At 40.7% G+C, this 115,343-nt stretch carries 116 protein-coding genes and 1 other annotated feature (2 of these 117 running past the window's edge); of the genes, 2 read left to right on the plus strand and 114 right to left on the minus strand.

Annotated elements, in window-relative coordinates; all coding sequences use genetic code 11:
- The 55 genes from flhB to NSQ41_RS11215 all read right to left on the minus strand — a co-directional run.
- Positions 1 to 1,052, minus strand: the 5' portion of a protein-coding gene (flhB, locus tag NSQ41_RS10945; protein ID WP_063386679.1) for a flagellar biosynthesis protein FlhB. Its footprint begins 31 nt before the window's first position; the window shows 1,052 of its 1,083 coding nt (coding positions 1-1,052); it begins with the start codon at positions 1,050 to 1,052; its stop codon lies beyond the left edge, outside the window.
- Positions 1,049 to 1,825, minus strand: a complete 777-nt coding sequence (gene fliR / locus NSQ41_RS10950) for a flagellar biosynthetic protein FliR (protein ID WP_066246491.1) — start codon at positions 1,823 to 1,825, stop codon at positions 1,049 to 1,051. The genes flhB and fliR overlap by 4 nt, the downstream gene beginning before the upstream one ends.
- A 5-nt stretch (positions 1,826 to 1,830) precedes the next feature.
- Complete coding sequence (gene fliQ / locus NSQ41_RS10955) at positions 1,831 to 2,100, minus strand: flagellar biosynthesis protein FliQ (RefSeq protein ID WP_063386677.1); 270 nt, start codon at positions 2,098 to 2,100, stop codon at positions 1,831 to 1,833.
- A gap of 17 nt (positions 2,101 to 2,117) precedes the next feature.
- Positions 2,118 to 2,783, minus strand: a complete 666-nt coding sequence (gene fliP / locus NSQ41_RS10960) for a flagellar type III secretion system pore protein FliP (protein ID WP_063386676.1) — start codon at positions 2,781 to 2,783, stop codon at positions 2,118 to 2,120.
- Positions 2,780 to 3,421: a flagellar biosynthetic protein FliO gene (locus NSQ41_RS10965; protein WP_327856299.1), complete on the minus strand. Its 642-nt coding sequence runs from the start codon at positions 3,419 to 3,421 to the stop codon at positions 2,780 to 2,782. Before NSQ41_RS10965 ends, fliP begins: the two co-directional genes overlap by 4 nt.
- A 12-nt stretch (positions 3,422 to 3,433) precedes the next feature.
- A complete protein-coding gene (locus NSQ41_RS10970; protein ID WP_063386674.1) occupies positions 3,434 to 3,796 on the minus strand; it encodes a response regulator in 363 nt (120 codons plus the stop codon).
- Between the two features lie 21 nt (positions 3,797 to 3,817).
- Complete coding sequence (fliY, locus tag NSQ41_RS10975; RefSeq protein WP_327856298.1) at positions 3,818 to 4,897, minus strand: flagellar motor switch phosphatase FliY; 1,080 nt, start codon at positions 4,895 to 4,897, stop codon at positions 3,818 to 3,820.
- A complete protein-coding gene (fliM, locus tag NSQ41_RS10980; protein WP_063386672.1) occupies positions 4,890 to 5,888 on the minus strand; it encodes a flagellar motor switch protein FliM in 999 nt (332 codons plus the stop codon). The genes fliY and fliM overlap by 8 nt, the downstream gene beginning before the upstream one ends.
- Positions 5,889 to 5,921: 33 nt before the next feature.
- Complete coding sequence (fliL, locus tag NSQ41_RS10985; RefSeq protein ID WP_066246495.1) at positions 5,922 to 6,350, minus strand: flagellar basal body-associated protein FliL; 429 nt, start codon at positions 6,348 to 6,350, stop codon at positions 5,922 to 5,924.
- On the minus strand, positions 6,343 to 6,561 hold the full coding sequence (locus tag NSQ41_RS10990) for a flagellar FlbD family protein (protein ID WP_063386670.1): 219 nt from the start codon (positions 6,559 to 6,561) through the stop codon (positions 6,343 to 6,345). Before NSQ41_RS10990 ends, fliL begins: the two co-directional genes overlap by 8 nt.
- Before the next feature lie 25 nt (positions 6,562 to 6,586).
- The gene (locus NSQ41_RS10995; RefSeq protein WP_339209909.1) at positions 6,587 to 8,116 is read right to left on the minus strand and encodes a flagellar hook-basal body complex protein; all 1,530 of its coding nucleotides are present in this window, start codon (positions 8,114 to 8,116) and stop codon (positions 6,587 to 6,589) included.
- A 35-nt stretch (positions 8,117 to 8,151) separates the two neighbouring features.
- Complete coding sequence (gene flgD, locus NSQ41_RS11000) at positions 8,152 to 8,595, minus strand: flagellar hook assembly protein FlgD (RefSeq protein WP_063386668.1); 444 nt, start codon at positions 8,593 to 8,595, stop codon at positions 8,152 to 8,154.
- Between the two features lie 9 nt (positions 8,596 to 8,604).
- Positions 8,605 to 9,876, minus strand: coding sequence for a flagellar hook-length control protein FliK (locus tag NSQ41_RS11005; protein WP_339209912.1), 1,272 nt, complete (start codon positions 9,874 to 9,876; stop codon positions 8,605 to 8,607).
- 44 nt (positions 9,877 to 9,920) lie between these two features.
- Complete coding sequence (locus tag NSQ41_RS11010) at positions 9,921 to 10,544, minus strand: hypothetical protein (RefSeq protein WP_339209914.1); 624 nt, start codon at positions 10,542 to 10,544, stop codon at positions 9,921 to 9,923.
- Positions 10,545 to 10,553: 9 nt separating this feature from the next.
- On the minus strand, positions 10,554 to 10,997 hold the full coding sequence (fliJ, locus tag NSQ41_RS11015) for a flagellar export protein FliJ (RefSeq protein ID WP_339209916.1): 444 nt from the start codon (positions 10,995 to 10,997) through the stop codon (positions 10,554 to 10,556).
- Positions 10,994 to 12,310 carry a flagellar protein export ATPase FliI gene (gene fliI / locus NSQ41_RS11020; protein ID WP_339209918.1) on the minus strand — a complete coding sequence of 439 codons (1,317 nt, stop codon included), beginning with the start codon at positions 12,308 to 12,310 and terminating at the stop codon, positions 10,994 to 10,996. Before fliI ends, fliJ begins: the two co-directional genes overlap by 4 nt.
- A gap of 5 nt (positions 12,311 to 12,315) precedes the next feature.
- Positions 12,316 to 13,068 (minus strand): flagellar assembly protein FliH, encoded by a 753-nt coding sequence (gene fliH / locus NSQ41_RS11025; RefSeq protein WP_311066232.1) that lies wholly within the window; start codon positions 13,066 to 13,068, stop codon positions 12,316 to 12,318.
- Positions 13,061 to 14,062 carry a flagellar motor switch protein FliG gene (gene fliG, locus NSQ41_RS11030; protein ID WP_339209920.1) on the minus strand — a complete coding sequence of 334 codons (1,002 nt, stop codon included), beginning with the start codon at positions 14,060 to 14,062 and terminating at the stop codon, positions 13,061 to 13,063. Before fliG ends, fliH begins: the two co-directional genes overlap by 8 nt.
- Before the next feature lie 13 nt (positions 14,063 to 14,075).
- Positions 14,076 to 15,680 (minus strand): flagellar basal-body MS-ring/collar protein FliF, encoded by a 1,605-nt coding sequence (fliF, locus tag NSQ41_RS11035; RefSeq protein ID WP_339209922.1) that lies wholly within the window; start codon positions 15,678 to 15,680, stop codon positions 14,076 to 14,078.
- A 46-nt stretch (positions 15,681 to 15,726) separates the two neighbouring features.
- On the minus strand, positions 15,727 to 16,023 hold the full coding sequence (gene fliE, locus NSQ41_RS11040; protein ID WP_066246512.1) for a flagellar hook-basal body complex protein FliE: 297 nt from the start codon (positions 16,021 to 16,023) through the stop codon (positions 15,727 to 15,729).
- Between the two features lie 16 nt (positions 16,024 to 16,039).
- Positions 16,040 to 16,483 (minus strand): flagellar basal body rod protein FlgC, encoded by a 444-nt coding sequence (gene flgC, locus NSQ41_RS11045; protein WP_066246514.1) that lies wholly within the window; start codon positions 16,481 to 16,483, stop codon positions 16,040 to 16,042.
- Positions 16,483 to 16,872, minus strand: a complete 390-nt coding sequence (gene flgB / locus NSQ41_RS11050; RefSeq protein ID WP_063386658.1) for a flagellar basal body rod protein FlgB — start codon at positions 16,870 to 16,872, stop codon at positions 16,483 to 16,485. The genes flgC and flgB overlap by 1 nt, the downstream gene beginning before the upstream one ends.
- A 348-nt stretch (positions 16,873 to 17,220) precedes the next feature.
- Positions 17,221 to 18,000 (minus strand): GTP-sensing pleiotropic transcriptional regulator CodY, encoded by a 780-nt coding sequence (codY, locus tag NSQ41_RS11055; RefSeq protein WP_339196556.1) that lies wholly within the window; start codon positions 17,998 to 18,000, stop codon positions 17,221 to 17,223.
- Positions 18,001 to 18,032: 32 nt separating this feature from the next.
- On the minus strand, positions 18,033 to 19,436 hold the full coding sequence (hslU, locus tag NSQ41_RS11060; protein ID WP_339209925.1) for an HslU--HslV peptidase ATPase subunit: 1,404 nt from the start codon (positions 19,434 to 19,436) through the stop codon (positions 18,033 to 18,035).
- Positions 19,437 to 19,451: 15 nt separating this feature from the next.
- Positions 19,452 to 19,994: an ATP-dependent protease subunit HslV gene (gene hslV / locus NSQ41_RS11065; RefSeq protein ID WP_339209927.1), complete on the minus strand. Its 543-nt coding sequence runs from the start codon at positions 19,992 to 19,994 to the stop codon at positions 19,452 to 19,454.
- A gap of 14 nt (positions 19,995 to 20,008) precedes the next feature.
- The gene (xerC, locus tag NSQ41_RS11070; RefSeq protein WP_339196564.1) at positions 20,009 to 20,920 is read right to left on the minus strand and encodes a tyrosine recombinase XerC; all 912 of its coding nucleotides are present in this window, start codon (positions 20,918 to 20,920) and stop codon (positions 20,009 to 20,011) included.
- Between the two features lie 63 nt (positions 20,921 to 20,983).
- A complete protein-coding gene (gene trmFO, locus NSQ41_RS11075) occupies positions 20,984 to 22,291 on the minus strand; it encodes an FADH(2)-oxidizing methylenetetrahydrofolate--tRNA-(uracil(54)-C(5))-methyltransferase TrmFO (RefSeq protein ID WP_339196567.1) in 1,308 nt (435 codons plus the stop codon).
- A gap of 119 nt (positions 22,292 to 22,410) precedes the next feature.
- The gene (topA, locus tag NSQ41_RS11080) at positions 22,411 to 24,489 is read right to left on the minus strand and encodes a type I DNA topoisomerase (RefSeq protein ID WP_339209930.1); all 2,079 of its coding nucleotides are present in this window, start codon (positions 24,487 to 24,489) and stop codon (positions 22,411 to 22,413) included.
- Positions 24,490 to 24,649: 160 nt separating this feature from the next.
- Complete coding sequence (gene dprA / locus NSQ41_RS11085; RefSeq protein ID WP_082830336.1) at positions 24,650 to 25,615, minus strand: DNA-processing protein DprA; 966 nt, start codon at positions 25,613 to 25,615, stop codon at positions 24,650 to 24,652.
- Positions 25,593 to 26,495, minus strand: coding sequence for a succinate--CoA ligase subunit alpha (gene sucD / locus NSQ41_RS11090; protein ID WP_066246522.1), 903 nt, complete (start codon positions 26,493 to 26,495; stop codon positions 25,593 to 25,595). Before sucD ends, dprA begins: the two co-directional genes overlap by 23 nt.
- 17 nt (positions 26,496 to 26,512) lie before the next feature.
- A complete protein-coding gene (gene sucC / locus NSQ41_RS11095; RefSeq protein WP_063388418.1) occupies positions 26,513 to 27,673 on the minus strand; it encodes an ADP-forming succinate--CoA ligase subunit beta in 1,161 nt (386 codons plus the stop codon).
- A gap of 118 nt (positions 27,674 to 27,791) precedes the next feature.
- Positions 27,792 to 28,061 carry an EscU/YscU/HrcU family type III secretion system export apparatus switch protein gene (locus tag NSQ41_RS11100; protein ID WP_063388419.1) on the minus strand — a complete coding sequence of 90 codons (270 nt, stop codon included), beginning with the start codon at positions 28,059 to 28,061 and terminating at the stop codon, positions 27,792 to 27,794.
- Positions 28,058 to 29,545, minus strand: a complete 1,488-nt coding sequence (locus NSQ41_RS11105) for a hypothetical protein (protein WP_339209931.1) — start codon at positions 29,543 to 29,545, stop codon at positions 28,058 to 28,060. Before NSQ41_RS11105 ends, NSQ41_RS11100 begins: the two co-directional genes overlap by 4 nt.
- Positions 29,546 to 29,550: 5 nt before the next feature.
- A complete protein-coding gene (locus tag NSQ41_RS11110; protein WP_235600460.1) occupies positions 29,551 to 30,312 on the minus strand; it encodes a ribonuclease HII in 762 nt (253 codons plus the stop codon).
- A 298-nt stretch (positions 30,313 to 30,610) separates the two neighbouring features.
- Positions 30,611 to 31,465 (minus strand): ribosome biogenesis GTPase YlqF, encoded by an 855-nt coding sequence (ylqF, locus tag NSQ41_RS11115; RefSeq protein WP_063388422.1) that lies wholly within the window; start codon positions 31,463 to 31,465, stop codon positions 30,611 to 30,613.
- A 9-nt stretch (positions 31,466 to 31,474) separates the two neighbouring features.
- On the minus strand, positions 31,475 to 32,026 hold the full coding sequence (lepB, locus tag NSQ41_RS11120) for a signal peptidase I (protein WP_063388423.1): 552 nt from the start codon (positions 32,024 to 32,026) through the stop codon (positions 31,475 to 31,477).
- A gap of 211 nt (positions 32,027 to 32,237) precedes the next feature.
- Entirely contained in the window at positions 32,238 to 32,579 is a 342-nt protein-coding gene (gene rplS, locus NSQ41_RS11125; protein ID WP_063388424.1) for a 50S ribosomal protein L19, read from the minus strand.
- Positions 32,580 to 32,708: 129 nt separating this feature from the next.
- Entirely contained in the window at positions 32,709 to 33,443 is a 735-nt protein-coding gene (gene trmD / locus NSQ41_RS11130; protein ID WP_063388425.1) for a tRNA (guanosine(37)-N1)-methyltransferase TrmD, read from the minus strand.
- Complete coding sequence (gene rimM / locus NSQ41_RS11135; RefSeq protein ID WP_339209932.1) at positions 33,440 to 33,961, minus strand: ribosome maturation factor RimM; 522 nt, start codon at positions 33,959 to 33,961, stop codon at positions 33,440 to 33,442. Before rimM ends, trmD begins: the two co-directional genes overlap by 4 nt.
- Positions 33,962 to 33,971: 10 nt before the next feature.
- The gene (locus tag NSQ41_RS11140) at positions 33,972 to 34,352 is read right to left on the minus strand and encodes a YlqD family protein (protein ID WP_063388427.1); all 381 of its coding nucleotides are present in this window, start codon (positions 34,350 to 34,352) and stop codon (positions 33,972 to 33,974) included.
- A 184-nt stretch (positions 34,353 to 34,536) separates the two neighbouring features.
- A complete protein-coding gene (locus NSQ41_RS11145; protein WP_063388429.1) occupies positions 34,537 to 34,767 on the minus strand; it encodes a KH domain-containing protein in 231 nt (76 codons plus the stop codon).
- A 12-nt stretch (positions 34,768 to 34,779) separates the two neighbouring features.
- Positions 34,780 to 35,052, minus strand: coding sequence for a 30S ribosomal protein S16 (gene rpsP, locus NSQ41_RS11150; protein WP_063388430.1), 273 nt, complete (start codon positions 35,050 to 35,052; stop codon positions 34,780 to 34,782).
- Positions 35,053 to 35,148: 96 nt separating this feature from the next.
- On the minus strand, positions 35,149 to 36,489 hold the full coding sequence (ffh, locus tag NSQ41_RS11155) for a signal recognition particle protein (RefSeq protein ID WP_066246533.1): 1,341 nt from the start codon (positions 36,487 to 36,489) through the stop codon (positions 35,149 to 35,151).
- A gap of 11 nt (positions 36,490 to 36,500) precedes the next feature.
- Positions 36,501 to 36,833 carry a putative DNA-binding protein gene (locus NSQ41_RS11160; protein WP_063388432.1) on the minus strand — a complete coding sequence of 111 codons (333 nt, stop codon included), beginning with the start codon at positions 36,831 to 36,833 and terminating at the stop codon, positions 36,501 to 36,503.
- 94 nt (positions 36,834 to 36,927) lie between these two features.
- On the minus strand, positions 36,928 to 37,911 hold the full coding sequence (ftsY, locus tag NSQ41_RS11165) for a signal recognition particle-docking protein FtsY (protein ID WP_063388433.1): 984 nt from the start codon (positions 37,909 to 37,911) through the stop codon (positions 36,928 to 36,930).
- Between the two features lie 15 nt (positions 37,912 to 37,926).
- The gene (gene smc / locus NSQ41_RS11170; RefSeq protein WP_339209933.1) at positions 37,927 to 41,493 is read right to left on the minus strand and encodes a chromosome segregation protein SMC; all 3,567 of its coding nucleotides are present in this window, start codon (positions 41,491 to 41,493) and stop codon (positions 37,927 to 37,929) included.
- A gap of 86 nt (positions 41,494 to 41,579) precedes the next feature.
- On the minus strand, positions 41,580 to 42,320 hold the full coding sequence (gene rnc / locus NSQ41_RS11175) for a ribonuclease III (RefSeq protein ID WP_339209936.1): 741 nt from the start codon (positions 42,318 to 42,320) through the stop codon (positions 41,580 to 41,582).
- Positions 42,321 to 42,433: 113 nt separating this feature from the next.
- Positions 42,434 to 42,667, minus strand: coding sequence for an acyl carrier protein (locus tag NSQ41_RS11180; protein WP_063388436.1), 234 nt, complete (start codon positions 42,665 to 42,667; stop codon positions 42,434 to 42,436).
- A 63-nt stretch (positions 42,668 to 42,730) separates the two neighbouring features.
- Positions 42,731 to 43,474 carry a 3-oxoacyl-[acyl-carrier-protein] reductase gene (gene fabG / locus NSQ41_RS11185; RefSeq protein WP_339209938.1) on the minus strand — a complete coding sequence of 248 codons (744 nt, stop codon included), beginning with the start codon at positions 43,472 to 43,474 and terminating at the stop codon, positions 42,731 to 42,733.
- A 2-nt stretch (positions 43,475 to 43,476) separates the two neighbouring features.
- A complete protein-coding gene (gene fabD / locus NSQ41_RS11190) occupies positions 43,477 to 44,418 on the minus strand; it encodes an ACP S-malonyltransferase (RefSeq protein ID WP_339209939.1) in 942 nt (313 codons plus the stop codon).
- A 2-nt stretch (positions 44,419 to 44,420) separates the two neighbouring features.
- The gene (gene plsX / locus NSQ41_RS11195) at positions 44,421 to 45,422 is read right to left on the minus strand and encodes a phosphate acyltransferase PlsX (RefSeq protein ID WP_327862774.1); all 1,002 of its coding nucleotides are present in this window, start codon (positions 45,420 to 45,422) and stop codon (positions 44,421 to 44,423) included.
- Positions 45,406 to 46,008 carry a transcription factor FapR gene (gene fapR, locus NSQ41_RS11200; protein WP_339209942.1) on the minus strand — a complete coding sequence of 201 codons (603 nt, stop codon included), beginning with the start codon at positions 46,006 to 46,008 and terminating at the stop codon, positions 45,406 to 45,408. The genes plsX and fapR overlap by 17 nt, the downstream gene beginning before the upstream one ends.
- Positions 46,009 to 46,100: 92 nt before the next feature.
- The gene (gene recG, locus NSQ41_RS11205) at positions 46,101 to 48,146 is read right to left on the minus strand and encodes an ATP-dependent DNA helicase RecG (protein ID WP_130156307.1); all 2,046 of its coding nucleotides are present in this window, start codon (positions 48,144 to 48,146) and stop codon (positions 46,101 to 46,103) included.
- A 127-nt stretch (positions 48,147 to 48,273) separates the two neighbouring features.
- The gene (locus NSQ41_RS11210) at positions 48,274 to 49,941 is read right to left on the minus strand and encodes a DAK2 domain-containing protein (RefSeq protein ID WP_339209943.1); all 1,668 of its coding nucleotides are present in this window, start codon (positions 49,939 to 49,941) and stop codon (positions 48,274 to 48,276) included.
- A gap of 17 nt (positions 49,942 to 49,958) precedes the next feature.
- Positions 49,959 to 50,321 (minus strand): Asp23/Gls24 family envelope stress response protein, encoded by a 363-nt coding sequence (locus tag NSQ41_RS11215; RefSeq protein WP_063388443.1) that lies wholly within the window; start codon positions 50,319 to 50,321, stop codon positions 49,959 to 49,961.
- A 238-nt stretch (positions 50,322 to 50,559) separates the two neighbouring features.
- On the opposite strand from NSQ41_RS11215, the gene rpmB reads away from it, so the two are divergent.
- Positions 50,560 to 50,748 (plus strand): 50S ribosomal protein L28, encoded by a 189-nt coding sequence (rpmB, locus tag NSQ41_RS11220; protein ID WP_063388444.1) that lies wholly within the window; start codon positions 50,560 to 50,562, stop codon positions 50,746 to 50,748.
- 675 nt (positions 50,749 to 51,423) lie between these two features.
- Here rpmB and spoVM read toward each other — a convergent pair.
- The 15 genes from spoVM to NSQ41_RS11295 form a co-directional block, all read right to left on the minus strand.
- Positions 51,424 to 51,504: a stage V sporulation protein SpoVM gene (gene spoVM / locus NSQ41_RS11225; protein ID WP_063388445.1), complete on the minus strand. Its 81-nt coding sequence runs from the start codon at positions 51,502 to 51,504 to the stop codon at positions 51,424 to 51,426.
- Positions 51,505 to 51,724: 220 nt separating this feature from the next.
- A complete protein-coding gene (gene rpe, locus NSQ41_RS11230) occupies positions 51,725 to 52,372 on the minus strand; it encodes a ribulose-phosphate 3-epimerase (protein ID WP_063388446.1) in 648 nt (215 codons plus the stop codon).
- A 2-nt stretch (positions 52,373 to 52,374) separates the two neighbouring features.
- Positions 52,375 to 53,259, minus strand: coding sequence for a ribosome small subunit-dependent GTPase A (gene rsgA, locus NSQ41_RS11235; RefSeq protein WP_339209945.1), 885 nt, complete (start codon positions 53,257 to 53,259; stop codon positions 52,375 to 52,377).
- Between the two features lie 18 nt (positions 53,260 to 53,277).
- Positions 53,278 to 55,245, minus strand: a complete 1,968-nt coding sequence (gene pknB, locus NSQ41_RS11240; RefSeq protein ID WP_339209947.1) for a Stk1 family PASTA domain-containing Ser/Thr kinase — start codon at positions 55,243 to 55,245, stop codon at positions 53,278 to 53,280.
- A complete protein-coding gene (locus NSQ41_RS11245; protein WP_339196590.1) occupies positions 55,239 to 55,997 on the minus strand; it encodes a Stp1/IreP family PP2C-type Ser/Thr phosphatase in 759 nt (252 codons plus the stop codon). The genes pknB and NSQ41_RS11245 overlap by 7 nt, the downstream gene beginning before the upstream one ends.
- Positions 55,998 to 56,001: 4 nt before the next feature.
- Complete coding sequence (rlmN, locus tag NSQ41_RS11250) at positions 56,002 to 57,063, minus strand: 23S rRNA (adenine(2503)-C(2))-methyltransferase RlmN (RefSeq protein WP_339209948.1); 1,062 nt, start codon at positions 57,061 to 57,063, stop codon at positions 56,002 to 56,004.
- Positions 57,063 to 58,409: a 16S rRNA (cytosine(967)-C(5))-methyltransferase RsmB gene (gene rsmB / locus NSQ41_RS11255; protein ID WP_339209950.1), complete on the minus strand. Its 1,347-nt coding sequence runs from the start codon at positions 58,407 to 58,409 to the stop codon at positions 57,063 to 57,065. Before rsmB ends, rlmN begins: the two co-directional genes overlap by 1 nt.
- The gene (gene fmt / locus NSQ41_RS11260; RefSeq protein WP_063388452.1) at positions 58,406 to 59,341 is read right to left on the minus strand and encodes a methionyl-tRNA formyltransferase; all 936 of its coding nucleotides are present in this window, start codon (positions 59,339 to 59,341) and stop codon (positions 58,406 to 58,408) included. Before fmt ends, rsmB begins: the two co-directional genes overlap by 4 nt.
- A gap of 77 nt (positions 59,342 to 59,418) precedes the next feature.
- Positions 59,419 to 61,830, minus strand: coding sequence for a primosomal protein N' (gene priA / locus NSQ41_RS11265; RefSeq protein ID WP_339209953.1), 2,412 nt, complete (start codon positions 61,828 to 61,830; stop codon positions 59,419 to 59,421).
- A gap of 3 nt (positions 61,831 to 61,833) precedes the next feature.
- Positions 61,834 to 63,045 (minus strand): bifunctional phosphopantothenoylcysteine decarboxylase/phosphopantothenate--cysteine ligase CoaBC, encoded by a 1,212-nt coding sequence (coaBC, locus tag NSQ41_RS11270; protein ID WP_339209954.1) that lies wholly within the window; start codon positions 63,043 to 63,045, stop codon positions 61,834 to 61,836.
- 73 nt (positions 63,046 to 63,118) lie between these two features.
- Positions 63,119 to 63,319 carry a DNA-directed RNA polymerase subunit omega gene (gene rpoZ, locus NSQ41_RS11275; protein ID WP_063388646.1) on the minus strand — a complete coding sequence of 67 codons (201 nt, stop codon included), beginning with the start codon at positions 63,317 to 63,319 and terminating at the stop codon, positions 63,119 to 63,121.
- Positions 63,319 to 63,942: a guanylate kinase gene (gene gmk, locus NSQ41_RS11280; protein ID WP_063388455.1), complete on the minus strand. Its 624-nt coding sequence runs from the start codon at positions 63,940 to 63,942 to the stop codon at positions 63,319 to 63,321. Before gmk ends, rpoZ begins: the two co-directional genes overlap by 1 nt.
- 12 nt (positions 63,943 to 63,954) lie before the next feature.
- The gene (locus tag NSQ41_RS11285; RefSeq protein ID WP_063388456.1) at positions 63,955 to 64,218 is read right to left on the minus strand and encodes a DUF370 domain-containing protein; all 264 of its coding nucleotides are present in this window, start codon (positions 64,216 to 64,218) and stop codon (positions 63,955 to 63,957) included.
- A gap of 22 nt (positions 64,219 to 64,240) precedes the next feature.
- Positions 64,241 to 65,116: a YicC/YloC family endoribonuclease gene (locus tag NSQ41_RS11290; protein ID WP_339192956.1), complete on the minus strand. Its 876-nt coding sequence runs from the start codon at positions 65,114 to 65,116 to the stop codon at positions 64,241 to 64,243.
- Between the two features lie 94 nt (positions 65,117 to 65,210).
- Positions 65,211 to 67,883 (minus strand): calcium-translocating P-type ATPase, SERCA-type, encoded by a 2,673-nt coding sequence (locus tag NSQ41_RS11295; protein ID WP_339211618.1) that lies wholly within the window; start codon positions 67,881 to 67,883, stop codon positions 65,211 to 65,213.
- A 128-nt stretch (positions 67,884 to 68,011) separates the two neighbouring features.
- Here NSQ41_RS11295 and NSQ41_RS11300 point away from each other — a divergent pair, with 128 nt between their 5' ends.
- Complete coding sequence (locus NSQ41_RS11300; RefSeq protein ID WP_339196602.1) at positions 68,012 to 69,718, plus strand: NFACT RNA binding domain-containing protein; 1,707 nt, start codon at positions 68,012 to 68,014, stop codon at positions 69,716 to 69,718.
- 154 nt (positions 69,719 to 69,872) lie between these two features.
- On the opposite strand, the gene NSQ41_RS11305 is transcribed toward NSQ41_RS11300, so the two are convergent.
- From NSQ41_RS11305 to NSQ41_RS11520, 44 genes are all read right to left on the minus strand, one after another.
- Positions 69,873 to 70,646 (minus strand): sirohydrochlorin chelatase, encoded by a 774-nt coding sequence (locus NSQ41_RS11305; RefSeq protein WP_339196605.1) that lies wholly within the window; start codon positions 70,644 to 70,646, stop codon positions 69,873 to 69,875.
- On the minus strand, positions 70,643 to 71,422 hold the full coding sequence (gene cobA, locus NSQ41_RS11310) for a uroporphyrinogen-III C-methyltransferase (protein ID WP_339209957.1): 780 nt from the start codon (positions 71,420 to 71,422) through the stop codon (positions 70,643 to 70,645). The genes NSQ41_RS11305 and cobA overlap by 4 nt, the downstream gene beginning before the upstream one ends.
- Positions 71,423 to 71,436: 14 nt before the next feature.
- Positions 71,437 to 71,658: a DUF3906 family protein gene (locus NSQ41_RS11315; protein ID WP_339209959.1), complete on the minus strand. Its 222-nt coding sequence runs from the start codon at positions 71,656 to 71,658 to the stop codon at positions 71,437 to 71,439.
- 13 nt (positions 71,659 to 71,671) lie between these two features.
- A complete protein-coding gene (locus tag NSQ41_RS11320) occupies positions 71,672 to 73,297 on the minus strand; it encodes a ferredoxin--nitrite reductase (RefSeq protein ID WP_063388462.1) in 1,626 nt (541 codons plus the stop codon).
- Between the two features lie 23 nt (positions 73,298 to 73,320).
- Positions 73,321 to 73,917: an adenylyl-sulfate kinase gene (gene cysC, locus NSQ41_RS11325; RefSeq protein ID WP_339196612.1), complete on the minus strand. Its 597-nt coding sequence runs from the start codon at positions 73,915 to 73,917 to the stop codon at positions 73,321 to 73,323.
- Between the two features lie 12 nt (positions 73,918 to 73,929).
- Positions 73,930 to 75,072, minus strand: coding sequence for a sulfate adenylyltransferase (gene sat / locus NSQ41_RS11330; RefSeq protein WP_339209960.1), 1,143 nt, complete (start codon positions 75,070 to 75,072; stop codon positions 73,930 to 73,932).
- A 487-nt stretch (positions 75,073 to 75,559) separates the two neighbouring features.
- Positions 75,560 to 76,279, minus strand: coding sequence for a phosphoadenylyl-sulfate reductase (locus NSQ41_RS11335; protein WP_339209961.1), 720 nt, complete (start codon positions 76,277 to 76,279; stop codon positions 75,560 to 75,562).
- Between the two features lie 265 nt (positions 76,280 to 76,544).
- On the minus strand, positions 76,545 to 77,180 hold the full coding sequence (pyrE, locus tag NSQ41_RS11340) for an orotate phosphoribosyltransferase (protein ID WP_339196621.1): 636 nt from the start codon (positions 77,178 to 77,180) through the stop codon (positions 76,545 to 76,547).
- On the minus strand, positions 77,177 to 77,893 hold the full coding sequence (pyrF, locus tag NSQ41_RS11345) for an orotidine-5'-phosphate decarboxylase (protein ID WP_339209963.1): 717 nt from the start codon (positions 77,891 to 77,893) through the stop codon (positions 77,177 to 77,179). Before pyrF ends, pyrE begins: the two co-directional genes overlap by 4 nt.
- The gene (locus NSQ41_RS11350) at positions 77,862 to 78,797 is read right to left on the minus strand and encodes a dihydroorotate dehydrogenase (protein ID WP_063388468.1); all 936 of its coding nucleotides are present in this window, start codon (positions 78,795 to 78,797) and stop codon (positions 77,862 to 77,864) included. The genes pyrF and NSQ41_RS11350 overlap by 32 nt, the downstream gene beginning before the upstream one ends.
- Complete coding sequence (locus NSQ41_RS11355) at positions 78,791 to 79,567, minus strand: dihydroorotate dehydrogenase electron transfer subunit (protein WP_063388469.1); 777 nt, start codon at positions 79,565 to 79,567, stop codon at positions 78,791 to 78,793. The genes NSQ41_RS11350 and NSQ41_RS11355 overlap by 7 nt, the downstream gene beginning before the upstream one ends.
- A gap of 13 nt (positions 79,568 to 79,580) precedes the next feature.
- Positions 79,581 to 82,769, minus strand: a complete 3,189-nt coding sequence (carB, locus tag NSQ41_RS11360; RefSeq protein WP_339209965.1) for a carbamoyl-phosphate synthase large subunit — start codon at positions 82,767 to 82,769, stop codon at positions 79,581 to 79,583.
- The gene (locus NSQ41_RS11365; protein WP_339209967.1) at positions 82,762 to 83,853 is read right to left on the minus strand and encodes a carbamoyl phosphate synthase small subunit; all 1,092 of its coding nucleotides are present in this window, start codon (positions 83,851 to 83,853) and stop codon (positions 82,762 to 82,764) included. The genes carB and NSQ41_RS11365 overlap by 8 nt, the downstream gene beginning before the upstream one ends.
- Before the next feature lies 1 nt (position 83,854).
- On the minus strand, positions 83,855 to 85,132 hold the full coding sequence (locus tag NSQ41_RS11370; RefSeq protein WP_063388472.1) for a dihydroorotase: 1,278 nt from the start codon (positions 85,130 to 85,132) through the stop codon (positions 83,855 to 83,857).
- Entirely contained in the window at positions 85,116 to 86,030 is a 915-nt protein-coding gene (locus NSQ41_RS11375) for an aspartate carbamoyltransferase catalytic subunit (protein WP_339209968.1), read from the minus strand. The genes NSQ41_RS11370 and NSQ41_RS11375 overlap by 17 nt, the downstream gene beginning before the upstream one ends.
- Before the next feature lie 155 nt (positions 86,031 to 86,185).
- On the minus strand, positions 86,186 to 87,481 hold the full coding sequence (locus NSQ41_RS11380; RefSeq protein WP_339209969.1) for a solute carrier family 23 protein: 1,296 nt from the start codon (positions 87,479 to 87,481) through the stop codon (positions 86,186 to 86,188).
- 783 nt (positions 87,482 to 88,264) lie between these two features.
- Positions 88,265 to 88,810, minus strand: a complete 546-nt coding sequence (pyrR, locus tag NSQ41_RS11385) for a bifunctional pyr operon transcriptional regulator/uracil phosphoribosyltransferase PyrR (RefSeq protein WP_063388474.1) — start codon at positions 88,808 to 88,810, stop codon at positions 88,265 to 88,267.
- A gap of 163 nt (positions 88,811 to 88,973) precedes the next feature.
- Positions 88,974 to 89,888, minus strand: coding sequence for an RluA family pseudouridine synthase (locus tag NSQ41_RS11390; RefSeq protein ID WP_327873773.1), 915 nt, complete (start codon positions 89,886 to 89,888; stop codon positions 88,974 to 88,976).
- Between the two features lie 3 nt (positions 89,889 to 89,891).
- Complete coding sequence (gene lspA / locus NSQ41_RS11395; protein WP_063388476.1) at positions 89,892 to 90,368, minus strand: signal peptidase II; 477 nt, start codon at positions 90,366 to 90,368, stop codon at positions 89,892 to 89,894.
- 94 nt (positions 90,369 to 90,462) lie between these two features.
- Positions 90,463 to 90,801, minus strand: a complete 339-nt coding sequence (locus NSQ41_RS11400; RefSeq protein ID WP_232515561.1) for a molecular chaperone DnaK — start codon at positions 90,799 to 90,801, stop codon at positions 90,463 to 90,465.
- 253 nt (positions 90,802 to 91,054) lie between these two features.
- Positions 91,055 to 93,829, minus strand: coding sequence for an isoleucine--tRNA ligase (ileS, locus tag NSQ41_RS11405; protein WP_144597715.1), 2,775 nt, complete (start codon positions 93,827 to 93,829; stop codon positions 91,055 to 91,057).
- 52 nt (positions 93,830 to 93,881) lie between these two features.
- Positions 93,882 to 94,106, minus strand: a binding site (T-box leader).
- Between the two features lie 51 nt (positions 94,107 to 94,157).
- Positions 94,158 to 94,667 (minus strand): DivIVA domain-containing protein, encoded by a 510-nt coding sequence (locus NSQ41_RS11410; protein WP_063388479.1) that lies wholly within the window; start codon positions 94,665 to 94,667, stop codon positions 94,158 to 94,160.
- A 95-nt stretch (positions 94,668 to 94,762) separates the two neighbouring features.
- Positions 94,763 to 95,539, minus strand: a complete 777-nt coding sequence (locus tag NSQ41_RS11415) for an RNA-binding protein (protein WP_063388480.1) — start codon at positions 95,537 to 95,539, stop codon at positions 94,763 to 94,765.
- 78 nt (positions 95,540 to 95,617) lie between these two features.
- The gene (locus tag NSQ41_RS11420) at positions 95,618 to 95,881 is read right to left on the minus strand and encodes a YggT family protein (RefSeq protein ID WP_063388481.1); all 264 of its coding nucleotides are present in this window, start codon (positions 95,879 to 95,881) and stop codon (positions 95,618 to 95,620) included.
- 9 nt (positions 95,882 to 95,890) lie between these two features.
- Positions 95,891 to 96,352: a cell division protein SepF gene (locus NSQ41_RS11425; protein ID WP_063388482.1), complete on the minus strand. Its 462-nt coding sequence runs from the start codon at positions 96,350 to 96,352 to the stop codon at positions 95,891 to 95,893.
- 22 nt (positions 96,353 to 96,374) lie between these two features.
- Positions 96,375 to 97,046, minus strand: coding sequence for a YggS family pyridoxal phosphate-dependent enzyme (locus tag NSQ41_RS11430; protein WP_066246582.1), 672 nt, complete (start codon positions 97,044 to 97,046; stop codon positions 96,375 to 96,377).
- A gap of 3 nt (positions 97,047 to 97,049) precedes the next feature.
- Positions 97,050 to 97,877 (minus strand): peptidoglycan editing factor PgeF, encoded by an 828-nt coding sequence (gene pgeF / locus NSQ41_RS11435; protein ID WP_063388484.1) that lies wholly within the window; start codon positions 97,875 to 97,877, stop codon positions 97,050 to 97,052.
- A gap of 82 nt (positions 97,878 to 97,959) precedes the next feature.
- Positions 97,960 to 98,211, minus strand: coding sequence for a YlmC/YmxH family sporulation protein (locus NSQ41_RS11440; protein WP_063388485.1), 252 nt, complete (start codon positions 98,209 to 98,211; stop codon positions 97,960 to 97,962).
- Between the two features lie 96 nt (positions 98,212 to 98,307).
- Positions 98,308 to 99,084 carry an RNA polymerase sporulation sigma factor SigG gene (gene sigG / locus NSQ41_RS11445; protein ID WP_339209971.1) on the minus strand — a complete coding sequence of 259 codons (777 nt, stop codon included), beginning with the start codon at positions 99,082 to 99,084 and terminating at the stop codon, positions 98,308 to 98,310.
- 131 nt (positions 99,085 to 99,215) lie between these two features.
- Entirely contained in the window at positions 99,216 to 99,935 is a 720-nt protein-coding gene (gene sigE / locus NSQ41_RS11450) for an RNA polymerase sporulation sigma factor SigE (RefSeq protein WP_063388487.1), read from the minus strand.
- A 51-nt stretch (positions 99,936 to 99,986) separates the two neighbouring features.
- Positions 99,987 to 100,913 (minus strand): sigma-E processing peptidase SpoIIGA, encoded by a 927-nt coding sequence (gene spoIIGA, locus NSQ41_RS11455; RefSeq protein WP_327856266.1) that lies wholly within the window; start codon positions 100,911 to 100,913, stop codon positions 99,987 to 99,989.
- 721 nt (positions 100,914 to 101,634) lie between these two features.
- Positions 101,635 to 102,768, minus strand: coding sequence for a cell division protein FtsZ (gene ftsZ / locus NSQ41_RS11460; protein ID WP_063388489.1), 1,134 nt, complete (start codon positions 102,766 to 102,768; stop codon positions 101,635 to 101,637).
- 41 nt (positions 102,769 to 102,809) lie between these two features.
- Positions 102,810 to 104,096, minus strand: a complete 1,287-nt coding sequence (ftsA, locus tag NSQ41_RS11465; protein WP_327862800.1) for a cell division protein FtsA — start codon at positions 104,094 to 104,096, stop codon at positions 102,810 to 102,812.
- A gap of 129 nt (positions 104,097 to 104,225) precedes the next feature.
- Positions 104,226 to 104,597, minus strand: coding sequence for a small basic family protein (locus NSQ41_RS11470; RefSeq protein WP_063388491.1), 372 nt, complete (start codon positions 104,595 to 104,597; stop codon positions 104,226 to 104,228).
- A gap of 2 nt (positions 104,598 to 104,599) precedes the next feature.
- Positions 104,600 to 105,322, minus strand: a complete 723-nt coding sequence (locus NSQ41_RS11475) for a DUF881 domain-containing protein (protein WP_339209972.1) — start codon at positions 105,320 to 105,322, stop codon at positions 104,600 to 104,602.
- A 49-nt stretch (positions 105,323 to 105,371) separates the two neighbouring features.
- Positions 105,372 to 106,079: a DUF881 domain-containing protein gene (locus NSQ41_RS11480; RefSeq protein WP_063388492.1), complete on the minus strand. Its 708-nt coding sequence runs from the start codon at positions 106,077 to 106,079 to the stop codon at positions 105,372 to 105,374.
- Positions 106,066 to 106,857, minus strand: coding sequence for a cell division protein FtsQ/DivIB (locus NSQ41_RS11485; protein WP_339209974.1), 792 nt, complete (start codon positions 106,855 to 106,857; stop codon positions 106,066 to 106,068). The genes NSQ41_RS11480 and NSQ41_RS11485 overlap by 14 nt, the downstream gene beginning before the upstream one ends.
- A gap of 172 nt (positions 106,858 to 107,029) precedes the next feature.
- Positions 107,030 to 107,941 carry a UDP-N-acetylmuramate dehydrogenase gene (gene murB, locus NSQ41_RS11490; RefSeq protein WP_339209975.1) on the minus strand — a complete coding sequence of 304 codons (912 nt, stop codon included), beginning with the start codon at positions 107,939 to 107,941 and terminating at the stop codon, positions 107,030 to 107,032.
- A gap of 16 nt (positions 107,942 to 107,957) precedes the next feature.
- Complete coding sequence (gene murG / locus NSQ41_RS11495) at positions 107,958 to 109,064, minus strand: undecaprenyldiphospho-muramoylpentapeptide beta-N-acetylglucosaminyltransferase (protein WP_339209976.1); 1,107 nt, start codon at positions 109,062 to 109,064, stop codon at positions 107,958 to 107,960.
- 109 nt (positions 109,065 to 109,173) lie between these two features.
- The gene (gene spoVE / locus NSQ41_RS11500) at positions 109,174 to 110,274 is read right to left on the minus strand and encodes a stage V sporulation protein E (RefSeq protein WP_094246092.1); all 1,101 of its coding nucleotides are present in this window, start codon (positions 110,272 to 110,274) and stop codon (positions 109,174 to 109,176) included.
- A 41-nt stretch (positions 110,275 to 110,315) separates the two neighbouring features.
- Complete coding sequence (murD, locus tag NSQ41_RS11505; RefSeq protein WP_339211619.1) at positions 110,316 to 111,656, minus strand: UDP-N-acetylmuramoyl-L-alanine--D-glutamate ligase; 1,341 nt, start codon at positions 111,654 to 111,656, stop codon at positions 110,316 to 110,318.
- 15 nt (positions 111,657 to 111,671) lie between these two features.
- Entirely contained in the window at positions 111,672 to 112,646 is a 975-nt protein-coding gene (gene mraY, locus NSQ41_RS11510; protein WP_339209977.1) for a phospho-N-acetylmuramoyl-pentapeptide-transferase, read from the minus strand.
- Between the two features lie 102 nt (positions 112,647 to 112,748).
- A complete protein-coding gene (locus NSQ41_RS11515) occupies positions 112,749 to 114,227 on the minus strand; it encodes a UDP-N-acetylmuramoyl-L-alanyl-D-glutamate--2,6-diaminopimelate ligase (protein WP_327856264.1) in 1,479 nt (492 codons plus the stop codon).
- A gap of 109 nt (positions 114,228 to 114,336) precedes the next feature.
- Positions 114,337 to 115,343 carry the 3' portion of a stage V sporulation protein D gene (locus NSQ41_RS11520; RefSeq protein ID WP_339209978.1) on the minus strand. Its footprint extends 931 nt past the window's final position, so the window shows 1,007 of its 1,938 coding nt (coding positions 932-1,938); the start codon falls outside the window, past its right edge; the stop codon is at positions 114,337 to 114,339.

Below are 115,343 nucleotides of genomic sequence, written 5' to 3' on the forward strand. Positions count from 1 at the left end.
GCTAAAATTTCAGCCACAGCCTTAAAAAATTGTTCAGGAATCATCTCGCCAATTTCCACTTGGTCATACAAGGAACGAGCGAGCTGCCTGTTTTCGACTGTTATGATTTCATGGGCTTTGGCAATTTGCTTGATCTTTTGCGCGACAAAATCTGTTCCTTTTGCAACTACGACAGGTGCATCGTGTTCCTTTTCATCATACTTTAAGGCAACTGCATAATGAGTAGGGTTCGTAATGACGACATCAGCTTTCGGAATTTCCTGCATCATCCTTCTCATCGCCATTTCCCTTTGTTTCTGTTTAATTCTCGATCTAATTAACGGGTCGCCTTCCATTTTTTTGTACTCATCTTTTACTTCCTGCTTAGACATGCGAATGTTTTTTTCGAAATCCCATCTTTGATACAAGTAATCTAGCAATGCGATGAACAAAAGCGCACCTGAAGCATATAGTCCTATCTGCACCGCCAGCTTTGAAATTGAAGCAAAAGCTCGTTCAAGCGGCATTTGCGGAAGTCGCAAAATCTCCTGCCAATTGAAATAAATATACGCAAAGGTTACCCCGCCGATAAAGAAAACTTTTAAGATCGATTTCAAAAGCTCGACAATTGCCCGAATGGAATATATGCGTTTAAATCCTTCAATCGGATTCAGTTTATTTAATTTCATTTTCAACGGTTCAGTTGTAAAAAGAAATCCAACTTGAATATAATTACTGAAAACCCCAGCAACGAAGGCTGCTATCATGAATGGAGCGGTAATTTGAGCGCCTTCCAATACATATTTATTAAAGATTGAATGCACATTTTCTTCTGTGATATCCGTCAACAAATAATCTTCAAAAGTAGAATGGAACATGTTTAAAATATTATCAATCACCGTTTTCCCGAAAAACAGCAATGACAGAAAAACTAAAAACATGGTGATGGCTGTGTTCAAATCGGGACTCTTGGCAACCTGCCCTTTTTTCCTGACATCCTGCCGCTTTCTCGGAGTCGCTTTTTCCGTTTTTTCTCCGGCAAAATATTGCAAATCTAACGGTAAATAATTCATGCGCCATCACCTAATAAATTCATTAAGGTTCTCATCACATCGAACATGTATTGGAAAAGCCCCTGAATCAGCATAAATATAATGCCTAAAACGAGCACCATCATCAGAAAGCTGACGCCAATTTTAATGGCAAACCCAATGACAAATACATTCATTTGCGGAACTGTCCGGGCAACAATCCCTAGAGCAAGGTCAACTAAAAAGAGCGAAGCGACTATCGGAAGCGCCATTTGAAATGCTACGAGAAACATTTTGCTGAACGCCTTCAAAACTTGTTCGGCAACAGCTCCATCAGAAATCGGAATAAAATATTGATCCGGAGGGATTACTTGAAAACTGTATACAATCCCGTTAATCAGCATATGGTGCCCGTTTAGGCTCAGCATGAGCAATAGGGCAAAAGAATAAAGAAATTGTCCAATTAACGGCGTTTGAACTCCTGTCTGCGGATCAATAATATTCGCGATGATAAACCCCATTTGAAAATCGATTAAGCTTCCTGCAATGTGGACAGCTGACATGATGATATATGCGATCAGACCAATGAATAGTCCGATTAAAACTTCTTTTATTATCAGCGGGTAGAAATTCGCATCTAAGTCAACCTTTCCCTCATCGATCGTCATGACGATGATAAGGGAAAGGAAAAAAGACATGCCAATTTTAAACCGCATCGGAATATTCCGATATGAAAATAATGGAAGCGTTGCAATAAAAGCTGTTATTCTTGTAAACACAAGCAAAAAAAGCGGATAATACTCCAGCATCATCATTCAACTCATCCAACAAATTGATTGAGATTGCTGAAAATATTATGTGTATACGACAAAATGACAGATAGCATCCATGGGCCAAAAATAATCAATCCGACCAAAACAGCCACAATTTTTGGTATGAACGCCAATGTCTGTTCCTGTATTTGTGTCGTTGCTTGAAAGATGCTGACAATTAAGCCGACAACAAGCGATATTAAAAGAAGTGGCCCACTGATCATTAAAGTTGTATAAACCGCTTTTTCTGCTATGGAAAGGATCATTTCGGTACTCATTGGCTCACCTACTTATTTTAAAAACTTTGCAGCAATGATTTGACAACTAAGTACCAGCCGTCCACGAGCACAAACAGCAATATTTTAAAAGGCAATGATATCATGACAGGAGGAAGCATCATCATTCCCATTGACATGAGGACACTTGATACAACCATGTCAATGATTAAAAAAGGAATAAAGATCATAAAACCTATTTGAAACGCTGTTTTTAATTCGCTGATGGCAAATGCAGGCACTAAAGCCACGAGCGGAATATCGTCAATCGTCTCAGGATTTTCAATATTGGCGTAATTTAAAAACAAAGCTAAATCTTTTTGTCTCGTATGTTTGCTCATAAATTCCTTTATCGGCTTTTCCGCCTGTTCATACGCTTCCTCAATGGTTATTTCATTGTTGAACAAAGGATTCAAAGCTTTTTCATGTATTTCTTGAAAAGTCGGTCCCATTATAAAAAAGGTTAAAAAAAGTGCAAGGCCGATGAGCACTTGGTTGGGCGGCATTTGCTGGGTAGCAAGCGAAGTTCGCACAAACGATAACACGATGACGATGCGCGTAAAGCAAGTCATTAAAATCAATATCCCTGGTGCAATTGACAAAACGGTGAGCAGAAGCAAAAGCTTCACAGTCGTCGCAACATTTTCCGGATCATTTTGATTAAAATAGCTAAAAAACTCACTCATTTTTTTGATCCTTTCTGCCGAAGACGCTGCATCTGTTCACGTCTTTCTTTTAATAGTGATTCCAGCTCTTTTTTGAAGGAGGTCTTCTCGCTACCCTTTTGTTTATGATTATTTAGAATGAAGCGCATCATATTTTGTTCAAAAGCATTGTTGCCGGGCTCTTTCTGCATGTCGATAATTTTCTTATATTCCTCTTCATCATTAATTTCTTGTAATAGTTCAATCGTATCCCCGACGCCAACGATTAGAATGCGATTCCCCACCTTCACCAGCTGGATGGACTTGTTTTGTCCTAAGGAAATGCCGCCGAGATTTTGTAAGTATTTAGTTTCTTGCGGAAGCTTCATTTTTTTGTTTAAAAATTTTAATAAAAAGATTAAGAGACCTAAAACAAGAATAAGTGTAAAAATCATTTTCAAAACATCGAATACTGATAAGGAGGTGCTGTTGCCACCATCTTCAACCAATTCGTTCGTCGCTTTCTCTTCTTTTTTTTCATCCTGTTGATCGGATGTCTGCTGTTTTAAATATTCCTCAACGGTGGGATTTTTCGCGGCTGCATGCACAAAATCGGCGTTTGTTGGAACATAAAAAAACAACAGCCATAAACAGCACAAATATGTAATACATCGTTTCAATGCAAATGCTCCTTATCCCAATGTCTTTTGAATAGCTTCCAGTACACGATCGGCCTGAAAAGGTTTCACAATAAAATCTTTGGCACCAGCTTGAATAGCATCGATTACCATTGCCTGCTGTCCCATCGCTGAACACATGACAACTTTTGCATTTGGATTAATTTTGCGTATTTCCTTTAAAGCAGTGATGCCATCCATTTCAGGCATTGTAATATCCATCGTGACTAAATCAGGCTGCAATTCTTTAAATTTTTCGACTGCCTGCGCACCATCTGCAGCCTCTCCTACTACTTCATATCCATTTTTTGTCAATATATCTTTGATCATCATTCTCATAAATGCTGCATCATCAACGACTAAAATCCTTTTTGACATTTTGCTCCTCACTCCTATCAACTATTTTAGATTCATTATCCGATCTGCTTGACTCATGATATCCGTTACGCGAACACCGAAATTTTCGTCGATGACAACTACTTCACCTTTTGCTACCTTTTTGCTGTTTATGAATATGTCGACTGGCTCCCCGGCCAGCTTATCAAGCTCGATAATGGATCCTTTAGACAATTCCAAAATTTGTTTGATGGATCTTTTTGTTCTTCCAAGCTCAACCGTTACATTTAAAGGAATGTCGAGCAGCAGCTCCAAATTGTGCGTGTCTACAGATTGATTCGTTTGTTCATCAAATGTCGCAAATTCAACAGGTTTAACTTCAACAGGCTGAGCTTTTTCCTTCTCGCTTTTTTCTATATGCAGCTGTTGATTTTCTCGCGCTTCTTCAGGTTCTGTTTGCACGTTATTTGATGCCTCTTTACTTGCTTTATTCATTAATTCAACAACGAGCTGTTTAGCAAAATCAAGGGGTAAGAGCTGCATAATATTCGAATCAATTAAATTGCCGACAGTTAATCGGAAGGATACCTTCACAAGCAGTTCATCATCAGGAATAGCGTCGGTTCCTTCCCCTTCTTTAACATTCAATAATTCGAGGCGAGGCGGTGAAATATCTATTTTTTTATTTAAAACGGTTGACATTGATGTGGAAGCAGATCCCATCATTTGATTCATCGCTTCCTGGACAGCACTTAATTGAATTTCCCCCAATTCGTCCGGGTTGGAACCATCCCCGCCAATCATTAAATCAGCAATGACAGCAGCATCGCTTTGTTTAATTACAAGCAGATTGCTGCCGGACAGCCCTTCTGTAAAAACTACTTCTATTGCTACGTATGGATGTGGAAACTCCTTTGCCAGTTCTTGCTTATTAATAATCGACACGCTCGGAGTAGTGATTTCTACTTTTTGATTAAGCAAGGATGATAAAGCTGTAGCAGAACTGCCAAAAGAAATATTTCCTATCTCCCCAATCGTATCTTTTTCAATTTCATTCAATAGATTGTCAGTTTCAGTTGATTCTTGATTTCCCCCTTTTAATAGAGAATCGATTTCCTCTTGTGACAACATGTTATCAGTCATCAGCTTCGTCACCTCTCTCTATGTGGCCTAATATTTGAACGGCCAGTTTCTTGTTCTTTTTGCCAGGCTGTCCAAAAAATTTAGGGACGTCACCTACTTTAATCACCAACGGGTCGCTGGTCGATTGATCAAGACGGATCATATCCCCCACTCGCATTTCAAGAAACTCTTGAACTGTCACAACGGACGTCCCTAATTCTGCAACCACCGGAACTTCTGCAAGCTTTATCCGGTTTTTGATTACTTCCGTTTCCACTGAGTTTTGGGCTTTCCTTTCCGATTGCATCCAATAATGGACGGAAAGCTTTGGAATAATTGGTTCCAACACAACATGGGGAATACAAAGGTTTATCATTCCGCTCGCTTCTCCCACTTGTGTATTAAGGGAAATAACAACAACTGTGTCATTTGGAGATACCATTTGCAAAAATTGCGGATTTACCTCAAATTCCTGCATGCAAGGCTCAATGTCCAAAATGGTACTCCAAGCTTCACGGTAATGCTCCAAAGTTTTTTCGAAAATGGATGCAATAATTTTCATTTCAATTTCTGTTAATTGTTCAATCTTATTCATGGAAGCCCCGAAACCGCCCATTAACCGATCCATCATTGCGTACGCAATATTTGGGTTCACTTCCATAATAATTCTTCCATCAAGTGTCCCAAGTTCAAAAACATTTAAAACTGTCATTTTCGGAATGGAACGGACAAACTCTTCATAGGGCAGCTGGTCTACAGACGTGACGGTTATTTGGACATATGTCCGCAATTGCGCAGCAAAATACGTCGTTAAAAGCCTTGCGAAATTTTCATGCACTCGAGTAATGCTGCGAATTTGATCTTTTGAAAAACGAAGAGCACGTTTAAAATCGTAAACTTTTATTTTCTTTGCTTCTTCTTCTTTCTTTAATTCATCAACATTCATTTCACCGGTCGTTAATGCAGATAATAGCGCATCAATTTCACTTTGCGATAAAATTTCATTTGACATAATGAGAACATCACCTCCTTATCCCTTTTTTGTCTATTGAAGGATAAAGGAAGTCGTGTACACTTGTTTCACTTCTCCTTCTTGTAAAAGCGCATCGACCTTCTTTTTAATCGTATCTTTAAAGCGGTCCATTCCAGCTTGCCCTTCCAAATCTTTTGCTTCCATATTTGCCAGTTCGGTTATAATAATATCTTTTATTTGAAATTCTCTCTTTTCTAATTCTTCTCTCGCTTTTTTGTCAGATGCTTCAATTTTGAAAGAAAGTCTTACAATATTTTTACTTTTTAAGTTTGTCGTAATTTCAGGAACATCAAATGACGATTCCACCACCTCGTCGATGGAGCGGTTTTTCGCTTCTACCGGATCCTTCGTAAAAAATTCCATGACGACAAACGTAGTCAGTGCAGCAATTCCAACGGTTGAAATGACGATTAATAATGCAGTTATAAATTTTTTACTCATTTTCTTGTCCCCCGAAATAGAAAGCTTTCCCAAAACCAAATTGTTTATAAAGCTCATTGATTTTTGTTACTACTTCCGTCTGTGAATCTTTTACTATATATTTTTTGCCGGATATTAACGTAATAGTCGTATCAGGAAACGATTCAATCCGTTCGATTAACAACACATTCAGATAAAAAGCTTCGCCATTCAGTTTTGTTAATTTGATCACGTTTCAAGCTCCCCCGTTCTTCCTATTAACGTTTTAAGCCAAGGAGCTCCTGCAAAATTTCGTCAGAAGTTGTGATGATTTTCGTATTTGATTGAAAACCTCTTTGTGCCACAATCATTTCCGTAAATTCTTCCGCCAAGTCCACATTGGACATTTCTAGCGAGCTTGTAATTAGCGAGCCTGCACCATCTTCTCCAGGAACAGATAACTCATTAAGCTCCAATCCGTTTCCGTTTTTATCCAAGAATCCAGAGTTTTGCGTCTCGATAAACAAATTGCTTCCCACTTTTTCCAAACCTTCTGGATTCGGGAAATTAGCGATGCGAATTTGGCCTGCCACTTTCAACTGTCCGTTGCTATCTGTAAATGTGATTTTACCGTCCGCCCCTATACTGAATGTTTTTGCCGACAGCGGAATTTGAATCAGGCCTGGTTCACCGCTTAAAGAATTCGTCCACTGCGGTTCTCTTAAACTTTCAGCAAGATTTTCATATTTGATAACAGCTTGTTCGATATTGTTTAGTGAAACTTTGTAGCTTTCAATCGTTCCGATCAATTTTGACATTTGATCTAGAGTAGCTGTATCAACGCTTGATTCCAATTCAACGTCAGCTTGCGGATCGTTTGGATAATCATTTCCAACTTCAAGCTGTCCAATTGCATTTGTAATGGTAGTTAAAATATCAGTATAAGGTGGTGTATCATTGAACACATCTATCGAGTCATTTAATAGATTGATCGCTGTATCAAATTGATCGCTGATATTGTTAAATCCGGACGCATTCGTCACCGAATTATTGAACTCATCCCATACTTCCCCGAGTGCATTATAAGCATTTTGCATCGCTGTATACCAAGAAGATGGATTTTCTTTCCCATTTTTCTCCCATAACTCGACTGATTCGTTGTAAGCCTCATAGGCTTCCATCAGCGCATTGGCTTTTTTGCCGATATCGTTCAAAGATTCATACATATTTTTATAAGGAGTATTAAAAGATGTAATTTGCTGCAGCGCAGCGTTTGCTTTATCAATCCCAGCCTGTGTCGGCGGGGTTTTTTCGCCTGTTTCGCCGATCAAATAATACCCTTCACCTGTCACAATATAGCCATTGGCATCCAAGTAAAAGTTCCCAGCGCGGGTATAGGCAAGGTTTACGGCATTATTGATGGATCCAAGAATTTTGTTGTCCCCGTATTGACCGGCATAATCAATATTCACTCTTGATAAATCGGTGATCGTCCCAACAGGAAAGAATCCGTCTCCAGATATGGCCACATCTAAAACTCTTCCAGTCGATTGAGTTGGTCCAGATGTATGAACAGTGTCGATTGTTCCGATTGCCGCACCCAATCCTACCTGTGCAGGATTTATACCTCCTCGTCCATTTACAGCGGCGCTTGCGCCTGAAATTTGCTGGTTGACTAATTCTTTAAAAGTGACACGTCCTTTTTTGAAGCCGTACGTGTTGACATTCGCGATATTGTTGCCAATGACATCCAATTTCAATTGAAAATTTTTCATTCCGCTAATACCAGAATACATGGAACGCAACATATGAACCTCTCCCTTTCTTTAAAATGTTAATATTATTATCCTTCCTGATCAGATGAATCGTTTTCTCCAGCTTCGGATACTTTCGTAATACTTGAGCTTTCCACTTCATCGCCGTTGGCAAGCGCAATGATGACTGTATCTCCATTCATCCGCACGCTTTTGACAATGCTCTGCTTTTGCTCACCTTCTTTTGAGTATTCTACCGATTTGCCGATGAGCTGCGAATATTTGATGAGTGCATCCGATTTTAAAAAGGCTTCAAGCGATTTATTCATGTTTGTTATTTGTTCCAATGTTGAGAAATTCGCCATTTGAGCAATAAACTCTTTATCTTCCATTGGATTTAGCGGATCCTGATATTGCAATTGGGTAATCAATAACTTCAAAAAATCATCTTTTCCAAGAGTTGACTTAGCTTCCCTTGCTTTGTTTTCTGTATAGGTCGATAACAAATAGCTGTCGATGGAAATTCCGCTCATAAGAACCTCCTATATAATGGCATTTACATACTCTTTTAATTTTTCCATAAAAGTTTGGTCGTTCTGCTGTTCATTTTGGTGCTTTTCTTGATCTTCCCCTGTATGTTGTTGCGAATTGCCACGTCCTCTTTTTTCTTGAAAGAAATAATGCTCTTCGTCAAAAATATCAAAGCGGTCAATTTGCAATGTTATATTCGGCAGCGAATGCTTTAACTGCTGAATACTATGCTCTAACAATTCTTTCGCTGATTGAGTCGATGTCTTAATTTTGGCGCTCATTTGGTCGCCATCTTTTATTAATTGAATGGTAATGGTCCCTAAATGCTCCGGAGTGAGCCGTATCGTCAATTTTTGTGCGCCATTGGGAAGCTGGCCAAATCGACTTGTTTTTATTACGTCTTTTAACTTTTGAAAAAATTCCTCTTGGACGTCTATACTCAGTTCAGAATCAATTTGCGAAGCCGGATTTTCTGAGCCAAATTTGTTTATGTATGAAGTAAGAGTCAACTCAAACGTATCCTTCGTTTGGCTCGTTAGGAAATTTCCAACACTTTTTTGTTCTGCACGGCTCTCTTGTTGAACAAACTCCATTAGAGGATGCGTTCTTGCCAATATTTCCTCACGCTGCACAAATGGTTTCTTATTCGTGTCTATTTGTTGTATAAAATGAAGCGGCTCTGATGTTTCTAGATCATTAGGCAATATGTCAGCTATGGTAGCACTGTGATTCTCATATCGTCCAATCCGAACAGCTGTTAAAATATTTTGAAGCATCGTGCTGCCTAGATCGCCATACTTTCTAGTAATGGTTTCAAAAACTTCGAGCATTCGAATAAACTCGTTCGGCTCATTTCGCTGCAAATAAGCTAAAATAGCAGTGATTTGCTGAAAAAGTACAGTTTTTTCCGGACTTTGCTCCGTATGATCAACATTCAGTTCCATATTGCTCGCAAATGTCAATTCCAACTTTTCAGAAGAAGGTTGGCTGACAGAAGATAAACTGCTGTCTTCTCTCTCCTGTTTGTCTTGAGCGTCTGTTTCCTGATCGTGCAAAATGTCAAGAGAGAGCCAATTTTTGATCGCATTTTTCAACTCTTCTAAGATAGTTGTTTCGATTTCTAATTTTTGCGGTTCATTTCCTTTCACCTGATCGGCTGGCTTCATGTTCACAAGCTGATCAAAAAACGTTTGAAAAGTTGACTCTTCCTTTTTTTCTTCTCCGTTTGTTGATGGTATGTTTCGCGTGTTCAATTGGAAAAACTGCAATTTAATGGCATCCATTTGTTCACCTCCTGTAATATGATCAGAATGTTCATGTAAGTTATTTATTGAGCAGCTGCCTCTTCAGTTGCTGATGGTACAGATTCGGCTGCTGGTTGTTCAGATTGAGCTGCTGCTTGCTCGGATAACAGCTTCGTATATTTGGCAGCGTCTTGGGGAGTCATTTTTTCCAAAATTCTAGCAAGCACGGCTTTTTTTAAAGATGATAGTATGCTCATTGCTTCATCATCAGAAAGCTCTGTAATGATGGCAGCTGCTTTTTTACTTGACATTTCTCCATATACTTTCGCAATATCAACGGCTTGTTGTTGATTTTTTTGCGGATTGGTTTGAGCTGCGTTTTCCAATGAGTTGATTTGCTGTGTCAACTCTTGTATTTCTTCATCCTTGCTTTTCAGCTGTTCTTGCAGCTGATTGATTGTGCTTTCCTGCTCTTCAATCTTTTGCTTGAGCTCTTCTTGCTCTTTTTCCAGCTGCTCGTTCAGCCTTTCAAGATTTTCCTGCTTCTGACCTCCTTGCGCTAAGTCCGAAATAATCGGAATATTTTGGGCCGGCAGGATGCCGAGAAAAAACATGATGATTACGGCGACAAGCCCAAGACTAAAAAGTGATAAAAATATGGTCAAAAAAGTTTTTAAACCGCCTCGTTTCTTTTCTTTTTTCGCCATCATTTCCACCTAATTTCTATGAAACGAATATGTAATGATTGATATTTCATCCATCATTTTTCCTTCTTCTCGTTTCCTTAGCTCCATAAATTTCTTGTAATCTTTTTCTTTTATTTTTTCATATTGCTTTACTTCTATATGTTTTTGCATCAAAATCGACTGTTTTTCATTCATTGCATTACGAGAATAAATGACAAGTTGCTGGTAATGCTCAATTGTTCTTTCCAAATTTTGAACAAACTGTTGATACTGCTTAATTTCTTGAACGGACATCCCTTTGTTCAATTTTTCTTCTTGAAGCTTTACGAACTCCTCTTTTTGTTTTAAAAATGTATACAGCTTTGTTGCAACTTTTTTAAAATTTTCAACGGAATCTTCATATTCTTTTGATGATTTTCGTTTCTCATTTTCCTTTACATCCAATATTTTTTGGTAGCGGAAATGGTATGTCATGTCTTGTCACCTTCTTCAAGTAGCGAAATTAATTGCTGTACGCTTTCCTCAAATGTTATTTTTTCATTCATATGCTGCTGAAGAAATCCGTTTATTTTCGGATAATAATCCATTGCTTGATCCATTTCTTTTGAAGAGCCTCTTTTATATGCGCCGATCTTAATTAAATCTTCTGACTCGGTATATGTAGAGTACAATGCTTTCAGTTTGTTCGCAGCTTCGAGATGCGCCGGTTCGGCAATATGGTTCATAAGGCGGCTGACGCTTTTTAAAATATTAATTGCAGGAAAATGTCCTCTATTCGCCAACTCGCGATCGAGCACAATATGCCCGTCCAAAATTCCTCTCACAGTATCCGCTATCGGCTCGTTCATATCATCGCCATCAACTAAGACAGTATAAATGGCTGTGATCGAACCCTTTTCATTATTTCCTGTTCTTTCTAAAAGTCGAGGAAGCATGGCGAACACTGAAGGGGTGTATCCTTTTGTCGTCGGCGGTTCCCCAACTGCCAGTCCAATTTCCCTTTGCGCAATCGCTACTCTCGTGACTGAATCCATCATAAACATGACATTATATCCTTTATCTCGAAAATATTCTGCAATCGCCGTTGCAGAATAGGCAGCTTTAATTCTCATTAAAGCCGGCTGATCGGAGGTTGCCGCCACAATAATCGTCCGCTTTAGCCCTTCTTCCCCTAAATCTCTCTCAATAAATTCTCGAACTTCTCTTCCCCTTTCACCTATTAAGGCAATCACATTTATATCTGCTCCTGAGCTTCTTGCGATCATTCCGAGCAAAGTACTTTTTCCAACGCCGCTTCCTGCAAAAATACCTACCCGCTGACCTTTCCCAATCGTTAAAAAACCGTCAATTGCTTTCACACCCACTTCAATTTTTTTAGTGATCGGCGGCCGGGTTAACGGGTTCGGCGGCTCATTCTCAGACAGAATAGTCGTTAAACCTTTTGGAAGATTGGATCCGTCCATTGGATGACCAAATGCATCTAATACTTTTCCGATCAGGCTGATTCCCGATTTTATTTTCAGGGGCGAGCCTGTTGCTTCCACGACACAGCCAGGTGCAATTTGGTTGACCTTTGTAAATGGCATTAATAGAATATTTTCTTCTTTGAATCCGACAACTTCTGCCAGCGTTTTTTCATTTTTTCCTACATGTACATAGCAAACATCACCGATGGAGCATTCAGGTCCGCGTGATTCAATCATGAGTCCGACTACTTTTTTCACTTTTCCATATCTCTTATAAGAGTCCAGCCGATCTATATGGTCGATCAATTGAGCTACTTTCAATCGCTTCAATCCTCCCTGACAAGATTTAACAGCTTGCTTTTTAATTGCTCCAGCTGTGTATCAATGCTCGCATCAATTTTTCCAAATGGCGATTCCACACAAATTCCGTTTTCGGGCAAATTTACATCTGGAAAAATATAGAGCTCTGTTTTGGTTGTAAATAGTTCCATTAATTCTTCTTTTTGTTCAAGCATAAATTCATATTTGTCAGGGTGAACGTATATTTTGACTTCTGGATATTCCTTTACTTCACAAATCACTTCGCGAACCAATCCAGTAAACAGTTCAGGCTCTCGCTTTAGGTTGGCTGCAATAATTTTTTCCGCTACTTTTACAGCAATTTCAATAATGGTTTCCTCGGAAGCTTCTATTTTTTTCTCATAATCTTTTTTGGAAAGCTGGACTACCTGTCTGGCAGATTCAATCACATTTTCATACTCTTGAAGTCCATCTTTTTTCCCTTTTTCAAAACCGTCTTGATACCCTTCTTTTCTTGCTTCTTCTATTAGGCGCGCCTTTTCTTCCTGCCAAGCTTCCCTTTCTTTTTCGATCTCCTTAAGCAATCGCGTTTTTTCTTCTTCAGCTTTTTCTAAAATTTTCTCTGCTTCCAAATGGGCTGCCTCAAGGAACTGTGAACGCTGTGTGTTCTCTTTTTGATCGGAAGCGGCGAACTCTTCCTGAATTTGGATCGTTCTGATCGTCAATTTGTGCGGCTTGTGCAATGACCAAGCATGGCCGGATTTTATGACTCTAGACAATGATTTCATCTCCTTGTCCTCGAGCGATCACAATTTCGCCAGCATCCTCTAATTTTCTTATCACTTCAACAATTCTTGATTGCGCTTCTTCTACATCACGAAGCCGAACAGGACCCATGTAATTCATTTCCTCCTTGAATGTTTCCGCCATTCTAGTTGACATATTTTTAAAGACAATTTCTTTCACTTCATCCGACGCAACCTTTAACGCCAACATGAGATCATTATTATCCACTTCGCGAATGACGCGCTGAATGGCGCGGTTATCCAAGGTAACAATATCTTCAAATACAAACATCCGCTTTTTGATTTCTTCGGCAAGCTCGGGGTCCTGCACTTCTAGTGCTTCCAGTATCGTTCGTTCTGTCGAGCGGTCGACACCGTTTAACACTTCCACTACTGTTTCGATTCCACCCGTTTCTGTGAAATCTTCCGTTACAGTAGAAGAAAGTTTCTTCTCTAAAACTTGTTCAACTTCATTAATTACTTCAGGGGATGTGCGGTCCATAATGGCGATTCTTCTTGCAATATCCGCTTGAACTTCCTGAGGCAAGCTCGATAAAATTTGTCCCGACTGCTTGGCATCCAGATAGGACAAAACTAAAGCGATCGTTTGCGGATGCTCGTTTTGTATAAAGTTTAAAATTTGAGCCGGATCTGCTTTTCTAACAAAATCAAACGGCCGTACTTGAAGAGAAGATGTCAGCCTTCTGATTATTTCACTTGCCTTTTCCCCTCCTAATGCTTTCTCAAGCACCTCTTTCGCATATTGGATCCCCCCTTGGGCAATATAATCTTGCGCAAGGGCGATTTGATGAAACTCTTCGATCACTTCTTCTTTTTTTTGCGAATCCACTTTCCGTACACTCGATATTTCTAATGTAAGCTTTTCAATTTCTTCTTCCGTGAGGTGTTTATAAACGGAAGCAGAAGCTTCCGGACCTAAGGAGATCAATAAAATAGCAGCCTTTTGCCTACCGTTTAACTTTTTCATATGTCATTTCCCCCTAGTCTTCATAGAGCCAAGTGCGCAATAGTTTAGCGAATTCGTCAGGCTTCTCTTTGGCAAGCTCCTCAAGCTTCCTACGCTGCTCATTTGCTTTCGTTTGCTCGACAGATTCTTCTTCTTGCACAGGCTGCGGTACCACTTCTTCTATTTCGTCAAATTCATCATCTTCATATTCATCTTCTTCGTCTCTCCGTCTTTTCCACCACCATAGGAATAACAATCCAAGAAGCAGAATGCCTGCTCCAATTAACACATAGCCCCAAATTGGGAATGATGATGGCTCCTTTAAATCATCCGCATTTATTTTGCCTGAAAACGGCTGAACAGAAACTACGATTTTATCTTCAATGTCTTGATCCGTTAACGGCTCGGCCTCCGGATCTTCATAGATGCTTGTCCGAACAATTGTTGATAAAATTTGTTCAATATCATCTACACTCTGCTGCGGCAACGAATTTGGATTTTCCGGATTCGGGGGCTCAACCATGACTTGAATGCCCAGATCTCTAATTTTATATGGACTTTCAACAATTTCCCGTTTGATCCGGTTTACCTCATAATTGATTCGGTCTTCAATTTTTTCATATTCTCCTTCTCCGTTTGCACCGGCAGCCTGTTGATATGTATTCGGGACATCTGTTTGACCTGTTCCAGCAACGCCGGCAGCTTGCGCCCCAGTACCTGTGTATGTTTCCGTAATCCGTTCTGCACTGATGGCAATTCCTTCATTGTTCTCTTCATCAACTGGCTCCACTAAGTTTTCTTCCCGCTTTTCCTGGGTAAAATCAATATCAGCTGATACGTTGACAACCACTTTGTCTTGGCCCATCATCGTACCCAGCATTCTTTGAACTTGCCGTTGAATATTTTTTTCAATTTCCGATTTGATTTCAAGCTGGGAAGCAAAATTAGTGCCAGGTGTATCCTCTTGTTTCAAATCATAATAATCAAAATTTTGGTCCATTATAACAATGTTTTCAACCGGTAAATTCGGCACGCTCTTGGAAACAAGGTGATAGAGTGCGTTCACTTGCGATTGATCAAGCTTGTAACCCGGCTCCAAATTTAAAACAATGGAAGCTGATGCTTCTCCTGCGTCCTCGCCGACGAATACCGTTTCTTTAGGTAAATTGACCATCACTTTAGCGTTTTTTACGCCTTCGATTTCTTTAATTAAATTGGCCAGTTCTGTTTGTGTAGCTTTTAATTTTAATACATCAAATTCATTATCTGTCATGCCAAAACCGATATTTTGTCCAAAATACGAATAATCGATATTTCCGCTTTCAGGAATACCTTCAGCAGCAAGTTCCACTTTCAGTGCATTTGCTTCGCTTTCTGGCACTTTAATAGTTGTTCCGTTATCGGCTATTTCCGATTGAATCCCTTTGTTATCGAGGGTTTCTTTGATTCGGCCAGCTTCTTCCAATGATAAATTCGTATATAGCGGTATCATTTTCGGTTTTGACAAAACTATTGACGAAACGATAATGGCAATGATGATGAGCGATGCGCCTCCGATGATGAGGGCTTTTTGCCATTTTGTCCTTTGCCTCCAAAATGACAAAATTGTATCCTTTATTTGCAGTAGTTTTTGATTCATTCTTTCTGATCCCCCGATAATGACATTCCATTTCTAAATAGACTAATTATATTTGCATTCTCATCACTTCTTGATAAGCTTCAATGACTTTATTCCTGAATTCAACAGTTGCTTCAAGTAAAATGCTCGCTTTTTGTGCTGCGATCATGACATCATGAAGCTCTACATTTTGTCCTGCTGCAAGAGCATTTGTCAGCCGATCGGAATTTAATTGAGCTTCATTGACAGCTTCCAGCGATTTTTTCAACATATCTGAAAAGGATGATTTCCCAGAATTTTCCGCACTTTGTGCTCGGTTTTCAAGCTGAATCGATTGAGTCGGAAAAGAAATTTGCTCAATCATTTACATCACTCCTATTCTATTTCCCTATTTCCAATGCTTTCAGCAGCATGTTTTTCGATGCATTAAAGCTTGTAACATTTGCTTCATATGAGCGCGTGCTGCTGATCAAGTCGACCATTTCTTTTAAAGGATCTACATTTGGCAAAGAAACATATCCATTTTCGTCTGCATCAGGATGGTCGGGATCATAAACGATTTTAAAAGGCGTCTCGTCCTCAACAATGGCTTGAACTCTCACGCCGTTTCCAACGCCGTTCAGCTCTTGATTCAGAAAAGCTGAGAAAGGTTTTGTATCCTCTGCTGTTACAACCATTTTCCGGCGGTAAGGCTGCCATTGCCCGTCCACATATTCAGCTCTAGTCGTCTCCATGTTTGCCATATTCGATGAAATGACATCCATTCTCAGTCGCTGAGCTGTTAAAGCTGATGCGGAAATGTTTAAAGACTGAAAAATCCCCATTATGTACGACCACCTTTTATTACTGTTTTTAATGAATTAAATTTGCCATTCAATCTGTCAATCAATGCATTGTAGAAAATTTGATTTTCCGCAAGCTTTGCCATTTCTTGATCAATGTCGACATTATTCCCATTATGCTGATAAGCACTGTTTGTCCTCGTTTCCACAATCGATGTGCTTTCGCTGCCCACAAAAGGAAGATGACGCGGATTGGTCCGATATGCATCCAGTTTTATTTGTTGATCCAAAACGTTTTTAAAATTAACTGTTTTCGCTTTATACCCTGGAGTGTCCACATTTGCAATATTATTGGCTATAACTTTTCCGTTTAAGGAAGAAATTCGAATTGCCTGCTCCAAATTGGCTATTGAATTAGAAAATATTTTCATTGCTCCCTCCAAAAGTATGATGATCTTGTATTGCAAAAGAAATAAGAAGTAAAAATGTCGAATTTTGCTAATTTATAAATATTATTTTAAAAAAGAAACAGCTTAAAGTCTATGTATAATTTGTAAAAAATCGTCGTACATTGCGATTATTTTTTTTCTAGTTCTAAATAACTATCACTTTTTTAACATTGGAATTTGATTCTGCAGCTTTTTCAGAGGGATGAGTAGGAGGTTAGAACTTATTGAAATTGGACAAATCAGCCGATTTTCAAGAAGAAATTTGTAGAAAACATTTATAAAAAGCTGCTTCAAAAGGTTTGATAAACAAACCTTTAGAGCAGCTTTCTTTTAATGGTTTTTTAATTTTTCTAGTTCAACTAAAAATTTGTTGTTTAACACTTTAATATATGTGCCTTTCATACCAAGAGAACGAGATTCAATGACACCAGCGCTTTCTAACTTGCGAAGCGCATTGACGATCACAGATCTGGTAATGCCGACGCGGTCAGCAATTTTGCTTGCAACTAGCAATCCCTCTGTGCCGCTTAATTCTTCAAAAATGTGTTCGATTGCTTCGAGTTCGCTGTATGATAAAGAGCTGATTGCCATTTGGACAACCGCTTTGCTTCTCGCTTCCTCTTCAATTTCCTCAGCTTTTTCTCTTAAAATCTCCATTCCAACAACAGTTGCCCCGTATTCAGCCAATATTAGGTCATCATCATTAAATTGGGTTCCCAGTCTAGATAATATAAGGGTTCCTAAGCGGTCTCCGCCTCCGATGATCGGAACAATGGTCGTATATCCGTTTTTAAAGAGCTCGCGGTTCTCAACGGGAAATGCAGTATATTCGCTATATACATCTAAATTTGGTGACGTTTCGGTAATATTAAATAAACTTTTCGTATACTCTTCAGGAAATTTTCTTTCCTCCAGCATTTTTTTCATGCGGTCATTATCTATTTGCTTGTTCAAGCCGAAGCCTAATACTTTTCCTCGGCGGCTGAGCACAAAAATATTTGCTTCAATGACTTCACTTAATGTTTCCGCCATTTCTTTAAAATTAACAGGTTTTCCTGCCACCTTTTGCAGCATCGCATTAATTTTTCTTGTTTTTTCTAATAACTCCATGATCTCAAATCCTCCTAAAAAATTTCATCTTTTTATAAAATAAATTGACTTAAATCTTTGTTTTGAACAATTTTATTTAATTTTTCTTCCACATAGTTCGGTGTAATCACAACCTTTTCTAAATTTATCTCCGGCGCTTCAAACAACAAGTCTTCCAGCAGTTTTTCTAAAATGGTATGAAGCCTTCTTGCTCCAATATTATCTGTATCTTGGTTCACTTGGTAAGCAATTTCAGCAATTTTACGAATAGCTTTGTCAGAAAATTCTAATTTTATACCTTCCGTCTCCAATAATGCTTCATATTGTTTTAATAAAGCATTATCCGGTTCAATTAAAATTCGGACAAAATCATCTGCCGTCAGCTTTTTCAATTCCACGCGAATCGGAAAACGTCCTTGCAATTCAGGGATTAAATCCGATGGCTTCGCGATGTGAAAAGCGCCAGCTGCAATAAAGAGTATATGATCGGTTTTTACGGTGCCATATTTTGTTACAACTGCAGATCCTTCCACGATTGGAAGTATATCTCTTTGCACACCTTCGCGGGAAACATCAGCACCAGAACTGTTGTGGCCGTTTTTGGCGATTTTGTCGATTTCATCGATAAAAATGATGCCTGATTGTTCCGCGCGTTCAATGGCAAGCTGTGTCACTTCGTCCATATCAATCAGTTTTGCTGCTTCTTCATTCGTCAAAACCTTTCGGGCGTTTTTCACAGTAAGCTTTCTTTTTTTCTTCCTTTTTGGAAGAAGACTGTTCAAAGCATCCTGCATATTAAAGCCCATCTGCTCCATCCCTGTCCCTTGCAGGAGATCGAACATAGAGGGCTGCTGTTCCTCAATTTCAACCGTAACAAAATGATCTTCCAGTTCGCCTGCTGCTAATTTGCGCGCGATTTCTCTCCGCTTCTCCTTTAGATCCTGTTCATTTTCTCCCTGAGTTTCGAACGAATTTGTTTGTTGATTTCCTCCGAAAAGCATTTCTAAAGGATTTTTGTAAGCAGCCTGTTTTTTCTTACTCGGGACGAGGAGCTCGACCAGCCTGCGATTGGCGTTTTCTTCCGCTTGAGCTCTTACTTCCTGCATTTTTTCTTCCTTCACAAGCCGGACGGAAGTTTCCACTAAATCGCGAACCATCGATTCCACATCTCGCCCGACATACCCTACTTCTGTAAATTTTGTTGCCTCCACCTTTACAAAGGGCGCGCCGACGAGCTTTGCAATTCTCCTAGCAATTTCAGTTTTTCCAACCCCAGTCGGACCAATCATTAAAATGTTTTTCGGAACTACTTCATCGCGAATTTTTTCATCCAATAAGCTTCTCCGGTATCGATTTCTTAACGCAACAGCAACCGCTTTTTTCGCTTCTTCCTGACCGACTATGTATTGGTCTAATCGTTCAACAATTTGTTTCGGAGATAATTGCATTTTTTTCATTCGCCTCCCTCCTTTCTAAAGTTCCTCAACGATAATGTTATTGTTCGTAAAAACGCAAATATTTGCTGCTATTTCTAGAGCGGATTTAGCGATTTCTTTGGCAGACATTTGTTCACCGGCATATTGTTTCAATGCACGGCCTGCAGCAAGGGCATAATTTCCCCCTGAGCCGATAGCTAAAATGCCATCATCCGGTTCGATTACTTCACCCGTCCCAGAAAGGAGCAGAAGCTTTTGGGCATCCATCACAATTAACATTGCTTCTAATTGTCTTAATACTTTGTCGCTTCGCCACTCTTTTGCCATTTCCACAGCTGCTCTTGCCAAATTGCCGTTATACTCTTCCAGGTTGCCTTCAAACTTTTCAAACAGCGTAAACGCATCAGCAACAGATCCCGCAAATCCAGCAAGCACTTTTCCATTATAAATTTTTCGGACCTTTCGTGCTGTATGCTTCATCACAACTTGATTGCCAAGTGTTACTTGTCCATCACCTGCCATCGCGCATTGTCCTTTATGGCGAATGGCAAAAATCGTTGTCGCATGAAATGTTGACAATTGCAAGCCTCCCTTTAAGAATCTTTTGCTCGTGGATGGTAGGCCATATAAACATTTTTCAAATGGTCTTTTGACACATGGGTATAAATTTGCGTTGATGATAAATGAACATGGCCCAAAAGTTCTTGAACACTTCTTAAGTCAGCTCCAGCATTTAAGAGGTGAGTCGCAAAAGTATGCCTAAACATATGCGGATGAAGATGCAGATTTTTTGCTGAAGCATCTATCAGCTGTTTTAATATATACCGAACTCCCCTTGCTGTTAAAGGCTTTCCCCGATGGTTTACAAACAAAAAGCGATGATCCTGTCCGGACTGATTTTTCATCAGCTTGCTTCTGCCATCATGGATATATCGTTCCGCTGCCTGACGTGCATAGCTTCCGAAAGGCACATAGCGCTGTTTGTTTCCTTTTCCATTTACTAAAATGGTCTCAATGGAAAAATCCAGGTCTTCAAGGCGAATTTCGCATAATTCGCTTACACGGATTCCCGTTCCATATAAAAATTCCAAAATCAATTGATTCCGCTGCCCGAGCGGATCATTAAGGTCGGAAATGGAAAACAGCATTTCCAGCTCCTCATCAAATAAAAATCTAGGGATCGCTTTTTTTTGCTTCGGAAGTGACACTAAAGAAAAAGGATTATCCGTTACATATTTTTCCCGCAAAAGAAAATGATAAAAAGTTCTAATGCTTGAAATTTTACGGGAAATGGATGTTTTGGAATACTTTTTGCTTAAATCCGTCAAAAAAATACGTATATCTGAATATTGAACGTCATCCAGCCTTTCTAACCCTTCTTTTTCCATAAAAGAAAAAAAATCATTCAAGTCATGCAGATAATTCACAATTGTATATTGTGAATAATTTTTTTCAATTTGTAAATATTCAATGAATAAATTTAAAAAATTCTTAACATTTTCCACTATTAGCACCTCACAAAGGGCTACTAAATCGTATCACATTTGCAGTAGCCCTTTCAATCCATTTTATAATTTTTTCGAAATTTTTTGAATAGTTTGAAGTGCTCTTTTTGCCAATTGTTCATTTCTTTCTTTTTTCACTTTAATGTGGGTGTCAAGCGGTTTAAAAAGACCAAAATTCGCATTCATCGGCTGAAAATTATTCGGATCTGCCGTTGTAATATACTTTGCCATGCTTCCCATTGCTGTTTCATCAGGAAATTCAATCAATTCCTTTCCCAAAACGAGGCATGCCGCATTAATGCCTGCTATTAATCCGGAAGCAGCTGACTCAACATAGCCTTCTACGCCAGTCATTTGTCCGGCGAAAAACAAATCCTCGCGCCCTTTATATTGATAAGTTGGTCTAAGCAGTTTCGGGGAATTGATAAACGTATTTCGATGCATCACTCCATATCTGACAATTTCCGCCTTTTCAAGCCCCGGAATCATCTGAATGATTTCCTTTTGCGGACCCCATTTTAGATGAGTTTGGAAGCCGACGATATTATACAAAGTCCCTGCCGCATTATCCTGCCGCAGCTGGATGACGGCAAAAGGACGCTTTCCTGTTTCGGGATGCTCCAAGCCGACAGGCTTCATCGGTCCGAAAAGAAGCGTTTTCTTTCCTCTCTTTGCCATGACTTCAATCGGCATGCATCCTTCAAAAAAGATTTCTTTCTCAAATTCTTTTAGAGGAACAGTTTCCGCGCTGATTAATGCCTCATAAAAGCGGTCGAACTCTTCCTCTGTCATCGGACAGTTTAAATATGCAGCCTCCCCTTTGTCGTATCTTGATTTCAAATATACTTTTTCCATATCAATGCTGTCTTTTTCAATTATCGGTGCGGCTGCGTCGTAAAAATATAAATATTCCTCGCCAGTAAGCTTTTTTAATGCTTCCGATAATGCTTCTGAAGTTAAAGGTCCTGTCGCTATTACCGTCGGCCCTTCTGGAATGTCCGTTACTTCTTCGTGAAAGACGGTAATATTGGGATGTTCTTTCACCCGTTTAGTGACGATATCCGCAAATTCGTGGCGATCAACGGCAAGTGCACCCCCAGCCGGAACGGAACATTGATCAGCAGCCGAAATAATTACGGAGTCACACATTCTCATTTCTTCTTTCAATACTCCGACTGCATTTGTCAAAGAATTGGCTCTCAACGAATTAGAGCAGACCAGTTCAGCAAATTTATCAGTATGATGGGCCGGAGTTTGCTTTTTTGGACGCATTTCGTACAAGCGAACTTGAATGCCTCTTTTGGCAATTTGCCATGCCGCTTCGCTTCCAGCTAGCCCAGCACCGATAACGTTGACAACTTGATTGTTCATTTTAGCACTCCTCCGTCTTTTTAAAAGCTCTCTTCTTGTTGTGTTTTCGAAAAAAAACTGCCGAAATATCTCCATGAAGAAGGTGAGCTTTACATTGCTCACCAAAGAGAAGATATTTGTTAACGCTGCGGTTCTTCTTTATAGTCGCAAGAAGAACATTGCACTTGAACACCTTTTTTCAAACGTTTTTCTACCAAAATTTCTCCACATTTCGGACATTTTCTTTCAACCGGCTTTTCCCAAGAAATAAAATCGCACTCTGGGTAACGGTCACATCCATAAAATACGCGGCGTCTCTTCGACTTTCTCTCCACAATATTTCCCTCATGGCATTTCGGACACTTCAAACCGATTTCTTTTAAAATCGGTTTTGTATTGCGGCAGTCTGGAAAATTGGAGCAAGCCAAAAATTTTCCGTACCTTCCCATTTTGTAAACCATTTCGCTTCCGCATTTTTCACACTTTACACCGGCATATTCATCTTTTATTTCTACCTTTTCCATTTCATTTTCGGCTTTTTTAACATTCTTTGAAAAATCATGATAAAATTCATCAATAATTTTTACCCAATTTACTTTTCCTTCTTCAATATCATCTAAATCATGCTCCATTTTCGCAGTAAATTCCACATCCAAAATTTCAGGGAAAAATTCCATCATCAGCTCGTGGACAATTTGGCCAAGTTCTGTTGGGACAAATCGTTTGTTTTCAAGCGCAACATACCCTCTTCTTTGAATGGTATCGAGCGTCGGTGCATATGTAGAAGGACGTCCTATGCCTAATTCCTCCAGCGTTTTGACAAGCCTCGCTTCCGTATACCTTGGAGGCGGCTGTGTAAAGTGCTGCTCCGGTTTTAATTCTTTTGAAAAGATTTTATCCCCTTCCTGAAGATCAGGCAAAAGACGATTGCTTTTATCTTCTTCTTGATCGTCCGTCCCTTCTACATATACTTTCATAAAACCATGGAATTTGATTTTTGAACCGTTTGCACGGAACATAACACCATTGTTCTCCAAATCAACGCTCATCGTATCCATGACAGCCGGCGACATTTGGCTCGCGATAAATCGTTCCCAAATCAGTTTGTATAATTTATATTGGTCTTTTGTTAAAAAGTCTTTTATTCCATCCGGATTTCGAAAAGCGCTGGTCGGCCGTATCGCTTCGTGAGCATCCTGAACATTGCCTGATTTCTGACTTCCTCTCGTTTTGGCTTGCACATATTCACTGCCAAACATCTTTTCAATATAACTGATTGCCTCCGATTTCGCTGTGTCTGAAATTCGCGTGGAATCGGTACGCATATAAGTAATCAATCCGACAGTGCCTTCCTTGCCGAGGTCTATTCCTTCATACAGCTGTTGTGCTACCATCATCGTTTTCTTCGCACGGAAATTGAGTTTCCTTGCAGCTTCCTGCTGTAAAGAGGAAGTAGTAAATGGAGGTGCAGGATTTCTTCTCCGTTCTTTTTTTGTTACTTTCGTTACAGTAAACTCATTTCCAATAACTTTTTGGAGCACCTGTTTTACATCTTCCTCTGTTTTCAACTCCTTTTTTTTGCCTTCAACACCCCAAAAAGCAGCTTCAAACGACTCCGTTCCTTTAAGAAAGTCTCCGTTAATCGTCCAATATTCCTCAGGCTTGAAATGTTTAATTTCATTTTCACGATCGATAATTAGACGGACAGCAACAGATTGAACTCTCCCGGCACTTAAACCCTTCTTTACCTTTTTCCAAAGGATCGGGCTGATATTGTAGCCGACCAGCCTGTCTAATACCCTTCTTGCCTGCTGGGCATCAACTAAATCCATGTTAATAGCTCTTGGCGATTTAAAAGAATCTTTGATCGCATCTTTTGTAATTTCATTGAACACAACGCGGCAATCGGATTGGATATCAATATCTAAGCTTTGCGCTAAATGCCACGCAATCGCCTCTCCCTCTCTGTCCGGGTCGGCTGCAAGAAAAACTTTTTTCGCCTTTTTGGCAGCGTTCTTGAGCTCTTTCAGAACCGGCCCTTTCCCTCTTATCGTGATGTATTTTGGTTGAAAATTGTGCTCTATGTCAACTCCCATTTGACTTTTAGGCAAGTCCCGAACATGGCCCATTGAAGCCTTCACGGTATATTTTTTTCCTAAATACTTTTCAATTGTTTTCGCCTTTGCTGGCGACTCCACAATGACTAAGTAGTCCGACATTCATTTTTCCTCCTTAAGAGGTTTTCTCTCTTTTTATGCATCAGTTTATGAAAATGATTGTTGATCATTCAACTGTTAAAATAATCTTCACTATTATTAAATATTCCAATGCATTTTGTCAAACAGTATTCATCAGCTTCCGCCTTTAGACGCAAAAAAATTATTTTTCTTCATACATCGGCTTTAATTCTTCTATAATCTCATCAGGTGACAGGGCAAGCGCTGCCCCTTCCTTTAACAATTGTATATTCCCTTGAAATAATGGATCAAATAATGGCACCGGGGGTGAAAAAACGATTCTCCCTTGTTCCAAAGCATGCTGGGCAGTGATAAGAGAACCGCTTCGTTTGGAAGCTTGAGCAACAAAGGTTCCTAAGCTTAATCCGCTAATAATTCTATTTCGCATTGGAAACATCCATTTTTCCGGTCTTTTATATGGAGGATGCTCAGAGAGGAGAAGATGCTCCTTTTGGATGATTTTAGCCAGCTCCATGTTTTCCTTCGGATAAATATGATCAAATCCGCCAGCGATTACGGCAATTGTTTTCGAATTCTCCTCAATGGCCGTCCAATGGGCTTTCGCATCAATACCGAGGGCAAGCCCGCTGATTATCGTAAATTTTTGCTTCGCCAAATGCGTAACAAAATATTGAACAAGGTCGCAGCCATATTTCGATGCATGACGAGTTCCGACAACGCTTAAATTTCGGATATTTTTTAATAGACTAATATCCCCTTGGCAAAATAAAACGGGAGGCGGATCAAAAATATGCTTTAAATACGTTGGATAATGGGAATCAATGATCGTAATCAGGTGGATATTCCTGTTTTTATAATAGTTTAGCAGGCTCTCCGTTGAAATGGATTGGTAATCTTCTATAAACGTTGAATAGTTTTTAGGAGGAATAAACAGACGGGTGGCTAATGTTTGAGGCGTTAGATGCAGAGCTTCTTCATACATGCCTTCCTGTTCAAAAAGCTGAACGATTCTTCTCTTTGCCGCACCTTTGCAATGAGCGAGTTTTATTAATAAATTTCTAGGATTAATAGCCCTCACCTCAATTCTATAAAGAAGGAATAGCCTTGTGGCTACTCCTTTTGTTTTAATGAGTTTTGCATTTTTCATATAAACCTTTTTCTTTTAAAACTGAGATTAACGTCTCGCCAATAACGGAAGGAGTATCTGCGACTTTAATACCACATTCATTCATTTTCTTAATTTTTTCCGCTGCTGTTCCTTTACCTCCGGAAATAATTGCGCCCGCATGTCCCATGCGTTTTCCTGGAGGTGCTGTTTGTCCGCCGATAAATCCTACGACTGGTTTTGTCATGTTTGCTTTAATCCACTCAGCTGCTTCTTCTTCCGCTGTACCCCCGATTTCACCAATCATAATGACGGCATATGTTTCCGGATCTTCGTTAAATGCTTTTAGCACGTCAATGAAGTTTGTGCCGTTTACAGGGTCCCCGCCAATTCCAACAGCCGTTGACTGACCAATGCCTGCTTGCGATAGCTGATGAACCGCTTCATATGTCAAAGTACCTGAACGGGAAACGACTCCGACATGTCCCTTAGTGTGGATATATCCAGGCATAATGCCGATTTTACATTCGCCAGGTGTGATGACTCCCGGGCAGTTCGGTCCGATTAATCGAGTTTTCTTTCCTTCCATGTATCTTTTTACTTTGACCATGTCTAAAACCGGGATATGTTCTGTAATACAGATGACTAGGTCAAGCTCCGCATCAACCGCTTCCATAATGGCATCCGCTGCAAAAGGAGCTGGGACATAAATAACGGAAGCATTGGCACCGGTTTGTTTCACCGCTTCTTCAACCGTGTTGAAAACCGGAACTCCTTCGACTTCCTGACCGCCTTTGCCTGGGGATGTCCCGCCGACAATCTTCGTTCCGTATTCAAGCATTTGTTTCGTATGGAATAATGCAGTAGATCCAGTAATCCCCTGAACGATTACTTTTGTATCTTTATTAATAAATACGCTCATTCTTCTCCCTCGCTTTCCTATTTCACTAATGAAACGATTTTTTGCGCCCCGTCTGCCATAGACTCTGCAGATGTAATATTTAGGCCTGACTCTTCTAGTATTTTTTTACCAAGCTCAACATTCGTTCCCTCAAGACGAACGACTAGCGGGATCGTCAAGCCAACTTGTTTTGTCGCTTCAACGACACCTTGTGCGATGACATCGCATTTCATAATGCCTCCAAAGATATTGACGAAAATCCCTTTTACGTTTTCATCCGACAAAATAATTTTAAACGCTTCCGTAACCTTTTCTGCCGTTGCGCCGCCGCCGACATCTAGGAAGTTTGCTGGCTCACCGCCGTAATATTTAATAATATCCATCGTTGCCATGGCAAGACCTGCTCCGTTTACCATGCACCCGATATTGCCATCAAGAGCTATGTAGCTTAAATCATATTTTGAAGCTTCAATTTCTTTCGGATTTTCCTCATCTAAATCACGATATTCCAACACATCTTTTTGACGGTATAATGCATTGGAGTCAAAGTTTAGTTTAGCATCCAAAGCCATAACCTTTCCGTCGCCTGTAACGACAAGCGGGTTAATTTCCGCAATAGAGCAATCCTTTTCGACAAATACTTGATAAAGTCCCAACATAAATTTAACAGCTTGTCCGACTAATTCTTTCGGAATGTTAATGTTAAATGCGATTCGGCGAGCTTGGAAAGGTTGAAGTCCTACTGCCGGATCAATATATTCTTTGAAGATTTTTTCCGGTGTTTTCGCTGCCACTTCTTCAATTTCGGTGCCGCCTTCCTCAGACGCCATCAAAACAACGCGGGAGGTTGCGCGATCAACAACAAAACCAACATAATATTCTTTTTTAATGTCACAGCCTTCTTCAATTAAAAGACGTTTGACTTCTTTTCCTTCTGGTCCTGTTTGATGTGTAACGAGCGTTTTTCCTAACAATTCACTAGCATACTCGCGAACCTCTTCTAAACTTTTCGCTACTTTTACTCCGCCAGCTTTCCCGCGGCCGCCAGCATGAATTTGCGCTTTGACTACCACTACGTCAGTACCCAGCTCTTTTGCCGCTTCAACCGCTTCCTCAACGGAAAACGCAACTTTGCCGTTCGGTACCGTGACGCCGTATTTTCTGAGGATTTCTTTCCCCTGGTACTCATGGATATTCATATCCCATCCTCCTAACTTATGTATCTTAGCCTTTTCGAGGCAATTTTAGACTGCGCTTTCATTGTATAAAAATGTTTCATCATTGTCTACCATTCTTTATAAAAAGACGTCGTTTATTTCATCTTTGCTGGTCTAAGCGGTATATAAAGCTTAAAAGCTCAGCTACCACTTCATAAAGCTCCTCGGGAATTTGCTCATTTATTTCCACTTCTGACAAAAGTTCAATAAGCGAGGGATCTTCTTGAATCGGAACATTGTTTTCTCTCGCTTTTTCAATGATTTTTTCAGCGACATACCCTTTACCTTTTGCCGATACTTTTGGCGCGGCGTCCTTTTCATCGTTATAGCTGAGGGCAACAGCTTTTAAATCTTTTGTTTCTTTTTTCATATTTTGATGTCCACCTTCTGGTAAGGTTGTCCGGAAATGACCTTTTGAGTTTGTTCATCCGTTTTTCCCTTTTGGATAGAAACTCCTGTTAAAACATAATTGATTTGTTTTAAATTTTCCTGAAGGCTTCCCAAATGCTGAACAATATCGCTTTCTTCAAGAATGTCGTTGTAAATCGTAACTTTTACAGCGCGATTTTGAATGAATACGTCCACTACTGTTTCTTTTATTTCTTTTAAATACAATGAAAAAACGATTCGGCAAAAATTAGGATTTATTTTTTCTGTTTCGTCTTTTTTTCCGTTGATTTGGATTGTAATATCCGTCCATTGCTCTCCTAACTGAATGGGGACATGAATAAAAAATTGTTCAACAGGTCCTTTTTGTTCCCGCATAAAATGCTGTCCGTTTATGTAATCTAAAGCGCGCTCCATCGCCCCTCTTAAACTTGAATGTTCCATATTTTGCAAATATTTTATAAGCAGTGTCTTTAATGGCCATTCACTCTGACCGCTACTGCTTTCAGCATGTTCAAATAAGCCGATTTTGGCTATCGCTGTTTTTAACAATTGTTTTACTTCTTGAGCGGAAACGTTGTGGATGCTTTGCTGAAACATCGCTTTCAGCATATTTTTTTCTTCCGCGTTCAGCATTTGTCCAATTCTACTTCCGTCCGCCTTGTCTTTTGTGAATGGTTGAAGCAATGCTTGCTCACTGTTTTCATTCAATATAAGCTGCTTAATGGCTAGCGGATTTTCTTTCATCCAAAATTCAAGCTTATTCAACAATTGCTTGGAAAAGGTGTCATTTCTTTGCCGCAATATTTGGTTCACTTCTTCGGCTTTATATAGAAAACGAAGGTTTGTAAGCTGAAACAGGTTTCGGTTTAGATCTTTCATGTCCTCGGCTCTTCCGCTATTGTTTAACATTTCGTCTAATTGAAAAAGGAGCTGAGACAGCTTCTTCTCGTCTAGAACAGCCAGCAAAGGACGGATGACATGCTCCGCAATTGGCAGTTTTTTTTCAAAAGCGATGAGAAGCGCCTGAAATAAACTTTCACGAGGAGCTTTTCCCTTAAAGGACTGCAAAATGTTGATGGCAAGAGCCAAGTCTTTTTTGGAAAAAGGAATTTCATTTTCCAGCAGCAAATCAATAAGCTGCGAGGCCGCATTGTCAGCAGGCAGGCGGAAATGTTCAAGAATAGCCCGGCCTGTATGACCTTCATCTTTTTCCGGAAACAAAAGCTTCAGTCTGATTCCGCTTTCCGTTACTTCAGTCTGAAACCAATAAGTTTTCATTGCTTGAATATCCGCCTCAACAGCAGCGGTTAATTTCATTTTTCCAATTGCAAGCAATGCATGAGAATTAGGATAAATTTTCAACACTTTTCCTTTCACAATCTCTTGATCTTGAAATGTTTTGGCCGCGGGATCAAAAAGAGATTGAAGACTTATCTTCCTAAGAAGAGCAGATATTTCATTCATTCTTATCACCCGTTAAAAAAGTTTAACGCATCTTGTACCGGAGCAAAGCTTTTCCGATGATGCTCCGTCACACCGTGCTTCTCGATCGCTTCCAAATGCTGCTTTGTACCGTAGCCCACATGACGTTCAAAGCCGTATTCCGGAAATTGCTTTCCCAGCTCTTCCATGTACCTGTCTCTCACAACTTTTGCGATGCAGGAGCTTGCTGCAATCGTAATGCTTTTTTCATCACCCTTAATGATGGAAAGCTGCGGAATATTAATTGGTAATTCAAGAGCATCAATCAATAAATGATCCGGCTTTGCCTGCTTTAACTGATCAATGGCTAAAAGCATTGCTTTTTTTGTCGCATTGTAAATGTTTAGCTCATCAATTTCTTTTGCCGACACAAACCCAATCCCGACATCTACTGCCAGATCCATTATGTATTGAAAAAACTCTTCCCGTTTTTGCTTCGAAATTTTTTTCGAGTCCGTCAGCCCCGGCAAATAAAATTCATCAGGCAAAATCACGCAAGCAGCAACGACCGGACCTGCAAGACACCCTCTTCCCACTTCATCAATGCCTGCCAGCATTCGAAATCCCTTTTCTTTCAATGCTCTTTCGTATTTGCACATGTTTTGAAACTGCTGTCTCAATTGCTGCTCTTTTTCATATTGCTTCAGCCATTTTTTTACTAATTTTTGGACGGTTTTCCGCTCATCTTTTTGGCAGGCAAGAAAAAAAGGGTCGTTTATATCATGGATGGCACTGAGCTTTTCTTCAATTTCCTTTGCCGTTAAATTCAACTTTCTTCAACCTCTCCCTTAATATTTGCATTTGTAAATTTCGTTCGAATAGTTTGTACATGAACGGCTTCCTCGGCTGCAATTTGATTAAGCGTCTATTTTTCAAATGCTCAAATGACTTTCAAGACTTTTTTACTATTTCTCGAAAGCTTCTTTGGAAGCTCTTTACCCGTCAAGAAAGGAAAACCGATTAACCGGTTAAGCGCCGATTGCACCGCTTCTCTCAAGTGAACGAGTTTTGTTAAAAATAAAATATAGACACGCGGAATGCGTGCCTTTATTCATTTGGCCGGTCAAAACTTATTTTCCCCAGCTTCAATGTCCGAACATCCCTTATGAACACTTCCGCCGTCTTGTCATAGTCTATCAGGCCGCCAGCTGATAAACAGCCTCTTTTTTTTCCAATATGATCAAATAAGTCGACGATTTCATTTTCATTTGATAGATTGTCGATTTGATAGCGATCCATTAAACGATCTGGATAATGCTTGATCAAGTATCGCATCGCATAAGCTGCTACATCCTGCAAATTTAAAATCTCATCCTTAATGGCGCCTGTCGCAGCCAGCTTCAGCCCGACTTCTTCATCTTCAAATTTCGGCCAAAGAATGCCTGGGGTATCGAGCAGCTCCAATTCTTTTCCTGTCTTGATCCAGCTTTGCTGTTTCGTTATGCCTGGACGATCGCCGGTTTTGGCAATGTTTCTTCCTGCAAGGCGATTGATCAGCGTTGATTTGCCGACATTCGGAATTCCAACAATTAATGCGCGGATCGCCCTTGGTTTTACCCCTTTTGCTTTCATTTTTTCACGTTCTTTTTCGAGCAGTTCTTTTGAAAGCTGCACGATTTGTTTTAGTCCTGATCCTGTTTGCGAGTCGATGGCTATTGATGCAATGCCCTGTTCTTTGTAGTACTGAATCCATTCTTTCGTAATGCTTTCGTCTGCCATATCCTTTTTATTTAAAATTAAAATTCTTTTTTTATTGGCAATAATGTCATCAATCATCGGATTTCTCGATGACTGAGGGATTCGGGCATCGACAAGCTCATAGACAATATCTATCAGTTTCAATTTTTCAACAACTTGCCGTCTCGCTTTTGCCATATGCCCTGGAAACCATTGAATCGTCATCTACTTCACCTACTTTACAACTCCAAATTCAGAAAGCGGCCAATAAACAAAATTAGTTTTCCCCATAACTGATTCAATCGGAATGGTCCCTATATGCCGCGAGTCTTTGCTGTATCTTCTATTATCACCCATAACAAACAATTCGCCTTCAGGCACAGTTGATCTTCCAATAATGTCTTCAAGTTTAAATGGTTCTGTTAAAGGGCCATCCACGCCGTTTTGTTTATATTTTTCCAAGTATGGCTCTTCATACTTCTTGCCGTTAATGTAGAGGGTGTCATCTTTATATTCTATATGATCGCCAGGCAAACCGATGACACGCTTAATGTAGTCTTTCTCTTCCGTTGCATGGAAGACGACAATGTCAAAGCGTTTTATTTCACCAAGCTTCGTTCCGATTTTATTCACGATCATTCGGTCCTGGTCTTGTAATGTCGGCATCATGGAAACTCCATCAACGACAATCGGAGCAAAGAAAAACGTCCGAATGACGACCGCCAACAAGACGGCGACACCTAGAGCTTTCATCCACTCAAAAAATTCATTTTTTTTACGTGACATTTCTTTCACACCTTTATGTTTTTAAAATGGTTTTTTATTTATTTTAATACAATTATTGGCTTAACAAAAGAACATGTCCACCTATTTTTAAACAGATTATGCTTTCGCTAAATAATTTTTTCCAAAAATATTAAATGAATTCATAAGTGAATGACTGCTCACATGACAAAAGGGCCTGTATTGAATACAAGCCCTTTTTATGTTCGAATGTTTATCTTTCTTTAATGCGAGCTGCTTTACCATGTAGATTGCGCAAATAGTAAAGTTTTGCACGACGCACTTTGCCTCGGCGAACAACTTCGATTTTCGCAATTCTTGGAGTGTGCAGCGGGAATGTACGTTCAACACCTACGCCGTAAGAAACTTTACGAACAGTAAATGTTTCGCTAATACCGCCGCCGCGGCGTTTAATTACAACTCCTTCAAAAACCTGAATCCGTTCACGGGAGCCTTCAACAACCTTCACGTGAACACGGACGGTATCCCCAGGTCTAAATTCAGGCAAATCTGTGCGAAGTTGTTCTTTCGTAATTTCTTCAATTAATTTTTGCATCGCAATCATCTCCTTCCAACAGATGCTCATACAAGATGCTTGCAGCGGAACATCGTTTTAAAAAGACAAGACCGGCTGTCTATGTCACAAAACGTATCTTATCATAGGAAACAAACCATTTGCAAGCATTCATTTCGCCTTTTTTATTTCTTCCAGCCATTTTTTTTGCTTTTCCGTTAAAGAATAGCCGTCCAATAAGTCAGGTCTGCGCTCCCACGTTCTTCGGAGCGATTCTTTTTCCCGCCATTCGGCTATTTTTTCGTGATGGCCTGACAATAACACATCAGGCACCTTCATCCCCCTGAATTCAGCAGGGCGGGTGTAATGCGGATGTTCAAGCAGTCCCGTTGAAAAAGAATCATTTTGGTGCGATTCTTCATTTCCGAGAACACCTGGTAGAAGACGCACAACACAGTCAATGATGACCATCGCGGCAAGCTCGCCGCCTGTCAGGACAAAGTCTCCAATTGAAATCTCGTCTGTCGCAAGAAAACGGATTCTTTCGTCGTAGCCTTCATAATGGCCGCAAATAAATATTAGATGATCTGCTTGAGCCAGCTGCTCTGCTTTTTTTTGGGTAAAGCGTTCTCCTTGCGGACAAACAAGTATGACTTTCGAATGCTGTGCGTTTCGCTTTTCTTTTACAGCCTCAACAGAATGAAAGATCGGCTCCGGCTTTAATACCATGCCGGCACCGCCACCGTACGGATAATCATCGACCGACTGATGCTTGTCTGTTGAATAATCTCGAAAATTAATAACGTTAATCGAAACAGCATCCTTCTCCTGAGCTTTTTTTAAAATCGATTGGTTAAAAACTCCAGCGAACATATCAGGAAATAAAGTCAGTACATCGATAATCATTTGTCCAATAACCCTTCCATAGGAAAAATGATGACTCGCTTCTCTTTCACATCAATATGTTTCACAACATCCTCGATATATGGAATCAACAAATCTTTTTTGCCTTTTTGTTTGACAACCCACACATCGTTGGCACCGGGCGTTAAAATTTCATTTATGATCCCCAGCTCATCGCCGTCTTCGGTATACACGGAGCATCCGATGATTTCATGAAAATAATATTCTCCTTCATCCAGGCTGCCAAGCTGGCTTTCTGGAACCTTTATGTCTGAGCCTTTAAACGGCTCAACCTCATTGATCGAATCATACCCTTCAAAAGACAATAAATCAAAATTTTTATGAATTCGATGAGATTTGACAATAACTTCAACAGGCTCTTTGTCTTTTTGAAAAATGTATAAACGGTTTCCGCGTTTATATCGCTCATCAGGAAAATCAGTTACGGAAACGACGCGCACTTCGCCGCGAATTCCGTGCGTATTGACAATTTTTCCGACTTGAAACCATTTTTCGGCCATATGATCACCTCTAGCGAATCTCTTTTACTACTCCATCTTCGATCACAATCGTTTTTTCATTCAGCAATTGATCCCAGTTGTCGCCTTCTTTTACTTCGATTACTGCGTTCACTTCCCGTTCTTTTAATTCGCTGCCTAGAGGGAGCATATCGATTTGCTGAAGCTTAAATTCCATCAACTTCATTTTTTCCTTTCTCTTGTTGATTTCCTGATGGTACTGGGAAATGATGGACTGGTTTTTTGTTGTTTTTTCAGCTTTTTTCAGCTGAAAATATAATTGATCGCATTCCCGTTTCATTTCTTCTTTTTTTGCCTGCCATTTATGAATCAGTTTTTCCTTGCTGTTTTCCGTCAATATTTGCTTTACTGTGATCGGATAAATGATTTTCATTCCTCTCTCCTCCAGTCATAAAATTGCTCCGAGGAGTATATTCATGGAAGATCCCTCCCGGCTTTTCCCTTCTGGCCAGAAGAGGGAGGTCTGGAATCGTCGCAATTTCAAATGTGATTTTTTGATCCTGCGAAATCAGCTTTTCTTCTTTTGTAAAAAAGGCGAGGAGCAATCCCCTCACCTTTTAATCATTAATTTTAAGCGTTACTCTCATTGATTTGCCGCTAGCCGCTGCATAAACGACCGTCCTGATCGCTTTTGCAATACGGCCTTGTTTTCCAATCACTTTGCCAATATCGTCTTGGTGAACAGAAAGAGTATATACAATTTCACCTTTTTTCTCCTCTCTGTTCACCTTGACTTCATCCGGATGATCAACAATAGCTTTGGCAATTGTTGTTATTAACTGTTCCATAATAATCACACATTATTTACTATATTTCGCATTGTGGAATTTTTCCATAATCCCTTGTTTCGAAAACAGGTTACGAACAGTGTCAGACGGTTTTGCACCGTTTTGAAGCCACTTAAGAGCCAATTCTTCGTCAATTTTCACTTCAGCAGGATCCTTTACTGGATTGTACGTACCGATCGTTTCAATGAAACGTCCATCTCTAGGAGAACGGGAATCAGCTACAACAATGCGATAAAATGGAGATTTTTTTGCACCCATGCGTTTTAAACGAATTTTAACTGCCATATTTTTTTACACCTCCGAAATATTTTCAACAAAATAGAATATTATCAATGATCAAAAAGTTTGTAAAGTGTTTTTTCTTAACAGAATAAATTTTTATTACATAAAAGGAAATTTAAATCCTTTTCGCTTGCCTTTTGTCATTGAAGTCATTTGCTTCATCATTTTTTTCATTTCTTCAAACTGCTTTAAAAGCCTGTTTACTTCCTGGACAGAAGTACCGCTCCCTTTAGCAATCCGTTTTCTTCTGCTTGCATTAATAATTTCCGGCTTCTCTTTTTCTTCTTTTGTCATGGAGCGGATGATCGCTTCAACGTGGCTTAGCTGCTTTTCATCAACTTGAATGTTTTTCAAGCCTTTCATTTTCCCTGCACCAGGCAGCATGGAAATCAACTCATCAAGAGGACCCATGTTTCTTACTTGTTCAAGCTGCTCTAAAAAATCATCGAAGGTAAAAGACATCGTCCTCATTTTTTCTTCCAGCTGCTTTGCTTTCTCCTGATCGACGTTCTCTTGAGCCTTTTCGATCAGAGTCAAGACATCTCCCATTCCTAATATACGCGATGCCATTCGTTCGGGATGAAACGGTTCGAGCGCATCCAGTTTTTCGCCCATCCCGGCAAATTTAATCGGAGCACCTGTTGCCGCACGAATGGAAAGCGCAGCACCGCCACGTGTATCCCCATCAAGCTTTGTCAAAATAACACCGGTAATGCCAAGCTCATCATGAAAGCTTTTTGCCACATTGACGGCATCTTGTCCAGTCATGGCATCGACAACGAGAAAAATCTCATCAGGATTTGCAGCTTCCTTCACCTGCTTTAATTCATCCATCAGATTTTCATCGATATGCAAGCGTCCGGCTGTATCAATGAGAACATAATCATGATGCTCATTTTTGGCATATTCCAGCGCCTGTTTGGCTATTTCAACAGGGCTTACCTTGTCGCCGAGTGAAAATACAGGCATGCCAAGCTGCTTTCCTAATGTTTCTAATTGTTTAATGGCTGCAGGACGATAAATATCAGCTGCAACAAGAAGCGGGTTTCGGTTATGTTTTTTTCGCAAGTAGTTGGCAAGCTTTCCAGTCGTAGTCGTTTTCCCTGCACCTTGAAGGCCCGCCATCAAAATCACCGTCGGCGGCCGTTTGCTTACGGCAATTTTGCTCTGCTCGCCGCCCATCAGCTCGGTCAGCTCTTCTTTCACTACTTTGATAACTTGCTGGCCTGGTGTCAAGCTTTTCATGACTTCCTGGCCAACAGCCCTTTCGCTGACTTTCTTAATAAAGTCTTTGACGACTTTATAGTTGACGTCCGCTTCCAAAAGAGCAAGACGAACTTCCCTCATCATTTCTTTGACATCCGCTTCAGAAACCTTTCCTTTGCCGCGGATTTTAGCCATCGTGTTTTGCAGTCGGTTGGCTAATCCCTCAAAAGCCATGGCGGCTCCTCCTAATCCAGTTTTTCCAAAAGATGAAGTAGTCGGTCAAATTCTTCCTTCATTTCCGATTGGAAAGGCAGACCTTTCAGCTTTTCAATTATTTTTTTACGCTCTTGAAATTTCTTGAACAGCTGAAGCTTCTGCTCGTATTCCTCCAGCATCATTTCCGTCCGTTTTATGTTGTCGTACACTGCCTGGCGGCTGACGTTGTATTCTTCAGCAATTTCACCTAGGGAGTAATCATCCAAGTAGTACAGAGACATGTAACTTTTTTGCTTTGGCGTCAACAACGACTGATAAAAATCAAATAAATAATTCATCCTCGTTGTTTTTTCAAGCAACATCAACACCCCCTGTTGTTAAGTGAATTGCCTTTACATGTTTTTAGTGTATCGATTCTAACTGTAGATGTCAAGTTTTTTTCTTAACACAATTACGTTACGCTTCATCTACTAAATCGGCAAACAGCCCATAAACATATTTCTCTGCATCAAATTTCTCAAGATCGTCCATTTTTTCGCCAAGCCCCACCAGTTTTACAGGAATGTTCAGCTCATTTCGAATGGCTAGAACAATTCCTCCCTTCGCAGTGCCGTCCAATTTTGTCAAGGCAATTCCAGTGACATTTGTCGCCTCCGAAAACTGTCTTGCCTGGCTCATTGCATTTTGTCCGGTTGTCGCATCAAGGACAAGCAGCACTTCATGCGGAGCACCTGGAATTTCCCGTTCGATAACCCGCTTTACTTTCTCAAGCTCTTTCATTAAATTCATCTTATTTTGAAGCCGTCCAGCAGTATCACATAATAAGACGTCTACTTTTCGAGAGCGAGCGGCCTGAATGGCGTCATACACGACGGCAGCAGGATCAGAGCCTGCCGATTGTTTAATCACATCTACGCCAACCCGATCCCCCCAAACTTCCAGCTGTTCGATGGCGCCTGCTCGGAACGTGTCGCCGGCAGCAAGAAGGACAGATTTTCCTTCTTCTTTTAATCGATGTGCAAGCTTTCCGATCGTCGTCGTTTTTCCAACACCATTGACGCCAACAAACAATACGATGTTTAACCGGCCGTCTTCAATGTTTAAATCGGTAGGAGCGCCGTCTTCTCCTTGGTAAATTTCAACAAGCTTTTCGGAAATGGCAGCGCGCACTTCCTTCGGTTCTTGAATGTTTCGCCTTTTCACTTCCATTTTCAATTCATCGATCAAGTCCATGACCGTTTGAACGCCGACATCGGCAGTAATCAAAATTTCCTCTAATTCCTCGAAAAATTCTTCATCAACCTTTCGATAGCGCGAAACAAGTTCATTTAAGCTTTCTGTAAAAGAGCTTCTCGTTTTTTCAAGCCCTTCTTTAAATTTTGCCGTTACTGAATCCTTCTGCTTTGAAATTTTTTCTTTTAATTTCTTAAAAAAACTCATTTATTTTTCTTCCTTTCACGACGATTTCACATATCTAACTGTATCTTCCAAGCGGACGGATACAACTTTTGACACTCCCGATTCTTGCATTGTCACACCATATAAAGCATCCGCTTCTTCCATCGTCCCTTTCCGGTGGGTGATGACAATAAATTGAGTATTCTCACTGAAACGCTTCAAAAATTTAGAAAATCTTTGAACGTTTGCTTCATCCAATGCCGCCTCTACTTCATCGAGAACACAAAACGGAACAGGACGTACCTTTAATATGGAAAATAGAAGGGCAATTGCAGTCAAAGCGCGTTCGCCTCCGGACAGCAGGCTTAAATATTGCAGTTTTTTCCCTGGAGGCTGAGCAATAATGTCCACTCCGGTGTTTAACAGATCGTCGGGATTTGTCAAAATTAAATCCGCTTTTCCGCCTCCGAACAGTTCTTTAAAAACGATATCGAATTGAGAACGTATTTTGGCAAACATTTGGGAAAACTGCTTTTTCATTTCTTCATCCATTTCGGCGATGACTTTAAAAAGAGTTTCTTTTGCATTCAATAAATCGTCCCTCTGTTCTGTTAAAAACTCATGCCGTTCACGCACCCGCTCGTACTCATCAATTGCCCCTAAGTTTACGGTTCCAAGCTCTTCTAATGCCAGTTTAATCAGCTTTACTTTTTTCTTCGCCTCTTCTTTCTCCATCTGTAAAGGAAAGCGGGCCTTTGCTGCTTCAAAAGTTAGCTTATACTCATTTTGCAAATAATTCAAGAGCTGATCAAGCTCCACATCCAGCCTGTTTAATTTCACTTCTTCATCTTTTAGAACGTCCGTCAGTTGTTTATGAGCGCGCTTCAGTTCTTTCCATTCTTTTTCTTCTCGTTCCAGCTCTTCTTGCATGCTCATTCGCTGGCGTCTGCGGGATGCGATCAATTCAATTGTTTTATTTTTGTCCTCCAGCTTCTCCTTTTTTATTTCTTCCAATTGGATTTCACCTGAGTGGTCGCGGTCGATTTCATCCAATAATAGTTGTAAATCTTTTTCCGCCTCTTTCTTTTTTTGATTCGCCAGATGATATTCTTTTTCAAGGCGTGCTAATTGTTCCTTACTATTTTTAAAGGATTCCTCTTTTCCTGCAAGAATAATTTTGAGCTCTGTTATTTCCTGCATCCATTCTTCCTTTGATTTTTGCTGTTTCTCCTTCTTCTCGGCCAGCTGACGAATCTCTGAATCTAGCTGTTGTATTTGTCCTTCCATTTGTTCGATGGAGGACAGCAATTTTGTTTTTCTTTCATCTAGCTTCTCCTGTTCTTCTACATAGGCGATTTTTTCAGCATCGTAAAGCTTCAAATGATCATTAATATTTCGCTCTTTTAATTCAATTTCCCTCAAGCTGCCCTTCAAAGCTTGCTCTTCCATTCGCAAAGAAGATCCTTCTTCCCGCAGATCATCAAGTTCTTTCTCTTTTTTGGCAATCGATTGCTTCAGATTTTTTACTTCTTTTTCGAGCAAAGCTGTCTTTTCTTCCATTTCCGCAATTTTGTCGCGAATCGACTCAAGCTCTCGGTTTTTGGTAAGGAAAGAAGGTGATTTCTGCTTCACCGCTCCTCCTGTCATCGATCCGCCTGGATTGACTACATCGCCTTCAAGCGTAACAATTCGGTGCGAGTACTGAATTTGTTTGGCAATCGCATTTGCCCCTTCCAACGTTTTTGCAATAATAACGTTTCCTAACAGATTTTCTATGATCGGCTTATATGCTGATTCATATTCCACGAGTTGAGACGCTATCCCGATAAAATCAGGATGGCTTTCTGCAATCGAAAGCTGATATTTCGGGATTGAGCGGCCTTTGATGACAGATAAAGGAAGGAACGTCGCTCTGCCGAATGCATTTTTCTTCAAAAACGCAATCGCCTGTCTTGCCGATTCTTCATCGTCAACGACTATATGCTGGCTTGCCGCGCCAAGAGCAATTTCAATGGCTGTTTCATATTCATGTTTCGTTGTCAACAGCTCGATAGCAGCACCATGTATGCCTTTTAGCTTGTTTTTTGCTTTTAAAACTTCACGGACACCCTGGAAGAAACCGGTATAATCCTCCTGCATCGCCTCTAGCATTTCTTTTTTTGATTTTGCTTTTTGTAAATATTGATATGCTTGATAAAGCAGCGATTCCTTCTTTTCATATTGTTGTTTTAGGCTTTCCAACGTTTTTAAGCCTGTATGATAAGAGGAAAGCTGATTTTGCAATGTTTTTCCGATTTTAGAAAGCTGTGCTTCTATTTTCCCTTTCTCTTTTTTCAGCTCTTTTCTTTCGGAAATATATTTTTCGTTTGCCTCGTCTAAGCGGTCTGCTTTGACTTTTCGCAAGCTTAGCTGCTCCTCAATATAATTGATTTCATTTCGAGCGCTTGCCAGTTCATTTAATTTTTCAAAATAGTCACTTTTTAGCTGCTCAAGCTTTTCCTCGATGTTTCCATCCAGGCTTAGCAGCTCGTTTTCTTTTTTTTGCAGGAAGGATTTTAGTTCTTTTACTTCTTTTTCGCATGTTTCATAGACGCTTTTTTGCTCTTCTTTTTCTTTTAATAATTGATTTATTTGTTCAGTCAGCTCAGCGATTTGCTCTTTCAACTGCTGTTCGTTTTGCGCCGCATGTTTTTTTCTTTCTTTTAAAACTTCTTTTTTCCCTTCAAGCTTCTCCAGTTCTTCGCTTGCCAAAAGAAGAACTTGCTGCAAATCATTGATTGATTCATCCAATGCACTGATTTGATCCCGCATTTCTTCCAGATTCGCTTCTTTTTTTTGTATTTGCGATGTCAGCTCTAGTTCGCGATCGCGATTTTCTTCGACCGAACGCTTCAATGCTTCCCATCTATCATGAAGCTCTTCAATTTCATGCGCGAGAAGAGCGACCTCATGCTGCTTCAGTTCTTCCTTTTTATCCAAATAATCCTTTGCAATAGATGCCTGCATTTTAAGGGGCTCAATTTGCGCATTCAGTTCATATAAAATGTCTTGAACTCTATTTAAATTTTCTTCAGTTTCAGCAAGTTTTATTTCAGCTTTCTTTTTTCGGGTTTTATATTTTAGCACACCAGCCGCTTCTTCAAAAATTGTCCGCCGATCTTCCGGTTTCGCGCTTAAAATTTCTTCAACCTTTCCTTGGCTGATAATTGAAAACGCTTCTTTTCCGAGACCGGAATCCATGAACAGGTCGATAATATCTTTTAAGCGGCAAGATTGCTTGTTTATAAAAAATTCACTTTCTCCAGAGCGGTAAACTCTTCTTGTCACACTTACCTCATGATAATCGATCGGCAAAAACTGATCGCCGTTATCAAGAATTAAAGTGACTTCCGCCATATTTAAACGTTTGCGAGTATCGCTTCCAGCAAAAATAATATCCTCCATTTTGGATCCTCTTAATGATTTTGCTGATTGCTCCCCAAGAACCCATCGAATAGCTTCTGTTATATTCGATTTTCCGCTCCCATTTGGGCCGACAACAGCGGTAACACCGCCAGCAAAATCAACGCTGATCCGATCTGCAAAAGATTTAAATCCTACGATATCTAAACGTTTGAGGAACATGGTGATCCCCTTTCATTCCAAATAAGTCTTTCCTATTTTACCATAACAAAAAATGATCGGAGCAATATCAATAAAAAATCCCCCGTTTATTTTTGGGGGAATTCGCCTAATTTTTGCAATCCTTGTTCAGCTGCATGCTGTTCTGCTTCTTTTTTGGAACGGCCCACTCCTGAACCGATCACCTCTCCGTTTAAAGATACGGTTGCAACAAATTCTTTATTATGAGCGGGGCCTTTTTCTTCCAAAATTTTATAATCCAAAACACCTTTTCCGTCACGTTGAATAAGCTCTTGCAATCTGCTTTTAAAATCCATCACATGAGAAAAAGCACCTTCGTCGATTTTCGGGAAAACGACCTTATTTAAAAAAGAAGTGACTGACTCAAGACCTTGATCCAAATACAAAGCGCCGATAAATGCCTCAAAGACATCAGCTAAAAGAGCTGGACGACCGCGTCCCCCAGTCATTTCCTCTCCTTTTCCGAGCAAAACGAGTTCGCCAAAAGAAAGCTCGTTGGCAAAAGTAACAAGCGATGGCTCGCAAACAATGGCAGCTCTCAGCTTTGTTAAATTGCCTTCAGACATTGTCGGATATTTTTTATACAAGTACTCCGAAACCGTCAGCTCCAATACTGCATCACCTAAATATTCCAGCCGTTCATTGTCTTCATACGGTTTTTTGCGATGCTCATTCACATAGGATGAATGTGTAAAAGCCTGAAATAAGAGCTTTTCATTCGTGAACGTAATGCCGATTTTTGCTTGGAAATCACGAAACTTTTCTATTTTTTTAAAAAAATTTTTTTTAAAATTTGTTTTGTTAGGCATACGTTACCTCCATTTTCTAAACAAATGAAACAACCTCTACTTTATGTTAACAAAAAAAGGGATGAAAAGGGAGAAAGCCCCGCAAAGATACGGGACTTTTTAAAAACATGCAATTATAGTTTGCTCTGTATGTAATTAACTGCATCCCCTACAGTCACAATTTGTTCCGCTTCTTCGTCGGAAATTTCCATGCCGAACTCATCTTCTAATTCCATAACAAGTTCAACAACGTCTAGGGAATCAGCGCCGAGATCGTCTTTAAAAGAGGATTCAAGCTTTACTTCAGATTCATCAACTCCGAGACGGTCGACGATGATCTTCGTAACACGCTCCAATACATCTGCCATAACTTTCACCTCCCTCCAGTATTATAGAAGATTTGTCTTCATATTACTACAACGAATTCAAAATTAATACATGACCATTCCGCCGTCGAGACAAAGTGTTTGCCCTGTCATATAGGAGCTTTTATCAGAAGCAATGAATGTTACCATATTGGCAATATCATTCGGCTCGCCGAAACGTCCGAGCGGAATTTGTTTGAGCATTTCATTTCTTATTTGTTCAGGGAGCTGATCCGTCATATCGGTTGAAATAAAACCTGGCGCTACAGCATTTACTGTAATATTTCGGCCCGCCAGCTCCTTCGCAGTCGTCTTCGTCAGTCCGATAATCCCGGCTTTAGCCGCTACATAGTTTGCCTGGCCAGCATTACCAGCTATACCGACGATCGATGCGATGTTGATGATCCTGCCGGAACGCTGCTTCATCATTTGTCTTGTGACCGCTTTTGTACAATTGAAAACGCCTTTTAAATTTATGTTGATCACGTCGTCCCATTCTGATTCTTTCATTCGCATAAGCAAATTATCTTTCGTGATTCCGGCATTATTTACAAGAATGTCGAGACGGCCGAATCGTTCGATTACTTCATTGACCATGCTGTTTACTTCATCAGCATTTGCAACATTAGCGCGAATGGCAAAAGCTTTCCGTCCTAAGGATTCAATTTCTTCTACCACTTCATTGGCTTTTTCCTCATTACCAGAGTAATTTACAGCAACATCCGCGCCATTTTTTGCAAGATCAATAGCAATCGCTCGGCCGATTCCGCGGCTTCCTCCCGTTACAAGGGCCGTTTTCCCTGAAAGCATAATCATACCTCCTTTATGTCATGAACAACTGCTTCTAATGATGACAAATCAAAAATATTGTATGTTTTAACGCTGCGATCCACCTTTTTGACAAGACCTGTCAGAACTTTTCCAGCACCGATTTCAATAAACGTTGTCACCCCTGCTTGAATCATCGACCGTACACTTTCTTCCCATCGAACAGGAGAATAAAGCTGCTCTATCAAAAGGCTCTTGATTTCATCTTTATTTTGAACAGGAGCAGCAGTCACGTTTGCGATGACAGGAACGGATGCATCTTGAATGGTCACTTCATCAAGCACTTTTGACAGCTCGTTGGCAGCCGGCTTCATCAATTCAGAATGAAATGGACCGCTTACTTCCAGCGGGATTACCCGCTTGGCGCCCTTTTCTTTAGCAAGCTCTCCAGCTCTTTGTACTCCTTCTTTTGTTCCAGAAATAACGATTTGCCCGGGACAATTTAAATTTGCCAGTTGTACTAGTGTGCCTTCATTCGAGATTTGTTTTGTTATGTTTTCAAGTTCTTCCTGCACCATACCTAAAACGGCAGCCATGGATCCTTCTCCTGCAGGAACCGCTTTTTCCATCAGTTCACCGCGCTTTCTTACAACATAGACTGCATCTTCAACTGTCATGACGTTTGCCGCCACTAATGCTGTATATTCACCCAGGCTGTGTCCGGCAACATAATCAAAAACAACTTCATACTGTTTCAATGCTTCAAAAATCGCAGCGCTTGTCGTCAGCAGTGCAGGCTGTGCATTGTATGTTAACGTCAATTCTTCTTGCGGACCGTTGAAAATAATAGAAGTTAAATCAAAGTCTAAACGTTCATTTGCTTTTTGAAAAATTTCCTTGGAAATGGGAACTTGATCAAAAAAATCTTTTCCCATACCGACTTGCTGAGAGCCTTGTCCCGGAAACAGAAGAGCAGTTTTCCCCATTGTCAATCCCCTTTCAATTGCATGTTCTGAATCGTTTCTTCTATCGTTGAAGATACGGAGTTTGCCACTATTTCCCGAGCCTGGCGAATAGCATGAAAAATAGCCAGCTCATCGGATGAACCGTGGGCTTTGATCACCGGTGCTTTCAGCCCGAATAAGCAAGCCCCGCCATGCTCTGAATAATCCATTTTTTTCTTTAGTCCTTTTAATTTCGGCTTCAAAACAGCTGCAGCAATTTTCGCTGTAAAAGAGCTTGTCAACGCCTCTTTCATCATGGCAAATACCGAAAGTGCTGTGCCTTCAATGGCTTTCAAAGCAATGTTTCCTGAAAAACCGTCCGTTACTACAACATCAGCCGCTCCTTTCAGCAGGTCGCGCGCTTCTACATTGCCGACAAAGTTGATCGGCGATTGAGACAGAAGTTGAAAAGCCTGTTTAGCTAATTCGTTCCCCTTTTTTTCCTCCGTTCCAATGTTGAGCAAGCCAACTCTCGGAGATTTGATCCCTCTCACCTTTTCTGCATAAACGGAGCCCATGATTGCATACTGCTGCAGATGTTCCATTTTCGCATCTGCATTAGCGCCGACATCGAGCATCACAAAGCCTTTTCCATCAAGGGTCGGCAGCGTTGGTGCCAGCGCCGGCCGGTCGATGCCGTTTATACGGCCGATAATAAACAGACCGGCAGTCATAAGCGCGCCTGTATTCCCAGCTGAAATGCAGGCATCCGCCTTTTTGTCGCGAACTCTTTCAGCCATAATGACCATCGACGCATTTTTTTTTCTGCGCACAGCCCGAACAGGTTCGTCGTCATTTTCAATTTTTTCTTCTGTATGAAAAATAGAAACGTTTGTATGTCTACCTTCTAACAATGGAGTGATCAGCGACTCATTTCCGATTAATTCAATTTCCAAATCAGAAAATTCATCAAGCGCTCTTAATGCTCCTTTTACAACCGCTTGAGGCGCGTTGTCTCCCCCCATTGCATCAATAGCTATCTTCATGTTTTGCCCCTTCCTTTTTAGATTGATTCGCAGATCTGAACATTTCAAATTCACCTGAAAAAACGAGTTCGTTGCCGACATAGCTGTTTACTTCAACAAACGTGCGGCCTTTATCTCGGTCAATGCGAGTGACTTTTGCTTTTGCGACAACGCGCTCATTTTCTTTTACTTGCCGTGTGAAACGGATTGTCGCTTTAGCCGTTAATGCCAATTCATCATCAATGCAAGCGACGGCAAGAGAGTTCGCTTGTGCAAATAGATGATGGCCGCGTGCAATTTGATTTCGGCTAAAAACATGCTCTTTTTTAACATCAAAAATCGAAATAGCTGATTTATCGAGCTCAAGATCAATAATTTCACCGATCACTTCATCAATCGGAAGGGATTTGACTTCATCTTCAAGTTTTCGTTCAGCGACATGCTTGATTCGTTCTCTTAATTCCGGGATCGACAGTTCTAGTCTGTCCAAACGGATGGTTTGGACGCTGACACCAAATTTTTCAGCTAATTCTTCATCTGTAATAAAAGGCGTTTCTTGAATTGTTTCCAACAATAAACGCTGTCTTTCCTTTTTACTGCGTCTCATTTTTTACACCGTCCGACTAGTATTAAGACTAGGTACTAATAACAAGTATATATTCAAAGAAATAAGTTTGCAACAATGAATTCTTTTTTTGGCTAATCCAGCTTCTCTCCGCTCAACACTCCGGAAGCCTCTAAATCATCGCGGAGCGGCGCAAATTGTTCATCTTTCCAAAAAGCATCAGACTGAATCAGTTGGGCAGCGTCAGATCTCGCAGTTTCAAGCGCTCTGTAATCATGGACCATGTCGGCGATTTTAAACTCTGGTATGCCGCTTTGTTTTTTGCCGAAAAAATCTCCTGGACCTCTAAGCTCCAAATCTTTTTCAGCTAAACGGAAGCCGTCATCTGTTTCCGTCATAATTCTCATTCTTTCTTTTCCTATTTCTGATTTCGGATCTGAAAGCAGTATGCAATAGGATTGCAAGTTTCCCCGGCCAACTCTTCCTCTCAGCTGATGGAGCTGGGCAAGACCAAACCGCTCCGCATCGTAAACTAACATGACCGTGGCATTCGGTACGTTTACGCCCACTTCCACTACTGTCGTGGAGACAAGAACTTGCACTTTATTTTCGCTAAAATCCATCATCACCTGATTTTTCTCTTCTTGTGACATGCGCCCATGCAAAAGGCCGATTTGAATTCTGCCCTGATAAAATTGAGTTAATTGACTGTGCACTGTCACAGCATTTTCAACATCCAAATTTTCCGATTCTTCAATTAACGGACAAATCACATACGCTTGATGGCCCTTTTTCACTTCTTTTTCAATAAATATTAGAATTCGGGTTAACATTTCCGGCCGAACCCAATATGTTTTTACCTTCTTTCTTCCGGAAGGCATTTCATCAATGATGGAAACATCCATTTCGCCAAATGCAGTTATAGCAAGAGTTCTTGGAATAGGAGTTGCCGTCATAAATAACACATCTGGGAATTCTCCTTTTTCCCGCAATATTCTTCGCTGATTGACGCCGAACCGATGCTGTTCATCCGTAATCACAAGCCCTAAACGGCAAAAATTCACTTCCTCCTGAATAAGGGAATGCGTCCCTATGATCATGTTAATGTCCCCGGATTTTAACTGAAGAAGCAGCTCTTTTCGTTTTTTCCCTTTGATTGAGCTTGTTAATAAAGCGATGCGGACAGACGTATGCGAAAAAAGATTTGACAATGATTTCGCATGCTGCTCAGCTAAAATTTCCGTCGGAACCATCAATGCCGCTTGATAGCCGCTTAACACAGCGGCATACATCACAATGGCAGCAACTGCGGTTTTCCCTGATCCAACATCTCCTTGAAGAAGGCGGTTCATCCTGTAGGGTGAAGACATATCGGATAAAATTTCCGAAACGACACGCTTTTGTGCGTTTGTTAATGAAAAAGGAAGCGTGTCGATAAAGGATTGCAATTCTTTTCGATCAAAATGATGAGAAATTCCTCTTGAGGAAGACCTGCGAAAATGTTTAATCGCCTGCATTTTCAATTGAAATAATAAAAATTCTTCGTAAACAAATCTTCTTCTTGCCTGTTTCAGTTCATCGGCATTTTTGGGAAGGTGCATGGCTCTTACCGCTTCTTCTTTCATCGGCAATTTATATCGCTTCCTGAGCATTTCCGGCAAATTTTCTGGAATAAAACTGGAATACGACTGGATGGCGGTCCTGATAATCCGTTTTAGCTCTGAAACAGTCAGCTTTCCGCGGACTGAATAAACGGGTTCTACTTCTTGATTTTGCTTATGAGGCCCAAAATGAATCTGTTGAACATTGACAGTTTGCCGATTGCGGTCCCAAATGCCAGAGACGGTAACAACTTGATTGATAGCAAGCTTCTGTTTGTAATATGGTCTATTAAAACAAACTGCAGTGACAACATAACGGCCGACAAGCAGGCGAAAGGAAAGACGCGACCGCTTCTTTCCGTAATAGGTCAGCAATGGCTCGCTGTAAACCTTTCCTTCGACTGTCACTCTTTCTTTATGCTTCACTTCAGCAAGATCCTTTAAACGGTTGTCTTCATAGCGATTAGGAAAATAATAAAGCAAATCAGAAACAGTATGTATTCCCATATCATGCAGCAAACGTTCTGTTTGTTCTCCTACCCCTTTAACCGCTGTGACCGGTTGTAGCAATTGGTTCATGTTCTGTTTGCAGCTTTGAACTTAGCCGCGGGAAACCTCCTTTAAAACCGTTTGAAATATCGATATTTAGTTTACCAAAAATACTTAAACCGTGAAATAAAAAGAGGAAGGCCGAAGCCCTCCTGCTCTACTCAACTGAAAAAATATAAGAATATAATGGCTGATTTCCATTATGAACCTCAATTTCGATATGTTCATAATGATTTTCAACATGTTGGACTAATTGGTCTACTTCGTTTTCGGATGCATCTTCTCCTTGGAGAATCGTCAATATTTCATCCTCTTCATCGATCATTTGATCCAACAATTTTTTGGCAGCTTCAAGCTTGCTTTTATCTTTTGCGACGATGGTTTTCTCGTAAATCCCCATGAAGTCTCCTTTTTCTATCGCAAGTCCGTCAATACTTGTATCCCTTACAGCATATGTGACTTGTCCTGTTTTCACATTCCTGCTTGCTTCCTCCATCGCCTTTACGTTTTCCTCTAAACCGAGTTCAGGATTGAAAGCCAGCAGGGCGGATAATCCTTGAGGAACGCTTTTCGTTTCAATGACTCTTATATTTTTATCAGTTATTTGTGCCGCTTGATTGGCTGCCAAAATGATATTGGAATTGTTCGGCAAAATAATAATATTCTCTGCGTTCAACTGTTCGACAGCCTTTACAAAATCTTCCGTACTTGGATTCATCGTCTGGCCGCCTTCAATAATTTTTGTTGCACCAATTGATGTAAAAAGATCGGAAATTCCCGAGCCCATGGCAACCGCGATAATTCCGTACTTTTCATTTTTGGGTGCCGTCGGTTCAGTAGATAGTACATTTTCCGTTTGATTATTGACAATTGTACTATGCTGCTCGCGCATGTTTTCAATTTTCATATTCAATAAGCTACCGTAGCGCTGCCCGTATGTCAATACCTCGCCAGGCTGTTCAGAGTGGATATGTACTTTGACAAGTTCATCATCGGCAATTACTAAAAGCGAATCTCCGAACCGGGATAAATCTTCGCGAAATTTCTTTTCAGAAAACGGCTCTTTTTCTTTTTCAAACCGAACCATAAATTCTGTACAATATCCATATTTAATATCTTCTGTATTAATATGACTTTGTGCATTTTTATGATGCTCTGCACTTACCAGTTTGTCCATCGAAGGAAGCTTAGGGGATTCGGAAATTTTCTCTCCCTTTAATTCTGCCAAAAATCCCTCGTAAATAAATACAAGTCCTTGTCCACCGCTGTCCACAACGCCTACTTCTTTTAGGACAGGCAGAAGCTCAGGCGTTCTCTTTAATGACTCCTTTGCTTCTTTTACCACTTCTTCCATAACAATTGTCAGATCATCGGTTGATTTAGCTGTTTTAACAGCTTTTTTCGCAGCATCTTTTGCAACCGTTAAAATAGTCCCTTCAACAGGCTTCATAACAGCTTTATAGGCAGTATCAACACCTGCTTGAAAAGCTTTAGCAAATTCATCCGCATTGATCGATTCTTTTCCTTCAACCGCTTTTGCAAACCCACGAAAAAGCTGGGATAAAATAACCCCAGAATTTCCACGCGCGCCCATTAACAGACCTTTTGCAAATGCTCCAGCTACAGAACCGATATTTGATGAAACATGTTTTTGTACTTCTTTTGCTCCAGCTGTGATGGATAAATTCATATTTGTTCCCGTATCACCATCCGGAACAGGAAAAACGTTTAACGCATCCACCACTTTCGCATTATTAGATAGATGATTCGCTCCTTGAATCACCATTTCCGCAAAGCGCTTCCCATCAAGCAAAGTATTGGCCACAAATGTTTCCTCCTTCTCTACGGATTCGTTACACGAACCCCTTGCACATATATGTTAATCGAATCGACAGATAATCCAAGAATTTGATTTAATGTATATTTCACTTTTGTTTGAACATTATGAGCAACTTCTGATATTTTTGTTCCATAGCTGACAATAATATACATATCAATATGAACGCTCTCTTGTTCTTGGCGGACGATCACTCCACGGCTGAAATTTTCTCGCCGTAAAATTTCTGAGAGTCCGTCTTTAATTTGATTTTTGGAAGCCATTCCGACAATTCCGTAACAATCAACAGCTGCACCGCCGGCAACTTGTGCGACTACATCATTCGAAATTTCGATCTGGCCATATTTCGTTTTTAATTCGATGGACATTCGAGTTCCTCCTTTAGCATACGTTCATTACAAACATTTTACTATATGATGATTTGGATTTAAAGAAATGTCATGGCTCCCTACATAATAAGAGCATTAATACATGATGATGTCAAGCGTAAATTCTTGAAAGTGAGGTGAATTTATATTGCAATGATCAAGGGTGTATGTTACATTATTATAGTATCTTGAAACATTGTCAAAATAGCAATTTCCTTGCAAGTTAGGAGGTATAGAAATGGCTCGTAAATGCGTGATTACTGGCAAAAAAACAAGCTTTGGCAATACGCGCTCTCACGCTATGAACGCTTCAAGACGCAAATGGGGAGCGAACCTTCAAAAAGTGCGAATTCTTGTGAATGGAAAGCCAAAACGTGTATACGTTTCTGCACGTGCTCTTAAATCTGGAAAAGTTGAGCGTGTATAAAACAAAAGTTAGACGACAATAGGTTGGATTATGATCAGAAGAAATCGGCGAATCCCGATATCTTCTGATCAAAAGTATTTCGAAAATAAGCGTTTAAAAAATCGGCGCTTTAACAATCTTCTGCCCGTTTTGTTTCAATACTCTTTATTCACCTTTTGAAGCACTCCCAATGTCACATTTCTTCAAGCACATTCTTCTTTTTAGGCGAATCCTGCAACTTTAAAATCCACTTTAACATGAAATTTTTTCAAACTGCTAAAAAAACTACATAGGTTATTTACTACATATTAACGATCGGAATACATTCCACTTTCTCAAACAGTTTGCCTTTCTTCAGCGCGATCCGTGTTCCTTTCGGCATACACAAAATCAACCGCATAAAGTCTACTTTAAATTAAAAAAATTCTTTTTTACACAAAAAAGATGGAAGAAAAATGAGGCAGCTTTTTAATATTGAAGACAAAAACCCCTGCCATTTACTGTATTTGTTGACAGTTTGCTAAAAACGAAGGCAACATGCACTTAATCGGGATCCTCTATTATTTTTTCCAGTTGAAGCCGAACATTCTAACAGAATGGTAAATCCCCACAATATAATTTGGTATAAAAAAAGCTTGTAGAGTTCACACCATTTGGCTTTGTCTACAAGCAGAAAGCACCTTGATAGGTGCTTCTTTAATCTTTCTTAAATGAACCGAGCATTGCCCGTATAATTCCTCCTAAAAACCTCGGAAGCTTAATTGTATAAAATCTCATTTATATTTACCCTCCCCATGAGAAATCTAAAAAACGTCTATAAGTAGCATATTCATCATCCGTATTTTAGATACTAATTAGAACGTCTTCATCAACTTTTCTTACAATATCTTTATGCATGAAAAAAATAAAAAAGTACTTGACATCTATTGAAGAATCAACATAAAAATGAAAAATTTTTTCCTTTAAATGTGAAAAGAACCGCATATAAACGGTTCTTTCACATTCCTCTTATAGATTTGATCGCTTGTTTGCGATCTTTTTCATTATAAATGGCTGATCCTGCCACAAGCACATTTGCTCCAGCTTCCACACACAATTTGGCTGTTTCAGCGTTGATGCCGCCGTCCACTTCGATCTCAACTTGCAAATTTCTTTCTTTTAAGATACTGGAAACTTGCTGAATTTTTTTGATGACTGATGGAATAAACGCTTGTCCGCCAAATCCAGGGTTAACCGTCATCAAAAGCACGAGATCAACATCTTCTATTACATGCTCGATCATCGATACAGGAGTATGTGGATTTAAAACAACACCTGCTTTCACTCCATTCGATTTGATTAAATGGATCGTTCGATGAAGATGCGGGCAGGCTTCCGCATGAACGGACAACAAGTCGGCTCCTGCTTCAACAAAAGCAGGAATATAACGATCAGGCTGTTCAATCATTAAATGAACATCAAGCGGCAGCTTGGTCACTGGGCGGATCGCTTGCACAATGAGCGGACCGATCGTAATATTCGGCACAAAGTGGCCGTCCATCACGTCAACATGAATGTAATCCGCTCCTCCTTTTTCCACATCAATAATTTCTTCTGCCAATCTAGAAAAATCTGCGGATAAAATCGAAGGTGCAATTTTAACCATGTTCAATACCTCGGCTTTCTTTCTTTTATCTCTTCTAAAAATTGAAGATAATGTTCGTATCTGTAGGAGGAAATATCGCCATTTTCAACCGCTTCTTTAACGGCGCATTTTGGCTCCTTCTGATGGAGACAGCCTCGAAATTTACATTGAATGCTAAATTCTTTTATCTCTGGAAAGCAATTCGGCAAGTCAGCAGCTTCTATACCCGTAAACTCCAGCGAACTAAATCCGGGCGTATCGGCGACTAGTCCCCCTCCCAATGAAATGAGCTCTACATGTCTCGTTGTATGCTTTCCTCTCCCCAAATGATCGGAAATTTCTCCTGTCTTCAATTGCAAACGGTGATCCAGGCAGTTCAACATGGAGGATTTGCCAACTCCAGATTGCCCGGCAATCACTGAAATGCTGTCTTTTAAATAAGGAATGACCTGTTTAACTGTTTCAGGCTCTTTTGTAGTCATCAAAAAGACAGGATAGCCAATTTTTTCATAATCTTTGGCAAACTGACGAATTTTTTCATCTATTACATGATCTGCAATTAAGTCCATTTTTGTAATACAAATGATCGGGCGAATGTTTTTGGCTTCCATTAACACCAAAAAGCGATCCAGCAGCTTGGCGCTAAAATCTGGACTTACAGCGGAAAAAACTAAGATCCCTTGATCAATGTTTGAAATGGGCGGACGGATCAATTCATTCTTTCTTTGCAAAATTTCTAGAATATAGCCTTCTTTTTCATTTTCCGCCTGAAAAATAACTTCATCTCCTACTAGAGGGGAAATTTTATTTTTTCGAAACACCCCTCTTCCCCTGCATTGATAAAGCTTATTTTCAGCTAATACGTAATAAAATCCGCTTAACGCTTTAACAATTTTGCCTTTTGGCATACATGACCTCCTTTTTCATTAATTTCCAGGATAAGGAACTGTTTCAGTTTTCACCACTTCATTATTCAGCAAAACTTGATAATAAGCGGATTGACCAGGTTGAATCGTCAGCTCAATTTTCTTTTTGGTAGGCTTTGATATTTTAAATGTTTCATAAGGTTCACCGATAGAATGCTCAGCATCATTGATATAAATACCCACTTCCGCTTCTTCGCCGTGAATTTCGGGATCAAACGGGATCTCTACTTCACGGACGACTTTTTTGTCCGGCTTTTCTTCCGGACCTAAGGAAATAACCACTTCTATTTTTTCACCTGGAAGCACTTTTTTTCCTGCACTCGGTGATTGGGAAATCACTTGACCGGCAGGAACTTCATCGGAATGTTCTTCTTTCTTTGAAAAAGATAAACCTTCTTTTTCCACATAGTCCTTAACAGCTTCTTCTGTGTATCCCGTTAAATCTGCAAGCGTGATTTTTCTCGGTCCTTTGCTCACGGTTAATGTAATTTCATCTTCATCAGGAATGAGCTCTGCTCCCTCACTCGGAGATTGATCAATGACAGTTCCTTCCTCTTCGCTGCTGTATTCTTCCAATACTGTAATGTTGGAAAATCCTTTTACTTCAAGGAGCTGTCTTACTCTTTCGATATCCTTCCCGATATAATTATCAAGCGTTACCTTTTTCTTGCCTGCACTTTCATAAATGATAATAGAAGAACCTTCTTCTACCATTTCTCCTGCTTCTGGTTCTGTCCTTATGACATATCCTTCTTCAATTTCATCGTTTTCCAGCAAAATCGTGTCTTTGATATCAAATCCTTCCTTCAGCAATTGGTTGACAGCTTCCTCATATGTTTTCCCTCTCACATCAGGCACTTCTACATCTTTTGGAAGGATTAGTTTAGGAAGAACGAGAAGTGCTAAAATGATGGCTATGATGACTACAGCTGTCGCCATCCATAACATTTTCAGCCATTTTCTTTTTTTCTTAGGGCTTACAATATTTTCATGCTTTTGTTCCTTTTCTGCTCCCGACGGCTGCCGATCCTTTGCATGATGAATGATTGTTTGTTCCCCAGTTTCAGGTATATCATGTAAAACAATCGGATGGGTGATCGTTTTTTCGTCGTTATCAGGTATTTCAAATTTCTTTTCATCTAATCTGTCTGTATTAAAGGCAGTGCGAATATCTTCTCCCATTTCTTCCGCAGAGGAATAACGGTGAAGAGGGTCTTTCGCCATCGCCTTTAAAATAATATTTTCGACGCTTTGGGGGATCTCAGGGTTCCATCTCTTTGGAGACGGAGCTTCTGATTGCAAATGCTTTAAAGCGATTGATACGGCCGATTCCCCGTCAAAAGGGAGCCTGCCTGTCAGCATTTCATACAGGACGATGCCGAGCGAATAAATGTCAGATTTTTTTGTTGCAATCTGACCTCTCGCTTGTTCAGGCGACAAATAATGTACAGAGCCCAGCACGGAATTAGTGTGGGTAATGGTTGTTGATGTCAGAGCCATAGCAATCCCAAAATCGGTCACTTTAATGTTCCCGAGGTTGTCAATAAGTATATTGTGCGGCTTTATATCTCTATGGACAATTTGATTTTCGTGTGCGTGAGTAATGGCTGATACGATTTGCTCCATTAAATTTAATGCTTCTCTAGGATGCAAAGGTGCATTTTGCTGGATGTACTGCTTTAACGTCTTGCCTTCCACATACTCCATCACGATGTAGTAAATGTTATCTTCTTCGCCGACATCGTAAATGCTGACGATATTCGGATGAGCAAGGCTTGTTGCCGATTGTGCCTCTCTCCTAAATCTTCGTATAAACTCATCATCATCTGAAAAATCTAGTCGTAAAATTTTAATGGCAACGTCGCGTTCTAAAATAATGTCTCTTGCTAAATAAACGTTTGCCATTCCTCCTCCGCCAATCACTTTCAAAATTTTGTAACGGCCGCTAATCCGCTTGCCGATCAGCATGTTCCATCACTCTCGCGGCTGATGACATGTTTATAAATAATGACAGAAATATTGTCATCGCCGCCGTTTTCATTTGCTAGCCGTATTAATTCCTTCGCTTTTTCTTCCAGTGATTGGTCGGATGATAAAATTGATTCCATTTCATGTTCCTGCACTTTATTCGATAAACCGTCAGAACAAAGAAGCAAATAATCGTTTACTTCTAGGACGACTGTTTTAATATCTGCATCGACAGATTGTTCTGTGCCGAGAGCTTTCAATAAAATGTTTTTTCGCGGATGCTCTTTCGCATCCTCTTTTGAAATTTGTCCCGATTTCACAAGCTCGTTCACTAATGAATGATCATCGGTAATTTGAGCAAAACCGGCTTTATTTAACAAATAGCATCGGCTGTCGCCAATGTGGGCGATTGTAGCAAAGCTTTCAGTACAGATGGCGCCGACAAACGTCGTGCCCATTCCTTTACATTCCTTATGTTCATTCGCATATGTCAAAAGTTCTTCGTTGACTTCGGCAATATGATCGTTTATCCAGCTCTCCGCCTGCTCGGGATGTTCCATTTTTTCCGCTTCGTTCCAGCTTTTTTCAAAATGCTCGATCGTCATTCTGCTTGCGACATCGCCTGCGAGGTGGCCACCCATTCCGTCAGCCACGACAGCTAAAATTTGCCCGTGTCGGTTAAGAATGGCACTTGCGGCGTCTTCATTATGGGTTCTGACCTTTCCTTTGTCAGTAAAAACAGCGGTTTTCATTTATTCACCTCGTCTCTATTTTTCGCTCTTTTGCCCTTAACTGTCCGCAAGCTGCATCAATATCGTGTCCATGTTCTCTTCGGATCGTGACATTAATCCCTTGTTCCTTTAATGTCCGTTCAAATCGAAAAATTTGATTTTTGCTCGTGCGAACATAATTCCGCTCCGGAACATAGTTGACTGGAATTAAATTCACGTGGCATTTTAAATCTTTTATTAGCTCAGCAAGCTCGAGTGCGTGCTCCACTTGATCATTTACGCCTCCAAACAGTCCGTATTCAAATGAAATTCGCCGCCCTGTTTTGTCAATATAATATTTGACTGCCTTCATTAAATCAGGAAGCTTAAAAGCTTTATTGATCGGCATTAGCTTTGTGCGCAGTTCTGTATTCGGTGCATGGAGGGAAATAGCTAAATTGATTTGTAAATTTTCATCAGCAAATTGATAAATTTTAGGGATAATTCCGCTCGTTGAAACAGTAATGTGGCGGGCGCCAATGTTCAATCCTTTTTCGTCGTTGATGATTTTTAAAAATGACATCATTTCTTCATAGTTGTCAAAAGGCTCTCCAATCCCCATTATGACGACATGGCTGACTCGTTCGCCGATTTCATCTAATATTTGCTGAACTTTTATGACTTGAGCTACAATTTCCCCCGCAGATAAATTTCGTTTTAATCCACCTAATGTGGAAGCGCAAAAGGTGCACCCGATTCGGCAGCCAACTTGTGTTGTCACACATACTGAGTTTCCGTAATTATGCCTCATTAACACCGTTTCAATGGAATAGCCGTCATGGAGCTCAAACAAAAATTTCATCGTGCCGTCTTTTGACGTTTGCTTAACAATTGTTTTCAATGTTGTCAAATCGAAATGCTCCGCCAATGCTTCCTTCAATGACTTTGGCAAATTGGTCATTTTATCGAAAGAGGCAGCGCGTTTTTTATACAGCCAATCAAAAATTTGTGCTGCTCGAAAGCTTTTTTCGCCTTGTTGTTCAAGCCATTCTTTTAAATCGGAATATTTTAACGAATAAATAGATGGTTTTACTTGCATCTTGTCCATCATTGTACCTTCCTTCTCAAAGCCGCGATAAAAAATCCGTCGGTATTGAAATATTGCGGCAAAATTTGCACAAAGCCGTTTTCGACGTATTGTCGAACTTTTTCCGGCATTCGATCTTTTAACGTCTCATCTAATTGAAAGTCATCATGCTCCTTTAAAAAATATTTTATCATCTCCTCATTTTCTTGTTTATCTATTGTGCAAGTGCTATAAACAAGCAAACCTCCAGGCTTCACCAAATCAGCTACGGAAGCTAATATCTTTTTTTGCACTGATGTTAAAGAAAGAATATCTTCTTCTGTTTTCGTATATTTTATTTCCGGTTTTTTTCTTATGACACCGAATCCGCTGCACGGTGCATCCACTAAAATTTTGTCGAAGCTGTTTGGCGGAAAATACTCCGAGGCGTTGCGGCTGTCCAGCACTTTTGCGTTTACATTCAAGAGCCCAAGCCTTGATGCTTGTTTTTCGATGAGCTGGATTTTATGCTCGTGCAAATCTAGGGAGACGACTTTACCCGTATTATTCAAAAGCTCTGCAATATGAGTTGACTTCCCTCCCGGAGCTGCACATGCATCCAAAATTTGCTCTCCTTCTTTTACATGTAAAGCTAGCGAGACGAGCATCGAGCTTTCATCTTGAATGGTGAACCAACCTTTTTGATAGAGGCTCGTATTCGCTAAATTTCCTTTTACAGCTTCGATGGCCTCATCAACCAGCTTTCCCTTTACCGCCTTTATTCCTTCTTTTTCCAAAGCAGCGATCGCCTGAGGAACTGTCGTTTTCAGCTTGTTCACTCTAGCTGTCTGTTTAGCATGCAAAAGCTGCGAGGATAATATATTTTCCGCAGTCTCAAACCCGTATTGACTCGCAAGCCGTTCGACAAGCCATTTCGGAGCGCTTGTCTTTACCGCTGTACGCTCAATCGGATCTTGTATATCTTTAATGGTAGGGAGGCCCTTTCGTTGTATATTTCGCAAAACACCGTTTACTAGAGCCGCAATCCCTTTATGTCCTCTCTTTTTGGCGATTTCCACTGCCTCATAAAGAACCGCGCGGTCAGGAATCCGATCTAAATACACCATTTGATAAAGCGATATTCTTAAAAGCTGGATCACCCAATTGCTAATTTTTTTCTTTTTCTCTAGAAAATGCGATAAATAGTAATCAAGAGTCAGCTTCCGCTGGATGGTTCCATAGACAAGCTCTGTCAATAAAGCAGCATCTTTTTGCTCCAATTTATATTTATCAATCCATGTATTTAGCAGCAGGTTGCTGTATGCTTGTTTTTCTTCGATGGCCACTAGTAAATCCATTGCTAGTTCTCTTGCATTTCGTTTTTTCATTCGAATGTCATCCCTATTTCAATTTGCGTTCCTCTTAAAAATTGCTCGCAGCTCATTTTTTTCTTTCCGGACGGCTGAAGCTCAATAATTTTAATGGAAACGTCATTTCCTGTTGCAACAACGAAACCGTCCTTGTCGACGGAAACAATTGTTCCAGGCTCTGCTTGGTGTTCTTTCTTCACTTTTTCTCCCCACCAAATTTTAATCGTCTTTCCGTTCAAAACCGTGTAGGCAACTGGCCAAGGATTTAACCCGCGAATGTGGTTGTACACCTCTTCACCGCTTTTCGTCCAATCGATTTTTTCCTGTTCCCTTTGAATATTCCAGGCAAATGTGGCTTTCGTTTCATCTTGCGGAATTGGAGTTATACTGTTTTCTAAAATTTTCGGTATCGTTTGTGATAAAAGATTGGCGCCTGCTTCGCTCAATTTGTCGTGCAATGTAGCAACCGTATCCCTTTCATCAATTGGAACTTCGACTTGTGTTAAAATATCTCCGGCATCCAGTTTTTCCACCATATACATGATCGTAACTCCCGTCTTCTTTTTGCCTTGCATGATGGCATAATGAATGGGTGCTCCGCCACGCAGTTCAGGCAAAAGAGAAGCATGTACATTTATACAGCCATATTTCGGTGCGTCCAAAATCTCTTTTGGCAAAATTTGACCAAAAGCAGCCGTTACAATTAAGTCGGGTTTTAACGCCAAAATTTTTTCTATTTCTTCTTTGTGACGGATTTTTTCAGGTTGAAACACTGGAATGTTATGTTGTTCTGCAGCCACTTTTACAGGCGGAGGCGTCAATTGTTTTTTTCTTCCTTTCGGGCGGTCTGGCTGTGTGACAACCGCACAAACGTCATGACCGTCTTTTACGATTCGATTTAGCACTGGTACAGCAAAGTCAGGCGTGCCCATAAATATAATTTTCGCCATACATATCTCCCTTCTATTGTTTCCAACTCATCGACATCTAAAAACTAGATATGATGCTAACAATTTACATAACCAATTTATAGAATGGTATACGGATTTAGATCAATCATCAATTTTAAATCCGTTTGCGACATGTCCTCTTCATAATGCTCGAACAATAATTTCAGTGAATTATACAAGTTTTTTTCCCGTTTGTATTTTATCATGCATTGAAATCGATATCTATCTTTCATCTTCGGTATTGGCGAACTGACAGGACCGAGGATCTGCGCCTCATTTGATAAATGAAGCTTTAAATATTGTCCAATTTTCTCCGTTACTTCAGCTGCTTTTATCGCATTTGGATGGGAAACGGTAATGAGAATGAGAAAATAATAGGGCGGATAGGCAAAAGATTTTCTCATTTTCATTTCCTGTCGATAAAATGTTTCAAAATCATGCAAGCTTGCCAATTGAATGGAGTAATGCTCAGGCGTATAAGTTTGAATCACCACTTCCCCCGGAAGCTCATGCCGGCCTGCTCTTCCGCTTACTTGCGTTAATAATTGAAACGTTTTTTCTCCAGACCGGAAATCAGGAAGATGGAGCATCGTGTCAGCCGAAAGCACTCCGACCAATGTGACATCAGGGAAGTCCAATCCTTTTGCAATCATTTGTGTTCCAAGCAGGATGTCTGCTTTTTTTTCGCCGAATGCGTTTAAAAGCTTTTCATGCATTCCTTTACGGCTGGTCGTGTCGACATCCATCCGTATGACACGCGCTTCCGGGATAAGCCTGTTGAGCTCTTCCTCGATACGCTGAGTTCCTGTTCCGAAAAAGCGAATATGCTCGCTTCCACATTCTGGGCATCGAGACGGCATGGCTGTTTCGAATTGGCAATAGTGGCATTTTAGCTTTTCCCCATGCCGATGATAAGTAAGGGAAATATCGCAATGAGGACATCCTATGACATGTCCGCAATTTCTGCACATGACGAAGGAAGAATAGCCGCGCTTGTTTAATAAAAGTACAGATTGCTCTCCTTTCTTCAAGCGATCTGTCAGCTTTTCAAACAACGTTCTTGAAAACATCGATCGGTTGCCGTTTCTCAGCTCCTCCCGCATGTCGACAATATGGACTTCCGGCAGAGGACGGCGGTTGACGCGTTCTTTTAAAGTTAACAACGTATAAACGCCTTTTTGTGCTCTCGCAAATGATTCAAGCGTCGGAGTGGCGCTTCCTAAAATGACTGGACATTGATGATATTTCCCTCTGTAAATGGCAACGTCCCTTGCATGATACCGAGGACTTTCCTCCTGTTTATAGCTAGTTTCATGCTCTTCATCAATAATAATGATGCCGATATTTTGAAACGGGGCAAAAATTGCTGATCTCGCCCCGACGACAAGCTTCGCTTCTTTCCGGTAAATTTTCCGCCATTCATCGAACTTTTCCCCGCTGGACAACCCGCTATGAAGAACAGCAACCTGACTGCCAAATCTGCTTTTAAACCGCTGAACCATTTGAGGAGTCAACGATATTTCAGGTACTAGCACGATCGCTTCTTTTCCTTCATTCAATACCTTCTCGATCGCTTGCAAATAAATTTCCGTTTTGCCGCTTCCCGTGACCCCATACATTAAAAATACTTCGTGCTCGTGTCGATTCAGCTTGTCTAAAATCGGATCCATTGCACGTTTTTGTTCGTCAGTTAACGGTAAAGGCTTCGTTCTCGGAAACTGTTTATGCTCATAAGGATCTCTGTAAATTTCTACTTGCTCCTCTGTCAAAATACCTTTTTTAATTAACGCTTTGACGGCAATTGAAGCTCCTTGTATGCTGTTCGTCAACTCCGTTAATAAAATCGGATTAGGATGATCAATAAAAAATTGAATAACCTCTTTCTGTTTATGGGCGCGAGCTGGCAAATGCTGAAGCTGTTCTTCAAGCTCACGAACCGGCAAAAGAGGCTTTACATATTTCACAAGCCGTTTTTTTTGCTTTTGTTCGACACGATAATCGATTTGCAAATTCCCATTACGAATCTCCTTTTGAACGACGGCGACAAGCGATGAAGGTAAATCCTCCCATGAAAGCGGCCCTCCTTTTTCGAAAGCAGTCCTGATCTCTTCAGGCAAATCCTCCAATTGAGCGGAGCTCGATGGCTTGATTTCTTTTATGTACCTCGTTTTCATCGCAGCCGGAAGCATTGCCTGAAAAGCGGTGATTTTATAGCAAAGAGTCGTTTCACTAAGCCATGCGCCAAGCTCTAACAGTTCATGATTTAATACCGGTTCCGGATCAAAAAGCGAATGGATCGGTTTCACATGGTCAATATCTGTTTCATTTTTTAACTGAACGACAAATCCAGTAAGCTTGCGGGAGCCGAAAGGAACGATGACCCTCATGCCAGGCTGGATTACGCCAGCGAATTTATTTGGAATTTCGTAGTCAAATAGCTTGTCCGTGCCTTTTGCCGGGACATCCACAACAACGCTTGCATACCGCATTATCTATTCACCTTTCAAAAGCTTTTCAATTTCTCTTAAAATTGCATCTGCCACTTCTTTTTTAGACATAAGCGGATACGCCTTCTTTTCTCCGTTTCTATGAAAAATCGTCACTATATTTGTATCCTTTTGAAATCCTGCTCCTGGTTCATTTACATTGTTGGCGACAATTAAATCCAAGTTCTTTTCATTCAGCTTATGCAGCGCATATTGTTCAACATTTTCCGTTTCCGCCGCAAATCCTACCAGCAATTTTGTTCCTTTCTTCTCGCCGAGTCTTTTTAAAATGTCTTCCGTACGTTCCAATTCAATGACTAATGAGCCGTCCTTTTTTTTCATTTTTTGATCAAATGTTTGTTTCGGCCGATAATCAGAAACTGCGGCAGATTTAATCACAATGTCGGCTTTGTCAAAATGGTTCATCACTTCATGATACATCTCTTCAGCACTTTCAACTGGCACAAATGTCACCCCGGCCGGCGGCGCAAGAGAAGTCGGACCGGAAATTAAAATTACGCTCGCTCCAAGCTCCTTCGCCTGCTCGGCGATCGCATAGCCCATTTTTCCGCTTGAATGGTTGGAGAAAAACCGGACAGGATCTATTTTTTCCCTTGTCGGCCCCGCAGTAATGATAATTGTTTTCTGATTCAAGACGGAAGGTACCTTCGTTTGATCGGAAAAATGGTTTTGAATGAGTTCAACGATTTTGTCCGGCTCTTCTAGGCGGCCTTTGCCAACGTAACCGCATGCAAGATGTCCTTCTTGCGGTTCAATAAACTGATAGCCGTCCCGATCAAGCGTTTCAATGTTGCGTTTTACAGCCGGATGGTCATACATATGTACATTCATTGCAGGAGCAATCCAAACCGGTGCAGTTGTCGCCAGCAGTGTCGTTGTCACCATATCATCGGCAATCCCTGAGGCAAGTTTCCCAATGATATTGGCAGTTGCTGGAGCTACGAGCACTAAATCAGCCCAGTCGGCTAAATCGATATGTGCAATCACTTTCACATCTTTTTCATCAAAAGTATCTAAAAACACTTCATTTCTCGATAGTACTTGAAACGTCAAAGGGGTGACGAATTTCGTAGCAGATTCTGTCATGATCACTTTCACATCAAAACCCGCCTGTGTCAGCTTGCTCGTCAAAGCTGCAGCCTTGAAAACCGCTATTCCTCCCGTTACACACAATAAAATACGTCTCGGACGTGCCACTTTGTTCTCCTCCTATTTCTCAGCTTTTTAAAAAAATAACAACCTATCAAGTAGGTTGTTATGACAGCAGCTATTATTTCTCAATCTTTTCATAATTAAGCAGCCCTGCATCAATTTCTTCCAGCGCTTTTCCGACATATTTTACAGATACCGTGTTTTCCAATTGCTGGTCATTGTTTTGCTGCATTTGCCGCGCTCTTTTTGCTGCTACAGTTACTAGTGTATATTTTGAATTGATACGGTTTAATAGGGAATCAATTGATGGATAAAGCATCAAGACTCAACCTCCAAAAATTTTTTGTACATTTGTGCAACTCTTTCCCTTCTGCAATGTTCAGCAGTCACAATCGCTTTAATTTTTTCACAGGCAAGATTCACTTCATCATTAACAACAACATAGTCATAATAATCCATCATGTCAATTTCTTCTTTTGCTTTTTTCATCCGATTATTGATCAAGTCAGCTGACTCTGTTCCTCTCGTGACAATTCGATTTTTCAGTTCTTCCAGGCTAGGCGGGAGTAAAAATATAAACAACCCGTCAGGAAATGCCTTTTTAACTTGAAGAGCCCCTTGAACTTCAATTTCTAGAAAAACATCTTTTCCTTCTGCAAGTGTTTTCTCTACATATTCAACGGGTGTACCGTAATAATTCCCAACATATTCTGCCCATTCAAGCAGTTTGTTTTCCTTAATCATCTGTTCAAATTGTTCGCGTGTTTTAAAAAAATAATCTACACCGTCCTTCTCACCCTCCCGTGGGGTTCTCGTCGTCACTGAGATCGAATATTGAAAATTGACGTCTTTTTGTGCAAACAACGCTTTGCGAACAGTGCCTTTTCCCACTCCGGACGGTCCAGACAAAACAATTAACAAACCTTTTTTCTTTAATTGCATTTCAAATTTACCCTACCCTTCATCAGACAGCTCATCTTTATTGGAAAGCCTTTGAGCAACTGTTTCCGGTTGGACGGCAGACAATATAATATGGTCAGAATCCATTATAACAACTGCTCTCGTCCTTCTTCCATATGTCGCATCAATAAGCATTCCTCGTTCTCTTGCATCTTGAATCATCCGCTTTATCGGAGCCGATTCGGGGCTTACAATGGAAATGATGCGGCTTGCTGAAACGATGTTGCCAAAGCCAATATTAATTAATTTAATTCCCATGATTTTTCCCCCTAAAAAGCCTTTATTCAATATTTTGAACTTGCTCTTTTAATTTTTCAATAACAGTTTTCAATTCCACAACGAAAGCAGAAATGGCCGAATCATTCCCTTTAGCTCCGATCGTATTGGCTTCCCGGCTCATCTCTTGTACGATAAAATCAAGCTTCCGCCCTATCGGTTCATCTTTTTCGATCGTTTTTCGAAACTGGCTCAAATGGCTTTCTAATCTTGTCAATTCTTCCGTAATATCCGATTTGTCAGCGAAAATTGCCACTTCCAACAATATTCTATTCTCATCAATATTCCCTGTTATAAACTCGGATAAACGCTTTTGCAATTTATCTCTGTAGTTGCTTGCGACAATACTGGCTCTTGATTGAATATGCTCTATGATTTGCTCTAACGCTTCCAAATGCTCAAGCAAGTCTTCTTTTAGCTTGCTTCCTTCTGCAGCCCGCATTTCCAGCAGTTGATTGGCCGCTTCATGAACAGCTTCTAACATCATACATTCAAGCTCTTCATTTTCATTCGCAACCTCTTGAATTTCAAAAATATGTTCATCATGCAAAAGGTGCATGAAACGAATGGAATCATCTATATGAAAACGGCGTTTCATTTCGTTCAAAGCGTCTATGTATTGAGCGGCAAGGGACCAGTCAACGTTTAGGGTTCTAGAAAAAAGACCCTCTCCGCTGACCGTGATGTACAATTCCACACGTCCTCGATTTATATAAGATTGTACGGCTTTCTTTATTTTTTCTTCAAGCGAAAAAAAATTTTTAGGCATCCGCACGCTGATTTCACAAAACCGGTGATTGACCGATCTCATCTCAACTGTTATTTGCATCTGCTGCACCGTTTTTACCGAGCGGCCAAATCCCGTCATGCTTAATACCATTGTACCACATCCGTTCTTTCGTCGCCTTCAAAACAAAAGAAAAAAAGAAAGGTCATAGAATAGCATCTATCACCTGAAAAAATTATAACATAACTTATCGTTTTTTTCTTGTTAAAATTGATCCTGCCAGCAAAAATGTCGGCAGAGCGGACATGACGAAAATAAACAGCCAATCTCGAGCCATGATAGGCGTTGTATGGAAAATCGGTTGAAGCGGCTCATAATAAATGACAACAAGCATTAAGATTATGGATGAAAAGACTGCCAGCAGCAAATAAATGTTGCTAAAAGGATTCCGGTCAAAAATCGTTTTTTCCGTTCTTGAATCAAACACTAAAATCAATTGGGACAAAACAAGTGTTGCAAAAGCAGCTGTTTGCGCGTAGGCAAGCTGTTCTGTATTCCGTTCATAAATGAAGTAAAAGACAAGTAGTGTGGACAGCCCGATTAAAAACCCGCGAGATAAAATTTTCCAGCCAAGCCCTCTCGAAAAAATCCCTTCTTTCGGATCGCGAGGCTTTCTTTTTAACACATCTTCTTCTGCAGGATCAAGGCCAAGCGCCATAGCCGGCAGGCCATCTGTTACAAGATTCACCCACAAAATTTGAATCGGAACAAGCGGCAGTGGCAATGCTAAAATCATGGCAAATAACATAACTAGTATCTCTCCTACATTTGATGCTAATAAATAGCGAATAAATTTCCTGATATTGTCATAAATATTGCGCCCTTCTTGAATCGCTGCTTTAATGGTGGCAAAGTTATCATCAACGAGAATAAGAGAGGAAGCTTCTTTTGCCACATCGGTGCCGCTCATTCCCATCGAAATGCCTATGTCTGCCGCTTTGATTGCCGGGGCATCATTTACGCCGTCTCCAGTCATTGCAACGATATGTCCTTTGTTTTGCAATGCTTTCACAATTTTCAATTTATGCTCCGGAGAAACTCTGGCAAATACGTAAATATCATCAACTACTTCTTCCAATTCTTCAATCGTGAGCTTGGACAAAGATGATCCGTCCATTACTTTACCGTTAGGCGGCAATATTTCTAGTTCTTTTGCGATAGCTTGTGCGGTAATAACATGATCGCCTGTTATCATGACAGTTTTAATGCCTGCTTCACCGCATTCCTTCACCGCTTGTTTCACTTCTGGTCTTGGCGGGTCAATCATTCCTTGTATGCCAATGAAAATAAGAGAAGATTCCGCTTCAGCTTGGGGTAGAGATCCTGTATGAAGCGGTTTGTATGCAACTGCTATCGTTCTTAATGCTTCGTTTGCCTGATGAAAAATCGCCTTTTGAATGTCATTTTTTCGCTGCTCCGTTAAACGTTCTTTTCTATCGTGCCAAAGAACATGTGTCGAACGTTCTAACATAACATCTGGAGCTCCTTTTGCAACTGCAAAGCATTTTCCGTCTTTATCTTGAACAATGACGGACATCATTTTTCGGTCGGAGTCAAAAGGAAATTCTCGCATAATATGAAATTGCTTCAATAATTTTGATTTTGACAGCCCCGCTTTCATGCCAGCCACGATCAACGCACCTTCCGTCGGGTCGCCATCAAGGGAATATTCTCCATTTGTTTCAATAATATCAGATGTTGAAGCAAGCATTCCAAACATTAACATTTGCTTCAACGGTTTATGAGCAGCCGGATCAATTTTTTTTCCGTTTTCAAAAAACTCCCCAGCAGGCTGATAGCCCGCACCTGTTACCTTCCATGATTTATTGCTTATCCAAATGTCTGTCACAGTCATTTGGTTTTGAGTCATTGTTCCTGTTTTATCTGAACAAATGACGGTTGCACATCCGAGCGTTTCAACAGCTGGAAGCTTTCGGACAATTGAATTTTTCTTGATCATCCGCTGGACGCCCAATGCCAATGCAACCGTAACAATCGCCGGCAAGCCTTCAGGAATCGCCGCCACTGCCAGCGAGACCCCCGCCAAAAACATTTCATAAACAGCATGTCCTTGCATGACTCCGATTCCTGCTACTAATACCGTCAAGAGAAGAGCTACAACAATTAAAACTTTGCCCAGCTCTTCTAATTTTCTCTGCATCGGTGTCAATTGCTGCTCCTGGGTTTGCAGCAAATCTGCAATTTGCCCCATTGCCGTTTTCATGCCTGTAGCCACGACAACGCCGACTCCGCTTCCTCTTGTTACAAGCGTGCCCATAAAGGCCATATTTTGCATATCGCCAACGGATCCTTGATTCCCTTTTAATGGGCGTGTATGTTTTCCAACAGGGACGGATTCGCCAGTTAGTGCCGACTCCTCGACTTCAAGGCTTGATACCTGAATGAGACGCACATCAGCTCCGATTCGATCGCCGCTTTTAAATTTAATGCAGTCCCCTACGACAATTTCTCTCGAAGGGATCTTCACCCACTTCCCGCTGCGCAATACAGTAGTCTGCGGGCTTGACAGTTCTTTTAATGCAGCAAGAGACTTCTCTGCCTTTTTCTCTTGAATAAATCCAAGAACTCCGTTCAAAATCACAATCGCAATAATGGCAACTGCATCAATATACTCTCCTAAAAGGCCGGAAATGACGGTTGCCGCAATTAAAACAAGAACCATGAAATCTTTAAACTGGCCGAAAAATAACAAAAGATTTGATTGCCGTTTTCCTTCTGCAAGCTCATTGTATCCTAATTTTTTTCTGCGGTTTTCTGCTTCTTTTTCTGATAATCCTTTTTTTATATCGACATTCAATGATTGAATTGCTTCTTGTTCTGTCAATTCATGCCATTTCATGAATTTCTGTTTCACCCCTTTTCACCTTTTGATACACGCTCTAAGAACAACATATTCAGCCTTGTCCTAAAACATGTTATAATTTAGTAAGTTTTTTCTTGGACTTCATGGAAAAAGGGTGAGCAAATATGTCTTTTGACGGCATTTTTACATATTGTGTTCAAAGAGAATTGAAACAAGAGCTTGAAGGCGGAAAAATCACAAAAATTCATCAGCCTTCTAAGCACGATCTTATCTTGCAAATTCGTCAGAAAGGTAAAAATTATCGTCTGCTTATATCCAATCATCCCAATTTTGCGCGCATTCATCTTACAGCCTCCAACTATGATAATCCGCAAGAACCGCCGATGTTCTGTATGGTTTTAAGAAAGCATTTGGAAGGAAGCATCATTGAGGAAATCAGCCAGGTCGGACTTGATCGAATCGTCATGCTGCAAATGAGATCCCGCAATGAATTAGGGGATATCACCAGGAAACAATTATTTGTCGAGATCATGGGAAAACATAGCAACATCATCTTAGTCGATCAAGAAAAGAAGATGATCATTGACAGCATCAAACATGTATCAGCTGCAGTCAATCGCCATCGCTCTGTTTTGCCCGGACACGCATATGTTTTTCCTCCAGACCAAGGCAAATTGAATCCTTTTCATGCTTCAGAAGAAACGGTTTTGAAAAAAATTGATCTGTTTTCAGGAAAATTTGAAAAACAAATTGTCGACCAATTTGCTGGCATCTCGCCTCTGTTGGCAAAAGAAATCGTCTACCGCTCTGGAATCGCCAATAAGGAATCGGTTGCCAGAACGCTTACGTCCGTTTTAAATCAAATAAAAAGCGGAAGCATTGTTCCGCAAATGACAAAAACTTTAAATAAAGAATATTTTTATATTTTGCCTTTAGAGCACGTAAAAGGAGAAAGGAAAACATTTTCTACCATAAGCGAATTGCTAGACCGATATTTTTACTCGAAAGCGGAACGCGATCGAGTGAAGCAGCAAGGGCAGGATTTAGAACGCTTCATCATCAACGAGCGAAAAAAGAATGAAACGAAAATCCAAAAGTTAAAACACACGCTCAAAGAGGCTGAAAAAGCAAATACGCTGCAGCTTTACGGCGAACTATTGACAGCGAACATGCATGCTGTGAAAAAAGGGGATAAAGAAGTCGAAGTGATCAACTATTATGACGAGGATGGACAAAAGATCAAAATTCCGCTTGATCCTTTGAAAACTCCTTCCGAAAATGCGCAAAGTTATTTCCAAAAATATCAAAAAGCCAAAAATTCCGTTTTAGTTGTCAAATCACAAATCGAAAAAGCAGAACAAGAAATCGAATATTTTGACCGGCTTCTCCAACAGCTTGAAACGGCTTCCCCTAAAGACTTAGAGGAAATTCGAGAAGAATTGATCGAAGGGGGATATTTGAAAAAAAGAGCGAACCACCCGAAGAAGAAAAACGTAAAACCAGTATTGGAAACTTATCTGTCCAGCGACGGAGTTGAAATATTAGTCGGCAAAAACAACAAGCAAAACGAATACTTGACAAACCGGGTTGCTGCTAGAGACGATATTTGGCTTCATACAAAGGACATACCCGGCTCCCATGTTGTGATCCGAAAAAAGGATCCATCTGAACAGACCATTTTAGAAGCAGCGAATCTTGCAGCTTATTTCAGCAAGGCGCGTCAGTCAAGCTCCGTACCTGTCGATTATACAAAAGTGCGCTATGTAAAAAAACCGAATGGCGCCAAGCCTGGGTTTGTCATATATGAAAATCAGCAAACGGTCTATGTGACGCCTGATGAAGAGCTCGTGCTGAAGTTGAAAAAACAATAGACGTTTTTTCTGCTTCTCCTTCTGCTTTTATAAGCTTCTTTTATGAAACTCTTACTCCATTAACAACGTTGATCATCGGGAATGTCGCCTTCACTAGCTCTAATCTTGAAAAATTATGTACGCCTCATTTCAGTACAGAGAAAAAGGAAACCATTCATAACACGGTTTCCTTTTTCAAATATTTATTCTCTTCTCTTGTTGCAAACGCTTCTTCAACTCTGAAGCGAAGCAGTTCTTTTACAGCCGAATGGTTTCCGATATGATCAGTTAACATAATATTTTTATTCGTTACCTTTTTCAATTGCTCGATTTCCTTTTGAACTCCTTTTAACAATAGACCTGTAAACAATAAATAAGGCACAAAAATTATTTCTTCTTCCGTCATTTTTGGAACGGATTGAACAACATCTTGAAAAAGAGGAGAAGCTGCGGTTAAAAAGCAGCACGTCACCGGTACTTCCAATCGCTCTTCAAGCATGCGGCCAATCCTTAAAAAATCTTGCTGCATTTCCACATCGCGGCTTCCTCGACCGATCAAAATCATTCTAGACTTTTTCGGTCTATTCAAAACGCGTTTAATTCGGTCTTCCACCGCCTGTAGCATCAATTCATCAACGCCAAAAGGCATGCCATAGGAGATCATTGCTTCCGGATACTTTGTCTGCAATGTCGAAAGAATAGCTGGTATATCTTGTTTGGCATGGCCGGCAGCTAATAACAGCACTGGGATTACCGCAATATGAGCAGCTCCTTTTGCGAAACAGGATGCAAATCCTTCCTCAATGGTAGGCTTTGCAAGCTCAAGGAAAGAGATTTCTTGAATCTCGTATGGCAGGCTCGCCTTCACGTCATTGAAAAAATGAATCGCCTCTTCTCTAGAATCTCGCAACCGACTGCCGTGAAAGATATACAGAACCCCTTTTTTCATAACGAAACACCTGTTGTAAAATCGATGTTGCTCATCTGCTTCTCAAACCAGTTCAACTGGTCATGAAAACGAACGACTTCGCCGATAATGATCATGCATGGATTAGAAATACAATTTTCTTTTGCCGATTTCGCCATTTCCTTCACGTTTGTCGTTACTGTGCGCTGTTCTTCCGTAGTTGCCCATTCAATAAAGGCAACAGGTGTATTGGGATCCTTCCCGCTTCGGACCATCATGTCTTGGATTTCCGGAATATTTTTCACACCCATATAGACGGCAACGGTGTCCGCCGCCTTCATCAAATGAATCGTTTCCTCTTTTGTTTTCCGGTCCCCTGCTCTATGCCCGGTAATAAACGCACAAGAAGCGCTGATGCTGCGATGCGTAAGCGGGATGCCAGCATAAGCGGAAGCGGCGGAAGCAGCCGTAACCCCGGGGATCACTTCAAAAGGAATTCGTTTTTGAACCAATACTTCCGCTTCCTCTCCCCCTCTGCCAAACAGATAGGGGTCGCCTCCTTTAAGCCGAGTTACGATTTTGCCTGCTTGGGCATACTTCACTAAAAACTTATTGATCGTCTCTTGGCGCATCGTATGGTAATTTGGCAATTTGCCGCAATAAATGAGATCCGCTTCTTTTTTTGCATAAGCAAGGAGCTCTTTGTTGACAAGCCTGTCATATAAAATCACATCCGCCTTCTGAATCGCCTTCATCGCTTTTATTGTGATTAACTCTGGATCCCCTGGGCCTGCTCCGACAATATAAACTTTTCCCACGCTGATCTCCCCCACTACGTACAGAGCGTCACGTCGCTTTCATCAATCACAAACCCTGCACTTTTTCGTATTTTTTTCTTTTCGTACAACGTAATATCTTCAATGTCAAGAACCTTTAAATAAAATTTTTCAAGCTCCACATCTACTTGCTCGAATGCTTTCAAATCATTTTCGGCCGCGATGATAACTGGAATTTCCTTCTCCTTCGTTTTAACAAGAAAGCGATATAAATACATGCTGACACCCCATTTAAGCTCCGAGAGGTTCCAAAATCTCATCGAGCTTCGCCTGCAAAGGTTCAATGCCGACGCGATCATAATATTCTAAAAAGGTTTCGCCGGCCAGCTTCGTTTCTTTGAAATATTGCAGAAAATCTTTCAACACTAAATGAAGCTTCTCTGCCTCAATTTTTCCTTTCAATTTTTCATTAAATCGGCCGCCGTCAAGAAGCGTTCCGCCAACATGAATTTCGTAGGCATCGACCATTTTTTTATCTTTTGTTCTCATCAAAACGCCTTGCAGACCGATGTCCGCGATTTGCCGCTGACCGCATGAATTCGGGCAGCCTGTGATGTGCATTCGAACAGGTACATCCAATTCTAATTCTTGATCCAAATATTCGACAATTGTTTTCATCCGCTGTTTCGTTTCAACAAGCGCAAGGTTGCAAAATTCCGTTCCAGTGCAGGAAACGGCATAACCAATGAATGATTTCGGCTTGATGGTAATTCTGCCCTTTTGAAAAATTTCTTCTGCCAGCAAAGCTTCAACTTGATCATCCGGAACGTTCGGAATCACAATATTTTGTGTATTGCAAGTTCGGATTTGTCCATTTCCGTATTTTTTGGAAATTCTGGCGATCTCCAGCACTTCCTCGGAATAAAGTCTTCCGAGCGGAACATTAAAGCCAATGTAATTCAAGCCTTTTTGCTTTTGCGGATGAACGCCGTAAAAATATCCTGCATTCCAGCCTTTTGTTTCATCGTTTCCTCTCTCCGGAAGCGGACCTGTCAGTTCAAGCAGTTTTTCTTGGAATTTTTCTACACCCCAATCGGCAACTAAAAATTTTAGACGGGCGCGGTGTCTTTTCTCACGATAGCCGTAATCACGGAAGATGGTTGTGACCGCAATGGCAACATCCTTCACTTTATCCGGGGTTACGAAAATGTTCAATGGTTGGGCCAAATGCGGTTTTGATGATAGTCCGCCACCGACCTTTACATGAAAGCCTTTCACAAGCTTTCCATCAATCTCTTTTGTAGCTGGTATGAAAGCTAAATCATTGATTTCGGCATGTCCGGAATTGTAGTAGCTTGCACTAATCGAAATTTTATATTTTCTTGGCAAATTGGAAAAATCTCTATTTTTATGGAAAAATTGATGAATTTCTCGCACAATCGGCTCTGTGTCCAAAAGCTCCTCCGGGTCAATGCCCGCAAGAGGATTTCCAATCACGTTGCGGGCGATGTCGCCACAGGCGCCTACCGTTGTTAGACCGACTTCATCCAAGCGTCTAAATATTTCCGGAATGTTCTCGATTTCCAGCCAATGGAATTGGATGGCTTGACGAGTTGTAATATCAAATAGGTCCCGGCCAAAATCTCTGCAGATCCCTGCGAGTGCAACGACTTGTTCATAGTTTAATATTCCCGTCGGTACTTTGATCCGCATCATAAAATAACCGTCTTTTTTAGGCCGTTGAAGATACAGCCCCGCCCATTTGAGCAAATCCCAATCTTCTTCCGGAATGGAAGCAAAGCCGTTTTTCGCAAAGGTGTCGATTTCTTCCAAAATATCCAATCCGTCTTTTTCAAGCTTTTTTAATTCAAACTTATTTAAATTTTCATTGTTTGCCCATACTTTTTCATGTGCCATTGCAACTCCCCCAATGTTTAAAATTATAGGAACTTTCGATTTTTTAAATATTGAAAAATATGTTCAACACTTTCTTCTACTGACCATTCCTCAGAATGAACAATGATTTCAGGATTTTCAGGCTCTTCATATGGATCGTCGATACCTGTAAAATGTTTTATTTCACCGTTTCTCGCTTTTTTGTACAGCCCTTTCGGATCTCGTTTTTCACATTCTGATAATGAGCATTTAACATATATTTCAATGAACTCATCATGCTCGAGCAAATTTCTTACTAACTCCCGATCTTCTTTATATGGAGAAATAAAGGCTGTCAAAACAACTTGACCGCTGTCTACAAATAATTTTGCAACTTCTCCAATGCGCCGAATGTTTTCTTTTCGGTCCAATTCCGAAAAGCCTAAATCTTTGTTCAACCCATGGCGAACGTTGTCCCCATCTAATACGTAAGACGAAATATTTTCATTGAACAGTTTTTGGTTTAATGCATTGGCTAACGTTGATTTGCCGGAACCAGACAATCCGGTAAACCATAGAACAAAGCTGTGATGCCCCAACTTTTTCCTCCGCTCTTCTTTTGTGACGGAATGGTGATGCCAAACAATATTTTTACTTGTCACGTTTATTCCACCTCATTTTTGCAATTCTTCTTGGCGCAGTCCTTTTACGAGCACTTCAACAACTTCCGGACGGCTGAAAGTGTTTGGCAGCGGCTCGCCGTTTCGCAGTTTTTCCCTTACTTTTGTGCCTGATAAAATGACACGGTCGTCATCGGAATGCGGACATGTTTTATGGGAGGCCATGCCGTCGCATTTTTTGCAATAAAAGCTGTGTTCAAAAAACAGCGGCGTAATATCTAATTCCTCTTTTGTAAAGTTGGAAAAGATTTTTTGCGCATCATATGTTCCATAGTAATTTCCAACCCCTGCATGGTCTCTTCCAACGATGAAATGCGTACACCCATAATTTTTTCGGACCATAGCATGGAATATCGCTTCCCTCGGTCCGGCATAGCGCATGGCGGCTGGAAAAATTCCTAACAGAACACGATCTTTTGGATAGTAATTTTCTAACAGGACTCGATAGCTTTCCATGCGAATATCTGCAGGAATATCATCCTTTTTTGTTTCGCCGACCAGCGGCTGCAGAAATAATCCGTCTACGGTTTCAAGAGCTGTTTTTTGAATGTATTCATGCGCCCGGTGAACAGGATTTCTCGTTTGAAACCCTACGACTGTATTCCAGCCGAAACGTTCAAAAGCGGCTCGAGATTCCGCTGGTTCAAATGTTTCGTTTGGAAACGGCTTTTCCGTTTTCTTTACTAACACGACATCCCCGCCAAGATAGACAGGTGGACGCTCATACAATTTAGCAACTCCTGGGTGCTCTTCATCTTTTGTCCGATAAACATATTCCGCTTCTTTTTGTTTATCCGGCTTATATTTATCTTCCACTTTGATCACACCGTATACTTCTCCGTTAAATGTCAGCTTAACTTCATCTCCAATGTCGATGCGATCAGCTTGTTCTTCTTCAACAGGAAGTGTAATTGGAATGCTCCAAACTATACCATTGGCAAGACGCATGTTTTCGACAACACTATCATAATCTTTTTTAGTTAAAAAACCCGTTAATGGACTAAATGCTCCAATACCGATTAACTCTAAGTCAGAGAGCCCGATATTATCCAATTCAATGGCTTCTTGAATATGGGAATAATCGTATTCTGGATTATAGCGGTTGATTAATATTCCTCCATGCGGTGCAATCCCCATTTGATCTCCTCCTTGTTATGCCATATATTCCTATATTCATATTTATTTACTAGGCTTTTATTGAAAAAAATTTTAGCCTGAGCCGATAAATAAATCTTAATCGTTGCGATACGCCATCATCAAAAACGAGTAAAAAGAATCATTTCATGAAACGAGTCTTCAAAACTTTATTTTTTTATGACGAGTTTTTATAAAGCATTATATGCGGAAAAAGGCCTGCTGTAGATCAAACTATCACTTCACTTGTAAGTGATATTCATATTTTGATTGAACAAACACCAAAGATAAAATGATTGAATCAACTATCGATGAAGCCGAAGCAGACGGTTTAGGCACCTTCACCTCCACCGACCATTGAACAGAGAACATTTCCAGCAGTCCGAATGGAGGAAAAAGCGATATGTTTTTACCGCTCCTGTACGACAGGCAGCACCCGCTGCCGCCGCACCGCTTCCTCTAATGGTTATAAAAACAGATAAGGCTTCCTTTATTTTGTCACACTTGTACTCTCATGTAATCCGCATTCAAGCTTTTGATGGCCGACCCATCTTCCAGAACGCAGATCATCCATGTTAATGGCTGGCTGAGTGCAAGGCTGGCAGCCAATGGAAGGATAACCTTGATCATGTAAGACGATATAAGGCAAATCATGTTTATAAACATATCGCCAAACTTCCTTCCATGTCCAGTGGATGAGAGGGCAAATTTTTACCTTTTGGAATTTCTCATCTTTATTAATATAGTTTATATGTTTTCTTGTCGGCGATTGTTCTCTTCTCAATCCTGAAATCCATGCTTTTACAGGTTCAAGTGTCTCCCTTAAAGGAATCACTTTCCGGATGTGGCAGCAAAGATTCGGATCTCTCTCCCAAAGCTTATCCCCATATTGCTCTTTTTGCTCTTCTAATGTGATCTCTGGTTTTTTCAATTCTATATTTAAATCTGGGTATCGATTTTTTACTTTTTCTATGCAATCATAGGTTTCTTTAAAATGCAGCCCTGTATCCAAAAAGACAATCCGTGCGGTCGGATTGACCTTTGATATTAAATCAATGAGTACAATCCCTTCAATCCCAAAGCTGCACGAATACACAATATCATCTTTATATGTTGAATATGCCCATTCCAACACCTCTAGGGCACCTTTTGTGTCCGATGTCTCATCAAACACGAGATCAGGTTCCGCCCAGGTTTCGTACGTAAGCATTCGCCTTTCCCCCTTATTAGAAAAGGAATAGAGCTCGTTCAATAAAAGGATTGAAAACCGCCTCTAGTCGTCTAGTCAGCGGTTTATTGAGACAGCTTTTTATTTCTTTCATTTGTACAAATGATATTTTGTACTTAAAAACTAGGTTAGCAGATTCACAGTGTTCCTTTCAAGAACGTGCTATATGCTTTCAAATTTTATCATAATTTTCCTAAAAGTCAACCCGAGTTTTTTGATTGGAATTAAATATTTTATGAAAGGGAGGTTAAACTTTTTCGAGCCAACTGTCGTTTTCAGGATTTTTTCGCCATAATGACAAGCGGTCGAGATCTTCTTTCGAAATCATTTGTTCTTCCAAAGCCACTTGGATTAAAGTGTCATAATCGCTTAATGCGATCGCAGGAATGCCAGCATTGGCAAAATTTTGCTTTCCTTGAGGAAGACCGTAGGTGAAAATGGCGGCGACACCTAGTACTTGACAGCCAGCATTTCTTAGTGCTTCAACAGCTTTTAAGGAGCTTGCCCCTGTTGAAATCAAGTCTTCGATTACAACCGCTTTTTGTCCTTCCCTCACTTTTCCTTCTATTTGGTTTCCCTTCCCATGCTTTTTCGGTGTGCTGCGCACATAACACATCGGCAATCCCAACTCTTCAGCAACTAATGCCGCATGGGGAATACCGGCTGTCGCAGTTCCAGCAATTAATTCAGCATCGGAAAAATGCTCACTGATTAGTTGAACTAGTCCTTTGTAAATGATTTTGCGGAGCTTCGGATACGATAGAGTCAAACGATTGTCGCAATAAATGGGCGATTTTATTCCGCTTGCCCACGTAAACGGTTCATTTGGTCTGAGAGTAACTGCTTCAATTTCTAGCAAATGTTTGGCGATTTCCTTTTTCATTCCACCTTACCCTCCCATTCTTTTTTTACTTCATTGTAGGCTGCAACAGGATCCTCTGCCTTTGTAATTGTCCTGCCGACAACAATGGCTGATGCGCCTTGTTCCTTTGCAAATTTTGGCGTCGCAATGCGGACTTGATCCTGTGCTCTATCTTTTGCTAAACGAATTCCAGGCGTAACAGTCAGAAAAGATGGACCGCACGTTTTTCTTATTTCGCTTACTTCATGGACAGAACAAACAACACCGCTCATCCCGCTTTTTTTTGCATTTTCCGCATAATGTAAAACCGTCTCAAGCAACGGCTTTTCAATGAGAAGTTCATGTTTTAGCATCTCGCTGGAAGTGCTTGTCAGCTGGGTGACAGCGACAACATCTGGACGCTTATTTCCGCTCTGAGCTCCCGCCTCCAGCCCTTCTATCGCTGCTTCCATCATGTCTCTACCTCCCGCAGCGTGAATAGTGATCAAATCGACTCCGAGCTTGGCAAGTCCTTTCATCGTTTGTTTCACGGTATTTGGTATATCATGCAGCTTCAAATCAAGAAATATTTGATGACCGCTTCGCTGTAATTCTTCAATGATAGAAGGGCCTTCTTGATAAAAAAGTTCCATCCCCACTTTAACAAATAAAGGCTCCTCAAATATTTGCACAAACTGCAATGCTTTTTCTCTCGTATCAAAATCAAGGGCAAGAATTAGAGGACGATTTTTCATCTTTCCAGCTCCTTCCGACACATTCATTCACATGATCAAAGCCTAATTCTTTCAGCCGATTCGGCAACGCATCAATAAGTTCAACACAGACGTAAGGATTGACAAAATTCGCTGTACCAATTGCGACTGCCTTTGCTCCTGCCTGCAAAAATTCTATGCAATCATCGACATTCATAATTCCTCCCATGCCAATGACCGGGATTTCTACACTTTGGGAAACCTGATAGATCATACGAACGGCAATCGGCTTGACAGCAGGTCCAGAAAGCCCGCCTGTTCCATTAGCAATAATCGACCGGCCTGTTTTCACATCGATCCGCATGCCGAGGAGCGTGTTGATCATCGTAATTCCGTCTGCTCCCGCTTTTTCCACCGCTTTTGCCATGGCGACAATGTCAGTTACATTTGGAGAAAGCTTGACATAAACCGGTACTGAAGAAACGTTTTTCACAGCTTCTGTTAAATGTCCGGCTACTTCAGGAACTGTTCCGAACATGATCCCCCCTTGTTTAACATTCGGACAAGAAATGTTCAGTTCAAGTGCTTTTACGTTAGGCGCTTTACTGATTTCTTTTGCCACTTCCACATATTCTTCAACAGTCGAGCCGGCAATGTTCGCAATGATCGGAACATCAAATTGAGAAAGCCAAGGAAGCTCTTCCTCCATCACTTTTTTTAATCCGGGATTTTGCAACCCGATGGCATTGAGCATTCCCGACGGCGTTTCCGCCACCCTTGGTGTTGGATTTCCGAATCTAGGCTCAAGCGTTGTTGCTTTGATCATGATCGCTCCAAGCTTGGATAAATCGTACAGCTTGGCAAATTCGCGGCCAAAGCCGAAGCATCCTGATGCGGGCATGATCGGATTTTTTAACTCAAGACCAGGAAGCTTAACAGTTAACATTCCAACATCACCTCCCCGATTCGAAAAACAGGCCCGTCGGTACAGATTTTCTTATAGCCCGAATCATTTGCATCGGTTTTCGTACGGCGGACACAGGCAAAGCAAGCGCCGATTCCGCAGCCCATTCTTTCTTCCAGGGACAAAAACACTTTTTTATGCGGAAATGCTTCTTCTATCGCTTTTAACATTGGAGTTGGTCCGCATGTATAGAGCGTTTCAAATGTGAAGCGTTGTTCATTGATGATATCCATAACGGTTCCTTTTGCGCCGAATGTGCCGTCAACTGTTGCCACAAACGTTTCGCCCAGCTCCTTAAACTCTTGTTCGTAAAACACCGCCGCTTTTGTTGAAAATCCTAATACATGGACAACTTCCACTCCATTTTGAACAAGCTGCTTCGACAATTCATAAAGAGGGGGAACGCCAATGCCGCCACCGACAAGCAATGCTTTTTCCTTCGTTTCTTCAACCGGAAAACCGTTTCCGAGCGGTCCGAAAACATCGACAAGCTCACTTGCTTTTTTTCTGGACAATCTTTTCGTTCCGGCGCCTTCTGCCCGATAAATTAATGTCATCGTGTTTTTTTCGGCATTGTATTCGGCAATGCTGATCGGTCTTCTTAATAACAGATCAAAACTGTCATCCACTTTTATTTGAACAAATTGTCCCGGACGAGTAATGCGTTGAACGAGCTCTCCTTTTAATTCCATTTTATAAATGTTTTTCGCAATTGGCCTGTTGCTGATGATTTCCATCCAAGCTTTGATCATTGGATCACCTTCTTTACCTATTATGTTCGGAGAGATTTTCAACCGTAAAAGCCATCGATTCAAGCACGCGTAAAATTGCCCTTGCAGTGTCTAAAGAAGTGAGGCACGGCACACCGTTTTCAACCGATTCCCTTCTGATTCTGAAGCCGTCGCGCTCAGGCTGCTTTCCTTTCGTCAGCGTGTTGATGACAAATTGCGCTTTTCCATTGCGTATCACATCCAAAATGTTGTCGCCGCGTGATCCGATTTTGCTGACAACCTTTGCTTTTATGCCGTTCTCTTCTAGAAACTTTGCGGTTCCTTCCGTCGCCAGCAGTTGATAGCCGATATTGCGAAATCTGCCCGCAATTTCTAAAGCCTCGTTTTTGTCCTTTTCAGCAATCGTAAGCAGCACTGATCCGTGCTCGTAAATATTCGTACCGGCTGCAACAAAGCCTTTATAAAGAGCCTTTTCAAAGGTGGCATCCTTTCCGATTACTTCCCCAGTTGATTTCATTTCTGGTCCAAGCGTAATGTCTACACGGCGCAACTTCGCAAATGAAAATACCGGCACCTTCACAAATACACCTTTCGGCTCTTTTGCAAGCCCTGTTTTCACACCGAGTTCCGGCAAGCTAGCACCGAGTATCACCTTTGTCGCAAGCTTAGCCATCGGAATTCCGGTAATTTTACTTAGAAACGGAACTGTTCTGCTTGATCTTGGGTTCACTTCCAATACGTATACCCGCCCGTCAGCAATTACAAATTGAATGTTTAGCAGTCCGACAATATTCAGCCCTTTTGCCAAACGAATCGTATAATCAACAAGTTCTGTTTTCAACTGATCAGATAACGTTTGCGGCGGGTAAACCGCTATCGAGTCCCCTGAGTGCACGCCTGCCCGCTCAATATGCTCCATAATGCCCGGAATGAGCACATGTTTACCGTCTGAAATCGCATCAACTTCCACTTCTATTCCGGTTAAATATTGATCAATTAAAACGGGATGTTCCGGATTAATTTTTACTGCATGTTCCATATAATGGAGCAATTCTTCTTTATGGTAGACAATTTCCATCGCCCGGCCGCCAAGCACATAGGAAGGACGGACAAGCACCGGATAGCCGATTTCTTCCGCAATTTCCACCGCTTCAGCGACGGATAGAGCCGTTTTCCCTACAGGCTGTGGTATTTCCAAAGCTTCAAGCACTTGTTCGAACTTGTCGCGGTCTTCCGCCCGATCTAAATTTTCCAGGCTTGTTCCTAATATTTTGACACCTCGTTTTGCCAGCTTGCCTGCCAAATTGATTGCCGTTTGCCCGCCGAATTGGACGACAACGCCAATCGGTTTCTCCAAGTCGATAATATGCATGACATCTTCGATCGTCAGCGGTTCAAAATACAGCTTGTCGGAAATGCTGAAATCCGTTGACACCGTTTCTGGATTGTTATTGATAATGATTGCTTCATATCCTGCTTCGCGAATCGCCCAAACAGAGTGAACTGTTGCATAATCGAACTCAATACCCTGCCCGATTCGAATCGGCCCTGAACCTAACACGACAACACTTTTTCGTTCAGTCACAATCGATTCATTTTCTTCTTCATATGTGCCGTAAAAGTAAGGCGTCTCGGATTCAAACTCGCTTGCGCACGTATCAACCATTTTGTAAACTGGAACAATTCCTTGTTTTTTCCGAAACTCATAAACTTCCGATTCATCTGTATTCCATAACGAAGCGATAAAGTGATCAGAAAATCCGAGTTGCTTTGCTTTTCTCAACACATTTACATCAAATGGAGATTTTTTCAGTTCTCGTTCATATTCGATAATGTTGTTTATCTTATTCAAGAAAAAGCGGTCGATTTTGCTCCATTGATGAATTTGCTCAACGGAAAAACCCCTTCTCAGCGCTTCGCCGATGTAAAAGATTCGTTCATCCCCTGCTTTCTTGATTCGCTTTTCAATCATTTCATCTGAGACATCGTTTTCTTTCAATGTTAAATGGTAGACGCTTGCTTCGAGAGAACGAACAGCTTTTAACAACGATTCTTCAAACGTGCGGCCGATCGCCATGACTTCACCGGTTGCTTTCATTTGAGTGCCAAGCACACGGTTGGCTGATTCAAATTTATCAAACGGCCATCGCGGTATTTTCGTGACAACATAATCAAGCGCCGGTTCAAAGCAAGCAAATGTTTTCCCTGTCACTGGATTGATGATTTCATCTAACGTTAAACCGACGGCAATTTTCGCTGCGAGTTTCGCAATCGGATATCCTGTCGCTTTTGATGCAAGGGCGGATGAGCGGCTAACCCGCGGGTTCACTTCGATAACGTAATATTGAAAACTATCCGGATCAAGAGCAAGCTGAACATTGCAGCCGCCTTCAATGCCAAGAGCTCCGATAATTTTTAATGACACGTTTCTGAGCAGCTGGTATTCTCTGTCTGAAATCGTTTGGCTGGGCGCCACAACGATCGAATCGCCTGTATGAATGCCGACGGGGTCAATATTTTCCATGTTGCAGACAACGATTTTATTATCTTTTGAGTCCCGCATCACTTCATATTCGATTTCTTTGTAGCCGGCAATGCTTTTTTCGAGCAGACATTGATGAACAGGGCTGAGCTTTAGACCGTTTGTGACAATTTCAATCAGTTCTTCCTCATCGTGACAAATGCCGCCTCCGGTCCCGCCAAGTGTATATGCAGGCCGGACGATCACCGGATAGCCGACTTGCTCCACAAAATGAAACGCTTCTTCAAGCTCATGAATTATGGCGCTTTCCGGCACCGGTTCATTCAGCTCCTTCATAAGCTCGCGGAACAGTTCACGGTCTTCAGCTTTTTGAATGGCTGAAAGCTTAGTTCCTAAAATTTCAACGCCGCACTCTTCTAAAACACCCATTTTATGAAGCTCGACCGCCAAGTTTAGTCCAGTCTGTCCGCCGAGAGTCGGCAGGATCGCATCCGGCCTTTCCTTGCGGATGATTTTGGCGACAAAGCTCGGCGTGAGCGGCTCCATATACACTTTGTCGGCAATTTCCGTATCCGTCATAATTGTCGCTGGGTTCGAGTTGACAAGAACTACCTCATATCCTTCCTCTTTCAATGCTAAGCACGCCTGTGTTCCCGAATAGTCAAACTCCGCCGCTTGTCCGATAATAATCGGTCCTGATCCGATAACTAAAATTTTCTGAATATCTTTCCGCTTAGGCATTGAGATTCCCCCTTTGAGCAGTCTTTTCCATCAGCTCGATAAATTGATTAAACAATGGATTGGCATCCTCAGGTCCCGGCGATGCTTCCGGATGGTATTGAACAGCGAAAGCAGGATGCACGCGATGTCTTAATCCTTCAATTGTTCCGTCGTTCAGTGCAACATGTGTTACTTCAAGCTCTGTATTCCTAATGGATTCGATGCTTACAGCATAGCCGTGATTTTGGGAAGTCATATACACTTTCCCAGTTTTTAAATCCTTTACTGGATGGTTTGAGCCGCGGTGGCCGAATTTTAATTTTTCTGTTTTCGCACCGCATGCTAAAGCGAGCAGCTGATGCCCTAAACATATTCCAAAGATAGGGGTTTTCCCGATAAGATCGCGCAGCATTTCAATAGCTTCTGGAACGTTTTGCGGATCTCCAGGTCCGTTTGTGAGCAAAACGCCGTCAGGCTTCAATCGCAATATTTCCTCCGCAGATGTATCATATGGAACGACGATCGAGTCGCAATTTCGGCTGTTTAATTCTCTTAAGATTCCATGCTTCATGCCAAAATCTACAACAACCACTCTTTTTCCTCTTCCTGGACTTTGATAAGGTCTTTTCGTCGATACAATTTCCACCTGATTGCGCGGCAGCTCCGTTTCTCTTAATTTCTCAGCCACTTGCTTTGGATCCGCCTCAGCTGAACAGATTGCACCTTTTAACGTTCCGTAGTTGCGGATAATTCTAGTCAGCCTTCTTGTATCGATTCCACTGATGCCAGGAATATCGTTTTCTATGAGAAAATCATTGATTGAATATAAACTTCTCCAGTTGGAGGGAGTTTCACAGGCTTCCTTCACAATCATCCCGTTCACGAACGGGCGGATCGTCTCAAAATCGTCGCGGTTGATGCCGTAATTGCCGATCAATGGATAAGTAAACGTTACGATTTGTCCGCAATATGAAGGATCTGAAAGTGTTTCTTGATAGCCTGTCATTCCGGTTGTGAACACAACCTCTCCGATGATGTCACGATCGCTTCCAAAGCCATCGCCGATGAAAACATCGCCGTTTTCAAGCACTAATTGCCGTTTCATATTACTCTCCCCTTTTCCAAACGATTTTGCCGTCCACCATTGTTAAAACAGGCCAGCCTTTTGCAAGCCAGCCGTTAAACGGCGTATTTTTTCCTTTTGATGCAAATGTTGAGGCATCTATTCTTTTTTCTTCCTGTAAATCAATGAGCGTCAAATCTGCAGAAATGCCTTCTTTTAATTCCCCCATATCCAAGTTAAAAGCTCTAGCAGGCTTTACCGTCAGCCAATCAACAAGTTGTTTCAATGTAAAAATGCCCCGTTCGACAAAATATGTGTACAAAAGAGGAAAGGCAGTTTCCAACCCGACGATCCCAAACGGCGCCTTATCGACCTCTAAAGATTTCTCCTCCATCGTATGAGGCGCATGATCCGTAGCAATAAAATCGATTGTTCCATCCAACAGCCCTTCGATTAATGCTTTCTTGTCTTCTCTGCCTCTAAGCGGCGGATTCATTTTAAAGTTCGGATTAAGCTCCGGAATATCTTCATCACATAAAAGAAGATGATGCGGGGTCACTTCGCATGTCACGCGGATGCCTGCTTTTTTGGCGTCTCTGACGGCTCTGACAGATTCTTTTGAACTAATATGGCACACGTGGTAATGGCAGCCGCTAGCTTCTGCCAGCAGAACATCTCTTGCAATTTGAACGGACTCACATACAGATGGAATGCCGGATATACCGTGATTTTTTGCAAAAACTCCATCATGGAAGGATCCGCCGTTGATAAGGGTATTGTCTTCACAATGCGCGACAATTGAATATCCTTTCTCCGCCGCTTTTTTCATTGCCTGAAACATCATGCCGGCCGACTGGACACCTACGCCATCGTCCGTAAAGGCAAAAGCACCTTCCTCTTTTAATGCATCAAAATCCGTTAATTCGCTTCCGCTTTGCCCAAGTGTGATCGCTGCATAAGGAAGAACGCGAACCTTTGCTGTTTCTTTAATTCGCTTTTGTAAATTGATCATTTTTTCTTTCGTATCAATAGGCGGCTTCGTATTAGGCATGGAGGCAACGGTTGTAAAGCCGCCCTTCGCTGCAGCCAGCGTGCCGGTGGCAATCGTCTCTTTCGCTTCTCCACCCGGTTCACGCAGATGAACGTGAAGATCGATGAATCCATGGGAAAGAAGCTTTCCGTTGCAATCGATCACGTCTCCCGCTCCATCAGCTATCTCTTCCGATATTTGTTTGACTATTCCGTTTTCCACAAGAACATCCCGTTTTGTCAATTCGCCTTCCTCTGTTAACAATTGCGCATTTTTAAATAGAATGGACATGTTTCTTCTCTCCCCCTTGTGCTTTACTTTCAATCGCCTGTTTTATAACTGCCATGCGGACAAATACACCGTTTTCCATCTGTTTAAAAATTCGCGATCGGCTGCACTCTACTAAATCTCCGTCGATTTCAACTCCTCTGTTGACCGGTGCAGGGTGCATAATAATCGCATGGTCCTTCATCATTTTTTCCCGTTCCTTTGTCAATCCGTACTGCTCCAAATATTGATCAGCTGTCCATTTTTCGCTGTGGCGTTCATGCTGGATTCTTAAGAGCATCACAACATCTGACATTTCGATTGCTTCATTGATCGATACGTATGTACCGTATGGATTGGTGTCGTCCCGAAATTTTTCAGGTCCAGAGAACAATACGGTTGCCCCGAGCCTTGTCAGCACTTCTGCATCAGATCTTGCTACACGGCTGTGGCGAATGTCACCGATGATGGAAACCGTCAATCCGTTAAAACTCCCAAACTCTTCACGAATTGTCATCAAATCGAGCAAACATTGCGTTGGATGGTGTCCGCACCCATCGCCAGCATTTAATATGGATACTTGGACACGGCCGATCAGCTCGTCAAAATACCGATCCTCGGGATGTCGGATGACGACTGCCTCGACACCGATTGATTCTAAAGTTTTTACAGTATCGTACAACGATTCTCCTTTTTGAATGCTTGAAGAAGCTCCATCCACATTTAAAATGTCAAGTCCAAGTTTTTTTTCAGCAGCTTCAAAACTAAACCTCGTCCTCGTACTCGGCTCAAAAAACAAGTTGGCGATAAATGTTTGTTCTCCGACTTTCCATCGTTTTCCCATTTTAAAGTGTTCCGCTTCATCCAAAATGGCAATAATCTCTTCAGTTGACAGCGTGCTCATGGTCACTAAATGTTTCATCGCTTTCTTCCCCTTTCCTTTAAATAAAAGCGATTGACGTTTGAATTTTAAAAAAAATACCCTGCCAAGGCATGACAGGGTGTAAGCAAATGGCGAAGCTTGATTTGTCTCACACACCCTTGAAAGCCTCTCTGGACTTTTTTAAAAGGTGATTGCTACGCTACAGAATCTTCTTCATTTGTGTCAAAAATATGTTCTTCTTTTTTTCCTGGGAGCACAAAGTTTAAAATGACGCCAATGATTGCAGCTAATGCCATTCCGTGTAATTCGAAGCTTTCACCGAACTTAATCATTGCTTCGCCAATTCCTATTACTAAGATGACGGAAGTGATAATTAAGTTTCTTTTTTCGTTCAGATCAACTTTATGCTCAATCATCATTCTTAATCCTGAAGATGCGATGATCCCGAAGAGAAGTATTGAAACGCCTCCCATTACTGGAGTTGGAATCGAACTGATCAAGGCTGATATTTTTCCAATAAAGCCAAACAAGATTGCGAATAGAGCTGCACCGGCAATGACATAAACGCTGTAAATTCTTGTAATCGCCAATACGCCGATATTTTCGCCATATGTCGTGTTCGGCGGTCCACCGATAAGAGATGCAATCATGGTTGCCGCTCCGTCGCCGAGAATGGAACGGGCAAGTCCAGGGTCTTTGATTAAATCTTTTCCGATTACTTGGCTTAGCAGCATTTGGTGACCGATATGCTCGGATAATGTCACCACTGCGACTGGAACCATCAGCAGAATGATTTCAGATGTAATGTGAGGTGTATAATCAACAAATGGAATGATAAAGTTCGGGAGCTGAAACCATTTGGCTTCCGCCACTTTTTGAAAGTCGACAATGCCGATTATAAGCGAGTATACATATCCGCCGAAAATTCCGATTAATACAGGGATTAGGTTAAAAAATCCTTTAAAAAATGCCATTGTTATAATGGTGATCAGAAGCGTAACAAGACCTGCTGAAAAGTGAAGCAAGCTGTAATGTCCTTTAGGATCGTTCATGGCCATACTCACAGCTGTTGATGCAAGGCCAAGTCCGATTACCATAATTACTGGACCGACGACAACAGTTGGAAGTAATTTCATAATCCATTTATATCCTGTCTGTTTGATGATAAGTGCGACAACTCCGTAAACTAAACCTGCCAAAAAGCTGCCGATCATCGCCGCTCCTACACCGCCGGCAGCTTTAGCCGCAATTAACGGTGTGATGAAGGCAAAGGAGGAGCCGACATATGCCGGCACTTTTCCTTTTGTGATCAAAATAAATGCGAGTGTGCCGAGACCGCTGGAAATCAAGGCAACAGAAGGATCAATTTTGACTAAAAACGGTACGAGAATCGTTGCTCCAAACATGGCAAATAAATGTTGGAAGCTTAGGGCGAGCCATGTGATAAAATCAGGTTTATCATGAACATCTAGTATAATATTTCTTTTCATGTTTTTTCCTCCTTATGGAATTTGCAATCGAGTAGGAGGGAGCGATTAACTCCCGTCCTCTCACACCACCGTACGTACGGTTCCGTATACGGCGGTTCAATTAAGATGATTGACGCAAGTCTTTATAACTTCCGTGAATAGCTGTTCTCTTTATGCCAGTGGTCACTCCACCCTCCAAGAGGTCTCCCACGGGATTCACCGCTTCCTTCCTCAAGTGAGGTACTACGTTTTCTGTGTTCATCATGACTCACTGAATGCCAAGGGCTATTCTCTCTTAATTGTTCGGTCCTTCTTAGTTGTTCTAGACCAACTAATACTATGACCTCTGCTGACTTCTGACGGTTCAGCTACTTATCACTAAGTAGGTTATGAAGCGCATTTCACCTATCCGCCAGACCTCCCCGGGTAAGTACATGCACTTTCACACCATCTATCCGCCTCATTTACTCGATATGACCTTCGACAGAAAGAGCTTTGTTTTGTTTGGCAAACTCACTCAATCATACCTAGCCTTATATGAGGTTCGTGTTCCTCGGACCGGTGTTTTGCCTCCAGCTTCCTTCAGATTCCGCGTCACCACGGACACCCTTGCTCTTGGCTAACCTCTACTTCTGTCTTCGGGGTTCGGGACTTACACCCTATAGTTCATGTACATGCCGGGCGCACCAAAAAAACCTCTTTGGCCGATGAGGCACAAAGAGGTTTTGCCAAAGTGCATACAAATAGCGTATACACCTTTCGGACCCCTTTGCAGCCTCACGGGACTGCTATTAAAAGGGACATCTATTCATTTTCATAAATGGATACTTTTTCTTTTTCATCTACTTCCAAAAGCTGTACAACAATTTTTTCTGATTTTGAAGTAGGTATGTTTTTCCCGACATAATCCGCTCGGATCGGCAGTTCGCGATGGCCGCGGTCAACAAGTACAGCTAGCTGGATTTGCGCTGGCCTGCCGTAGTCAACAATGGCATCCATCGCTGCCCGTACCGTTCTTCCCGTGTAAAGGACATCGTCTACTAAAATGACTTTTCGATTGTTAATATCGATCGGGATATCTGAACCTTTAACGAGCGGTTCACCGCTTTCTGTTTTTTGTGTTAAATCATCCCGGTAAAAAGTAATGTCAAGGTTGCCGACAGGTATCTCTTTTCCTTCAATGTCCTCTATTCTTTTTGCAAGACGTTTGGCTAGATAAATTCCCCTTGTCTTGATTCCGACCAAAACACAATTATCTATACCTTTATTGTGTTCGATAATTTCGTGGGCTATTCTAGTTAGCGCCCTTCTGATCGCCTGCTCATCTAAAACAACCGCTTTTTCCGGCATGCTCATCACCTCAAATTTCGGTTAAAAAAACCTCTCATCCTGAGGATGAGAGGTTTTGTGCATAGCTCACCTATTGCCATACGATTCCTTCTCAGCCTCACGGGACTGCAGTTAAAGGATGCTGTATTGTCTAAACGTATTATGACAGAGCAGCTCGTAAATGTCAACGATCATTTCTTAACATTTGCAAAATCTTTTCGAATTCTTCCGGGAGCGATGCTTCAAACTTCAAAAACTCTTTTGTTCTTGGATGCTCAAAACCAAGTACGCCTGCATGAAGAGCCTGTCCATGAATCGGAAGTGTTTTTTTCGGTCCATATTTTGGATCGCCGGCTAGCGGAAAACCGATATATTTCATATGCACGCGGATTTGATGCGTTCTTCCGGTTTCCAGTCGACATTCAATATATGTATAATCCGAAAATCGTTCCAGCACATGAAAATGGGTGACAGCTTCTTTACTGTTTGTTTTTGTTACCGTCATTTTTTGCCGATCCTTTGGATCCCTGCCGATCGGAGCATCAATTGTGGCATGATCGTGCGGAATTACCCCGTGTACAATCGCCTTATATCTCCTTTCAACCCTCTTTTCCATTAATTGATTTGCTAATGATTCATGAGCGTAATCATTTTTGGCAACCATTAATAAACCTGAAGTATCTTTATCAATCCGGTGAACAATTCCCGGACGAAGGACTCCGTTAATTCCGGACAAATCTTTACAATGATATAAAAGACCGTTCACAAGTGTTCCTGAAGTGTGTCCCGGCGCTGGATGGACGACCATCCCACGCGGTTTATTGACAACGATGACATCTTCATCCTCATAGTATATATCAAGCTCCATCGGCTCAGGCTTGACATCCAGCTCTTCCGGTTCTGGAACAGATACAGTGATGACATCACCAATTTGGCACTTGTAATTGGCCTTCACCGATTTTTCATTTACTGAAACAACCCCGTCCTTGATCCAATTTTGGACCAACGTTCTTGACCAATTCTCATCTTTATTGGCCAAAAATTTATCTATTCGTTCATGTTCCTCTTTTTCCGTCACAACAAAAGTAAATTGCTCCATTTTCTACTCCTTTTGCTTCTTTTCTTCAAAAAACAGAAAATATATGAAAAGTAAAATAACACCGATTGTTAAAGATGAATCGGCAATATTAAAAATTGGAAAATTATAACCGAAAATATATGTATGGATAAAGTCCACCACCTCTTTGCGGAAAAGGCGGTCAATAAAATTCCCAATCGCTCCGCCGAGCATTAAGCTGAGAGCAACCCCCAGCATTGCATTTTGTTTCGCATATTTTTGCATATAATAAATAATCGCTACGACAACAATAATGGTAATCACATAAAAGAACACCATCTGGTTTTGCAATATTCCCCAAGCCGCTCCTTTATTGCGGTGAGACGTTATGTATAAAAATCCGTTGATAATTTCAATGCTTTCGCCAATTTCCATATTTTTTACGATCAGCCATTTTGTCCATTGGTCGAGAGCGATGACAAATAATGCAATCAAATATTTAAGCACACTGCGTTCCTCCACTCACTGGCAAGTTTCCATCAAATTTTAGCACATTTTTTGACAAACAGTAAAGAAGGGGAACAAGCAAAAAAGTGAAGCTTGTTCACTTCACTTCTTAATGATATTCTAGTGTTTTTTTTAAATATGATTTCATATTGAGAAAATCATGAATCGTTCTGGCTGTCGGAATTTGTGCCAATTGTTCGAGCGGCAATTTTTGCAATGTTTCTTCACATATGCCATAAAGTCCATATTCCATTTTTTCCAATGCAAGCTCAACATCGTTGAGCTCATTTTTTACATCCCGGATAAAAATCGGGTCATCCAATTGACTTTTGGCGAGCCGCGCATTAAGTTCGTCCTTCATTAACGTTAATTCGTCTTTGATTTGATCGAGCGGATTCATTATTAAAACCCCCTCGTCTGTTTTGTATTTATATTGTAACCGCCGCACTGCCTCCTATCACATTCAAGTTTTTCCACACACGTTAATAGCGGCTTGGAAATGATTCACACTTTAAAAGCTAAAAAGCTGAATTCTTCTTTCAATTTTGAGCAAAGTATTCATTTTTGAAAAAGCATCCGAGAAAACTTTTCCAATTGACTATGACGGATTTCAATGAAAGATCGTTCTTTTTATGACACTTCTTTATGAGGAAGCATTGCTAAATGAAAAAACTCCCTGTTTGCACAGGGAGCTGATAAAACTAAGCTAAATGGCTGTAGTGATCTTTCACAATGCTTGCACATCTTTTGCACAGTGTCGGATGGTCTTGATCAGTGCCTATATCTGTTGAAACAACCCAACATCTTTCACAAGTTTCACCATCCGCTTGCTTCACAATTATTTTGATGCTATCAAATGTTTGCGCTTCTTCTGGAGCATCTTTGTAATCACCGGCAATTTCTAACTGGGAAACAATAAACAGCTGTTTTAAGTCTTCTTGTATTGAATTGAACAATTCTTTTATTTCTTCGTTCGGATAAAGGATGAGAGCAGCATTTAACGATTTGCCGATCACTTTTTCATTTCGGGCAATTTCCAGGGCCTTTAATACATCATCTCGAACTGACATAAACTGATCCCATTTCGCTTCAATCTCTTTGCTGCCTTCAATCTCTACAGCTTCCGGCATATCGACAAGCTGTACGCTCTTTTCTTCGACTGATTCAATATGTCCCCATACTTCTTCTGTTGTATGCGGCAAAATCGGTGTCATCAGCTTTACAAGAGCAAGAAGCGCTTCATATAAAACCGTTTGGATAGAGCGTCGATTATGGCTGTCAGCAGCCTCAATATACAGAATGTCTTTTGCAAAATCAAGATAAAATGAGCTTAGCTCAATCGTACAGAAATTGTGAACGTCATGATAGATGGATGCAAAATCATATTCTTCATATGCTTTTCGCACTTTGGCAATTAGTTTATTCAGTTTAATGAGAATATAGCGATCCACTTCTCTTAATTTTTCTACAGAAACACGATGCTGATTTGGATCAAAATCAAACAAATTTCCTAACAAGAAACGGTACGTGTTGCGAATTTTCCGATATACTTCAGATACTTGTTTTAAGATTGCATCAGAGACGCGAACATCCGATTGATAATCAACTGATGCTACCCATAGACGAAGAATATCTGCTCCAAACTGTTCCGTCACTTTGGCAGGAACAACAACATTTCCTAACGATTTGCTCATTTTCCGTCCTTCGCCGTCCAGCGCAAATCCATGGCTTAAAACGCCTTTATATGGAGCTTTTCCGGTGACAGCAACTGCTGTAGACAGCGATGAATTAAACCAGCCGCGATATTGGTCAGAGCCTTCTAAATAAAGATCAGCAGGACGCTGCAAATCTTCCCGTTCAACTAAAACTGCTTGATGAGAAGAGCCTGAATCGAACCAAACGTCCATAATGTCTGTTTCTTTTGTAAAAATGCCGTTCGGGCTTGAAGGGTGTGTAAATCCTTCTGGAAGCAGGTCTTTTGCTTCGCGTTCAAACCAAACGTTCGAGCCGTGCTCGCGGAACAGTTTTGCCACATGTTCAATCGTTTCATCTGTTATGATCGGCTCCCCATTTTCACCATAAAACACTGGAATTGGCACGCCCCATGCCCGCTGACGGGAAATACACCAATCGCTTCGATCGCGGATCATGTTATGAATGCGAATTTCTCCCCAATTAGGGATCCATTTCGTTTCTTTAATTGCTTGCAGCAATTCGTCTCGAAAATCTTTAATGGACGCAAACCATTGCGCTGTTGCTCTGAAAATCGTTGGTTTCTTTGTCCTCCAGTCATGTGGATAGGAGTGAGTAATAAATGAAAGCTTTAGCAATGCCCCTACTTCTTCTAATTTTTCCGTTATTTTTTTATTTGCGTCATCATAAAACAATCCTTCGAACCCTGGAGCTTCTTCTGTCATGTACCCTCTTTCGTCGACAGGACATAATACGCCTAGGTTATATTTTTGTCCGACGACAAAATCGTCTTCCCCATGGCCTGGCGCTGTATGGACGCATCCTGTACCAGCGTCGGTCGTTACATGTTCGCCAAGGATCACTAATGAATCGCGGTCATAGAACGGGTGTTTCGCAACCACATATTCCAGCTCTTTGCCTTTAAACGATTTCACTACTTCATATTCTGTCCAGTCCAGCTCTTTTGCCACTTCTTCGAGCAGGGCAGATGCGATCACAAACTTGTCAGCTCCAACCTTCACTACAGAATATTCCAAATCAGGATGAACAGCAATTCCTAAGTTTGCAGGGATAGTCCACGGAGTAGTCGTCCAAATGACGATTTTTTCTCCATCTGTTAATATATTTTTTCCGTCCTTTATTTCAAATGCAACATAAATAGAAGGCGAGCGTTTGTCATAATATTCAATTTCCGCCTCTGCCAAGGCAGATTCGCTCGATGGAGACCAATAAACCGGCTTCAAGCCTTTATAAATATATCCCTTTTTTGCCATTTCTCCAAAGACGCGAATTTGCTGGGCTTCATATTCTGGTTTCAAGGTGACATATGGATTTTTCCAGTCGCCTCGAATTCCAAGGCGTTTAAATTGCACGCGCTGGCGCTCAATTTGCTCCCATGCATATTGCTCGCAATGTTTTCGAAACTGCGCGACATCCATCTCTTTTCGATTGATTTTTTGTTTCTTCAAAAGTGCTGTTTCAATTGGCAGACCGTGCGTATCCCATCCTGGAACATACGGTGCGCAATATCCGCTCATGGATTTATAACGGACAATAATGTCTTTTAAAATTTTGTTTAAGGCATGCCCCATATGAATATCCCCGTTTGCGAACGGCGGACCATCATGTAATATGAAAAGAGGCCGTCCTTTCGTGCGCTCCTGCACTTTTTCATAAATATCCATCTCTTCCCATTTTTTCTGGATCTCAGGTTCTTTTTTCGGAAGGTTTCCTCTCATTGGAAAGTCTGTTTTCGGCATTCGTAACGTCTCTTTATAATCCATTCCCATTCCTCCACATAATATTTGTTCACTAAAATAAAAAAACTCCTCATCCCTAAGGGACGAGGAGGAATCTCGCGGTACCACCCTTTTAGATGCGCACAAATCATGCACATCCACTCATAAACATAACGGACTTGGCCGCCACAGCCTACTAGCATGTTTCAGCTATGGACTCAAGGGTGATGTTCATCCTTTCGCCTTTACCCGGGCTTCCACCGTCCCCGGTTCGCTGTCATAAAGGGCTTGAAAGGACTACTGTCCCTCTCATTGTTTTGTCATATTCCGTTTTATTTTCGTATTATATGAAATCACGAACAAAAAAGTCAAGTTATACTTTCGGTTCTTCCGCTTCTTCTCCTAAGATTGGCTCGACATTGTATTCCATTAAGTGATCCCAATCATCATTTTTTAGCAGATCAAGCTGTGCTTCGATGAGCATTTGAAAACGGGTGCGGAATACTTTTGACTGCTTTTTCATCTCTTCGATTTCCATTGCAATTTTATGCGATTTAGCAAGTGCTTCATTGATGATTCTGTCAGCATTTTTTTCCGCTTCTTTAATGATCAGCTTCGCTTCCTTTTGAGCGTTTCTTTTCACATCTTCCGCAGCTTCCTGCGCAACTAAAATCGATTTATTTAACGTTTCTTCTATATTTGTAAAGTGATTCAGCTTCTCGGTTAATTCCTTCACCTTTAATTCCAATTCTTTCTTTTCGCGGATGACCATTTCATAATCTTTAATCACTTGATCTAAAAACTCATTTACTTCATCTTCATCATAGCCGCGAAAGCCTTTTGTAAATTCCTTGTTATGAATATCCAGCGGGGTTAAAGGCACAAATTCCACCTCCATATGTATGTTTTTCGCAAAACACTAATCCAATTATAAACGATTTTTCGACAGAATGGGCAAAAATCTTTCCATTTGTAATATTATTTTTGTATTCCGATCTTAATGCGCCACTTATCTTTTCTTGTTTTCCCTTCAATTGCCAAAACTTTGCTTCTTCCGAATCCTCGGACAGATAACACATCATCTTCCGCAATTTCAAAATGAGCATCCTCAACAATTTTCCAATTGACTTTGACAAGACTATTTTCAATAAGCGATTTTATTTTTTGCCGAGATTGGTGATAAACATTTGCTAGAACAGCATCGAGCCGAAGCGAAGAAACGGTGATCAAAGAAATATCCATTTCTTCTTCATGAGAAAACACATCTTCGAATGGAATCTGTTTCAAACGAACGGAAATCTTTCCAATTTTATTCCAGTTCAGCTGCAGAAAATTGGCAATTTCTTGCGCAACCATGACTTGCACCGTTTCATCATGAATGATAATGTCGCCGAACTTGCTCCGTTTTAAGCCGAGCGACATAAGCGATCCAAGCACTTCGCGATGTGATAATGTTACGAATTTTTTCGGGAACATGATTTCAAATGCGAACATTGAAAAATCATCTAATGTCGGTTGAATATAGTCAGGGTAAAAAAAAGCCCGCTTTCTTTCAGCATTTTTATAGCCTCCGAAAAATTGCACGTGAACATCCGGATTTTCACCGATCAATGTCTTAATGATTTTCTGTTCCCGCGGATCTAAAAAATCGGTCAATTTTGGCCGATATTGCTCAGTCACAATTTGTTTCCATCCAAAGACTTTGTCAATGAACTCCCTTTCTTCTTTGCGAAAATGCTGATAAACACTCTCCATAAGAGACAACTCCAATTATGATATGAAAAGAGCCGATTGGCATACAAAACAATTCGAATGTCAATCGGCGAATGAATTTTATGAAATCATACTAAAAAGAGCATACAGCCCATAATCTGCAAAATGCAGGGCAATCAATGCAACAATAGGAGATACATCAATCATCCCTAATGGAGGAATGATTCTTCTAAACGGTTCTAAATAAGGCTCACATATAGCCGCTAAAAATTGTCCAATGGACGTTTCCCTTGCATTCGGAAACCAAGACATCAAAATATAAATGATAATCGCATAGGAATAAATATCGAGCAAAAAACTTAATATGTTATATATTGTCCCCATCAATCATTTCTACCACCTTTTATTTTCATCATCTGCCATGAAATCGGAAATGGAGCCGGCGACATCTACGTTATCTGGGGTACATAAAAATATGTTTGTTCCAACACGCTGGATGTCTCCGCCAATCGCATAAACAGTGCCGCTTAAAAAATCAACAATTCTTTTTGCCTGATCATGCCCGATCCGCTGCAAATTGACAATGCATGAACGGCGGTTTTTCAGATGATCAGCAATTTCTTGCGCCTCTGAATACGTTCTTGGCTCACATAATATTACTTTAGTGGATTTTTGGGCGCTTTGCAAACTTACAACATTTTGTTTTCCGAAAGCGGCATTTTTTTCAACGCTGCTGTTGTGATTGAACATAATCGGTTCATGTTGGTGTTTCTCTTCCGGAGCTTCCATATCTTCAATCTCATAATCTTCATCATCGAGGGCAAAAAAGCTTTTAAATTTATTCTTTAAGCTCATCTGATTTACCTCCAGTTTCGTTTTATGTACCTACTAGCGAGGAGCCGATGCGAAGATAAGTAGCCCCTTCTTCAACCGCGATTTTGTAGTCGTTGGACATCCCCATTGATAGCTCTGTACATGGTGCATTCGCTATATTTAGTGCTTTCACTTGTTCCTGCAGTTGCTTTAAACTTCGGAAGCATCTTCTGATTTCATCTTCATCTTCTGTAAATGGAGCCATTGTCATTAATCCGACAACTTCGATATGGCGATACTCCTTCAACTGTTGAATAAAATCAATGCATTGTTCAGGAGCCACGCCATGCTTTGACTGTTCGCCAGATGTATTTACTTGCACAAAGCATTTGATCGTTCGATCTGCTCTTTTTTCAATTTCGTTTGCTAGCGATATTCTATCCAACGAATGAATATAATCGACCTTGTCTATAATATTTTTCACTTTTCGAGTTTGAAGTGTGCCGATGAAATGCCAGACAGCTTTTGACCCAATGCTGTTATATTTCGATAAAAAACCGTCATCCCTGTTTTCGCCTAAGTGTAAAATGCCTGAATTTATCGCCTCTATAGCCCGTTCTACCGTTACATATTTCGTCACTGCAATAATTTGGATATCATCTATTTTTCGATTTGATTTTTTGCATGCTTGTTCGATTTCCTGTTGGATTCGTGCTAAATTTTCTTTCACTGACAAGGCTTAGTATCCCTCCTTCAAACCGATAAATCCCATCATTCGTCCTGTTTTCCCTTGATCTCTTCGATGGGAAAAAAACAAATCTTGATCGCAGCTTGTACAATATGAGGTCAATAGGATTTGATGTTCCGGCACTCCTTTTTTCATTAACAATCTTTTGTTGATTTCTGCAAGATGAATAGAATAAAGGCCGTTCTCAAGCTGTTTATAAAATGTCGTCTCATTGTCAAAAAGAGGTTTGATCGCATCGATCACATCGTCATTGACGACATAACAGCATTCGCCGATTGAAGGACCTATGGCTGCAAATATATTTTGAGCTTGCACACCTTCGTGCAAAACCCAACTGTCGATCATTTCACCTGCTATATTTTTCGCAGTCCCTCTCCAGCCCGCATGTGCGATGCCAATCAGTGAGTCTTTTGGAGAAAAAAAGAAAATCGGAACACAATCAGCAAAAAAAAGGGAAAGTAATATATTTTTTTCCGATGTGTATAGGCCGTCCGTTTGAGTGATGCATTGACGATATGTAAAAACCCCTGATCCTTTATGTTTATTTACTACCTTGACAATTTGTTTGTCATGGACTTGATCGGCACATACCCAGTTTGGTAGATCAAAACGAATTTTGTCCCCAATGATTTTTCGATTTTTGATCACCGTTTCCTTTTCATCATTCACATGAAGACCTAAATTTAATGAAGCAAAACCATTCTTGGAAAATCCTCCTTTTCTCGTCGTAAAACCTGCTGTAATCTGAGAATGAAGCTTCGCCCAAGCAGGTATGGAGAAAAAAGATTCATCTGTTAATTGAAACGGTTCATGTTTCATTGTACCATTCCTCTTCGACAATTCTCTTATTTTTATTTTAACATATCTTTAAGCCAACATTTAACCAAAATTCGTGCGATTCTTATTCTGTTTCAACATTTTTCGAAACTCTTACTAAAATAACATCTTTTCCGATTTTTACGATGTTCCTCCAAGGAATGACAATTTCTTCCCCTTTTCCAAAAAAACCTAAAACCTTCCCTTGACTAGTGATCATGATCGCTTGAATTTTACCAGTTTTTAAGTCGATGTCAACGTCTTCAATGCTTCCTAATTTTTTTCCGTCATGGACATTCACAACATCTTTTATTTGCAAATCGGAAATATGGATCATGCCGGCTTCTCCCCTCGAATATCTTTACAATCAGTATATGAGTTTTTTTTTGAATGATGATAAAGGGCCACATTCAAAAGAATGTGGCCCAAACGGTTATTGAATATTTTTGGTCATTTGTTTAATGGCAGCTTTTTCAAGCCGAGAAACTTGAGCTTGGGAAATGCCGATTTCTTCTGCTACCTCCATTTGTGTTTTGCCTTGAAAAAACCTTTTTTTCAATATCAGCTTCTCCCGATCATTCAATCGTCTGATCCCCTCTTTTAGAACAATTTCTTCAATCCACTTGGAATCGCGGTTTCGCTCGTCGCTTAACTGATCCATGACAAAGATCGGATCACCGCCGTCGTTATAAATCGGTTCAAATAATGAAACTGGATCTTGAATGGCGTCTAAAGCAAAAACGATTTCTTCATGCGACACATTCAGCTCTTTAGCAATTTCTTCTGCCTTCGGCTCACGTGACGTTTCGCTCATGAGTTTTTCACGCACCTGCAAAGCTTTATAGGCAATATCACGCAATGATCTTGAAACACGTATCGGATTGTTGTCTCGCAAATATCGACGAATTTCACCGATGATCATCGGTACAGCATAAGTAGAAAATTTTACGTTTTGGCTCAGATCAAAATTATCTATAGATTTCATCAACCCAATACATCCTACTTGAAAAAGATCATCGACAAACTCGCCTCTGTTATTAAATCTTTGGATGACGCTTAAAACGAGTCGCAAATTTCCGTTGACAAGCTTTTCTCTGGCTGATAAATCACCGCTTTGCATTTGTTTAAATAATTCTCGCATTTCTTCATTTTTTAAAACAGGAAGCTTCGAAGTATCAACACCGCAAATTTCAACTTTATTTCTTGTCATTTCGTTTCCCCCTTACAGGAGTTCTTGCTGTCTTAAGTTAAGTATCTCCCTGAAGGGGAAAAATATGCACAAGCTTTTCAGAGTGAACACGCTGTTGATTTTTCGCTATACATGCGACTAGCAAGCAAAAATTACACCATTTTATTAAATTCTTTTCGAAGACGCTTAATAATTCTTTTTTCCAATCTTGATATGTAAGATTGAGAAATCCCGAGCATGTCAGCCACATCTTTTTGCGTTTTTTCTTCTCCGCCATGCAATCCAAACCTAAGCTCCATTATTTGTTTTTCTCGTTCATTTAATTGCTGCAGCGCCCGCATTAATAGCTTTCGGTCAACATTAGCCTCCAAATCCTTTGTAATAATATCGTCTTCTGTTCCGAGAACATCCGAAAGAAGCAGTTCATTTCCATCCCAATCAATGTTCAACGGTTCATCAAAAGAAACTTCAGATCTTGTTTTATTATTTCTGCGCAAATACATTAATATTTCATTTTCTATACATCTAGATGCATATGTCGCAAGCTTGATCTTTTTTTCGGGATTAAAGGTGTTGACTGCTTTAATTAGCCCGATCGTCCCAATGCTGATCAAATCTTCAATATTGATGCCGGTGTTTTCAAATTTTCGGGCAATATACACGACAAGGCGCAAATTTCGTTCAATCAAAATCGAACGGGCAGCCTTATCGCCGCTCGGAAGTTTTTTTAACAGTATTTCTTCCTCTTCCTTCGAAAGCGGAGGCGGCAGCGCTTCGCTTCCGCCGATATAATAAATTTCATCTGTTTTGATCCCTAATTTTGTTAAAAACTTGTACCATATATACGTGAGATAAAGCTTAATTTTTTTCATGTTGTTCCCCCTTCTAAACAAATTGGTTTATGAGTATGCTATGAATAAAGGCTAAGAAGCATCTTTTTGTTTACCCGTCTGGATCATTTTTGGATGAATAATGCATTGATAATCGTCTTCGCTTGAAAGCCGCGAATGATTTAGTCCAATAAGCGGGCGGGACAGCATTAATGATTCTTCTTTTGTATGAATCACCACTTCGTCTGCTATTACGGCTAATAATAACTGAAGATCCTGGCCAACAGACCGATACGGAATAATTTTCAGCCTGCCGATCCATTCTTTCTGTTCTATGGCTGTCACAGCCTCCATAGGATTTCGATTAGAAATGACTTGGTGCATACTTTCAGGAAACACGGTCATTAATTTTTCCGCTTCGGCAATCATGACTGGCTTCTTAGTGATGGGATCATACAATTGATTGCCGCTATCAATCAATCCTTTTACTATTACTTTTTTCTCCATCATCGTGATCGAAACATCGACAATTTGATCATAGTGGATTTTTTTTGCTTCAACCTGTTCAAGCCGCAAGCGGGAAAAATACCAAATAATCGGAAAGCCGACCACGATAAATAACCAGCTGACAGGATTTCCGAAGCCATTTCCATTTGTTAAAATCATGTTATTTTGAAATGAAAAGCCTACTTGAAAAAAATAATAAGTGCCAAGCATACCTCCCCCAACTGCAAAAGTGACAAAATAGAAAGTCAATAAATTTTCTATAAAGTAGCGAAACTTCTTAAAGCCAAAAGCATAAAGAACCATCACACATGAGAGGATTAGTTTTGATTCCGGACGGCTCGCCAGCTGTGCGAAAGGCGAAAAAAGCAATATCACAATAGCGGAGCCGATGAGCGAAGCAATCATTATTTTTTTCCATACAATGTTTCTCTTTAAGATGATTGCTGTAAGAAAAAGGAGCATGATATCAAAGCAAAAATTCATCAGCCAAATAGCATCCAAATAAATGGTCAACCGCCTCTTCCTCTCCCACCATTCAATTTTCTAGGCTTCTGACTTGCTATTAATAGGTAGTATAAACGCTATTCATTCCAAATTGTGTCAAATAGTGGCGAGTACAGCATACAATTTTTGACGGATTCCTAATGTTTTCGTCGAATGGAAAAATGGTTAAAGAAAAAAAAAACGGTACAAGCCTTTTAGAGGAAGAAAGCTAAATTGCTGAAGTTGTAAACACTTTCGTTAAGAGACGATGGGGAAATTACAGGAGATCTTTTCTTAAAAAAGCTGTGTAAATGTTTATACTTTTTCAGAACGAGGAAAAAGCCTGGCTAAAAAGCCAGGTCCTTTCGCGTATATATCTGCAATTTATATTCCACAAAAAATATTAGAACTTACCATATACATGGCATTAAATTTTCAGCAAGGATCCGCATTTTTTTCAAAAGGCATGTCGTATTTTTTCATAAAGTTTTGATTCATTCGTTTTGCTATTTTCGGGAACGCGTTCAAATCTGTTTATCTATTTTTACATAATTTTTTGATTCTTTCCGCCGTAATGCGATTTTTGAACAAATCATGCCTAAAAGGAATCTCTGAATCCTGCAAATATTTATGTTCCAGTCCAATATTTAAACTGTTTTACGCATGCAAATATTAAAAACCTTCCATTTTGCCCGCTTGATGAGCTTTAAGAAAAAAGCATGGATGACGTCTATTGTCACCCATGCTTTTTTTAGCGGCGCTTTCTGTTTCTTAAAAATGTCGGGATGTCAAGCGTATCTTCTGCCTGCTGCAATGCACGGCTCGTAATGTCGTGAGTCGGCTCTTCCTTTTTCACTTCACGCTTAGTTGCAACATTTGGCTTCTTATTAGGAGCAAATGGTCTCGCTTCTTGCTTGCTAGGATTTATTTCAGTTTCTCTAAATCCAGTTGCAATCACTGTTACAACAATTTCATCCTTCAAATCTTCATTAATAACAGATCCAAAGATCATGTTGACATCTTGGTCCGAGGCTGATGCAACAATATCGGCTGCTTCTTGAACCTCATATAGGCTTAAATTTGTTCCGCCGGTAATGTTCATCAATACTCCTTGCGCCCCATCGATTGAAGTTTCAAGAAGCGGACTTGAGATTGCTTTTTTGGCAGCTTCAGCCGCTCTGTTCTCTCCCGTTGCTACTCCGATTCCCATCAATGCAGAACCTTTGTTCGACATAATCGTTTTCACGTCCGCAAAGTCTAGATTGATGAGTCCCGGCACAGCAATTAAATCAGAAATACCTTGCACTCCTTGACGAAGAACGTTATCCGCTTCACGGAAAGCTTCAAGCATCGGCGTATTTTTATCAACAATTTCAAGAAGTCTGTCATTCGGAATCACAATAAGAGTGTCAACGGCTTCTTTCATGGCTGCAATTCCACCAGCCGCCTGCATAGCGCGTTTTCTTCCTTCAAACGTGAACGGCCTTGTGACAACGCCGACCGTCAGTGCTCCTAAATCTTTGGCAATTTGCGCAATGACAGGTGCTGCACCAGTTCCGGTGCCTCCTCCCATTCCAGCCGTTACAAACACCATGTCTGCACCTTTTACAGCTTCTTCAATTTGTTCCTTGTTTTCTTCAGCAGCTTTTTTTCCGACCTCTGGATTTGCTCCTGCACCAAGGCCCCTTGTCAATTTTGCGCCAATTTGCATTTTTGTTTCTGCTTTTGAAAGGTTTAATGCTTGTGCATCAGTGTTGACAGCAATGAACTCTACACCTTGCACACCATGTTCAATCATCCGGTTGACGGCATTATTTCCGCCGCCTCCTACTCCAATAACTTTAATTGTTGCAAAGCCGTCAATATTCGTATCGAACTCCAACATGCAAAATCCTCCCTAATCCATCAATGCTCTATTGACGAAATTTATTCGAAAAAGTACCCAAAAAATTTCTTCACTCTGCTCATTTTTTCTTCATTTTGACGCTTCGTTTTTTGCTTTAAAGTCACTTCATTCGCTTCACTCGGAACAGTTTGCTTAATCTGTTCCATCTCCACCTTCGATCCAATCCGTCTCCCTTGAATTTTTGCATTTTTGTAGGCAAACTGGATGAGACCGACACCTGTCATGTATTGAGGATTTCTAACACCTATGTAGTCGGGGCTAGCAATCCGAACATTGTGGGCGAGTACAGTTTGAGCAAGTTCAAGCACACCAGGAATGTTTGCACTTCCGCCAGTTAACACGAAACCTCCGGGCAATTCCCTGAAGCCCAGTTTTGCAATTTCTTGAGCTACAAGAAGAAAAATTTCCTCCATTCTAGCCTCAATAATATCAGCTATTTGAAGCTGATTGAATTTTTGCATTTTATCGCTGCCTATAATCGGAACATCAAACACCTCGTCTTCAGATGCATGATCATAAAAGGCATGTCCATGTTTAATTTTAATTTTTTCAGCATTTTCTGTGGAAGTTCTAAGACCAATTGATAAATCGTTGGTAATGTGTTCTCCCCCAACCGGTAGAACGGAAGTTGTTTTTAACTCTCCGTTTTCAAAAACTGCAATGGTAGTGGATCCCCCGCCAATATCGATAAGAGCTACGCCTAAATTTTTTTCGTCTTTGGATAAAGCAACTGAACCACATGCGAGAGGCTGAAGTGCAATATCCGTAATTTCAAGGCCTGCACGTTCAACGCAGCGCAGTAAATTATGTAGAATAGTTTTTGATCCGGTGATGAGCAGTCCTTCCATTTCCAGCCTAACTCCCAACATTCCCCTTGGATCATGTATCCCGTCAAGACCGTCTACAATAAACTGCTTCGGAATGCAATCTATAATTTCCCGATCTGGGGGAATGGATAAAACTTGTGCAGCTTCAATGACACGCCTTACATCTTCATTTTGAATTTCTCGGTTTTCACTTGAAACTGCCACTACTCCTTGACAATCTTGAAGTTTTACATGAGAGCCGCTCACACCGACAACAACTTTATGGAGGGGCATGCCGATCATTCTTTCCGCTTGTTCCACAGCCTTTTTAATAGAATGAACGGTTTCATCTATATCAACAATTGATCCTTTTTTTAAGCCTTTTGATTTCACATTACCAACACCAATAACGTTTAACGATTCATCCATCATTTCGCCAATGATTACTTTTACATTGGATGTACCGATGTCAAGACTGACAAATATTTCATTGCTGTTCAATGCTTTTGGCACCTCCTTATCCAATACTACTATTCTATTACGTCCAATAGAACAATACAATGAAACGAACGTTACATATTTGTTTCAATTTGTATATGTGTAAATTCAACACTTGATCTATTTTCCCTTTTAAAAGTTGGATTTTTTTTTGTGCGTATTTCTGCCGCTGTTCCATTTTGCGATTAAAATTCTGCGAATAACCGCTATATTTTGGAAAAGCCGAACTCCAAAAGCAAACATTGCTACTAAATACAAGTCTACACCAAGATGAACGCCGAGAAAAGCTAAACTTGCAGCTAAAAGTATATTAAAAAAGAATCCAGAAACAAACACAAGCTCATCATAAGAATTTTGCAAGTATGCCCGGAATCCCCCGAACAGAGTATCAAGCGCAGCAAGTATGGCTATTGATAAATAGTTGGAATATTCATCTGGAATTTGAATGTTGCTGTACAGACCTAAGATGATACCTAAAAGAATTCCGATAACCGGGAGCCACATAACTAATTCCCTTCCTTTTCATCTTTAAGAGGTGCCATATTTTGAATGCGGATCAATTTTTCATAAGGCGGTATAATTAGCTGTTTCTGCGGTGCAGATACGGTTAATTTCAAATTATCAATCGCAAAATCGTCTTTCAATGCAGATCCGTTTATTTTACTGTAAAGTTTTTCAGCGTCGTTTGATAAAATTTTGATTTCAATCGGGTAAGTGTTCAGACTGTTTCCGTCAATTTTCGTTATTCCGTTAATATCGCGGATAACGGTTGTGTTGACAATTCTGTATCCGTTTATTGACATTTCTTTTGCTTCATAAGAATTCACTTCATTGATCAGACGCTTTAAAAGCTCGGGCGAAATCGGCTGAATAGGTTTTCCGAGCAGGTTGCTGTCAAACAAAGGCTCAATTGTCAAAACGACACCCTCACCTTTTACTTCGGTTAAACCCGCTTTCGCCTTCAGCTCTTCTAAAGTATCTTTCAATGCTTTTTCAGGACTTTCGTTTTTTTCCATTTCCCTTTGCATTTGGTCATATTTGCGGATTTCTTCTAACAATTCCACTTGGAGCTTCTGTTCTCTTTTTAAATCTTCACGGAGCTCCCACATATCCCTCGTATCACGCTCGTCCGGTTCTTCTATGGATCGATATTGCACGCCAAGCATAAACCCAAAAATTGTTGTAATGATGGAAAATGTAAAGGCAAATTTCCATTTTGGTTTAATCAATCGTCCATCACCTTTCTTTTTTCTAGAGCTAGGTTAGCTAGGGTTTCCGCTAATCATCCAGTTCATTTGACAAATAGGGCCCCATTTTAATTTCTTTTTTCTTTTCCACCTTTACAACAATATTTTCATAGGCAAGCTGATCCAAAACGCCTCCTGCAATGTTTAGCGCCTGCGTCAATACCTCAGCATCTCCGATGGCAGAAATAACAAATGGAGCGGGAAATTGGTTTCCATCTACTGTTACGACGGGGCCGTTACAGATGATATAAGAATGATGGAATATTCTTTGTCCGTTGATCGCTACAGCGGTCGCACCTGAAATGAGCAATTCATTCACAACTTTAAAGATGTGGCTTTCATGAACAATATAATTGTTCACATTTTCCCCTTCTGGAACATAAGAAGAGTCTTCGAGCGTCACTTCAATCCCTTCGCCGACAACCCCTACCTCTCCTACAAACATCCTCAATTTTTCAACATCTTCAACTAAGTTATAATAAAGCTCTTTCTCTTTTTTCAATTGCTCTTCAATTTCTGTAACTTTTTTTTGTTTTTGAAAAAGCTCCTCCTGGAGCTTCCGGTTTGTTTCTTCTTGATTGATCAGCAGCTTTCTTGTTTCATATTCTTTTTCCCACTGTTCTGGTGATACATTCAAATCTTTTCTTTCTTTTGTCCATTGAAAAGAATATGAAATTAAGAAACCGACGACGAGCATAATAAAAAATAACATGACATGGCTGGCATTAGCTTTCCTCATCGGCTTTGTCCCCTTTATTCTTCTGTGATCCTTTCTTGCTGTAAGGCTCAAAATAAGAACCGACTTCTAAGTGGATAATCCCTTTTACTTTCGGGTTGAGTTCTTTTACAATCATTGGATATGAACGCATTTTTTCAGCAAAAGTTTTCATAGAAGCTCTCACTTCATAGCCGTTGTTCATAAATAATGTAATTATGTACGGATCCATTTTTTCCGGCGTATAGTGAACCTCAGAAATGGAATTGGAAATGGAATGCGGAAGGTTTGTCAATTGTTCAGTCATGAGATGAGCAAATTCAGCATCGTCAAAACCGAATAAGATCGGAGCATCAGGCACTTTTACGCTTTTTTGTCCATCTAAAGTTTCCCCGTTTTCCAAAACCGGGTAAAAGGATGATCCATTGGACACGTAGGCTACTCGTTTCATTTCTTCAATTTCAATCCGAATGGTGTGAGGGAAAATTTTGACTATGTTCGCATCTTTCACTTCTTTATGTTTTTTCAAGGCTTTGATCGTTTTTTCTTTATTAACACTCCAAAAATTCGTCTGTTGATCGATACCGGAAAGCGAAACGATTTCATCGCTGGGAACATTGACATTTCCGCTCACTTCTACGTTTTTCACTTTGCTTAACGGCGTTTCTAAATAAATAATTAATAAAATAAGCAAGGAGAAGGTGAAAATAAATAGTATAAATCTCCTATTTGCCTTTTGTTTGCGCTGCTGCTTGAGCTTCGGTATCCGATCCTCGATTGAAACGATTTTTTCTTTTTCCAAGTCTATGTTCACCCCATCCTAGATTCATTGAATCCAGGTTTAATATATAAGCTTGTCCAAAAGGAGCAAAAAATGTTTAAAGGTGAAAAAACGGCAATAGCATGCCGTTTTAAAAAAATCTTGTTGAAATATTATAACATAATGTACAAGCTGAAAGGGAGAAAGATTTTTCCTATTTATTCCTTCCAACAATTTCAACTTCCGTTTCCATTTTGATTTGGAATTGCTCGTAAATCGTCTTTTTTACAAAATCGATGAGGGCCAGAACATCTGAAGCTGTTGCATTGTCTTCATTGACAATAAAATTCCCGTGCATCTCCGATATTTTTGCGCCTCCGATTTTGTAGCCTTTTAAGCCGGCTTTTTCAATGAGCTGACCAGCATAATGAGGAAGGGGGTTTCGGAAAATGCTTCCTGCGCAAGGGTGGTTCCAAGGTTGTGTTTCACGGCGATATTCTTTATTTTTTTGCATCGTCGATACGATGCTGTCTCTATCTCCTTTTTTTAATTGAAATACCGCTTCTAAACATATTCCCGGGCGCTTTTTTTGCAAGATGGAGCTGCGGTATGAAAATTCCATTTCTTCATTGGAAAGCCATTCTAATGTCCCATCTGCAAACAAAATATGCGCCTTTTTGAGAACATTTGAAATATCCGAGCCGTGCGCACCCGCATTCATATAGACCGCACCGCCTACAGATCCGGGAATGCCGCTGGCAAATTCTAAACCAGACAATCCTTTTCTGCTGATCAATGTGGACAGGCTGACTAATGAATAGCCTCCCCCCACTGTGATCTCCTCATCTTGAATGGTTAAATGGCTGATGCCGTTCCCTAATTTAATTACGACCCCGGCAATTCCTTCATCTAAAACAAGTAAATTGGATCCTCTCCCTATTACGCGCCAATCTGCATGATGCTTTTTGATGATTTCCATTGTTTTCATTAAGCCTTCAATGCTTTTTGGCTCGACAAACACATCTGCCGGTCCGCCGACTTTCATCGTTGTATGTTTTTTTAACGGCTCATTCTCAAGCACTTTTCCTACATCAGCATGAATTAACTCTTCCAACAGCTGCTTCACATGTATCCCCCCATTTTCAAATCTTGTTATTAGCAGCGGCAAGTTCGTTCATGACTTGATAAAGCCTTTTGGCTGCATCGCGAACTCCCAGTTCAAAAGAAGCTTCGCTCATGCTCTTCAACGTTTCCGGATTCAGTAAAATTTGATCGATCAACGTTAACAAACGATGCCCTGTTAAATTTTGTTCAAGCAATAAAACGGCAGCGTTTCTTTCACTGAGTGTGCGGGCATTTGCTTCTTGATGATTGGCTGTAACATACGGGCTTGGAATTAATATGCTTGGGAGGCCAAGCGCTGTTATTTCCGCTAAAGTTGTAGCGCCTGCTCTGGATACGATTAAATCAACTGCTGCCAGCACATCCGGCATTTGGTGGATAAACGGTTTGATAATAATATTTTTCAGATGGGCGGCATCGCCTATTTGTTCCATTATTTGCTTGTAATGAACCTCACCGGTGACATAAACAATTTGATACGGCTTTTTCGATAATTCGTCAAGGATGCTGAGGACAGATTCATTAATCGGTCTTGCCCCGCGGCTTCCTCCAAAGATGAGCACGGATTTTACATTCTCTGTTAAATTTAAAGATGATTTACCTTTTGCCCGATCACCGCCAATCACTTCCTGCGCGCGAGGATTTCCTGTTAGAACAACTTTTTCTTCCGGAAAAAATTTTTTGGAGCTTTCAAAAGAAATGGCGACTTTATCAACATATTTTGCTAAAAATTTATTAGTCAAACCAGGCACGCTGTTTTGTTCGTGGATGATTGTCGGTATTCCGAGTCTGCTGGCTGCATAAACGACTGGTCCCGAAACATATCCTCCAGTCCCAATTACAACATCCGCCTGAAACTCTTTTAGCAGCTTTTTGCAGATGGCGAAGCTGTTGAAAAATCGATAAACTGTTTTAACATTATCAAACGACAGCTTTCGTTTAAAACCGCTAATTTTAATCGCTTTAAACGGGATCCCTTCCCGTGCCACAATCTCTTTTTCCAGTCCATTTTCCGTCCCAATATATAAAAAATTGGCATGAGGGTCATATTTTTTCACTTCTTTTATGAAAGCAAGCGCAGGATAAATATGACCGCCGGTTCCTCCTCCACTTACGACAATGTTCATTCAAAAAGCCCCCCTGAAATGTTAGAAACTTTTTATAAAACAGTTAAAAGAGGCTGAGCAAACAAGCCGAAAAGCCCCTTTTTTTCCATATTTATCCGGATTGAAAAGCTTAATATTTTGCATATCGGCTAATATTTAAAAGCACCCCGATTGCCATCAGCATTAACGTCAGTGACGATCCTCCATAGCTTAAAAACGGAAGGGTGATGCCCGTTACAGGCATTAATCCTGTGACAACCCCGATATTGATCATCACTTGAATCGCAACCATTGCAACAATGCCGACAGCTAGCAAGCTGCCGAATAAATCAGGCGCGTTCAACGCGATTAAAATTCCCCGCCAAAGCAAAAGAGAGAATAATAAAAGCACAAGAGAACCGCCTATAAACCCCAATTCTTCCGCAACGATCGCAAAAATAAAATCTGTTTGCGGCTCGGGCAAATAAAAAAACTTTTGTCTGCTTTGACCCAATCCTAATCCGAAAAGGCCTCCAGGGCCAATTGCATAAAGCGATTGAATAATTTGAAACCCGCTCCCAAGCGGATCCTCCCATGGATTTAGGAACGAAGTGATCCTTTTCATACGATAAGGAGCTGATAACACAAGAGCGGCAAAACCGAGTGCACCTATCAATCCCAGTCCGATAAAATGGCTAATTTTCGCTCCTGCTGCAAAGATCATGACGACACATGCTCCCATCATCACCGTTGCTGTTCCTAAATCCGGCTGAAGCATAATGATCCCAAATGCTAAAAAGACTAATCCTAAGGACGGGAAAAGACCTTTTTTAATGGTTGTTACAAATTTTTGATTTTCGGACAAAAATTTAGCCAGAAAGGCGATCATCGCTAGCTTCATAAACTCAGAAGGCTGAATGGAAAATGCCCCGACACCGATCCAGCTTCTGGAGCCATTTCGTACAACGCCAATTCCAGGAATCAACACGGCAATCAGCAAAACGAAGCATACGATTAAAAGCACCTTTGCCCACGTTCTCCATGTCCAATAGTCTATATTCATAAAAAAGAACATGGCAACAATGCCCAAGGCGGCGAACAGCAGCTGCCGCTTCGCAAAAAAGAATGCATCGTCAAATTTATACGTTGCCCATATGGCGCTTGCGCTATATACCATGATTAAACCGATCGAAAGCAGCAAAAATGTGATCAAAATTAAAATGAAATCTGGAGATTTGCTTTTTGTCGACACGCCGAACACCCCATCTTTTTTAAGCTTAAGGGTACGAGCCCTTATTTTAGCTTATGCACGGCGTTTATGAAAATGTCTCCTCTCTCTTCGAATGTTTTATATTGATCCCAGCTTGCACAGGCCGGAGAGAGCAAAATGACATCACCTATATCCGATATGCGAAACGCCGCAAAGACTGCTTGTTCCACATTATCGACATGTTCTATCAGTTCTATTCCAGCCTTCTCTGCAGCCTTCTTTATTTTTGGGGCAGTTTGTCCAAAGGTGATGACTGCTTTCACATGTTTGAAATACGGGATTAATTCATCAAATTCATTCCCCCGGTCAAGCCCTCCGGCCAACAATACAACAGGGGATGAAAAAGCTTCGAGAGCCTTTGTTGTTGCCAAAATATTCGTGGCTTTCGAATCGTTATAAAATTTTCTTCCTGAAACTTCGCCGACATATTGCAGGCGATGCTTTACACCTGAAAACGATGCCAGCACCTTTTGAATCGCTTTGTTTCCAACATTTTTCGCCTTTACTGCACAAATAGCAGCCAAAATATTTTCTAAGTTATGCTTGCCGACAAGAGCAATATCTTTTATATCAATAATTTTTTCGCCATCATACCAAATGGATTCATTTTGGATATAAGCACCATTTGATACTTCCTTATTGGTTGAAAAATAAATTTTCTTTCCGTTTGACAGTTCAGACAGACGCACAACATCTTGATCATCCGAATTGATAACCGCAACCGATTGGTCATCTTGGTTCGAAAAAATTTTTCCTTTCGCTTGCATATAATTTTCGCGAGTTCCATGATAGTCTAGATGGGCATTAAAAATATTTAACAAGACCGCGACTGAAGGTTTAAAATGAATGGTTCCTAAAAGCTGAAACGAGGATACCTCCATAACTACAATATGTTCCTTTGTCGCTTCCTGCACAACTTCACAAGCCACATTTCCGATATTTCCTGCCAGCAGCGGCTGTTTTCCATCCGCCTTCAGCATTTCGTATATTAAAGTTGTCGTCGTCGTTTTTCCATTCGATCCAGTTATCGCAATAATTTCCGCTTCAGAAATTTGATACGCAAGCTCGACTTCGGTTATAACGGGAATATTTTGTCTCGCTGCTTTTTGTACGATCGGGTTTGTGTATGGAATGCCTGGATTTTTTACAACAATATCAATATTATGCTCCTCGAGCAATTGTTCCGGATGTTCCCCTAAAATAAGTTTGATCCCTAAACTTTCAAGTTCTATTACATCATCATTTGCTTCGTATGGTTTCATGTCGTTTACGGTAACACGAGCCCCTAGTTTATGCAATAATTTAGCGGCTCTCAAGCCGCTTTTCGCCAAACCTAATACGAGAACGTTTTGATCGACATACATTTGTACATTTTTCAATTATAACCACACCTCGATGATAATTCCTAGTATTGCAAAAAGCAAACCCATCGCCCAGAATGTCACGACGACTTTCCATTCCGACCATCCGTTTAATTCATAGTGATGGTGGAGCGGGCTCATTTTAAACACTCTTTTTCCAGTCATTTTAAAGGAAATTACTTGAATAATGACTGATAATGTTTCAATAACAAACACGCCGCCAATCACTATAAGCAAAATTTCTAATTTTGTCAAAATGGCTACAGCGACAATCGCTCCGCCTAAAGCCAATGAGCCAGTATCTCCCATGAACACTTTTGCAGGGTGAGCGTTGAACACTAAAAAGCCTAATACGGAACCGACCACTGCAACACTAAAAATGGCGATATCATATTGACTATTGTTCCATGCCAATACAGCAAATGCTCCGAAAGCAATTGCAGCGCAGCCGGATAACAATCCATCGAGACCGTCGGTCAAATTGACGGCATTTGAGCCGCCTACAAGCATAAACAAAATAAGAACCGGGTAGAGCCAGCCAAGATCAAAAGAAAGTTCCGTCCCCGGCAATCGAACTTCTGTAGAGAACTCAAATTGATTTAAAACAAAATAAAAAATAACCGCAACAATGATTTGACCGATTAATTTTTGTTTTGAAGTCAGACCGAGATTTCTTTTTAACACCACTTTAATCATATCGTCTAAAAATCCGAGGAGTCCGTAACCGATTGTTACAAACAACAGCAAAAACGTTTCGATCCCCGGTTTCGAAAATTTATTGGTCATGACAATAGTGGTGATAATGATGGATAACATAATCATGACTCCGCCCATCGTCGGAGTTCCGGATTTTTTTTGGTGGGATTTTGGTCCTTCATCCCGAATACTTTGGCCAAATTTCAGCCTTCTTAAAAATGGAATAAAAATGGGAGAAAGTAATACACTGATTAAAAAGCCCATTAAGATGGTAAAAAGCACGACTTGTTCTAGCATTGATACTTCCTCCTCCCACCAAAACCAACATTTGCCTTTATATCCATATGATTATTGATGTTAAACCATTCCAATTTCATAACAAATCCTCTTCCTGCTTGATTATTTATTCTCTTTCAATTGAATAGCGCGAATAGCCACTTTTCGATCATCGAAGTCAAATTTTTTGTCCCCGATTTGTTGATATGTTTCATGGCCTTTTCCTGCAATGACGACGACATCTCCTTCTTCTGCATTGCTGATTGCAAATTGGATGGCTTCCTCTCGATCGACAATTGAATGAAAAGGTTCTCCGTCGACACCAGCTGTCATATCTTTTAATATTTGATGCGGATCTTCATTTCTAGGGTTGTCGGAAGTAAAAATTGGAATGTCCGCCCACTGAACAGCAATTTTCGCCATAAGCGGACGCTTCGTTCGATCGCGGTCTCCTCCGCAGCCAACGACTAAAATGACTTTCTTTTTGGCAAGCTCCTTCACCGTTTTCAATAAATTATCCAAGCTGTCTGGTGTGTGTGCATAGTCAATAATGACGGAAAAATTTTGTCCGCAATCTACTAACTCAAATCGGCCGCGCACACCTTCCATCGATTCGACCGCTTCGATGATCTTCTCGATCTCAACTCCTGAAACTAAAGAAGCCGCAATAGCAGCAAGAACATTATAAACGCTGAATTTCCCGACTAATTTCATTTGTACAGGAAATGTACCTTCAGGAGTAACGAGGAGAAAAGAAGTCCCGCTTGCATTCATTTTCAAATCTTTCGCCATAATCTCACATTCGTTTTCAATTCCATATGTAACGATATGGGAAGAAGTCATATGTCTGTAATAGTCAGAGGCTGGATCATCACCATTTAAAATAGAAAATTTTGGATGATTATGATCATATTTATTTCCGAGCTGAGCAAACAATAATCCTTTCGCATTTCGATATTCTTCCATTGTTTGGTGATAGTCTAAATGGTCTTGGGTGAGATTCGTAAATACTGCAACATCAAAATCACAACCGTGGACTCGTCCCATATGCAGCGCATGAGAGGAAACCTCCATACTGGCGTGGGTCACGTTCTCCTCGATCATCTTTTTAAATGTTTTTTGCAGGGTTAAGCTGTCAGGCGTTGTATTTTTTACTTCGTATTGTTGATCATTTATTTTTGTATACATTGTTCCGATTAAACCGGTTTTATAGCCGGCATTGCGAAAAATATGATCAATCAGATGAGTCGTAGTCGTTTTTCCGTTCGTGCCCGTGACACCGATGAGGTGAAGCTTATGTGTTGGCTGGTCATAAAAATAATCAGCAAGCACAGCCATTGCCCGTTTTGTATCATTTACGACAATTACCGGGATATCACCCGGCAGATGGTTCAGCGGTTTTTCTGATAACAGAGCGGCCGCGCCTTTTTTTACAGCTTCTAAAGCAAACTCATGACCGTCTACCGTAAAGCCTTTGATGCAAATAAATAAGCTTCCTTCCTTCACAGCACGCGAATCCATTTCCAATGAAGTAATCTCAGGATTCCCATTACCATAACGTTTATAATGATGTAGAGCAGTGAGAATTGCATCTAATTTCATAACGATAATCCTTTCTCAAAAAAACATTCTCCATTATTTTATCTTAGCTTAAAATGAGCGACAAGGGCTTTTCAAAAGCAGTTGTTTCAAAAAGCCCTTTTTTAGAAAATTATTCGTCTGCTGCCGCCTCGTCTCCTAATAAAATTCGTACAGTAGATCCTTCTTTTACCTTTACGCCTGCTTTTGGCGATTGTTGAACGACTACCTTGCCGTCGCCGTTTACATCAAGTTTTAAATTCACAAGCTGTTCAGCGAGCTCCTGTTTTGAGAGTCCTAAAACGTCCGGTACTGTAACAAACTTTTCATCCAGCCAAGTTTCCTTTTTTTCAATTTGCTTCGTTCTAGGCTTCACACCGAGCTGTCGGAGACTGTCTTTTATGATTGTTCCTACAATTGGCGCGGCAACAACACCGCCAAATTGCACCGTTCCCTTTGGATTATCAACGGCGACATAAACAACTATTTGAGGGTTGTCTGCAGGTGCAAAACCAATAAACGATACAATATGATTATTTGTCAAATATCCTCCGCCGGGAGCAGCTTTTTGCGCAGTCCCCGTTTTTCCTCCGACCCGATACCCTTCAACAAACGCTCCTCTTCCTGTACCTTTTGCAACAACACTTTCAAGAGCAGCGCGAATTTGTTTGGATGTTTCCTCGGAAATAACGCGTCTTTTCGCCTCAGGAGTCTTTCTTGATACAACATCTCCCGTATCCGGGTCAATCCATTCTTTTGCGATATTCGGTGTATATAAAACACCGCCGTTGATCGCGGCTGAAACAGCGGCCACTTGCTGGATCGGCGTTACAGAGACCCCTTGGCCGAACGCTGTGGTCGCAAGCTCGACAGGTCCAACCTGACTTTCTTGAAATAGAATGCCGCTTCCTTCACCTGCTAAATCAATCCCCGTTTTTTCACCAAAGCCAAATTTTTTAATATATTCAAACAAAGTCGATGTTCCCAGCCTTTGTCCAAGTTCAACAAATCCCGGGTTGCATGAATTTTGAACAACTTCAAGAAACGTCTGATCCCCATGTCCGCCTTTTTTCCAACATCTTAATGTCGCACCGGCAACTTTTACATAACCCGGGTCGTAAAAATGCTCTCTATAAAGAT

Origin of the sequence: Aeribacillus sp. FSL K6-8210, assembly GCF_037963925.1 — a bacterium.
Classification (GTDB): Bacteria; Bacillota; Bacilli; order Bacillales; family Aeribacillaceae; genus Aeribacillus; species Aeribacillus composti.

Excerpts from the sequence above, each read along its gene's own strand:
- fliJ (WP_339209916.1), bottom strand. The coding sequence starts at position 10,997 with ATGACATACCATTTCCGCTACCAAAAAATATTGGATGTAAAGGAAAAT.
- NSQ41_RS11440 (WP_063388485.1), bottom strand. The coding sequence starts at position 98,211 with ATGATCCATATTTCCGATTTGCAAATAAAAGATGTTGTGAATGTCCAT.
- NSQ41_RS11105 (WP_339209931.1), bottom strand. The coding sequence starts at position 29,545 with ATGAATGAAATATCTGCTCTTCTTAGGAAGATAAGTCTTCAATCTCTT.
- fapR (WP_339209942.1), bottom strand. The coding sequence starts at position 46,008 with ATGAGACGCAGTAAAAAGGAAAGACAGCGTTTATTGTTGGAAACAATT.
- NSQ41_RS11295 (WP_339211618.1), bottom strand. The coding sequence starts at position 67,883 with ATGAAATGGCATGAATTGACAGAACAAGAAGCAATTCAATCATTGAAT.
- topA (WP_339209930.1), bottom strand. The coding sequence starts at position 24,489 with ATGTCGGACTACTTAGTCATTGTGGAGTCGCCAGCAAAGGCGAAAACA.
- fliR (WP_066246491.1), bottom strand. The coding sequence starts at position 1,825 with ATGATGATGCTGGAGTATTATCCGCTTTTTTTGCTTGTGTTTACAAGA.
- murD (WP_339211619.1), bottom strand. The coding sequence starts at position 111,656 with ATGTATGTCGATCAAAACGTTCTCGTATTAGGTTTGGCGAAAAGCGGC.
- NSQ41_RS11365 (WP_339209967.1), bottom strand. The coding sequence starts at position 83,853 with ATGAAACGGCAATTAGTGCTTGAAAACGGCGATGTTTTCATCGGCGAT.
- NSQ41_RS11335 (WP_339209961.1), bottom strand. The coding sequence starts at position 76,279 with ATGCTTACGTACGAAACCTGGGCGGAACCTGATCTCGTGTTTGATGAG.
- NSQ41_RS11375 (WP_339209968.1), bottom strand. The coding sequence starts at position 86,030 with ATGAAACATTTAGTGACCATGAGCACGCTGTCAACTGAAGAGATTATT.
- NSQ41_RS11215 (WP_063388443.1), bottom strand. The coding sequence starts at position 50,321 with ATGTCCATCGAATTAAAAACGAAATATGGCCAGATCGAAATTTCGAAT.
- NSQ41_RS10995 (WP_339209909.1), bottom strand. The coding sequence starts at position 8,116 with ATGTTGCGTTCCATGTATTCTGGTATTAGCGGAATGAAAAATTTTCAA.
- ftsZ (WP_063388489.1), bottom strand. The coding sequence starts at position 102,768 with ATGTTGGAGTTCGATACGAATATTGACGGCTTTGCAACAATTAAAGTT.
- NSQ41_RS11245 (WP_339196590.1), bottom strand. The coding sequence starts at position 55,997 with ATGAAAACCGCTGTTTTTACTGACAAAGGAAAGGTCAGAACCCATAAT.
- rnc (WP_339209936.1), bottom strand. The coding sequence starts at position 42,320 with ATGCCTAACAAAACAAATTTTAAAAAAAATTTTTTTAAAAAAATAGAA.
- dprA (WP_082830336.1), bottom strand. The coding sequence starts at position 25,615 with ATGAAAAATGCAAAACTCATTAAAACAAAAGGAGTAGCCACAAGGCTA.
- lepB (WP_063388423.1), bottom strand. The coding sequence starts at position 32,026 with ATGTCACGTAAAAAAAATGAATTTTTTGAGTGGATGAAAGCTCTAGGT.
- rpmB (WP_063388444.1), top strand. The coding sequence starts at position 50,560 with ATGGCTCGTAAATGCGTGATTACTGGCAAAAAAACAAGCTTTGGCAAT.
- NSQ41_RS11160 (WP_063388432.1), bottom strand. The coding sequence starts at position 36,833 with ATGTTGCTTGAAAAAACAACGAGGATGAATTATTTATTTGATTTTTAT.
- rplS (WP_063388424.1), bottom strand. The coding sequence starts at position 32,579 with ATGCAAAAATTAATTGAAGAAATTACGAAAGAACAACTTCGCACAGAT.
- carB (WP_339209965.1), bottom strand. The coding sequence starts at position 82,769 with ATGCCTAAGCGGAAAGATATTCAGAAAATTTTAGTTATCGGATCAGGA.
- flgC (WP_066246514.1), bottom strand. The coding sequence starts at position 16,483 with ATGGGGATTTTTCAGTCTTTAAACATTTCCGCATCAGCTTTAACAGCT.
- ffh (WP_066246533.1), bottom strand. The coding sequence starts at position 36,489 with ATGGCTTTTGAGGGATTAGCCAACCGACTGCAAAACACGATGGCTAAA.
- NSQ41_RS11005 (WP_339209912.1), bottom strand. The coding sequence starts at position 9,876 with ATGGATGCCATTAAATTGCAGTTTTTCCAATTGAACACGCGAAACATA.
- hslU (WP_339209925.1), bottom strand. The coding sequence starts at position 19,436 with ATGAAAAAAATGCAATTATCTCCGAAACAAATTGTTGAACGATTAGAC.
- priA (WP_339209953.1), bottom strand. The coding sequence starts at position 61,830 with ATGCGGTATGCAAGCGTTGTTGTGGATGTCCCGGCAAAAGGCACGGAC.
- fliF (WP_339209922.1), bottom strand. The coding sequence starts at position 15,680 with ATGAATCAAAAACTACTGCAAATAAAGGATACAATTTTGTCATTTTGG.
- trmD (WP_063388425.1), bottom strand. The coding sequence starts at position 33,443 with ATGATTATCGATGTACTGACTTTATTTCCTGATATGTTCGCTGGAGTT.
- NSQ41_RS11350 (WP_063388468.1), bottom strand. The coding sequence starts at position 78,797 with ATGTTAACTGTTAAGCTTCCTGGTCTTGAGTTAAAAAATCCGATCATG.
- recG (WP_130156307.1), bottom strand. The coding sequence starts at position 48,146 with ATGAACCAATTGCTACAACCGGTCACAGCGGTTAAAGGGGTAGGAGAA.
- pyrR (WP_063388474.1), bottom strand. The coding sequence starts at position 88,810 with ATGCCGGAAAAAGCGGTTGTTTTAGATGAGCAGGCGATCAGAAGGGCG.
- sigE (WP_063388487.1), bottom strand. The coding sequence starts at position 99,935 with ATGAAAAAAATTAAGCTTTATCTCACGTATATATGGTACAAGTTTTTA.
- rlmN (WP_339209948.1), bottom strand. The coding sequence starts at position 57,063 with ATGGACAAGATGCAAGTAAAACCATCTATTTATTCGTTAAAATATTCC.
- flgD (WP_063386668.1), bottom strand. The coding sequence starts at position 8,595 with ATGAGCGGAATTTCCATCGACAGCTATTTGTTATCGACCTATACAGAA.
- NSQ41_RS11370 (WP_063388472.1), bottom strand. The coding sequence starts at position 85,132 with ATGTCCATTCTATTTAAAAATGCGCAATTGTTAACAGAGGAAGGCGAA.
- codY (WP_339196556.1), bottom strand. The coding sequence starts at position 18,000 with ATGGAGTTATTAGAAAAAACAAGAAAAATTAATGCGATGCTGCAAAAG.
- sigG (WP_339209971.1), bottom strand. The coding sequence starts at position 99,084 with ATGACAAGAAATAAAGTTGAAATTTGCGGTGTTGATACTTCGAAGCTT.
- NSQ41_RS11470 (WP_063388491.1), bottom strand. The coding sequence starts at position 104,597 with ATGTGGCTCCCGGTTATCGGAATTCTTTTAGGTATCATCTTAGGTCTG.
- NSQ41_RS11305 (WP_339196605.1), bottom strand. The coding sequence starts at position 70,646 with ATGAAAAAAGGGGTTCTGTATATCTTTCACGGCAGTCGGTTGCGAGAT.
- gmk (WP_063388455.1), bottom strand. The coding sequence starts at position 63,942 with ATGCAATTAAAGAAAAAAGGTTTGTTAATTGTTTTGTCTGGACCGTCC.
- fabD (WP_339209939.1), bottom strand. The coding sequence starts at position 44,418 with ATGGGGAAAACTGCTCTTCTGTTTCCGGGACAAGGCTCTCAGCAAGTC.
- ylqF (WP_063388422.1), bottom strand. The coding sequence starts at position 31,465 with ATGACGATTCAATGGTTTCCAGGGCATATGGCAAAAGCGAGACGGCAA.
- sat (WP_339209960.1), bottom strand. The coding sequence starts at position 75,072 with ATGGGGATTGCACCGCATGGAGGAATATTAATCAACCGCTATAATCCA.
- pknB (WP_339209947.1), bottom strand. The coding sequence starts at position 55,245 with ATGCTGATCGGCAAGCGGATTAGCGGCCGTTACAAAATTTTGAAAGTG.
- fliE (WP_066246512.1), bottom strand. The coding sequence starts at position 16,023 with ATGATTGAGCAAATTTCTTTTCCGACTCAATCGATTCAGCTTGAAAAC.
- NSQ41_RS11300 (WP_339196602.1), top strand. The coding sequence starts at position 68,012 with ATGTCTTTTGACGGCATTTTTACATATTGTGTTCAAAGAGAATTGAAA.
- pgeF (WP_063388484.1), bottom strand. The coding sequence starts at position 97,877 with ATGAAACATGAACCGTTTCAATTAACAGATGAATCTTTTTTCTCCATA.
- fliL (WP_066246495.1), bottom strand. The coding sequence starts at position 6,350 with ATGAGTAAAAAATTTATAACTGCATTATTAATCGTCATTTCAACCGTT.
- rimM (WP_339209932.1), bottom strand. The coding sequence starts at position 33,961 with ATGGCCGAAAAATGGTTTCAAGTCGGAAAAATTGTCAATACGCACGGA.
- NSQ41_RS11140 (WP_063388427.1), bottom strand. The coding sequence starts at position 34,352 with ATGAAAATCATTTATCCGATCACAGTAAAGCAAATATTGACGGAAAAC.
- NSQ41_RS11010 (WP_339209914.1), bottom strand. The coding sequence starts at position 10,544 with ATGGCGAAAAAAGAAAAGAAACGAGGCGGTTTAAAAACTTTTTTGACC.
- rsmB (WP_339209950.1), bottom strand. The coding sequence starts at position 58,409 with ATGAAAAAACGAAATGCAAGAGAACTAGCAATGGATTTACTAGTGGCC.
- sucD (WP_066246522.1), bottom strand. The coding sequence starts at position 26,495 with ATGAGCGTATTTATTAATAAAGATACAAAAGTAATCGTTCAGGGGATT.
- fliQ (WP_063386677.1), bottom strand. The coding sequence starts at position 2,100 with ATGAGTACCGAAATGATCCTTTCCATAGCAGAAAAAGCGGTTTATACA.
- NSQ41_RS11415 (WP_063388480.1), bottom strand. The coding sequence starts at position 95,539 with ATGGAGAGTGTTTATCAGCATTTTCGCAAAGAAGAAAGGGAGTTCATT.
- NSQ41_RS11315 (WP_339209959.1), bottom strand. The coding sequence starts at position 71,658 with ATGTATTTATATCGCTTTCTTGTTAAAACGAAGGAGAAGGAAATTCCA.
- rpoZ (WP_063388646.1), bottom strand. The coding sequence starts at position 63,319 with ATGCTTTATCCATCAATTGATTCCCTATTAAACCGTATCAATTCAAAA.
- rpe (WP_063388446.1), bottom strand. The coding sequence starts at position 52,372 with ATGGTTAAAATTGCACCTTCGATTTTATCCGCAGATTTTTCTAGATTG.
- fliP (WP_063386676.1), bottom strand. The coding sequence starts at position 2,783 with ATGAGTGAGTTTTTTAGCTATTTTAATCAAAATGATCCGGAAAATGTT.
- NSQ41_RS11480 (WP_063388492.1), bottom strand. The coding sequence starts at position 106,079 with ATGAGGAAAGCTAATGCCAGCCATGTCATGTTATTTTTTATTATGCTC.
- NSQ41_RS11290 (WP_339192956.1), bottom strand. The coding sequence starts at position 65,116 with ATGGTATTAAGCATGACGGGATTTGGCCGCTCGGTAAAAACGGTGCAG.
- NSQ41_RS10970 (WP_063386674.1), bottom strand. The coding sequence starts at position 3,796 with ATGTCAAAAAGGATTTTAGTCGTTGATGATGCAGCATTTATGAGAATG.
- pyrF (WP_339209963.1), bottom strand. The coding sequence starts at position 77,893 with ATGAAAAATCGTCCTCTAATTCTTGCCCTTGATTTTGATACGAGAGAA.
- fliY (WP_327856298.1), bottom strand. The coding sequence starts at position 4,897 with ATGACTGATAACATGTTGTCACAAGAGGAAATCGATTCTCTATTAAAA.
- trmFO (WP_339196567.1), bottom strand. The coding sequence starts at position 22,291 with ATGAACAATCAAGTTGTCAACGTTATCGGTGCTGGGCTAGCTGGAAGC.
- NSQ41_RS11515 (WP_327856264.1), bottom strand. The coding sequence starts at position 114,227 with ATGAAATTAGATGCAATTCTCACTGCTCTACATCATTATAAACGTTAT.
- pyrE (WP_339196621.1), bottom strand. The coding sequence starts at position 77,180 with ATGAAAAAGGAAATCGCCAAACATTTGCTAGAAATTGAAGCAGTTACT.
- NSQ41_RS11145 (WP_063388429.1), bottom strand. The coding sequence starts at position 34,767 with ATGGAACAGTTAATAACAACAATTGCCAAAGCTATTGTTGATCATCCG.
- ileS (WP_144597715.1), bottom strand. The coding sequence starts at position 93,829 with ATGGATTATAAAGAGACGTTACGAATGCCGAAAACAGACTTTCCAATG.
- NSQ41_RS11390 (WP_327873773.1), bottom strand. The coding sequence starts at position 89,888 with ATGGAGCAATTTACTTTTGTTGTGACGGAAAAAGAGGAACATGAACGA.
- spoVM (WP_063388445.1), bottom strand. The coding sequence starts at position 51,504 with ATGAGATTTTATACAATTAAGCTTCCGAGGTTTTTAGGAGGAATTATA.
- NSQ41_RS11380 (WP_339209969.1), bottom strand. The coding sequence starts at position 87,481 with ATGAAAAGAAATATTATACTAGATGTTCATGATAAACCTGATTTTATC.
- fliM (WP_063386672.1), bottom strand. The coding sequence starts at position 5,888 with ATGTCAAATGAAATTTTATCGCAAAGTGAAATTGATGCGCTATTATCT.
- smc (WP_339209933.1), bottom strand. The coding sequence starts at position 41,493 with ATGTTCCTCAAACGTTTAGATATCGTAGGATTTAAATCTTTTGCAGAT.
- sucC (WP_063388418.1), bottom strand. The coding sequence starts at position 27,673 with ATGAATATCCATGAGTACCAGGGGAAAGAAATCCTCAGAAAATACGGC.
- flgB (WP_063386658.1), bottom strand. The coding sequence starts at position 16,872 with ATGAAAATATTTTCTAATTCAATAGCCAATTTGGAGCAGGCAATTCGA.
- NSQ41_RS11425 (WP_063388482.1), bottom strand. The coding sequence starts at position 96,352 with ATGAGCTTAAAGAATAAATTTAAAAGCTTTTTTGCCCTCGATGATGAA.
- NSQ41_RS11180 (WP_063388436.1), bottom strand. The coding sequence starts at position 42,667 with ATGGCAGATGTATTGGAGCGTGTTACGAAGATCATCGTCGACCGTCTC.
- fliG (WP_339209920.1), bottom strand. The coding sequence starts at position 14,062 with ATGAAAAAGTTAAACGGTAGGCAAAAGGCTGCTATTTTATTGATCTCC.
- NSQ41_RS11285 (WP_063388456.1), bottom strand. The coding sequence starts at position 64,218 with ATGGGAATTAAATTAATTAATATTGGCTTTGGCAACATCGTTTCAGCA.
- mraY (WP_339209977.1), bottom strand. The coding sequence starts at position 112,646 with ATGCTAGAACAAGTCGTGCTTTTTACCATCTTAATGGGCTTTTTAATC.
- NSQ41_RS11355 (WP_063388469.1), bottom strand. The coding sequence starts at position 79,567 with ATGATCAAAGCTTGGATGGAAATCATCAGCAACAGGCCAATTGCGAAA.
- plsX (WP_327862774.1), bottom strand. The coding sequence starts at position 45,422 with ATGAAGATAGCTATTGATGCAATGGGGGGAGACAACGCGCCTCAAGCG.
- fmt (WP_063388452.1), bottom strand. The coding sequence starts at position 59,341 with ATGGCGAAAATTATATTTATGGGCACGCCTGACTTTGCTGTACCAGTG.
- fabG (WP_339209938.1), bottom strand. The coding sequence starts at position 43,474 with ATGCTTTCAGGGAAAACGGCCCTTGTAACGGGAGGAAGCCGCGGAATC.
- murG (WP_339209976.1), bottom strand. The coding sequence starts at position 109,064 with ATGAACATTGTCGTAAGTGGAGGAGGAACCGGCGGTCATATTTATCCT.
- rpsP (WP_063388430.1), bottom strand. The coding sequence starts at position 35,052 with ATGGCAGTTAAAATTCGTTTAAAACGCATGGGTGCAAAAAAATCTCCA.
- rsgA (WP_339209945.1), bottom strand. The coding sequence starts at position 53,259 with ATGCCAAAAGGCAAAATTGTTAAAGCGTTAAGCGGATTTTATTACGTA.
- NSQ41_RS11100 (WP_063388419.1), bottom strand. The coding sequence starts at position 28,061 with ATGAAAAAAGAAACAAAAGATTTAAAAGCTGTTGCCCTCAGCTATAAC.
- NSQ41_RS11420 (WP_063388481.1), bottom strand. The coding sequence starts at position 95,881 with ATGGGGACAATATATAACATATTAAGTTTTTTGCTCGATATTTATTCC.
- NSQ41_RS11320 (WP_063388462.1), bottom strand. The coding sequence starts at position 73,297 with ATGGCACATGAAAAAGTATGGGCAAACAATGAAAATTTAAATAAGTTT.
- ftsY (WP_063388433.1), bottom strand. The coding sequence starts at position 37,911 with ATGAGTTTTTTTAAGAAATTAAAAGAAAAAATTTCAAAGCAGAAGGAT.